Consider the following 82790-nt stretch of genomic DNA (forward strand, 5'->3'; position numbering starts at 1 on the left):
TTTGCTTGTTTACTGGTTTTATTACCGGTGAGTTTACTTATGTGGGATCTCGCCATTTTTGATCGCGTGGATGTCTCAAAGGTTGTCTATAAAGCACAGAAACTTACGAATTCAAGTCAGTTCAATCTTTTTAAAACGTATCAATCAAACCTCTTTCACTTTTCTTCTTTTAGTTCCCTTGGAGATGGTCGATTCATTGTCTATCCAAGTTTTCAAATGGAGCAAAAGGAAAAATTTATTAGTTTCTATCCGAAGCTTCAAATATTTGATGATCAGAGAAAGAAAACGGCTCACTTTGAAATTATTGAAAAGAATTTAAAATTAAATGAAATGTTAAAAGAGAGCTTTCATAGTGACCTGTGGCTATCAATGAAATTTCGCCACCTCCAACAATACATTGATAGCGAAAAATCATTAGATGATCTTGCTAAGAAGCAATTACAAAAACTCATTCTGATGGCCATGGAGATGAATAAAACCAATCTCTATGCAGAAATTAAAACTTATGGGCCTTATCCTTATGGAGTCATGCTTCTTAGAAAGAGACTTTTAGATGTTTTTCAAATGGGTGAGCATATTAAATTTGATCTTGTTCATTATGGAGATTCCAAATTTGTTCGCGTCGTAAAAAAATATGTGATGAGTGAATATGAAGATTCTATTCTTCTTCCTATTGCCGCCCTTAAAGTCCCACTTTACAGGTTGAGATGGCCCTTAGAAGGGGAGAAGGCCGTGGGCAAAAAAGAGTTTGAATCTTCACTCTTTGCCTCTTCTAAATGGAAATTTGAGAAATCTGATCAATTTCATTTTCCCGATAACACAGCAGAGATGAATCCGCTGTTTATCCTTGATTATTTTAAGGATAAAAAGCTCAAAGAGAATAAACGTGTTCTTTTTGAGGGCTATGTTTATAGCTATTTTAAAGATGTCGCCAAAGATGCGCTGGAGCGAGGAGATGATATTCTTCGCGATCAATTATATTCAACGCTAGAGATGATCGGAGAGATTGTGAGGCTTAGAAATCGTAAAGAGGAGTATTATTCTCGTGAATTTATGAATAAGCTAAAAAATCTCTTACAGGCCCTTGCTAAAGAGGATCGAAACTACTTTAATATCTAGATGAATTACTTTTGCGCACTGATATATGGGATTGTTCAAGGATTAACAGAGTTTCTTCCTGTTAGTAGTAGTGGACACCTTGCTCTTCTTCCTCATTTTTTAGAGATTAAAGACCCTGGCATCGCCTTTGATTTGGCCATGCATGTTGGGACGGCCTTGGCCATCATGCTATATTTTAAAAAAGAAGTTCTTACTCTGATTAAAGAGTATCTCTTACTTTTTACTTTCAAGAAGTCTTATAAAGATCTTCCTTTTGCGACAAACTTTCTCGTGGCAACTTTTTGTACTTTTGTTACGGCCATGAGTTTTAAGGGGTTGGCCGAAAGCTATGGCCGTTCGGAAACTTTCATTGCTGTAAATCTCATCGTCTTTGGTATTTTGATGGTCATCGTTGATATGTATTGTCGCCAAAATGATGAAGATATCATGTTTAAGGGTGTGAAGCTAAAGCACTCGTTTTGGATCGGCCTTTTGCAAAGTCTCGCCCTCTTTCCCGGGGTCAGTCGATCGGGAATTACCATGACTACGGCGCGCTATTTAAATCTCTCGCGCGATGAAGCTTCAAGGTTTTCATTTCTTCTTTCGTTGCCCTTAATCGTCGGTGGAGCGATCCTAAAGCTTCCAGATCTCTTTTCTGGAGACGGTCAGATTTCTCTTTCTATATCACTCTTTGGTGTCTTTATCGCTTTTGTCGTAGGGATTTTGACGATCCATTACTTTTTAAAAGTCATTAAAAAGATTGGGCTGATCTACTTTGGAGTGTATCGAGTGATCTTGGCCATTGGTGTTCTTTGGCTTAGTTCCAAGGCCCTTGTTTAGAGCTCGGACCCTTTTGGGATCTCAGTTACATGTAAAGACTTGAAGAAAGCTCGTATCGACATCGGCCTGATCTTGAAAATCGATCGGGATACAGTAGAGGTGGTTATTCCATCTTAGGCCTTCATCAAAAAATTGTGCCTGACCTTTGTCATTATTCTCTGTTCCATTTCCATCAATAAAGCGCGAGATTGTAGGATCATTTTCATTGGTCTTACCGGCGACTTTATATTTTCCATAGGCAAGTCCGTAGCCATAAACACCAGATTCACAAGCATCGATTTGACAGGCAAGTGAAAGAGTCGTGCTCACTGAGTTAATGAATCCTGTTGTTTCATCAAATTGCGCACTATTTAAGTCTTTTGCCTCACTAGAGACGTAGCGGTTTAGATAAACAGATACATTTGAATAGTTTTTAAGAGCACACTTATTTGTTTGTGGATCAATATGACCTGTACAACAGAGGTTTTCATCACTGCCTGCTGGCATTTCTGTTCCGGCCGGTTGACAGCATGAGAAGCTATCGGCCGAGAAAACTTTCTTAACGTCACTTATAAAGTTCGTGTTCGCCTCATTTGTATAGTTTGCTGAATAATATCTTTCAGCGCCATCGCTATATTCTTTGGACTTTGTGAAATCCACAAAAGCTGCAGGAGGGGCAGTGCCAGCTAGTCTTGAATTCGTTGGTTGTACGCTACAGTTGAGCTCTTCAAAGGTCTCTGATTTGATCGCCACTTGAGGAATCCCCACAAGTTCCATCGTTCCAAGCCATTTAAGAACTTCGTTGGCCTCATTTTCAGCAATGGATCTGGCAAAGCAATCTGGGTCTGTGATGGCATCAGATCCGCTACAGTTAAATTTAGAAGTGTCTCCTGATCCTGGATTTGGGGCCCAGTTGTAACAACGAAGAGACGACTTATCAAAATTTTGCATTTTATCTGGACCCCATTCATGACCACCACCAATAGATGTGTCAAAATTTCGAATCCAGTTTTCAGAGCAACAAGTTCTACCTGCTGTTTCATCAATTGTATTAAATTGCTTTTTGACAGTTGAAACATCGAGACAGCCACTATCACACTTATTGTCTCTTGCTACTTGCATCGAAGGGTAGTTCGATGGGTCAGTTTGTCTCTTATAGTGACTAACAGCATTTCTTGAATAGCGACTCGAATTATTTAAGTCGATATTAAGACCTGGAATGCTTGTGATATCAATTGATGTGTCATTGTCGGCCACTGACGGGATTGACATCTCTTTTCCCGGAGCTCTACAACAACGGTTAAGAGATTGGTCAAATCCTTCTGCTCCTGGTGAATTTGGCTGAGAGCAAATAAGGGTTTCTTGCCAAAATTTAATCTCATAAGGGTTAAGACTTGTTGTCGTTGTTGGATCAATTGTCAGCGCAGCATTTGAAATAAAATCATTTGCTGCACAGTCAAGGTTAGTGTGACAAGTAGCTCCTGGAGCTCTTAGGCATCTATTTTCTTGAAGAGCTAGAGATGTTATTTGATTGTTATTAAAATCATCTAAAATCTTTTGACCAGAAATTGATTGAATTAGTGCAAGAGAGTTTGTCGGCATTGATTGTGAAGCAGCAATATTTGTTATCTGAGCACTATTGAGTGCTTGATTGTAACTTGTCTCTTGAAAGTTGAGAAGGTTATTTGATTGATCAAAGTTAGCACACATGGATAGGTAATCGGCCCTTTGAATCGATCCCGATTGTGTTACTCCAATTCCAATGACTTTATCTCCATTACTGGCATCAGTAGGGACGTTGTCATTAGTTGATGCGAGTGTGTCAGTAGATAGTCCTGGAGATCGTCCTGGAAGACAGATTCCATTGACAGCATTATTAATTAGGTTTCCATTGGCATAAGTATTAACTTGCTCATCACCTTGGTCTTTATAAGGCCTTCCTAAAATTCGGGCGCCTTTTCCAAAGCTTGAAAGAGTGGTTTCTGCGACATCACTGCTATCATTTTGCTCAACCACACTATAAGGCCAGCGAGCGACTTTATTGTTAAATTTTTTCTGATACTGACCGTCAGCATAGAATTCTTGACAGTAGTAATTTGGCGCACATCCTAAAAGACGCGACTTAGCAGTCTTATTAAAAGTAGAGGCAGCATTTTGACCTGTGTAATCCGCTTGGCAAGGTGCTCCTCGTCCTCTATAAACACAACGCTTAAGACTATCACCACCATAGCTTCCATTTAATAAAAGGAGTTTTTCAAGAACTTGATCCTGAGGAACTTCAATGGCGTTATTGCTAAATCTAGGGTAGAAAGATTGAATATCTGAAACGGATTCACAGACATATTCCCATCCAAGCTTGGCACTACAGTCACTGTCATTATTACAGCTATGTTGGGCCTGGCATTGAGCACCAGTTGTTTCATAGTCTGTTGTTGGCATCGTTGTACTTGGATCTGAAATGATTGAGTCTTTAATCATTACTTGAAAAGAACTCTGAACAGTTAGATCAGAAAAAAATGAGTTGATAGCTAGATAGAGTTTATTTGTTGTCGCTTCAATTCTTCGGGCATTACCAATAGCAAACCAACGAACACCATCAAATGATCCAATCAATGAACCATAGTCAAAACCATACCAATCTCTTTGGTAACCATTGGCAAAGTAGAAGTGTTGGGCCGCAAGGCGCGATTGTCTTTGAATTCTAGAGTCACTCATCGTTGTATGAGACCATGGAATCATTGTCGCTGGAACAAAACAGGCCCTACCAAAAATAAGATCATCCGCTCTATAAGTTTCTGTTGCACTTCGGCTTGTTTCGGTTTCATTTGGCACATAGCCACCACCGTATCCATTAAATGATTGAGGAAAGAGATCGGCGAGTGTTGCAGAGTAGTCATTTCCACAAGTCGTACAATTTGAAAATGTTGCGTTACCAACGATAATATCGTAACTCGTACCCTTTTCAACATCGACAACATGGGCCGGAAGTCCTGTTAATGTGCGATATGAGAAGCTCCCATAAATTTCGTTAAAACCAATATACTTAGTCGTATTATTTGGTAGAAATTTACTTCCATTAGTGTACTCAAATGCTTCGCCTTCTTGGGCGAGAGTTTCATTTGATTGAATATCGGCAAGGAGTAGGTTCTCGCGAGCAACACCTGAGATATCATAATAGCGGTGCGGAGCTGATCGAGTGTCGACGTTCACAACTTCTTGCATCGGAGAAGGATTCGAGTTATCAGGCTGAGTGCAGATATAATCAGTGATGATGCCAAGACTTTCATTATTATTTTTATAAACAGGTTTCAATGAACATTGTAAATCTGTGCATGAGCAGAAGCTATCAATTTGCTCTAGTGCTTGTTGCTTAAGACCGATGATTCCTTGATTGGTTGGAACTGTTAGATCGACGTAGTAATCAATGACAACTTCTTGCTGGTTAAAAACTTTAAGTCCAGTACCGTTGAAGCGAACGATAGAAGGTGATCCAATAATTAAAGTGTATTGGTTACCTGATTGTTGAAGTGTTCCATCTACTCGTACTTCGATTAAGCTTGAGTTATCAGCGTAAATCGGTAATTTAAAGTCATTTGACTCTGGAAAGTGATCTGTGACAATTCCAAGGTTTTGTCCTTGAACATAGGTCTTTTGACAGCGAGCAAGAGCATCGTTAATTTTTTGACAAGAACCATCTACCATATAGCGAACGACAAGAGTGTCATCTTTAATCGTGCTATCTTTTGCTTGTGTCAGTGTTAATTCCTGAGAATTAATAAGATCATCATTTCCAGAAGCAATCGTAACTCCATTAGCTGCCTGAGTACTAGAGAAAAGTGTTTTTCCTTGATAGAGAACTTCTGTCACACTTGTAGTATTTGTTGATACATAAGTTTTAAAACTACGATCATCAGGGTTTGTGTAGAATTTCTTATCACTATCGGCAGAAGCATTTGTAAAGCGCATTGTACAAATACTCATTTCACCAACCTGAGGAGTTGTACATTGATAGAGCTCTTCTAGCATTTCAAGTCGATCTTGGGCGAGTTCATCAGGGTCTTCATCATCAGAAGTATCGTCATCATCACCTGGTGTTGTCGTTCCACAGAGGTTATAGAAATTAGGATAATTTGAAATGTTATTTGGATTTTGACTTATGCTAAAAAGCGCCTGAAGAAATTCAGGAGTCGAAGTGTCGACGCTACTTTTTAAGGTTTTATCGTTAACACACTGACCTTGAATACAACAATCGTAACCAAGAGTTTGACAATTGTCTTCAATTAAACAGCTCACTGAATCTGTTGGTAGCGATGTGGTTTGAATTTTTAGTCTTAAATTTGTAAGCGTAATATTTTCGATCTTCGCACCAGCATAAGAGTAGAGAAGAATCGAGTTCGATGTGAGCGTCGAAGTTTGGCAATTTGTACAAACATCTTGCAATCGATAGACAGGAGTTGTTGAGTAGAGTGCATTAAGTGCTGTAACAATACCTGTTTTTAAGCAAAAGGTCTGATTCGTTTCCTGATCATCGGGCGACATACTATAATAGTATTCTCTCTGATTGGTCCCAAGATTTGTGATGTACTTTGGCCTTGCGGCCATGACAACTAGAGGGTTCGTACTACCTGTAGGGATATAAGCAACAAAACACTGAATCGTATCAGGATTATTTCTTACAAAGTAATCAACTTGTTTCCCTCTAAGAAAAAAGTTTCTCGTCTCTGAGAGAGAAAGAGAAAAAGTATTGTTACTCGTTTGATCTTGATTGGATAAAGAATTCACAGAGTCTGAAAAATCAGGTGTTTCAACAGTATCATCTGTTGAACCTTGTTGTTCACTTGTTTCTGTTGAGCGTTTACTAGATGGAGTTGTTGGTAAACAAGAACTCACTCCAACTGCCACGAGAAGAAGTGCAATAAAACTGAGTTGTGTGAAAATCCCTTTTTGTCTCATAAAATCCTTTTCCACTAACTTTTCGGAATAAATAGCCGAAAATTAAGCATCTCTTAAAGACATGGGATTATTTTACCTCTAATACGAGGTTGAGTGCCTAACTTGCCAGTTAAGTGTATGTAATCGTGTCATTTTCGAGAGAAAATCGCCTTTTCTTTGGCAAAAATTAAAGGCAATGACGGAGAAGAGTTCAGTAAAATGATATAAGTGACCAATGAGGAGAGTCTGCCATGAGTGAATTTGATTTAAATATAGAGCAGTTGCGCGAGGAATATCTAGCAACTATTGATGAAGACCTTGGCTCTGTTGAGCATATTATCGTCTCACTTGAGCACTCAAAAAAAGTACTCGATGATGTGAGACAAGTGTTTCGTGTTGTTCATTCTATCAAAGGAGGAGCGGGCTCATATAATCTACTTATTCTCTCTTCTATTTGTCATCGCTTCGAAGACTATATTTCAAGTTTTGATGATCAAATGGAGATCAATGCTTTTATTGATCAATCTCTTAAGTATATTGATCTTTTAAAAAATTGTACTCACGATTATGAGACGGGAAAAAAAGATCTTGATAAGTATATTTCTTATCTCGATGGAATGGGTCCTTCTCGTGAAGGAGAAGAGGTTAGTGCTGGACATGTATTGATTGTTGATACGACAAAGAGTATTCCAAAGATTTTCAAGCGTGCTCTTAAATCAATGAACCTTGAAATCTCACAGACTGACGATGGGCTAGAAGCCTTTAGAAGACTTGTTAGTGAGAGATTTGATGCTTTAGTGACAAGTGTTAATGTGAATACACTCGATGGTCTTTCTGTTATTAGTGCCCTTAAAACGACGAATAATATCAATAAAAAGATTCCAACAATTGCCCTTTCTGCAAATGATAATATCAATTTAGATGATCTGCCATTTAGGCCAGATCACTTTGTTGTAAAAGACGGTGCACTTGCCACTAATGCCAAAAGGATTATGGATTCAATTTTTAATGAACAATCGCAACAAGTTAGTGGCATTAAAAATATTCTCTATGTTGAAGATGATCCAAGAATTCAAAAGATAGTAAACCTTTCACTTCAAAAATATGGGCAGTGCGAACTATCTCTGGCAAATGATGAACAAGAGGCCTTTTCTCAAATTGAGAAGGTGATGCCCGATCTTATTTTGATGGACAATTATTTAAAAGAAACGACGGGAATTGAAGTTTTTAAAAAACTTGCAAAAGATGACCGTTATAAAAATATTCCTGTGATCTTTCTTACAGCAACGGTCGCTGATATTAAACTTGATGAATTAAAGAAAATTGGCCCAGCGATGGGAATCATAGCTAAGCCAATTAATATAAAAAGTCTTTCAAGTGAAATAAGAACAATTATGAATTCTCGATAAGTTTTAATAGTCGATAGAGTCCTGCTTGGGAAAAGCGGGACTTCAGCTTTAGGCGGTCGCCGTGAAAATTCAAAACTTCACTCGTATCACCACGTTTCGAGCTTAGTCCTATGGCAACAGTTCCAACTGGCTTGTAATCACTTCCGCCCCCTGGTCCTGCAATTCCAGTAAAGGAAACAGCAATATCAGTTTTCATGACTTCTCTAGCTCCCATTGCCATTTCTAGAGCTGTTTGTTTTGAAACGGCACCAAAGTCTATGAGTGTTTGTTCTTTCACTCCAAGAATATTGGTTTTAACACTATTGGCATAGGCGATAACACTTCCAATAAAAACAGAAGATGAGCCGGCCACATCTGTTAGGCGAGAAGCACTAAGTCCGCCAGTGCATGATTCAGCTAGTGAGATCGTTAGATTCTTTTCTTTGGCCTTTTGTACAATTAGCTCTGGTAGTGAAAGAAGACCGTATTGCCAAATACTTTCTTTAAGAGGTGTGTTTTCAACGATTCTCTTGATCTGTTCTTTCTTCTCTTGTGTTTTTTCATTCTTTTCAAGAACGATGGTTAGATCCACTCCCATTAATTGGGGAAGGCTTGCAAGTTTTCCAAAGGCCTCTAACTTTTCCCAAAGTCCTGGGCAAAGTTCAAAAAAGATTTTTTCTTCAGGAATACCGAATGTGCGAATATTGAAAATTTCAAAATCTGAATTTTCAACTTTCATATTGGTAAGAAGATAGGGAAGAAAGACCTTGGAGAACATTTCCTGAAATTCTCGGGGAACTCCTGGTGCACTCATAAAGACTTTATTTTCACTTTTTTGATACACCAAGCCTGGAGCGATCCCATTTGGGTTTTCAGTTGTTATAAAATCCTCTGGAATGAGACGATAATCATTGCTCATCGGGTCCCACTCTTTTCCAAAGCGCTCATAATGTTTTTTAACGATTTCAATTGTCTTTTGACATTCAACCAAATTCTTTCCGTGGTATTTGGCCATGATCTCTTTTGTAAGATCATCTTTCGTTGGGCCGATCCCTCCGGTCGTTAAGATTATATCTGAACACTCTTCAAGGTCTTTGATGGCCCTTAGCATCTCATCTTCACGATCTCTTACAAAACTGACTTTATTCAGTCTAAAGGGAGTCTTTGCCAGATAGCCCGTTAGCCAAGCTGCATTTAAGTCTTTGATTTTTCCATTTAAGATTTCATCACCAATGACGAGAAGACCAATGTTCATTGTATTTTGCCTTTTATCTAAGTATAGAGAATTCTTGTAAAAAATTATACTCGACCAAATAGTTTTGGCCAAGAGAAAGGTTCTAACTTATAAATTTTGCCTATGAGTACGAAAATTCAATTTATTTTAGATTACGATGCAGATCTCGACGCTTACTTAAAAAGCCGTCATCCCGATATGGTCGATTATCGCATTTTATCCAAGGCCCTTGATGCTAGGGGAGCTAATCGCGGTAAAGTGCCACGATATAACTATCATATCGAGATCATTAAGCCCGGTGAGCGTTTCAGTGCCTATCGAGAAGAGTTTCGCGATCTTGGTTCTTTTAAACAAAAACCAGTTATTGTTGGAGCCGGACCTGGGGGTCTTTTCTGTGCTCTTCGCTTATCGGAGTATGGAATCCCTAGTGTTCTCATTGAGAGAGGAGAGAGGGCCCATAATCGTATGAAGCATATTGCTAGATTTTGGCGATATGGTGAATTTGATACAGAAAATAATGTTTGTTACGGAGAAGGGGGAGCGGGGCTTTTTTCTGATGGAAAGCTTATTACTCGCGTAAAATCTCCTTACGTACAATATGTTATGAATCGTCTTGTTGATTTTGGTGCACCAGAAGAGACGGCCTATCTTTCAAATCCGCACCTAGGGTCGAATAAGATTCGTGGGCTTATTACTCAGATTACGGATGAACTTTTAAGGCGTGGCTGTGAGATTCATTACAATACACGTGTTGATGAACTTCTTTATAGTTCTGATAATTCGAAAATCGAGGGTGTTCTTTTAGATAATGGAAAGAAGATCTATAGTAATGATGTGATTCTAGCAACAGGGCATTCCGCTAAAGAAGTTTATTCTCATTTAAAAGATCGCAATGTTTCGATGAAGGCCAAAAGCTTTGCCGTAGGTGTTCGTATCGAACATCCGCGTGAGCTTATTGATAAAATTCAATATGGTGATTACGCTTGTGAATTAGGGGCCGCTCGCTATCGCTTAAGTTACGAGGATCGCTCTTCACACAAGGGGACTTATAGTTTCTGTATGTGTCCTGGTGGTTATGTTCTCTCTTCTGGAACTGATGCGAACGGAATTGTTGTCAATGGAATGAGTAACTATGCTCGAAATTCAAGGTGGTCAAACTCTGCACTCGTTGTTTCAGTTGAGGCAGGAGTTGATTTTGGCCTAGACGATGTTCTTGAAGGGCATTATTTTCAACAAAGTATTGAAAAGAAGGCCTATGAGGCATCGATGTCAAAGGCCTCTGGAAAAGAAGTACCTGTTCAGACTTTAACAGATTTTCTCGATGATAAAATTGCAAGATCTGCGCTTCCTAAAACGTCATGTCCTTCAGGAATTTTTTCTGAAAGTATGAGAAATATTTTACCTGAGTTTATCACAAATCACTTAAGCAATGCGCTTAAAAAGTTTGATACTAAAATGCCTGGATTTGTTTCGAAAAATGCTCTTCTTCTTGCTCCTGAAACGAGAACAAGTGCACCAGTCACGATTGAAAGAGATCGAGAAACATTAGAGTCGACAAGTCACAAAGGATTGTATCCTTGTGGAGAAGGGGCCGGATATGCCGGGGGGATTACATCAGCTGCTGTTGACGGTGTTAAAATAGCGATGAGTATGATTAAAAAATATAAAGGTGAGCTCTAATCTCACCTTTTTTAATCTTCACCTCTAAACCAAGAGCGAATATTTCCATTACAATCAAGACTCAATCCTTCCCAGCACTGAGCTCCCGGAGCACAGTAGTATTCAAGAAAACTTCCCGTTCTAAAAAGTTGAGTTCTTTCAAAGTAGCGAGTAAAACTTAGCGCTCTTTCAAATTTTTCTTCACTTACACATTCGTTTTCAGAAGACTCACTTGAAAGGCAAAGAGTGTACTTACTAAGGGCGGCCTCTCTTAGAATTTCTCTTGCCTGGTCGATTTCCATGCACTGAGTGCTTGGAAAGGGGAAAGAGAGTTGGCCTGCATAACTAGAAAGGGAGAGAAGGGATAGCATAAAGAATTTCATTTTCTGTCTCACAAATATTTACTGGTAAAGTTAAAGCGTTTTATTTCTTATGACATAAGAAAAAAAGAACAGACAAGTTCGCCTCTTGTTATGAGTCTCTTTTTTAAAAGGAAATGTAACATTCAAACAAGCTCTTACATTGTGCGGTGTTTTTTACAGAGTTGCCTGTGCTTTTTACATCTTCACACTCATTGTGGACACATGAAAAAGCTAACAACACTTGTATTAACTTTTATTTCTTTAACAAATTTAACACACGCAAGCTCTTGCTCTGATGTTCGCCTCGATAAAAAGGATGGACCTCTTGCTGGAATTCCCGTTTACAATCAAAGCTATACGCCAACAACAGATTCTTCTATGTGTTACGCCTTTGCTGGTTCTCAATTTATTGATGCCATTCGTATCACTAATGGAGGGAGTAAAGATATTTGGACTTCTCCTGTCACGACTGCTCTTCAAACAAAGTTGCACCCTCTAACTCAGTGGGGAACTCCTCAACGTTTGATCTCTGAAATTTCAAGAGGTGCCGGAAGATCTGGTCTTGGCGTTGGAATGATTAATCGCATGTACGAACAATTAAAAAATGGCTATTCATGCGATAAAAAAACTCTAGAGGATATCGGTGGTATTAAAGATCCAAATGCCTTTTGGGAGTTATTCGTTCTTTCTCATAATGAATACGCCTATGGAGATGGCAATAAACATACCATCGTTGTAAAACTATCTGAATCTTTAAAAGAGCTAGGATTGAGTGAACATTTTCTAGGTCTTCTGAATGACTCTTTTCTTCATGATGTATTAACGACAAAGGGCTTCTATTTGAAAGAGAAGAAGGTTTATGATCTTCTTTGTGAAGATGCTAAAGAAAAGCTTTCTCTTCCTGAGATGGACTTTCATAATTTCATGCCTCTCGATGTTACAGATGATGAAACTGACGAAGAGTTTGAAAGTCGTTTTCAAGTTGCTCCAGTAAATCAAAATGTTCTCTCTCTTATTCACTCGGCATTAAATCGCAAGGCGCCTTATCCTGCACTCATCGATATTTGTTCTGAAGTTTTAACTGATCATAAAAATAGTTTCAAAGAGTCTCTACCGTCTTTTATCGGAAAGTGCTCGCCTCATACAGTTGTTGTTATTGGGAGAAAAGAAAACCCTAAAACAGGAAAATGTGAAATGCTCATAAGAAACTCTTGGGGTGCTTATCAAGACTACGATAAAGAGTGGGAGAGTGAAGCAAACGGTCAGGTCTGGATTCCTGAAGAAGATCTCTCGTCGAATGTCCTTAATGTTCTTTTAGCAAAATAGGCCCTTTTCATATGGGTGAACTTCCTTTATCGTTTTGTTTGAGTAGTCAAACAAAGGAAGTTCACCATGATGAAATACTTTTTTCAATCATTTCTTATTCTCACATTGGCCATCGAGGTCTCATCGGCCAAGGAGCTGACTCTCATTGCTAGAGCAAGCGAAAGAGACAGCTACAACCTGCCTTATACAAGTTACTTTCAAGATGTTACTCCTTTTCTTTCAAGTTCCGGTGATGTTTATGCCAAAGTTATCTTTTTAAATGGAAGCGCTTATCATCAAGGGATTTTCTTAAAAGAAAGTGGCAAAACTGAAGGGACTCTTATCTATACCGCACCTGAGGGGATTTATATTGGGGATCTTCATGTAAATGCCAATGACCTCATTACCTTTGCCACTCATGATGGTGGAAGTGCTGTTGGACTTTATACATTCGATCCTAAAAAATTAGTTTTAAAAACAATCATTGATGCAAGAAAAGAAAAAATCGATGGAATTTCTGATCCAACGATTGATAATGAAAACCGTATCATTACAAGAATTTTAACGAGAAAAGGGAAAAGAAGTATCATCCGTATTAGTGAGAATGATCGTGAGGTTCTCTATTCTGATGAAGAAAATGGAATGAGTTATATCTTTAGTCCTTATTCGAACCTATCGGGTGAGTTTGTATTTAAGGCCCGTTACGGTGAGCTTGGAAACTTTGGTGAAGAGAGACCTGATGCTCTTGTCACAAATAAGGGTAAAGTTGCCATTGATCGCGACAGTAAGAAAAGTTCGATCTTTCTTTCTTTTAGAAATACAGCTTCGCTTAATGACTTAGGAGAGATTGTCTTTGTAGCTATGAATGAATCAGGGAAACTTGGTGTCTATAGTTCTAAAAGAGAGGGAGCTCTGGTTTTAGAAGGTCAAAGTGGCGTTTCAAAAATTGAATATTTTCCACCACGAATTAATAACCTTGGGGAAATCGCTCTACGCTACAAAGATGAGCAGGGACGTACAAATATTGGACTTGTTACTTTGAGTGGAAAGTTAAAGAGTGCACTGAAGATTGGAGATCTCGTAGAGACGGATTATTTGACATCTGTGGTTAAGGAATTCCACGGTGGCGTGGCCATCGATGATCGTTCCAATGTGAGTTTTGTGACGACTCTCTTAGATAAAAACGAGACAGAGCTCCTAGGTCATGGTCTCTTTGTGGCATCTGATCTTTAAAACAAAAAAAATTATGGGACTTATGAGGCCTTTTGCGTAGTAAGTCCCTGAAAATAGATTACTTCTTCTCTCTTCTTTCTTTCACAATTAAACTGTGCACTGCGAATACTTCTTTTATCTCAATAAAGGTAGAATTGCTGCGTAAAATTTTGAAATTAAAGGGCTTTTCAAATGCTTTATAAAAAGAAAGACGTCATTACAAAAAAGTATGACGTAGTTGTTATTGGTTCTGGACTTGCTGGTCTGACGGCAGCAAATAAATTGGCAAAAAATGGAAGAAAGGTACTTCTTCTAGAATCTCATAATAAGCTCGGTGGGTTTGCAACTTGGTTTAAAAGAGCAAAGGGTGATCATATCTTTGATGTTAGTCTTCATGGCTTTCCTGTTGGGATGATTAAAACCTGTAAGAAGTATTGGTCTCGTGAAATTGCTTCAAAAATTGTTCAAGTTAAATCTGTTCGCATGATCAATCCGCAATTTAATATCGAAACGGATTTTACTAAAGAAGACTACAAAAGAATTTTAAGAGAGAAGTTTGAGTTAGATGAGCAGCTTGTTAAAGGTTTCTTTGAAGAACTCGCTAATATGAATTTCTATGATAACTCGCATATGACTAATAAAGAACTTTTTGAAAAGTTCTTTCCTGGGCGCAATGATGTTGTTCGTTTTCTTTTAGAGCCAATTGTCTATGCTAACGGATCTACTCTTGAAGATCCTGCCATTACTTATGGAATCGTTTTTTCAAATTTCATGAATAAAGGTGTCTACATCTTCAAAGGTGGAACAGATCAGTTAATTGGTATGATGAAAGATGAACTCATCGCTAATGGTGTTGATATCAAACTGCACTCATATGTAGATAAAATTGTTGTTGAACAAGGCAAGGTTTGTGGTGTTGAAGTCAAAGGTCATCGCATAGAGGCCGACTCTGTTGTTTCTAATGCCAATTTATATAATACGATTTTTAAGATGGCCGGTGAATCAAACTTTTCAAGTGAATACATCAAAGATATGAAGAAAGTTCGCCTAAACACTTCGAGCTGTCAGGTTTTTATGGGAATTAAAGAAGGCGAGAGCATTCCAGATATTGGAGAGCTTATCTTTACTTCAGAAGATGAAGATTTTAATACGGATCTCATTCTTTCACCAAAAGTAGGATCACAAACATTTTCAGTCTATTATCCAGAGATTCGCCCACAACGTCCTGAGCGCTATGCTGTTGTATCATCTTCAAATGCTCGCTATGAAGATTGGAAAGATCTCAGTGAAGAGGATTATAAAAAGCAAAAAGAGTACGTCACTCAAAGGGCGCTGGATGCTCTAGAGAAAATTGTTCCAGGAGTTAAAGATAAGATTGATTATGTTGATTGCTCAACTCCTTTAACTGTTGAGAAGTATACGCACCATCGTTTTGGTGCGAGTTTTGGGACAAAGTTTGAAGGGCTTGGAATTTCTCAAAATATGCACAAAGAAGTTGAAGGTCTTTTTCACTCTGGCTCTGTTGGAATTATCATGTCTGGATGGCTTGGGGCCGCAAATTATGGTGTCATTCAATCCCATGAAGTAGAAAATTATTTATCTAAATTATAACGAGGAAAAATATGTTTAATTTTGAAAATCAAAAAGTGATTGTAACGGGTGGAACGAGAGGAATCGGTAAGGGAATTACTGAGGCCTTCTTAAAAAGTGGTGCAACAGTGGTTGCGACTTATGCTTCAAATGATCAGGCGGCCAATGAGTTTAAAGAATCTCTAGGCGTTCTTTCAAAAAATCTCATTCTAAGTAAATTTGACGTATCAGATCCAAAGGCCGTTGAAGCCTTCTACCAAAACTTTGAAAAAGAATTTGGCGAACTTCACGTGCTGGTTAATAACTCTGGTATTCGTAAAGACAACCTCGCCATGATGATGAGCGATGAGGATTGGAATAAAGTCATTGATATCAACCTTTCAGGCTCATTTTATATGGCCAAGCATGCTCTTAAATTAATGATGAGTGGCCGTTATGGAAGAATTATCAATATGAGTTCTGTCGGTGGAACAATTGGTCTTTCTGGTCAGTCTAATTATGCGGCCTCAAAAGCGGCACAAGTGGCCATGAGTAAATCAATGGCAAAAGAAGTTGGTAAGAAGGGAATCACGGTAAATAACGTTTGTCCTGGTTTTATTGAAACAGAATTAATCGCCGATCTTCCTGCTGAGCAAGTTAAAGAATATAAAAAACAAGTTCCTCTAAGACGTTTTGGTAAAGTTGAAGATGTCGCTCATGCTGTACAATTTCTTGCTTCAAAAGAAGCATCTTACATCACTGGAACATCACTTGAAGTAACTGGTGGTCTTTAATGATTTTTTCAAAAGAAGAAGTAAAAAAGAGAATACCGCAAAGAGAGCCTTTTCTCTTTGTCGATAAAGTTATCGAATTAGAAAATAATAAAATTCAAACAGCACTCCAATTAACAGGTGATGAGGACTTTTTTAAAGGTCACTTTCCTGGTAATCCAATCATGCCAGGTGTTCTCATTCAAGAGGCCCTTTTTCAATCGGGAGCACTTCTTATGAGCTCTTCTGAAGGAGAGGGATTAGGTGTTGTCACAAAAGTTAGTAACGCTCGCTTTAAAACAATGGTTCGCCCTGGAGATGAACTTGTTATGGAAGTTGAGCTTGTTGATCAAATTGCCAATGCTTTCATGTTTAAAGGCAGAGCAAAGGTTGCTGGAAAAACGGCAGCAATGATTGAATTTACATGTGCGAAAGTTGAAGGATAGAAAATGGATTTTTTAAAAGTTAGTGGGAAGACATTTCTAATAACAGGTGTTTCAAATCGTAAGAGTGTTGCCTTTTTTAGTGCTAAAGTTCTTTCTGACTCAGGAGCGAAGTTAATTTTTACAGCGCAATCGGATGAACATTTCGCTCGCATTGAGAAGCTCTTTCCGGAGAGTGAAATTTTTATTCTCGATGTTGAAAATAAAGATCAAATTGAATCTCTTGGAATTAAGTTAAAAGAAAAAGATGTTCAATTACAGGGGATGCTTCATTCTATTGCTTTTGCAAATTTCTCTGAAGGGCCGAAGCCTTTTCATGAAACTAAACTTGAAGACTTTCAACAAGCAACAAATATTTCAAGCTTCTCACTTGTTAGTCTTTCAAATGCTTTAAAAGATGTCTTTTCTCAAGATGCCTCAGTCGTTACGATCTCTATTTCTGATACAAGAGCAACAAGTTACGGTTATATGGGACCAATTAAGGCCATGCTAGATGCAACTGTCGCTTATTTATCGAAATCTTTTTCACAGTTCTCTGAGGTACGCTTTAATGCCGTCTGTTCGGGACCACTAAAAACTTCCGCCAGTGCAGGGATTCCTGGTTATGTGAATAATTATCTCTTCGCTGAAAAGCTAACACTTAGAAAAAAAGCGCTGAAGACGACTGAAGTGGCCGATACTGTGGCCTTCTTATTAAGTGGTCGCTCAAGCGGTATCAATGCTACAGGAATTCTCGTTGATGCGGGAATGAGTTGTAACCATTTCGATCAGGATGTTGTTAATACGGTAGCGTCAAACTAAAGCAAAAAACTTCAATAATTGGCAGGATTTTGCCACGAAATCCTGTCGTTTTTTTCATCTTTCACCTTGTGTCCAAGATTCTTTTTATCTTAAATATCCTAACTAAGTACCTTGAATTAAATAGATTTTATAATCATTAAGAATGATTAACAATTTCAAAACTTATCGATTGTTATGCTGTCTTAAGAAAATGAATCATTCAGACGATAAGCCTGTGTCGATTAAGCTTATTGATAATAAGGTAACAGTATGAAATTTAGATGGTCATTAGTTTTCATTCTCTTTTTAATTGCTTCGTGTTCCGGAAAAAAGGAAACATCAAAGACTGAATTCTCCGTACGTCTTGGTGCTTTGACGGGAACTGCTAGTACTCACGCCCAAGGGGGCGCCATGCTTTATGGAACTTCTGCGAGTGGAAAGAAATTCGCTAGAAGGCTCGTTGCTGGCACTGAGCTTGTTATGGATCTCTCTATTGAGACATGGACCTTTAAAGGTGTCATGTGGGATGGTGCTGATTCAACAGGAACTAATGGGAATTTCTTAGGTAAGAGTCGCTGTGCTGTTAAAAGAGCTGACCTTGTAGAAGGGGAGCAAGAAGTTGTTCTAAACTTTAATGAATCGAATTGTCTGGCCAGTAGTTTTCAAGTTTCTGGAACGAGTACAATCTCAAAGCTTCCTGGTCTTAATGTCAACAGTTGTCGAAAATTAACAGATGTATCTGATGCTTTCTCGGTTTGTGACTCTAAAGAGAAAGGGTATTTTTCTTCTTTTCAAGTTCTTCTTATTCCATATCTCGATACTGAGGGAGTTCTTGTTGATAGACCTGAGAACGCTATTCGTTCTGGTTGTTATAGATTCTCTTCTAGAGATAACGGTCGTGCAGTTTTAGCTAATGCAAATACAAGCGCGAGTGGGTTAGCTGCTAGTTACCCAATGAATGGTGGAAATGTAGATTTTAGAACTATTGTTAGGGCCTATTATGGGAGTGAGGATTGTAATGATACAACTACTCTTGGCTTTAAAGATTACCTTTTTGAAAAGGGACTTATGGGTAGTGCACTAGAATCAAAAAGTTTCTACGACACATCTGCTGAAAACCTAAGTCTTTACCTGACAACTTCAATGGCCGAAGTTTGCCAAGCTCCAAGAAATAGAACTAATAACTTTGCCTTTGGTTCTACAAATACTTACTGGCATGGGCTTTGTAATGCTTCTCAATTTAATTTAATTCAAAATGTTCACTTAGATAAGAATTTCCTTCTTCTAAGTAACCTCGATTTTAGAAATTCTATTAATATTCCAAATCCAAAAGGACCTGTTCCAGCTTGTAGTGAATTAGGTGAGAGTATTATTCCAATTGGTGGTCTTTTATCTGATCATAGTGACTGTTCAAGTGCTCCGATTCAATCAGAGTCTGAAGTCGCAGGAGGCTCTATTTATAATGGAGTTCTCGAAGGGAATAATTTCAAAATGATCTCTACAATGATTGAAAGAGAAGAATTTGCCAAGTTAGGGCTAGTTCGTGAACTTGGTACTGCTGGAGAAGTTGTCAATCTAACGATTGAAAAAGGAAACTTCAACGGTGGTCAATATCTTGGCGCTATTGTTGGTAGAAACCATGGAACAGTTAAAAATGTTAAAGTCATTAAAACAAATGTAGAGTCTCGAAATAAGAATCAAAGTGGTACAGTCGTCGATTCTTATGTTGGTGGTATTGTTGGTGAGAACCTTGGGACTTTAGAGCGAGTTCAATTTATTCGCGGTGAAGTTAGTGGTGAGAACTCTCGAATCGGTGGAATTACTGGTTCGAACTCCGGAACAATACTAAAGTCTGTTGCAGATACTTACGTTAATAACGACTATTTTCAAAACGCTGATACAACTCAACTTTATCTAGGTGGAGTTGTTGGTTTTAATTCTGGTTCCGTAACTGAGGTTGTAGGCCGTGGTTATGTGAGTGGAAGTGGTCCTTCTGTTGGAGGTATTGCTGGTAAAGTTCAATCTGGTGGAACACTTAGAGATGCTTATTCTCAGGCCGCTGTTCACATCTCATCGAATGGAGCAAACTTTTCTTCATATAATCTTGGAGGAATTGTTGGTTTTAATGAAGATGCTAATGTGAGTAATGTCTATTTTGCGGGATCTGTTATGCACAATTGCTCTGCCAATGATACTACATGTATGATTGGGGAGATCTCTGGAAATAATCCTGCTAATAATGCAGCAAATGCTCACGCGATTTATCATTCTCTTGCTAATTTTGGTGGAAATAGAGGAACGGAAAAAACTGTTGCTGAAATGCGCGATACAAACAATATTCTTTCAACTGCCTTAGGCTTTGATGTTTCAACACCTATTTGGAGACACACCCTTGGTGACGTTCCAAGATTAAACTTTGAAGATCAAAACATATGTGAAATTTCATTAAATACTTCATCTTTTTCTAATCAGTCGGTCTCTGGTCGTGGAAGTGCAGATTCTCCTTACATCATTTGTCGTGAATCACAATTAGTGTCGATGAATACGATCACAGGGAATTTTAAATTAGGTGAGCATGTTGTTTTAAATGGAACTTATGGTGGATCAGTTATTGGACAGTTGAATGGAACTCTTGATGGTAATGATTTTCTTCTTCATGGTGCTAAAATCAATGTTGCTTCTTCTGGAAACCCTGTCGGTGTGATCGGGCAAGTAAATGCAAATGCAGTTCTAAAAAAGGTAAACTTCGCTAATAACTTAGTTAGTGCAACAACGGCTGATGCAACTGGAATTGTTGGACTTAATAGTGGTTCAATTGAAAGAGTCAATGTCGTTTCTTCTTTGGCCCAAGGTCAGAGTAATATTGGTCTTCTTGTGGGTCTCAATGATACTCAAGGGCGTATTACAAGAGTAAGAACTCATGGTCGTGTTTATGGTTTCAATGAAGTTGGCGGGGTTGTCGGTTTAAACCGTGGCCAAATGAGTCGAATTCGCTCTCATGCAGGATTTGTAAGTAACGCTTCTGAAACGAATACTTTTACAAACATTGGTGGAATTATTGGCCGAAATGATTCTGGATCATTAACTGAAGCCTCTTCTGAAATTCATTTCAATGTTAATACACAAGGTACTGTTACAAATATTGGTGGTGTCGTTGGTCAAAACTTTGCTGATATCACAGATGTACACGTTGCTCATTGGGCCGACTTAAGAGTTGGTGGGAATTCTGTAAATAGTTCTATTGGTGGTGTTGTCGGTAATCATGCTACAGGTGCTACGATGAATAGAGTTATTAGTTATATGAGTGTTGTTGAAAATCATGGTGATGCTAACCTTCCTGGTCCTGCAAGTGCGGGAGCAATAGTTGGGACATCTAACGGTACAATTAATAACGCTTACTTTACGAAACAAGCAAGCTCATCTACAAATTATTTTGCCAATGTTATTTCAACTTCTGATGCTATTCCAGGAATGTCGTGTAACCTACAAACAAATGGTACTGATCCATTCTCTGTACCAAGAAGTAAAATCACGGTACAAGATGGTGATAGCTTAGTTTTTGATTACGCGATTACTGATGTCTTAGACTCTTCAACAATCGAAATTGCCTACTCTGGTCAGTGTAGTGATTTTGAAAATAAAAATTTAAATATTGCATCAGTCGGATTATCAATGAACCCTAACATCCAAATGCAAGGATCATGGGACGCTGCTTCTGCTATTGGCACTCCAAGTGTTCAGTGGAGTCGTCGAAATATTATTTCTGCTGGAAATTATGCTGTCGATGGACTTGCTCAGTGGAATTTGAACGATACATTAGTTCTCTTTGTTCATAGCGATGGGACGACGATTGAAGCTTCCAGATGGACGCCATTTATGCAAACTCAACTTTCTGGTTCCCTTGGTATTTTGGCTACTCCTTTGGATTTGGATCTTACTAATTTAGCAAGTCTTAGTTTTGATATCGTCGAAGATAGAGAGGGGGGATCAGGATTTAATCGTATTGTTGATGCTTATCTCTATGAGTTAGAAAATGGTGAATTCCCTGATAATGCTCCAAAGTGGAGAATAGATACAGATAGAGCTCCTGAGCTTCTTTTAAGCTGGTAAATAACAAGGCCCTCAATATGAGGGCCTTTTTTTATTTCGCTAAGTACTTTTCTAATTTATCGGAACCACCAATAAGCTCTCCATCTATAAAGACTTGAGGAACTTTACTTTGGGCCGTGATTGAAAAAAGAGCACTATTACTCGTATCTTTTCCAAGGACAATTTCATTAAATTGAAGTCCATGGGCCTTAAGATCATCTTTTGCCTTGATACAATACGGACACCCAGGTCTTGTAAAAATCGAAATGGCCTTTGGTGGTTTTGCTCTTGGATTGAGGTGATTAAGCATCGTATCAGCATCTGAAACTTCGAATGGGTCACCTGGTTTATCTGGCTCGATAAACATCTTTGTGATCACACCATTTTCAACGAGCATCGAATAACGCCACGATCTTTTTCCAAAACCAATATCTGACTTATCAACAAGCATGCCCATCTTTTCACTAAATTGCCCATTTCCATCAGAGAGCATCATGATATTTTCAGCTTCCTGATCCTTTCCCCAGGACTCCATAACAAAGGGATCGTTAACAGAAAGGCAAATAATATGATCAACACCTTCTTTTTTAAAAGCGCTTGCTAACTCGTTATACCTTGGTAGGTGAGTCGAAGAGCACGTTGGTGTATAAGCACCAGGGAGTGCAAAGAGAACGACTTTTTTACCTTTAAAAAGATCAGTACTTGTTAGAGTTTTAAATTCACCACTTTCACGAATAATAAAATGTACTTCAGGAACATTCTGTCCTTCTTTATTCTCTAAACTCATATCTCCTCCTTTGAGTTTCAACTCATTCAATTTAACGAAGATTATCCTAAGGGGATAATCGAATTCTTCTATATTTTCATTGTTTTAAGTTATCGGATAAAAAAGATGAAAGAGTGAATAGCCCAATTGGTCCAAAATGTTAAGAAATCTATATATTTGATTATAGGTAGTAGTTGTTGAAAACGGTCAAGTTTTTCTTTAGAATTGTCGATTAGATCGTCATAGGCGGTCATTACACTTCGAAGCTTTCTGTTGCACGTCTCATTTCTAGTTTCGAAAGACCCTTGGAGAGTCCATGAGAAATCTAATTTCGATTGCGGCCCTGGTCTTTTGGATTTTTAGTGTCAAGACCGTAGCAAGCGATTTAAAGCACATTAAAATTAATCAGGATTTCGATAACTCTATTGGCGGAGCGCCTTTTGGTGAACAGAATCTTCTGTTCCAAACAATCCTTACAGAACTCTCTGGTAAGGAAGACGACATTGTTCAACGCCAAGCCGACGCCATGACTCAAAGCGGTCTCTTTGGTGGTCTAAACACAATTGGATATCGATATAATCACGATTTTGGAAGCTTTATCGTTCAGTACAGAAGAACACTTGCCCCTGATCTCTTTCACGATACACGATGGATTGTGACAGATGAAATGGAAATTATCATTGAAGCTCAAAAACTCTTTAGAACACTGAGTGACTCAGGTCAAATATCCATCGACCAAAATGCACTTGGTGCTTTCGCTGGAATAAGTTTTAAAAGAAAATACCGTTATGTTCACTTTGCTCCTAGTTATAACGAAGGCCTAGTTATTGATGCAAAGAAGCTTCTTTTTCCCTTTCTCTTTTTTAGAAAGTCCAATTTTATGCTCTTAAAAGAATATGAAATTGTCACCAAGGAAGACTCTCTCTCGGCTCAGGCCATGGCCGTTGGAAGTGTTCCTGTGCAGCCCGGTCTTGGTCTTCAATTCGGTGGCCTTGTTAAGTACTCTAGAATTGCAAAGGTGGATGTGCAGGCCATTGGAAGTGAAGATGATCTCGGAGATACGAAACTTAAAATTAGTTATGAAAAAGAAAAGTCCGTCGTTGCGGGGGCATCAGCTGCTTTGATTGCCGAATTTTTCAGTTTCCTACGCCTCACTTTACTTTCTTATGACTTTTCTTACGAGTTAAAGGAATCTTGGAGAACCTACCTCTCATTTAATAGAGAAGGTGTTTTTGAACTCTATAAAGAAGGAGGAGCTCTTTCTAATGAAGTAAAAAAGATTATGAGTTTCAAGTCATTTGATTCCGATATCGTTGCTCCTTATGCTATTTCTCATAAAACTGAAATCAGTGAAATTAAAAAAACAAAGTACTTTGCCCTTGTCTTTGGTGGGGTTCGCGATTCAAGAACATCTCATATTGAAGTCGTAAAAGAGGGTGTTAAAGAGAGTTTTTTTAGGCATCTCTATGAAAAAATCCGCTATCGTGAAAACTTCTTTTCTCGTTTAATGAGCTCTCTTTTTCAGGCAATCTTTCAGATGCCTACTTTTGTGAGTCGCGACTACAATGAACTTAGAAAAGTTGAACTTGAATATAAATCAAAGCGCGATATCGTCGATTCCAAAAAAGATTATGATGTTGATTCTCTTGAAGGGGACCTTTCTCTTCATTACAGTCTTGATTTTGATGCTCTTAAAACAACGGGGAGTATGAATAAGAAGATTAAAGGTTACGCCGTATCAAGTTTAAAAAATTATACGAATGCTGATACAAAAGTTGTCCACTACTTGAATCAGGATCAATTAGTAGGACCGCTTGAAGTCAAATCGAATTTTCGTATTGCAAAACTTGGTGTTGAGTCGTTCTTAAAAAAGGACAAGAATCAAATCTTGAATCTTGTTAAGGATCAATGCAACATGAAATCAAAGAACTTCTTTAAGCGCATTAGAAGTCTTTTCTCTTCGTGCCGTTATAAATTGTATAATAGCTATCATCGTTTTATTAAAGAATGGTCACAAGAGAACTATTCTTACTCTCTTTATAATAAGTGTCGTACTGTAAAAAAGAGATTTTTGCTTTGGCGAGTTCGTCGCTACTCTCATAAGAAGTGTATTGAAAAAGCAACGACTATCACGAGATCTTTGAATAAAGTGCCACTTTGGAGACTAAAAGATGTTTCTCGCGAGATTTTCTATCAGTCGCGTAATCGAGGTGATCTCGTCAAATACTATGGCAAAGATCACATTTTTATGAATGGTTCATTCAGTGCAACTCAACAAAATGGTTTCGGTTTTAGAACACATTTTACTGATGGTGTCTTCAATGGCCTTGGTGTTGTTAAAACACATCTTCTTGAAAATCAGTTAAGAACACCGGCCTCTGTTGATTTGGAATAATTAACGAAAATGAAGAGCAAGCTCTATCATTGGTAATATACTCGAATAGGTTTTAGAAACCTCTGTTGCTTGGCCATCAGAGGTTTTCTCCTCACTTATATTAAGCGCATGATAATTAAGACTGGCACCAAGGTGGAAGCCTCTTGAAACTCTTAGTTGATATCCAAGTCCTACTTGGTAACTCCATCCTGAAATTTCTTTCGACTCCGCGCCAGTAGAGTCCCCTTGTGCATAAGGATTCCACGTGCTCTGAAAATAGACTGTCTTTGTATCATTGAAATAATAAACCATTTTTGGGCCAATTTCTAAAACAGAGATCTCTGCTGAGTCTGTATCATCTTGGTTATCTGTTCTTGTGAATTGAGAGACGTTCTGTCCGAGGTAGAGTCTATCTTTTTTTCCAATGGACGCACCAATGAATAGGGAGCCATTAAGTCTTGTATACTCGAATGTTTTGTCGTTATCTGTATCACTTGTGTAATTGAGGGCCGTTTGCAATGTTAGTTTTGCTAGGGCGTTTATTGAAAAAAATAGTGTTATGATCAGGCATAGAGTTTTCATACATCTATTATGCCTTCTCTTTAAATACTGATCTAGGTTGAAAATATAGGCCCTAAATATCTTCTAGGGCCTGATCAATTGTGAGAATTGGTTCGTAATTAAAATGCTCTTTGGCCTTGTCGTGAGAGAAGTAGTGAGACGTTCCCATTTGTAGCGCCACAAAACGAGTCATCGGTGGATGAATATTATGTATTTTAAAGAGCTTAAGAAAAAGCTCAACAAAGGCCCCAAGATAGTAGGCAAGTTTTAGAGAAACTTTTCCCTCAACTTTGTTTGCACCTTTTTTTAAGAGAATCTGATCGATAAAGTCCCAGAGATTTACTGGCTTTTCCTGAGCAATAAAGTAGGCTTCTCCCGAAAGAGGAGAGTTAATTTCAAGTTTATCGAAAGCGAGAAGATGAGCGTGCACGGCATTTTTCACATGGATAACATCGACAAGATTATCTCCGTTACCGATACGCTTTAATTTTCCCTTTGACCTCGATTCTACAAGTCTTGGGATTATATTCTTATCGCGTTTTCCAAAAACTAGGTGTGGGCGTAGGGCGCACGTTGCAAGAGTTGAATCGCTTGATTCAAGAATATACTTCTCGGCCATGGCCTTACTCTTAGCATACATACTAAGTGAGTCCGTTGGATAGGGAGTTGATTCATTTGCTCCAAGAAGTTCATGCTTATCGAAAACTACCGAAGGAGAGGATGTAAATACTAATTTCTTTATCCCTCTCTCTTTTAAGGCCTTAATCATATTGTGAGCACCAGTAACATTAATGCGATAAAAATCTTCCCACTTACCCCACATCGCAACTTTTGCGGCAACATGGAATACGGCATCAATACCCTCAAGTGCTTGGTAGAGGTCGGGGTAGTGAGAGAGGTCACCTTTTCTCGTTTGAATGCCTTGCTCTTCAAGTTCTTCTGTGTGAGTTCTTGAGAAGTTATAGACAGTGTGGCCTTTTTCTTTAAGAGCTATCGCTATTTCAAAACCTAAAAAACCACTGGCACCTGTAACTAAGATATTCATCTGATTTCCTTTAACTTACCGCTAATTGCTTGGTCTCTAAGCTTAAGTCGATCAATTTTTATATTGTGTCTAACATCAACCGGGAATTGATCTGCTAAATAAAACGTTTCAATATCTTTTGTATGCTCGTAACTTTTAGAGAGTTCGATAAGATCTTTTTTAAATGAATCATCAATATTTTTTAAATTAGTTCTCTTATCTTTTCTCTCAATTACAAGGGCAGGTCTTTGTTCACCTTCATTTCCAATACCAATTAGAGCCGTTCTATGAATATCTTTATGGTTATTGTAAATAGATTCACATTGAATCGAGCTTTTCAATTCATCTTTGGTCGTTACACGATAGGATTTTCTACCACAAAACCAAAGGAGTCCTTCTTGATCGAGATAGCCAAGATCACCCATTCTGTGCCAAAGACTCTCTCCATCATAGACTTTTGCCTCGGCCGTTTTCTTAGGCATTTGATAGTATTCCTTAGTGACAACATCACCTTTAACGATGATCTCACCAAGTTCATAGGGGCTTAGAATATTCGCCTGATCAATAGTCTCAATTACATTGTCAGTGATCGCTATAATTTTTACTTCAATATTAGGAGCAACTTTTCCAACGCAAGTTCCAAGACCCTGATCTGTTTTATCGACAGTATTTTCAAGAAGAAAATGTCCTTCCACATTGGCCACAGGAAGAGATTCCGTCGCTCCATAGGGAGTGTAAGTCGTTCCATTAGGTAGGACTTTTTGAAATTTCTTATGGAGTTCTGGTGATACAGGTGCGCCAAACATAACAAGATATTTTACGCTTTGAAGTTTTAGATTATTGTCTACACAGTAGTTGGCCACGCGTTCCCATATAGCGGGAGATCCCGCTACAAAGGTACCTTGATGATCGTTGATATTTTGAACGAGCTTTTTTGGATCACATTTTGCTGGTTTTGACGGGTCCATTTCTGGAATACAGCTTGTCATTCCCATGGCCATTGTAAAAAAGGCAAATAGAGGAAAACCTGGTATGTCGACTTCCTTTTCGCTAAGTGAAAAGAGCTCTTTTAAAGTATCTGTTTGGGTGTTGAATATCTTATGTGTGTATACAACCCCTTTAGGGATACCAGTTCCACCGGAAGTAAATAAAATGGCCGCCATATCCTGCTCATCAATATTTGAGAGGATGCGCTCACTTGTAAGATTTCTTTTCCAAGGCTTAATGGATTTCATTTTGCCATAAGTAAGGGAGCCCGTTGTGACAAAGTGTTTAATGCCTTTAAAGGGAGCTCTAAAAAAGAGTCTCGCAATATGAACTTCTGGAACAGCAATAAGGGCCTCTGGTTTTAAATTTGAGATCGCTCTGAAGAGATTCTCTCTTCCCATTCCTGGGTCGATAAAGACTGGAACAACACCAAGGCGAAAGAGAGCGAAAGTGATTACAGGGAAATCAAGACCTGGTCTAACAAAGACAAGTGTCTTATCGCCTTTTTTTAACCCCATCTCTTTAAACTTAAAAGCAAAGTTGTGAGAGAGATCAACTAACTCTTTGAAGGTAAGGTGTTCATAATTACCATTTTTAGCACGAGCAACCACAGCTTTTTTTGCTGGATAGAGATTGGCCATCTCATCAATTCTCGCTGCAATATTTTTCATTTTTCTACCTTTCAGTTTCTTTATGAAATTGTTGAAAAGAAAAGTTTAATATCTTGTAGACTCTTTTCTTTCTCATCCTCAATCACATAGTGATCTGCCTTATCATAGATATTCACTTTGGCATTAGGGTAAATTTCTTGCCACTTTTTAAGAAAGTGCAGATTAAAGCAAAAGTCTTTCGCTCCCCAGATAAACATTTTTGGTACATCAAGGTCTTTTAGTTTTAATTCGATTTCTTTAAGTGTTCCATAACTTCTATGCTTAGAAGAAAGTGGAATGTCCTGCACAAATTTAGCTGTTGCAATTCGTGTTTGATAATCGTTGTAAGGGAGAAGAAATCCTTTCTTAACTGTCTTTGAAAGACCTTTAGAAGTGGCCATAAATGTAGCAGGGTAGGCAAAGGCATTAAACTTTCTAACTATCCATTCCCCAAACGCTGGTATTTTACAAACGGCGATTCTATAAGGAATTCTTTTTGAACGAAAGGCCGCAGTATTAAGGTAGACAATTCCTTTAATACGCTCAGGCATTCTCGTCGCGAGACCCATACCAATGGCCCCGCCCCAGTCATGAACGACAAGACGTATATTATGAAGATCTAGTTTTTCAACGAGATCGACGACGTTTTGAATATGATTTTCTAATGTGTATTCGTAGTCTTCTGGCTTAGAAGAAAGACCACAACCAATGTGATCTGGAGCAATACAACGATAGTTGTCCTGAAGTCCCTTAATAAGGTTTCTATAATAGAATGACCAAGTTGGATTTCCATGGAGAAAGAGAACAGGATCGCCTTTTCCTTCATCTACATAATGATATTTAAGTCCATTCTTTAAAAGAAAATTACTTTTAAATGGATATTCTTCTTTAAGGTCCTGTGGAATCGTTATTTCTCTCACCATTTTACTCCAAGCATAATACTAGTAAGCCCTGATCCTATTCCTACCAGAGCTACATTTTGATTCTTTTTTAATTGTCCCGTTTCAAATAACTTAATCAATGTAATGGGAAGGGCCGCAGAGCCAGTGTTTCCTAAAAGATCGTAAGTAATATGAGTAGGTCTATCTTTTAACTCTAAAGCGCGCATGACTTGCTCTTCATGGGCCGTACCAACTTGATGACCAATAACCCAATCTATTTCATCATGTTTCCAGTTAAGAACATCTTTTGTTTTAAGCCATGTTTTTCTTGCAAGCTTTATCCCATGTTCAAGAAGCTTTTCAGAATCAGTTTCCATCATCAAGCTTCCTGGGTCGCCATCTCCTTGGCAGAGCTTATTGGCGCTACTATCTGTCATGCAGGCACCTCCTAAAATTCTAGGAGCATCACTTGCTTGATCTTTGTGAGAAAGAACAAAGGCAACTGCGGCCGATCCGATAGTGAGATTTGCAATATATTTTTTTATGGATTTTCTTGTGATCGACTCATCTGTATTTAGTTTTTTAATTGTCTCTTCAAGAAGTGGCCCGCCGTTTTCACCTGAAACAATAAGAGCATTTTTAATTTGCCCTAATTCGATCATATTGCACGCCATTACCATGGCATTGACAACACCAAGGCAAGCATTGGATAGATCAAAAATCATACAGTCTTCGCTTAGGCCGAGATTTCCATGAACAATACTGGCCGTTGAGGGCTCGAGGAAATCTCGACAAACTGAAGCGTGAACAATCTTTTCAATTTCCTCTTTTTTGACATTGCCTTTATTAAAAAGGTTCTGTGTTGCCATTGTTGAGAGATCACTTGGAAGAGTCCCTGGACTCCATAGGCGTCTCTCTTTAATCCCTGTCATTAACTCAAGTCTACCTGCTGGAAGGCGGAGTCTTTTGTAAACAGGCTCAAGTCTTTTTTCAAGATCATCACTTGTCATGACATCTTCTGAAAGAGCATAGGCAAAGTCGCGAATAACGACATTGTTATATTTCATTTTGGTCCTTTTTATTCCATGAGTCCATAGAGGTTTGCCATACTGATTCCACTTAGCATGGAACCTACAATACCAAGGAAACCTTGATCAGTACCAATGAGATAAAGTCCATCAATTGATGTTTTCCCATCTCTGGATTTGTCTGTACTTCCATAGACTGTTCCACCGAAGTGACCAGTGTATCGTTGAATGGTCGTTGGACTAAAGACATCCTTATAAAGAATATTTGCATCAAAATTCGGTAAACAATTCTTTGTTATTTGAACCGAATCTTTAAAGACTTCTTCTTTCATTTGTCGATAAAGTGGTTTCTCAAGTTCTTTCCACTTATCAAAGTTTGCCATATTAGTTACTCGAATCCACCCTTCATTATAATCATCAATTTCAAAATTATTTGGAAAGCAAATGACAGCACTTTTTTTATCATAGAGTTCTTCAGGTGATCGATAGTGATACTTGTCTCTCTCATTATAGAAAATAATTGTCGTATCAAAATCCATATCAATTGGCTTTTTATCAAGAATCATAATTGACTCTGTAAATGTCATTTTTCCTACGGCAGGATTTTCTTTTCCCTCTTTTTCAATTCTCGCCATCGTCTCTGGATAGCCCATACTTGAAAGAACAACTGGGGCCTCTAGGATATCGCCTTTTTTAAGCTCAACACCTTGAATCTTACCGTCTTTGTGGATGAGCTTAGTGACTTCGTGACGAAAGAGGAGTTCTCCGCCAAGAGATTCAAATTTCTCAAGGAGAGTATCGATAACAGTTCTCACTCCACCTTTTGGACGGCAGAAGCCTTCCATGTAAATGGATTTGAACATGATAACAAATTGAGAGAAATCCATATCATTTTCCCATGCCGATCCATAGATCAAGAGGGGACAAAAGATCATCTCTAAAAGTTGTTCATTGGAAATATATTGGGCCACAACATCTTTTGCCATTACGGTTTCGTTGTCTAGCGCCACTTCATTGAAGTTTTCTATTTTGACGAGAAGTTTTACGAATCCATCAATTTGATCAGGAAACTTTTCATGGACTTCTTGCTTTAGAACTTCAAGGTTATTTGTAAAAGTTAGTTCTTTATCAGGAAAGACAATCTTTGATTGCTTCTGTTCATTTAATTCAAAAGTTTCGTAGGGTATACGAAGTTGTTTAAGAAGTTTTGTGAGTGGCTTTCTTTTTGTTCCTTTTGGAACAAAGTTTGTCATTGCATGTAGGCCAACATCAAAATTGTGGCCTTGTCTTTTGTAGTAGGAGTTAAGTCCTCCACTAATCACGTGCTTTTCTAAGATGCAGACTTTCTTATCGAACATCGCTAGTCGAATACCGGCCGCAAGACCGCTCATTCCCGCTCCGATTACGATAGCATCATACTTTTTAGGCATTGATCGAACCTTTTAAACGAAGGGCCTCTGTGAAAGAGACCCTTTGAATTTTTACTGATTAAACTTTGGACCAAGATAATCAACACAGCTTTGCATTGTCGCAAGTTGTGGATAATCTTCTTGAGGAACTTCGATCTTATGTCTTTTCTTAAGTTCCATAACAATATCAAGAAAGTCCATAGAATCTAGGTCTAGTTGCTCTCTAAGAGCTACTTCATCTTTAATTGTTGTAACGTCGTCATCTAAAGCAATGTCAGCAATAATATCGACAACAGCTTGTCTTACTTGTTCGTTAGTCATTTTTTTCTCCTTCAAATTTCTTAATGATAAGACTTGAGTTAATTCCAAGCATTCCAAATGAGTTATTTAAAATAATATTTACATCTTTCTTAACTGGCTCGCCGTTAACGAGACCGTCTAGGGCGCACTTTGGGTCGATATTATCAATTTTTTTGCACGGGTGAACTGTTCCATCTGTAAATGATGGTAGGTTCCCTGCAAGTTCAAGTGCTCCGGCCGCACCCATGGCATGACCAATAAAGCCTTTTGTACAATTAACTTTAGTATTAGGGTATGAGTTGAAAACTGCTCCAACAGCGTCACACTCTTGAATATCTCCCATTACAGTACCTGTTGCGTGCATATTCACGATATCAACTTGTTCAGGAGTGATTCCTGCCTTAGCAATCGCCTTGTTCATACATTCAATTTGTCTTGTGGTATTTGGTAAAACAAAGTCACTCGCATCACTATTAGAGTGATATCCAATGACTTCTCCGTAGATCTTAGCTCCGCGTGAGAGTGCATCTTCTAATCTTTCAAGAGTATAAAGACATCCACCTTCTGAAATAACGATCCCGTTACGATCACTATCAAGTGGTTTTGTCGCTTGAGTAGGGTCTTCATGAGAACCGAGGGCGCCTTGTGAGTTGAAGGCCGCAAAGATTCCAAATGTTGAAGGTGATTCTGAAACTCCACCAGCAAGTGCGAGATCAACTTCACCAAGTTGAAGCATTTGCACGGCCTGAATAACCCCTAAGTTTCCAGCTGCACAAGCTGCACCAATCGTATAGTGGGGCCCAGTAATTTGGAGATTGAGCGTTACTTCTCCTGCTGGGTTATTGGCAACAGTTCTTGGGTTGTGGTGGTGAGACCAATAGTCTGTATTAAGGTTGTTCTGATAGAGATCGTGAATCTCATTTTCAGTTTCTACATTTCCATGTTCTGTAATTCCAACGTAAACACCAACGCGGTCTTTATCAAATTTTTCAAAATTAATTCCACTATCAACAATGGCCTCATTGGCACAGTAAATACCAATTGCGCCGGCCCTTGTTCCTCTTTTTCTCATTTTGCGAGATTGATATTTTGTCTCTTCGAAATCGCAAAGACCAGCTGGAAGTGTTCCCATATGGCGTACTTCAGTAAATTGAATTCCTGATTTTCCCTCTAAAAGAGCGTTTCTAAATTCCCCTAAGTTGTTACCATTGGGAGCGGTAAGTCCAACTCCTGTGATGACGATTCTACTTTTCATAGCGATAGTTCTCCAAATTTTTCTCAATACGATCGAGACCGCCCATTAGTTTGGTCGCGAGAGATTTTGTCATATGTGTCGTTATTTTCTTTGCTGGATCAGTGCCAAGCTCAATGAAGCGCAAGGCCTCAGGGATCTTTTTAGCAAGAGCAAGTGATTCTCCAGGCAATTTGTCTCTTGTTATCTTTATAACAAAATTCATAACCGCCTCGGCCGTCTCACAAGTTTGGATAATAGAATCCAGTCTTTTGGCCACTGTTTTTTGATCTTGAAGTTCTGAATTGTCTTTAAGTCTTTTGGCCATGGCCTTGAACTCATAGATATACTCTTGTTCTCTTTTTCTAAAGACGCTTGCTACTACAGAAAGGGCATCTTCTTTGGCGCTATGGAGCTTAACTCGTTTTTCCATAGGATCAATTGTCGATTCAATTGCACCGATAGATGAGAGGTTCTTTAAAGAGATACTCACTGCACTTTGTGAGAGGTTGAGCTTGTGTTCAATTTCATCTGATCGAAGAGGAGTTTCACTTAAAACCAATAGGCCATAGACGGCTCCATCGATCCTTTTAAATCCCATCCTTGAAAAAAAGCTTTGAAAGTGAGCAAGCTCTCGATTTAGTATTTCATTCATCGTTATCAACATGTCCCTGTTGTTATATTTTAAAAATGAAATATATAAAATATTTGCCTCAAGGCTAATTTTTTTAGGTGCTTTCGTCAACGAAAACCGGTATTGCGCGACGCGCATCCGTTCCAAACAAAATTCAGGTATCGATGTGACACCATGTTGCTGTGCGTGGTGCGATGCGCTTCTGTAAATAGTTCATAGTGACACCTAATTTAAATGAAATCATCTTACATCGCTCGATATTTTTGGCACGTTTATTGTATTGATGTTTTCAACAACGAAAAATCTAGGATGGATTTGTAAAAAAATTAGGAATGGCACTCCTAAAACTGGAGGGCCTAATCAATAGGGGAGAGACTATGACAAAAAAATCTATCTTAGCAACATTAGTTCTAGGTGCAACTTTAGCTAGCTGTGGTGGCGGTGGTGGTTCAGGAACTGGTGGAAACTACACAGGACCTTCTAAAACTTGGCAATCTTCTGCTTATATTTCAGCACAAGAATTTGTTGAAGCTCTAAATGACGTAGATGGTTCTACTCGTTATGCTTCACACATTGTAAAAGATCAGTATGAAACTGAAAGAGGATCAGGAAACTGGTTCGTTATTTACGATGCAAAATATGATAAGAACGTATCAGTAAGTCTTAGTTACCTAAGAACTTTAGAGTACTATGACTACTACTCTACAGATTATAATCTTGCTGATGAGTACCGTGATGTAAACTGGGACGATATGTACGATTCAGGTTACCTAGGTGATGGTTACGGTGATGAGTATGAAGAAGTTGTTTATACTCACTCTGACTTCTGGGAAGATTACTACATCGGTCTAGATTCAGGAAAAACATACAATGATGAAACTGATACATATGATGTATCTCTCATGGCCAGAGAAGCACAAGAGAACTCACTTCTTAAAAAAGCAGCTGACGTTTCTGCAACTTACGGTCTAGAGATGAAAGATTCACTTTCACTTGTATCTCTTGGTGTTAAAGCAACAAAAATGCTTTCACGTTCAAGCGATGAGATGCTTCTTCCAGAAGATGCACAAGCACTTAAAGCTGATATCGAGAGCTTCACTGGAGCAACTTTCGAAGAGTTCCAAAAAGCACAAGAAGATAACGCTTTCAAACAAGAGCTTATCGAAAGAGTTTCTAAAACAAGAAATATCAAAGCTGACAGCCTTGTTAATAGACTCCTTCCAGATCTTGGAATCGAGCTATAAGACAAGTTAAATTGTCTCCACTCAAAGAGGGTCCCCATGGGACCCTTTTTTTTTGTTTTCCCCTCTAAATATTGCAAAAAGTTCATAGATAATTTTTGTTTTCTAGCGAAAATTTTTAAGCGTGCTATAAAGACAGTAACCTAGGTGTATATTATGATATTTCAATTAGTTACTGTTCTATTATTCTCTCTTTTGAGCTTTCAAAGTACTGCTCAAGTGATTCAAGATATTCCGCTTTCTGGAAAATTTTCTCCAGCAGGCGATCTCATTGGGCCTGATGGAGAGGTTCTAAACTCTGAAGAGGCGTTAGCTTTGGCCAGTGAAGTCGATTTAGCGAGTCTAAATCCAAAGGCATCACAGTTTTGGGACGGTAAAGATCGCTTTCAATTATTCTCGCCATTAATGCTCGATTCTAGTGAAGTTGTTCAATTTGATGGAAGTATCTCTTCAATCATTGGGCTTGGCCGATTTAATATTAGAGATTCTAGAGGGTCGCGTTTTGTCGTCAATATGGCAAAAGACCTACACACATACCTTCTAAGAAAAGCATTCCTCGATAAATTAGGTTATAAATCTCCAACCCTTCAGTACTTGAGATCAATCACTGTTGATTTTGATAGCGAAACGCAAAAGAAAAACTTTTTAGAAAAGGAAGTTTACCGTGCAACGGGAGCGGTTTCAAAGAGATGGGTCGTAAGTGAACAAGAGAATTCAGTAACTTTAAAAGATATCTTTATCTACTCTTACGCTGAAGATGACTTTTACAATGCCGTCTATGGTGTGCCTCTTCAGTATAGCTATGCTCGCGAAGTTCGTGCTAGTGCTCTCATTTATGGCTTATTAGATTTAAAAGAGAGTGCGAATAAATTCTCTTGGAAGATGGCCAATATTAATGAAGATCGCGTTATCTTCTCTCATTTTTTTCCTTCTAAAATTCCGGCCGACCGTTATGATGCGAGATGGATATTGAGACGTCTTGCAAAACTTGATCGATTAGATTTTGAGCAAATTGTAGAGAGTGCAAAGTTTCCTCATAGTGTGTCTAAGCTCGTTTTAGAAAAGCTTCTCTCTCGTAGAAACCAACTACTAAAAAGTTTCAATGTGAATTCTGATGACCTTCCTGTTAACTATGAAGTTTCAAATGGGCAAGAGCTTGTCGATGGAATTTTAAAGAAGGAAAAATACGAAGATTATGCTTCTTATTTTTCCCATGGAGAACCAGATAACCCTTTTAAAGATATTGAATATTATATTTACTCTGAATTAAGAGGTCAGGCCTTAACCGAACTTATGCAGAAAGTGAATGAGAAACTCTCTTATGATCGAATTCTGGAATCGAGACAAAAGTGGTTCCAAGAAGATTTTCAAGAGGGGCTAGATCATTATATTGAGACTGGAGAGTTTAAAGAGAAGAGCATTGGTACATGGTTTTCTCCAACCGCCTCAGGAAAAGTCATTCTCTCTCGAGATATGGTCATGGGGGTCTCTGGGCAAAACGATTTTAATCTAGTTCAGATTGCCGATACTTTCGGTGTTGCCGTCTCACTTGGAGGCCATCTTGGTATTGAAGGTCTTGATAATGGATATGGCGCTTTCGTTAAAGGTGACATGAGTTATCTAAAAACGTTTACACACTTGAGACCTCTTGAAGACTTAAAAGAAGGCTTCAAAGAACCTTATAAGAAGATGCTTGTTAATCTTTCTAAGTATCTTCTACAAAAGAATTTAATGGCTCTAGCAGGAAGTTCTGATACGAATGAGAGAAATGAACTCATTTCTAAAATTGATGATCTCTTGGATGTTGGTGAGTCTTTAATTGTGACAACTCAAATCACGCCTAAGGTTCTAGGTAATTTAAATTATTCAACCCCATCTGGAGTGAATATTGGTCTGGCCACAAGTACTGATGCCGTTAATATTTCAAGGATTCATCTTTACCGTGAATCAAATGAGGCCCTTCAGGTTTATGTGGATAAGGGAATGGGCCATGGTTATGATATTGCCTTTAATGTGCGCTACTTTGCTCCGATTCTTCGACTTACTCAAAGTGGAGATAGGGGAAATTATGGTGTTCACTATTATCGTGTACCTTTAAAGAAAAAAGCTGAAGATAAAGATGATATCAGTGCTGCCTACGCCGTAAGTAAATTATTAAGCTCCGGTGAAACGTGGCCTCTTGATGAATTGAACTCAAAGGTTCTGGTTGTCGACAATAGCTATAGAGACTCAAGTTTAAAATTTTCACTTTTATGGTGGAAGTTTAAAAGATTAAAGAAAAATGGCGACTATGTTTTAAAGATAAGAGGAAAAAAGAAGGCCTATCTTTTAAGAGAGAGTATAGAAAGACTTCGTGGTCGAAATTACCGCTCTTTTATTGAAGATGTATCCAATTTTTGGCTAGCAAAAAATGATAAAGACTTTCGTATTCGCTCGGCCACTTGGAAAAACCCTGGTCACACTCCATTTGGTTCAGCCTTTCAAGATAGTGTCGTCTATGAGGCCAATCTGGATCGTGTTGAAGGACGTATTCTCAATGAGTTTATCAAAATCAAACAAGGTGAGTCTGGCTGGAAAAAAGATCGAAAGAAGTTGATTAAAAAGATTAATCAAATGAATAAGGACTTTGAAACAACACTTTTTGAAGTTGGTGATGTTTACGATGCAACAGATCTCAATCTCTACGATATTGTTGGACATATTAATATTTACGATGCCGGTGTAAAGAAATTTATCGAAAGTAGTTCGAGAGAAATTGAATTAGCTGAGAATCGCTATCAAAATTCTCGTACAATTTTCTGTAATGATAAGACCAAGACGATTGCTAAGAAATTACAATGTGGTGACTTCTCTTGGATAGAGGAATCAGTCAAGAGATGTCGTCGTTATCGTGATGAAGTACGTTTTAAAAAGTATTCGAAGTGTACCACGAAGATTCTCGATACCATTTATCGTTATCTACCAATGTCAGTTTTGATTGATTTGGTTAAAAGAGAAAATGTCTACATTTATGGAACGATTAACGGATTTAGAAAAGATTCGGAGTATATCCATAGTGAGATTCGCTCTCATGCACAAGGAACAATTGGTTCTCGCATGAGTGAGGGGCCATTTTCTAAAGTCTTACGTGATACTAAAATGCAGGCAAGTGAATTGTTTGGATCTTGGATGAGGGAGAATTTATAATGAAGGCCTATTCGCTAATGCTTTTACTTCCTCTGTTGATACAATCAGTGTTTGCAATTAATACTGATCCTCTTTTTTCCTATCAATGGGGTCTAAAAAACTCAGGACAATTGATTGATAGAAAATCAGATGCCCTTAATAAAATAGATATTAAAGGAATCGAAGGCGCTGATATTCAGTGGCCAGGTTTACCAAAATTTAAAAAAGAAGTTATCGTCGCTGTCATCGATCAGGGAATTGATTTAGAGCACCCTGACTTAGTCGATAATATTTGGAAAAAAGAAGGGCCTTGTTTTGAAGGAGGAAGCGAGAAGGCATGCTATGGTTGGGACTTTCTTGTGGATATTAAAGATCCTGTCGATTTAGACGGTCATGGTACTCATGTTAGTGGGATTATTGGAGCAAGCTCAAATGATATTGGTATGACTGGTGTGGGAGCAAACTTTGTTAAGATTATGCCGTTAAAAGTTCTCTCACCGGAACTAAAGGGACTCCTTTTTAATAAAAAACCATATACGGCCTATATTGCTAAGGCGATTAATTTTGCAATTGATAATGGAGCAAAAGTTATCAATATGAGTGTGGGCTGGCCAAAAGTTATTCATGGCCAAGATATTGAATCAGCTCTTCAAAGAGCGAAAAAAGAAAATGTTGCCGTTGTCGTTGCCAGTGGAAATAATAATAAAAAATTCCCTGTTTATCCTTGCTCACACGAAAGTGTTATTTGTGTTGGTGCAATGGACAATCAATTTAAAAGAGCAAGCTTTTCTAATTACTCTCAAAAAGTTGATCTATATGCTCCTGGCGAGGGAATTCTAAGTACGTACCCAACTAAAGTTGAATCGAGAAAGTTTAGAAAGGCCGGTTATGAAATTAATAACGGTTCATCTCAAGCGGCACCTTTTGTAGCAGGGGCCATTGCTTATCTCATTCACGAATCTGATAAGGACCTAGCTTTAAGTGAGATAAAGGCCATTTTGTATCGAAACACACTTCAACTTGAAGATGCTTCAAAGTTTGGACTCGTCCAATTGAAATCAATGTTAGAAGATCGTAACGATAGACCCTTCATTGATCTTTCTCTAAAGGCGATAGATGAGATTCGTGTACGTCCAACGGGAAGTTTCATCATTGATATTCCTCTAGAGGTTTTGGTCGCAGGACAATCGAAGGGGAAAGTTGAGTTAGTTTTAAAAAGTGGTGCAGTTTCTCTTAAAGAGAGTGTTGTGGAATTTGATACGGATAAAGATGGAAGAGTGAGCTTTTATGGTAAAGTTCTCGATTATCAAAAAGATTCTCATATCGATTTTTCTTTGCAGATAACTTATGGACAAGAGAAACAACGTTATTCAGGTGAGATTGTCCTTGTCCGTGATATCTCACGTGAACTCAAAAAGAATGATGTTGTTTTAAAAAGCATACCATCGACTTTTATTGGTCATTTCAGTAGCACTCAAAAAGGCTCACGCTTAAAAAGAGTTTTTGACACGACTAAAAAAATCGCTAGTGAGCAGTATTTTTACTTTGATCTCAATCGACTGAAAGAACTTAGACCAAAGAATAAGACGCCACTTTCTGTTTTAAGATTAAGTGAATCAAATTATGAAACACTCGAACTCGTTATCCCAAGAGCTCTTGAAGTCTACGGAATCTTTGTCGTCGATATTAATCGCAATGGTGAAGGGGATTATCTTGTTTATTATAAAGACAGAGAAGAGAAAAAACTCGTTTTTTCACTTTTTAATAGTAAAGGAGAACCTCTCTTTGGTGAGAGATCTCATTGGAAGATGGATGATATTGGTTTAGACCTCATTAAGGTAAAGAACAGAGAAGAGCAGATCCAGTTAATGAAAATTACCACAGAGCAATTCGGTACGATCAATGTTCCAGCATTTGCTCATTTATGGGGAGTTCCTAAAAAAGATAACTCTGATGACTTTTTCTTTTCACTGCCAAATATTCCAAAGACTAGGCTTTACTATATGAATCCTATTGTCGATGGGAATAAAGTCGAAATGGAACTTCGAACACTTGAAAATTTTGATTTTATTTCAAATCTTGATCTAAGTCTTGATACAGAGTTTGATCTTATCTCTTTAAGACCACAAAGTTCTACGGATCAATCAAGAGGAAGTGTTAAAGCTCTTTATTTAAAAAAATCTTATCGTAGTGATGAACTTGTTGAAGTGACTTTCTGTTCAAAGAGTGAATCTCAAATTAGAACTCTTTCTTTAGATCATTTTATTCTTCAAAATAATGCTGTTAGCTACACAAAAGATGTTGCTTATTTTTCAACTCTTTATAAAAGAAATAAGGTTCGTGTCTTCAATGAACAAGGGGAGTCTCTAGTTTTTCAAACAGATATGTGGAGTGATCCAATTGAAGCTCCATTCGATTTTATCAATGGCCAGGCACTTATTGAGAGTCGCTACTATGTTTGGAATATTAATGAATCTGGCAGCTCTTATCTTCCAATTAATAGAGAGTCATCATTTCCAGGGACAAGCTTTTCAGAAACTTTTGATCGCTATCAATCGACTGAAGGTGCGGCCCTTGTTGTTAACTCTTCATACTTTGTTGGTGATCGAGTTTATGTTATGAAAATGGTTGACGGAAAGTTCATTAGACCAATCTCTCAAAGTGTCACGATACCTAGTGAATGTGCTGTTATGGAAGTTCACGAGTATGAAGGCAAAAAGTATAAAAGCTTCATGTGTAAAAGAGGACGATATATTAGTATTTCTAAATTAGAGCTATAAAAAAGGGCCCTTTTTTTGGGCCCTTTCTATTTTTAGATTGTCGGTTGAAAATCACTTGATTCCGCCATTTGCGGTGGCATGAATTCTTCATCTGTGTCTTCTGATTGTGAACCCATATCCATGTATTCATCATCTTGTTGAGATTCTAGATAAAGTGATTGCTCGAGATTGAAAAAAGACGTTTTAAGCTTTTCGATTTCTTTAAAAGCATCAGCTCTTTCTTCTCCATCAAAGCTTGGATCATCTTTGATGATCTTTTTAATCATCTTGTTCATTCTCTTTGCAGTATTTTTAAGTGCAATATATTCTTTTGTTACAGGAGCTCTATTAATTGTTTTCTCTATGGCCTTGTCAACACCCATCTCATTGATGTCTTTGATCATATCTTTAACAACTGAAGCGCTCTTTTCTCTAATATAAGGAAGGATTTGCTCTTGAGTCTCTTTTTCTAGCTTAATGAGTTCATTAACGTGGCTTGCACCAATTTCACCACTCATTCTAGCCGTTTTAACTTCATCACTAGCAGCTGAGTCTCTAAGAATTGCTTTTTTAATGGCCGTCTCAGATAGCCCTGTTTTATGAGCGATATCTTGAACGAATGTTTTCTTCTTAAGCTCGCCAAAGGCCTCATCTAGTTCTTCTTTTAACTCTTCTTCGTTGAGCTTTTTCTTTGGCGGTTTCGGCTTAATATCTTCAAGTGTGATTTCTTCTTTTGTTTCAGGGTAAAGCTCTTCATAGATTTGCTTTCCGCGACATAGTGAGTGCTCTAATTCAAGATCTTCAAGGTTCTTTCTTACTAGGTTCTCATCAATTGAAATGAGCTCTTCTTTAAGCTTCCCTTCATCTACTTGGCGAACAGGAACTTCAGTCCATCCTAGCTCTTTTAGGGCCGTGTAACGACGCCCTCCGGCCAACAGAAGGTTATCTTTATTGATAATGAGTGGGTTAATAAGACCAACAGCTTCAATACTGTCTTTAAGCTTATCGACATTGACACCAACTCTTAAGTATTTGTTGTCAGTTTTGATTTGATCAATGGAAATCATATCCATCAGGGATCTCTCCTTGTTTGCGTGTGTGTGGTCATCTATTTCAGCAAATCTTACAGAGATGGTCTAGGGAATAGTTCTAATTCTCCCTTACAGACCTTGCGCGTAAAAATGTTTTTTGTTTTTATTTACAGGTGTTTAGGTATTTAGAAAGGCTTTCTTTAATGAACTGGACACTGAGTCCTCGAGAACGGTGGCAGCCTTGTTCAGGATTTTGGTACTGACACTTTCTAAGACGGTTACAATTGTTCTTTTCATCCTTCTTAAAAATGTTTTTAGCCCCTTGTGTATGAATGGCAATGAGCTTGTTTGTTTTCTTATTAAATATTGGTGAGCCAGAATTCCCCGGAAGAGTATCAAGATAGTAGTAAAGTGTATTCTTCCTAACAGTGGAGCGATAGATTCCGTAATCAGTCGTGACCGTTTTTTGCATCCCAAATGGGTGTCCAATCATCTCAATTGGAGTCGATGGGTTAACAAGAGACATATCGTCTTCAAGTCTAATTGGACTTCTATCTAGAACTGGACGCTCTAATTGAACGAGGGCCATGTCTATGCCTTTTTCTCTGTCAGTGTGATGATAGAGAACCTTCTTACAAGCATAGAGGTTTTCCTCTTTAATGGAGATTCCTTCTTCATTATCAAATGACCATGAGAAATCACGGCAATTTTGCTCGAGTGTGTAATCATCATATTTCATGCAATGACCGGCCGTTAGAATGATATTGGGAGTAACTAGAACCCCGCTACACGTTCCAACACTTTGAGCGTTTGCAAACTTCTCATCTTCGCATAAATTATATTTTTCTTTGATTCTTAATGAAAGGCCAGGCCTAAAAAAGAGTTCATCATCCATTTTAGTCAACGAGCCATTGAAGATCATCTGGGCCGTTGCATTTTTATTAATTTCACTCTCTTTTTTAGTTCTCCATGATGGGTCGTTAACGAGCAAGCGATCATCTCGATCCCAGATGATGCAACTACTGTGAAATTGTACTTTATTGATGCCCTCATCACTTTGGAGAAGCTCCTCATTGGTTTGGTCATTCTTACCACAGCCAAGGAGTTGTAAAAGTAGAAGGCTCGATAAAAGAAAATTCTTTTTCACGGTTTTTCCTCGTTATTAAAACAAGGCTAATTTATCTGATAAAAGGGAAATTAGGGTGATGATTGAAAGGATTACAGGGATCGTCTAAAAAATGATCCCTGTAATAATAGGTGCTTATGCTGTTTTTTCTGAATTAAAGTCAATCCCTGTCACGATCAGAACGGCCGTTTGAATAGCAAAGAAAGTTCCAAGGAAAATAGCTCCACCTTCTGAGAATCCGTACGAGTGAAGCCCCGATGCGAGAATATAGTTAACTCCAAACCATGCCATCATGACACTCATGAAACTAGCTGTTGTCAGAGGAATAAACCTTCTCTCTGGAATCCAATTTGTATACTTTCCATGAAGAATGGCCATGTAGAGACACAGGACAATGAGCGACCAAGTCTCTTTCGGGTCCCAACCCCAAAAGCGCCCCCAAGAATAATCGGCCCAAACACCACCGAGAATGATTCCTGCAGCAAGTAATACTGTTCCATACTTAAGAGTCGTATAAATTAAGTCTGAGTAATACTTTGATTCTTCTTTAGAAAGTCCCATAAATCTCTTTTTAATGAGAACTGTATTTCCTAGAATCCAGCTTAGTGCGAGTGCTCCATAAGAGAGAATAATTGTTGTAACGTGTGTCGATAGCCAAAAGTTGTCTCTTAGTACCGGAACAAGGGGAGAGATACTCTCACTTAGCATTCCATCGGCAAAATTGAGCATAAACAGTGTACAAACATTATAGGCAAGACCCATGTAAACGAATGTCTTCTCTTTTCTGTAGTGACCGATGATCAATGAGAGAACTAGAGCACCGTATCCAGAAAAGAGAACGGTCTCATACATATTTGTAATAGGGGCCCTTCCTGAAATCATAACTCTAAAAGTAATCAGTGCTGTTTGAGCAAGGACTGTAATAACACTTAGTCCAAGAGCAACATTGAAGTTTTTAAATAGCGTTAAGGCAGCAAGCCCTAGTAGACTAAGTAAGAGTGAAACATAAGAGAGGTGTAAATTTGAGAAGGTAAATTCGATTAAGAAGTTATCGTCTTTAGCTTTAATATATTCTTTCTTTGCTTCAATTAAAACGTGAACAAAAGGTGTAGAAGAGACACTTTTTGCTGCAATAACTTTATCTTCTTTTAGAAAGCTTGAAAGGGGAATCCAGTTAACATCTTTTTCAGGTGTGATTTCTGGCATCAACCAATTTTGTCCATCACGAAGTTCGGCGTAAAGATTGATTCGACTTAGAAGCTTGTTAAGATCTTTTTTATAGCTACTTTCTTCTTTGATTTTTTGCCAAGTCGCACGAATTCTAGGGAACTCAGAAACAAGCTTAGAGAGAGACTCTCTTTTATGATCCTCAGAGAGACCTAAAAGTTTTCTCGTTTCTACGTGCTCGATAGGAGCTTTGGGATCGAGTGTGTTTTTAAGTCCGAGACCCTGTAGAGAGATTAGGCAATAAGCTGTAAGAGAATTAAGCCCATCGACGCTTGATTTTCCCGTTAGGTGTTTAATCGTCTCTTTTGCATGGACTTTTAGTGGTTTTACTCGTCCTCCCTGTTGTACAGGAAGTTTTCCAAGTGTTTTGTTTGAACAAAAATAAGTATCACCTGTGTAGTCTGCTTGAGCATTAAAAGCAAAGCTTAGTGCGACAAGGACGATGATTGAACTTAGTCTTTTCATTTGTAGGACTCCTCTAGGCCTGTTGCGCTTCAAAGAGCGCCTTTGCATTTTTCAACTTAACTCTTCTTCTTGTGATCATGTAATGCCAAGTGGCCCCTAAGACCAGAAGAAGTGAACCCAAGTACTTTAAGAAACGTCCTTGATCAACATTCACACTAAGTGTTGAACTGTATTGACCTGTTTCTGGGTTTTGAGAGTAGGAGGCTTGATAAAATGTGAAGCCAGCATACTTAAGTGGGTTATTCATATAGATATGGCTTTTTACTGGGCCATCTTTTGTAAAGAGACTAACAAAGGATTCGTAACTGGCAGGATTATTTGTCCCTGGGTCCTTATCCATTTTAAATTTTGTAAGAACCAATTCAAACGGTAAGCGAAGAGTTTCTTTTTGAACAGTAAATAACGTGTCCTTGCCATCGATTAAAAGGCGAAGAGGTCTCTCACTTGTAACCCAGTAGTCTGTTCCTCTTACATTGATTTTAAGAGCGCGAAGATCTCCTTTGATCATCTGATTGCTTTTTTGAATAGGAAGAGTTTTTTCAGGAAGATAAACCGGAACCAGTTCATCATCGTGCTTAACAAGCTCCAATGTAAAATCCATCCAAGGCAGCTTGATTGATTTATTCGAACCAAATTCCTGCATTACCCAGCCTGGAGTATCTAAGTATTTGTCAAAGTAAGCGGCCTTTGTTCCAAAGAGAAAGAGGTGGGCCTTATCTTCAAAGAGTTTTTTAGAAAAGACGCGATACTGAGCATTTTTCATCGGCTTGATTTGCTCATCAAAGGCCCATGGCGACATGTCTGGAAAGAATGAAATCACTCTTCCGGCCGTGTTTTTAAAAGCAAAAAAGCGAACGTCATTGTCAGTTTTTTGAATTTCAATATTTTTTTGTTCAGGTGTAAAACACTGTCTGTCTTTAGCATCCCACACGATCAACTTTGATTTTGATTCTAGAGGGAAACACTTTGCAAGTGGTGCTGGTAGGTAGTGAATATTCATAAGACCCATACTCATCGTCGCTTCGAAGTCCTGAGCTTCTGGGTGAAGAGAGAGAATGAAGTCTTGAGAGACATTTTCGTTGTAGAGAAAATAACTTGAAGAGTGGCGAATTTCACTTTTGTATTTATTCTTTTCTTTCTCCCAAGAGAGCTTTCTATCGGCAAAAGGAACATATTCTTTTAGTGTGATTCCTTTGTATTGCTCATTAATATTAGTGGCAAAAGCCGTGTAGGGAAGTTTATAAGTGACTTGTTTTCCCTCGTCTTGGTAGTGAATTTTAAAAACGTCTTCTTGTAAAAAGACATGGCGAGCAGGTGAGTTTGGATCTAGAGAAATTGTTCCATCGATTCCAGCATACCAAGTGATAAAAGAACCACAGCCTATAATGACAAGTCCTGTGTGGATCACATAAAAACCGTAGAGTCTTTTCTTGATAGGTAAACGAATGAAAGCAGCACATATAATACTTAGAAACATGAAGAACTGAAGAAGCATAAATGGTGTGCTTTTATAAATAACACGTCCAGCAAAGTCAGTACCGTAGTAACTTTCAAGAAATGTACCAATAATCATTCCAATAGTGAAAAGAACAATGACAACAACAGCAAACTTCATGCTTCCAAATGTTCTTTCGAGCTTTTGATAGAGCTTTTCAAACTTCATATAAACCTTAGCGATAATAATGGGATAACAACCTTCTATCACGACTGACTAAGGCCTTCAACTCGCTTTGAGATGATTTCCATCAAGGGGGCAAGAGTTTACAAAAAATTGACCTTTAGCTTTTAGAAATTAAATAAAATCCGTAGATTGCCCCGTACATAATTGGTTGATGCAGGACGTAAATAGCCAAGGAGTGGGCCCCCATAAAGCGAATCACTTTATGTTGAGAAAAATTTGGAGAGAACTTCATATGCCAATTTTGATGAAAGGCATAAATTCCCATAAGTACCCAACCAAACCACGGGAAAAAGGGAATGTAGTCCATTGACTTGTGCTCCATGATAAACCAAGGGAACGAGTATCCAAAAAACGAAGGGACGAGCAAAATAAGTCCTAGCGCAAGCGAGAGCTTAGGTTTATTGACAAAGAAAAGGCCCGCAAGTGAGCTTATGGCAATACAGTGGAGAGTTCCAAAGTAGATCCAGTTTCTTGGAAACATAAAATAAGTCATAGCACTAATGGCCACAGCGAAACCAGAGATTTGAAAGAATCTAGGCCAAAACTTCGAAGGCTGAAACCCCTTGTGATGAACAATGGCCAAGGAAACTCCAACGGCCGTTAAAAAGAGAAAAACAATGATTCTAGGAAGAAACCACCAAAATAGGTCTCTTTCAAAATCTATTTGAACATATTGAAAGACATCGAGATCAAAGAAGAAGTGAAAGAATACCATGAGGAAAATGGCCACGGACCGCCATAAATCTAAGAGCGTTGATCGTGTTTGTTGTTGAGGCCTTGTTTTTGTCATGAGACTATATTAAAAGTTATCGCAAATAAATAAAAGATATAATTGGAAAATTCATGAAATACTTTAAGTATATAGGTGCGCTCTTTTTTATTTTTTTCATCTCTCTCATCTCTTGGAAGTATTACCAAGGAGTCTATGCTTCTAGGCCAGATTATGACGGCGTAGTGGTTTCAAAGGTCTTAAATTTTCCAACGCGTGTTGTTCGCGACAGCGAGGGGATCCCCCATATCTACGCAAAGAGTAATCACGATCTCTACTTTGCTCTAGGGCAGACAGTCGCTTCTGATCGCCTTTTTCAAATGGACATCGTTAGACGCGTTGGAGCAGGTCGATTAAGCGAAATATTGGGTAAAAAGACATTAAAGGTTGATAAGCTTTTTAGAACTCTTGGCTCAAGATATTTCTTTGAAGAAAAATTGAAAGCACAGAAACTGAATCCTGAAATGGTCGAGGCCATGAAGTCTTTTTTTGAAGGGGTCAATCAGTTTATTAAAGAAGATAAGTTGCCACTTGAGTTTCAAATTCTTGGCTATAAACCACAACCATTTTCTGTCGCTGATGCCTATGGATTTGTTGGTTATATGGCCTATGGGTTCTCTGTTGCTTTTCAACAAGATCCACTTTTTACGAAATGGGAAAAGACTCTTGGTAAAGAGATTGTTGATCAGCTTCGCGTTGAGCCAAGTAAAAGTGAGAAGATTGTTAGTTTAAATTTAGATTCAAAGGTCTATGAAAAAGTAGCGACGATTATTGAGGATTACTTTGCTCCCTTTGAAGGAAGTAATGCATGGGTGCTTGGACCAAGGAAGACAAAATTTAATAATGCCATCCTAGCAAGTGATCCCCATATAAGTTTTTCAAACCCTGGTATTTGGTATGAGGCCCACCTGGTTTTAGAAAGTCATAATAAAGATGAGTCGCCTCTTTATGAAATGTATGGCCACTTCTTACCGCTTCTTCCTTTCCCTGCTCTTGGGCATAATCATCATTATGGATGGGGTCTTACAATGTCATATATTGATGATATGGACTTGTACAAAGAAGAAATAAAAGATAATCGATATCTTTATGATGGAAAATGGTTCGATTTAAAATCTCGGGAGGAGCTCATTCGCGTGCGTGCGGGCAAAGATGTCGTTCTTTCAGTGAAGGAAACGAGAAATGGACCGCTTTTAAACGAGGTCTTGGGTGAGAATCTTTCTTTGAAATGGCTATTTTTAAATGATGTAAATCGCCCTGTAGAAGCTTTTTATCGCATGAATCATGCTAAGAATATGGAAGAGTTTCAAAAGGCAACAGACTTTGGAGCAAGCCCTGGGCTCAATGTTCTTTATGGTGATTCCTTTGGAAATATTGCACACTTTCTCTTTGGACAAATCCCACTTAGAAAAAAGAACTTACAAAATGATTTCGTTTTTGATGGCACGAGTTCCCAAGATGATTATATTGGTCTTTTAGATTTTGATCAAAAGCCTTTTACAATCAATCCTAAATCGGGAGTCATTGTTTCTGCTAATAATCGAATTGCTAATACTGATCGTGAAAGAATTCGCGGATGGTGGCAAGTTAATAATCGACACGATACGATCTCTCATCTTCTCGATCAACGTGATGATTGGACAATCGAATCTCTAAGACAAGTTCAAACATCAACCTTTGATCTTCTCAGCCTTAAAGATCGTGATGAGCTTATAGAGGCGCTCTCTGTTTTTAAGTTTCAAGAAAACGAAGGGCTTGCTTTAAAACTATTGAAAAAGTGGGATGGAAAAAGTGAGGTTGACTCTGTTGGTGCAACGATCTTTCATCAATTTGCTATGGATATCAATGAGATGATTTTAGATGAAGTTTCTAAAGAAGATTACATCACTTATTGTAAAACTCAGGCCCAGTGGCATTTCTTTCAGCGAGTGATCCGAAATGAGAAGTTTCCACTATGGGACTTTAAAGATACAAAAGAAGTTGAAACGAGGACATTTGCACTTAAGAGAATTTTCAAAAAGTCGATTTCTAAGCTAGAAAGAGAGTTGGGCAGAGATGTTAGCTCTTGGCATTGGGGTCAGTTACACAAGCTTACTTATCCACATCCTCTTGGTGTTATTGGGCCACTTAAATATCTTTTTAATATTGGTCCCGTGGCCATTAATGGTGGCATGAACTCGATTAATCACAACAGAAGGGTTGGTTGTAAAACTGAGCATAACCCTACAAGTGGACCTTCTACAAGGCGATTGATTGATTTTTCCAACTCCAATAAATCTTTTGGCATCTTACCTCTTGGTGTTTCTGGTCATCCTAAATCACCATATTATGAAAACCAAAAAGATCGCTTCATCGAGGGCTCTTATCGTTTTCAATTGCTTTCAAAAGAACTTATTGAAAAGAACAAGGCCCACGAGAAAATGTATCTACCTGCACAGGCCCTTGATTAAAGGGCCTTAAGTAGCTGCTCTTCTTCTTTATTTGCTTTTTCAGGTAAGACCCTAAAGTAAGTCGAAAGTATTTCTGATCTTTCGATCACTTTGTACTTCTTAAAAGATTCTTCGAAAAGAACAGGACCCTCTTCAACGGAAAATGGAAATTTTCCTTTTAAAAGGCCAATCCAATTCAGATCAACGTTATATCCTCGAATATATCTTGTAATACGATAAACATTCAATGAGCTATTGTTTTTATTGATGGCCTTTCCTTCGTAGACACGATTATCTTTTACGATAAGAAAGTGATCTTTTTTATCAATGAGAATGTGTACTTTATTCTTTGATAATTTTGAAAGAAGCTCATCTTTAGATGAAGTGAAGAGATCGAATCCAAAATCAGGTGTTGAGATATAGATTTTCTTTTTGTAATAAAAACCATCTCTAAAGGCTTCAACTGTCTTTTCTTCATATTTAGAAGGCATAGAGTTGGATGAAACCATAACGAGCTTCCCATCCATGTTAAATGAATTGTCAGAGAGCTTTGTTACGAGTTTTGATTTGAGATCTTCGATTTTTAATGGCATACCATTGGTCATGAGATCGTTAACCATTTGGTCGTGGACTTTTGATTTATCTAATAACGAACAAGAACTGAAGAGAGTAAGAGCTACTAAGAGCACTGGCCATGTTTTCATTTTTCTTCCTTAATAAAATTAATGTTAAAGTTGAATTTTAGACAACCCCTAAACCCTTTTTCAATACAAAATTAGGAGTCCTGTAGATAAATAAAAAGTGGTTTTTGCGATTGAATATGAATAGAGCCGCTGGCCTGGTTTGAAAGAGGGCGTGAGGAGAGTTTTCTTATAAGTGTAGGGGACTCTAGTTTGTATTTACAGTCACCTTCAAGAGTAATTTCTTGGTCATCGAATGTGATCAGCGAAAAAAGGCCGTGATGCTCAAGGATAAAATCTCCTGGCGAATGCGCAATAAATTCATCATCGATAAAAACAAGGCAGGGTTCGTCTCTTTTTTCTAGAAAATTGTAAATGGCCCCAAAATTTAGAAATTCATGATCCTTTCTCCCTCCTATAAATCCTAAAAGGGTGACGATTTCTATATTAAAAGGAATTAAATCAAGAGCGTAGCTAAGGTCAGAGAAGTCTTTGTCTCTCTCTAGGAGAATATCAAGCTTTTGATCTGTAATATTGGAATCATTATCACCAAGGCTAAGGTGAGGGTGAGAATCATCAATTCTGTGATTGAGACCGCCATCCACATAAATGATGGGCTCATCTCTCTCAATGGCCTCACTGAAGGGCATTGGGCCTACGAGAGTAATTTCGCTATAGTCTTTTATCAGTTGTAAAAACGTTTCTTTTTCCATAACTTGCCCTTAGAGTTAAGTTAATTATAACAAAAAAATAAGGTATATATATGAAGATTTCTTCAAAAAAAGCACTGGATTTAATCAATAAAGACTTGGATGTCGCCCATGAAAGTGATGCGTTATGCTGGAATGAAGACGACTTCTCTTTTCAATGTTTTTGGAAAGAGGGTGCATTTCAATGTATATCGATCTATCGCTCAGAAGATAAAATCAAAAAGCTTTTTGCTCTAAGCCTCGCTCAGATCATGGAGAATCATAGTTTTCAGAGATTATCGCAAATATCCTTGAGAGAACTTGAGAGTTTCTTGCGTGATACAAATATCGAGGTGGCCTTCGATATGAATGAGGCCCAAGACTATCTTGAATGGTTTGACTATCTCAAAGACCGCTTTATGGCCGATATCTTTTTATCTGATCTATCCAGGATTCAAAGATTCGATGATTTGCGTCTCGCGGACAAAGTAAAAATTATTGATGCCTGGATTGGTGAATTTAACAAGTTTAAAGGAGAACTTTACTTTGAATTGGTTGCTTTTCACGATGACCAAGTGGCCCTTGAGGTTTGCCAAGAACAAGCTGAGCAGTGGCTATCTCCATTTTGTGCTGCTATGCAGAGATTAATTTTTCAAACAAGTTCGCGGCAAAAGTTAAATTGGGTTGCTCAATAGTGTAATTTTTTGATAGTATTATAGTAATTAAATCCAATATTTATAGTTTTTCTTTTTTTGAGGTTCAACAATGAAAACTCTTGTTTTAATGATATCGCTTCTAAGTTCTGTTACTTTTGCTGCTGATGCGACAAATGGACAAAAACTCTATAAAGCTTGTATTTCTTGTCACGGTCAAAGCGGTGAAGGAAATCCTGCAATGAAAGCTCCACGTATTGGTGGACAGCACGATTGGTATCTTTTAACTCAACTAAACATGTTCAAATCTAAAGAGAGAAAGAACCCAGCAATGTTCCCTTTCATTAAAAACTTAAGTGAAAGTGATTTTGCCGACCTTTCTGCCTACATTTCTACACTGTAGTTTTTAAGAAAATCGGCTATAATATTGTTTAAAACCCTAGCGAAGGATTGCTATGAAACTCGCTTTTGTTAAAGCTAAAAACGAACAAGATTATAAAAAAATCTATGATTATAATACGGATGCTTTCTCTGATAGCCCAGACTTTCACTGGAACTTAGATGAGATCAAGGCAGAAGTAAAAGATGGCTGGGAACTCTATTCGGCCAATATCGATCATGAAGTTGTCGCAGCTCTTTTTGTAAAAAAAGACGGAGTAAAGATGCTCACAAAGCACACTTCTATCAAAATTGATCATCAGGGAAGTGGATTCTCTCATAAGATCAAAGACTTTATTGAAGGACTTGCTAAAGAAAAAGGTGCTAGTAGCATCTATAACTACTGTCGTATCGACAACTTTCGTCAGTACTCTCTCAATGAAAGCCACGGTTACCACAAGACTGACAAACGCCTAGGTGAGCAAGGTCTTGTTGTTGAGTGGAAAAAAGAACTCTAATTATTTTTTAATCGATGAATATCGCATTTGCAGACCTTGTTCAACCCAAGGTCTGTTCTTTGCTATATCAAATAGCTCTGGGCATTCTACTGTCGGGTTTCCTGTCGGATAACTTCCAATCCCATTTAGAAAATTGAGACACGTTCTTGCAAAGTGATCTGTGTACTCTGGAAAATTCTTAGTTAAATGAGTGAGAATAATTGCAACCCTTTCTTTGTCTGGCCCTTGAAATAATTTACCAGGAAGAGGGTCGAGCTCCTTTAGAGCTGTTAGAAGGCTCATTCTTCGATCATAATCAGAGCCAATCTTATTGATCATATTCCACGCTTGATTAAAGATGTCACCGTTAACGGGACCATCGAGAACGAATTTCATCAAAAAGAGATCAGAGGTATTTTTGGAAAGACTCTTTTTAGCACTTAGGATCTGATAGCTAAAAATACTAAGCGAGCGCGTATGTGTTGTTAAAAGAGGAACAAGAGATTGTTTCACTTTACTAAAGCATTGCTCATTCATAGTCGAATCGACAATTTTTTTTACGCTATCAGGTTTGGTCGTCATTTTAATCTGACTGCGAAGAGTTTGAATCAGCTGATGGCCGATGAAGTCTTTATCACAGTAGAACTCTGAGACTTTTGAGTGAGCGATGACTTGGACATATTCATTGAGATCAGCTTCTGGCTCAAAAAGAAGAACTTGTTTTGCCAGTTTAAATGCAAGTTCCGCATCTTGGTTTGATCTTGCCCAAATGAGTTTTGCTCTCTTAAGACAGGCCGTCTTTGATTCTTTAGAGTTTAAATTATCAATCTGACAATTCTTAAGAAAATTGAGTCCGTATTTAATTCTTCTCTCACGAAAGAAGACATCATCTTTGAGTGTTGGCCATGTGGCCAGGTGAAAGAGCTTGTCGAAAGTCTCTTTTGTATAGATTCCCTTTTTGATAGAATCAAGGGCCATTTCATTTGCCATGTTCGTGAGCATTTCACGCCATGCTTTATCTCTTTTACTAGGGCGTATATCTTTTGCGTGTTGAATGAATTCTTTGTAGTTCTTTTGATCGGCTAAAATCTTAAGATCTTCGATTGTGTAGAGCTGTGAATAAACTCCAGATTGAGCTAAGCTTAGTGATGAGAAACAAAGAAATGCAAAAAGCATAAGGCATAGGGACTTCACTAGCTAAGAATCTCCTCAATGATTTGGGTTAGGGTTTTTGATCGAAAAGGCTTTCTTATAATGCGACGTGTTCTACTCTCTTCGATCTCAATATCACAATCACCTGTAGCAATGATAATCGGCGTTTTGATGTTTTCATTGTCGATGAGTTCAATCATCTCGCGCGCGGTTGCATCACTGAGGTAATAGTCGCAGATAATTACATTGTACGTATTTTGCTGCAGAAGGTCTACTCCTTCTTTTAAGCTTTGCACGAGAGTGCAATCGAAGGAAAGTCTTTCGAGAATTGATTTTGTTAAATCACCAATCGATAAGTCGTCTTCTATCAGTAAAATGTGTCCCTTTCTATGATCCACAATCAATTCCAGTGTTGAGTAAGAGTTCTTTTATTTTAGGGGGTAAGACGTTTTTTTTCAAAAGTTTTCTGGTCGTAATTCTCTATTTGGGGTAGAAATTAGTTCTTATTTTTTATCGAACTCACGTTTATAAAACGTGGGATTAAGGGGAAGGGAACCGCAATATGAATTCGGTAGGAATGAAGTTAAATACTTTCAAACTTGATCAAACGAATTGGGAAGTCATTGTTAATGAAAACTTCTCACCACTTTTAGCTGAAAATGACCAATTAAAGTCACTAGCTAGTGACAAATTAAAACAATATATTAACAGTGAATTTAGCGACTTTCGAGTTCAACTAAATTTTTATGGTGTGAGTTTACTTTGTGCCTATTTCTTTGAAGAAAAGGTTATAAGAGTTGCCTCATCTCGCCTTAATAGTGAAATGTTTCTTATTCAAGGAAAGCAAACGCTAAGCTCTTTCGAAGGTGACCTCTCAAATGATGAGATCTTTCGTGAATATAAAAAACACGCAGAAAAAATCGCAAGCTTAAGCCTAAAAGATTTTCCAAGTGTTTATGAGCAAGTAACTCATGTCGAAGGACTTGTCGATCTGCTTGATTCTAAGGCAACATCCGAGCTAGGTTTAGCTAAAGTTGAGTCGAAGGCAGGCGGGCTTATTGAAGCTCTTTTAGTTAAAGTTAATAGTTATTCTCCGAGTCTTTTTGAGAAAATTTCTGATTTTGGTTTAAACTTAACGGCCAATTATGCACTTCTTCGAGTTCACATGCTGAAGTTCTTGGCGATTCTTCCATCACTTGATCACGATACTCAGGGAGTAGAAGTCAAAAGAATTCTTCTTGAATCTCTTCGCCGCTTAATCAAAGACTCTAAAAAAGCGAAAAGACTTAAAAAGAAAGGTCAGGAAAAGGCACTACCTTCAAGCTATATTATCGCCGTATATTTTAAGTTTATTTTCTTTAAATTAATTCCTTCAAAACCACTCGCGCAGTTTGTTCGCTTTTCTGTTCGTTTAATGGCCAAGCGTTTTATTGCTGGAGAAACAATTGAGACGGCCGAGAAGTCCATTAAGGAACTCGCTTTAACTGGAAGAGATGTTACACTCGATCAGCTAGGGGAGCTTGTTGTCTCTGAGAAAGAAGCTGATCACTATTGCAATGAAGTGATTAAACTTATTAAAGGCTTCTCTTTACATGTTAAAAAAGGTGATAAGAACTCTGCTGGAGTCAATCGCGCTCACGTGTCAATTAAAGTAAGCGCACTTTGTTCTGATTTTAAACCACAGAGTTTTGATTATACTTATAAGCTAGTCGCACCAAGACTTAAAAAAATTCTACTTTGTGCTAAAGATGAAGATGTCTTTATCAATATCGATGCTGAACATTATGATTATCGTGATATCGTTTTTAAAGTTTATAAAAAGGTCCTACTTGAGACACCAGAACTTTCTGATTATAAGGCAACAGGTATTGTTATTCAGGCCTACCTTCGCGATGGACACACTCATTTAAAAGAGATCGTTGAGCTGGCCAAAGAACGTGGTCACACAATGCCGATTCGTCTTGTTAAAGGTGCTTACTGGGATGCTGAAACTGTTGAAGCAGACGCTCACAATTTTAATGCTCCAGAGTTTTTAAATAAAGAAGAGACAGATCTTCATTTTAGACAAATGATTTTTGAGATCTTCAAGTCATCTCCTCATATTCAACTATGTATTGCTTCTCATAACTTTAGTGACCACTGCTTTAGTGAGGCCTTAAGAAGTGAGCTATACCCAGATGCTCTTCCGATTGAGCACCAATGTTTACACATGACTTATGAGGCGCTTTCTACTGCTATGGCAAAAATGGGATGGCCTGTAAGAAATTATGTTCCAATTGGATCGCTTCTTGTTGGAATGGCCTACCTTGTAAGACGTATAATGGAAAATTCATCACAAGTGGGTGTTCTTACTATTATGCGTTCTCATAAAAAGAATATCTCTCTTCAGTCACCAGAGCAAGTGCACAGCGAGAACAAGAAAAATGGAACACTCACGCACGATCAAACGGTTAGTGGGTTAACGTCTCAATTTTTTAACGTCACACCACTGCGCTCGTATTTAGATGATCAACGAGTTTGGCTAGAAAATTCTCTGTCAGATTTTAAAGCTCAACTCGATCAATTCTATTCTAATGATTTTAAAGTATCAGGTGAAGAAGTCTCAATCCTATCGAGTTCCGATCCATCACTTAGTGTAGGTAAAATTCAGTTTGCTACAAAAGAAGATGCAAATAAAGCTGTAGAGATCGTTGATCAATCTTATAATAGCGGAGAATGGGCAAAGACGAGCTGGATTCATAGAGCGAGCACTCTTGTTCGCGCCAGTGAAATCATGCTTTCTAGACGTAATGAACTTAGTGCTCTGATTTCATATGAGGCCGGTAAGGCCCTTGATGAATCTCTTGCCGATGTCGATGAAGCTATCGATTTTTTAAACTTCTACGCTAGAGAAGAGGGGCGTTATCATAAGCATTCAAAAGAAGTTCTTTCTCGTGGAGCCACGGCCGTTATCGCGCCATGGAACTTCCCTTTGGCAATTCCTTGTGGAATGGCCGTTTCTTCTCTTGTTGCCGGTAATACGGTTATTTTAAAATCAGCAGAACAAACTCCGCTGATCGCTCAAGAGCTTGTTAATATTCTCCATCTTGCTGGGGTACCAAAGAATGTATTAATCCACCTTCCTGGACTTGGTGAGATCGTTGGTAATGAACTCATTCACCATGAAAGAATTAGCTCTATTGTTTTCACTGGGTCAAAGGCCGTCGGGAAAATTATTGAAAAAGCGGCAAGAGCGAGAGTCTATGAAAACAAACTTCATCAACTTTCATATCCTGTGTCTATTATTACTGAAATGGGTGGAAAGAATGCGACAATCGTTACGGCCAACGCTGAATTGGATGAAACGGTTTCTGGAATTCTCTATTCCGCTTTCGCTCATGCTGGACAGAAGTGTTCGGCCTGTTCAAGAGTGATTGTAGACAATTCTGTTAAAGATAAGCTTATTGCTCGTTTAAAAGAAGCAGCGAGCGACATTGAAGTTGGTGTAGCATGGAATTATTCAACTTCAATAAACCCTCTCATCACTAAAGAAGATAAAGAGCGCGTTCAAAGGCAAGTTATTGAGGCCACAGAAGAAGTTACTAAACTTGGTGGTAAAGTTGTCATTGATCGTACTCAAGAAGACCTTCCTGGTTATTGTGTTGGACCTGCAATTTTTGAGGTTCCTTTTACAAGAGCTCTAGCAAAGGATAGTTTTTCTCAAATTGAACTTTTCGCTCCAGTGGTTCATATCGTTGGAGTTGATGGACTTGATCAAGCACTGCAGGTTTATAACTCCACAGAGTACGCCCTGACGGGGGGAGTTTTCTCTCAATCACAAGATGATATCGACTATCTTTGTGCTAAGATGGAAAATGGAAATATCTATGTCAATAGAACTATTACAGGTGCCCGTGTTGGAATTGAGCCATTTGGTGGGTTTAAACTCTCTGGAACGGGGCCAAAGGCCGGCGGAAAGGGTTATCTTCCAAGCTTTCACGTTTCAAGGCCTTCACTTGGACTCTCAGTTGAGCAAGAGATAGAAGGGGACTCTAATTATAATTTTGATCTTTCAAGGCAAAGTAAGTTGGCCCTCGATAGTCGTTTTAATCGTTTTCTAAGCGCTATTGTTGAAATTGAAAGTAATTTCGAGTCTATTTTTATGGGAATTTACGGCCAAGAAAAAGATGTCGTGAAGTCTTTTCATAAGTGGCTAAGAAATAATGGGCAAGAGTTCATTACTAAGCATCATCAGAATAAGAAGATACCTGGGCAGCTTTCTTACAATGACTTTACGATGACTCAAGAAGGTGCTGTTCTCGTTTCCTATAATGATAGGCCAGAACTTCTAACATTCATTGATGCTCTTACTGCAATAGCTTTAGGTGTTGGACTGACAGTTGTTTCAAGAAACCATAAATCATACGCTTGGTGGAAGGGGATTCAGGATATCTGTCTCGCAAGCGGTCTTTCTCGTCACAATTTTGATGTATTTCTTAGTGATAAAGAAAACCTTGAACGTGCTATTCAAAATGAAAATATAGAAACGATTATTGTTGATGGTTCACTTGCCCGTGTACAAGAAGTTAATGATCTTCTCGCTCACTCAAAACTACATTCTAAGCATATGAAGAAGGTGCACAGTCATTTTGATGGACCAGCGGTTGATGATTTCAAACGAATTGCCTCTCGTTATATTTGCGTTCGCTCATTTGCAGTCAATGTTATGCGCCATGGAGCTCCATTAGAACTAGATATATAAAAGACGAATTTTGAAAATTAGTAGAAAGAGGAGAGTGTAGTGAAAGAATATAAAGTGGCCCTTTTGGGCTGTGGAAAAATGGTAAGTGCCCTTACTTTGGGTTGGAAAGATCATGTTCCTTTTCATCACTATACTTTTACTCCTTCAAAAACGAGGGCCAAGGATTTAGCGCAAAAACTAGAGGGTACTTTCGTTGAGACGTTGGAACAATTACCACCATGCGATATCTACCTTCTTGGTTGCAAGCCGCAAAACGTCCAAGAACTCGCAACAGATTTAAAAGATAAAATCTCAAAAGATGCCATTATTATTTCAGTTTTAGCGGGAGTTGAAACTAAGAGGCTACAAGAGCTCTTTGGTCCATCAAAAGTATTGAGAGTTATGCCTAATACACCAGTTCTTGTTGGTGCAGGTGTTAATGCACTCTATTTTTCTGAGTCTTTTAGTACTGATGAAAAGACATTTTTCCAAAAGTCTTTTGAAAGCTTTTCTATGGCCAAGGTCTTTGATCAAGAAGAAATGATTGATGTCATCACAGGAGTGAGTGGCTCTGGCCCTGCTTATATTTTTGAATTTGCAAGAATACTCAGTGAGAAACTCGTGTCTATGGGGCTTGAGAGAGAGACTGCTCTGGATATGGTTATCGAGACGTTCTATGGCGCTTCAAAACTAATGAAAGAAAGTAACGATTCTCCACTAGAGCTTCGAAATAATGTGACTTCTAAGAAAGGCGTAACCCATGAGGCCTTGGAAGTATTTAAAGAAAATCAATTTGAATCGATCGTTTCTAAGGCCATTGATGCCGCTTTTAAAAGATCGGTTGAGCTCTCTAAGTCTTAGGTTATAATAGATCAAACTGTTAATTAAACCGGAGTTTTCTTTGAAAGATATCGTCAATACTGTTTTAGACAAGGTTCCAGCTAAATATAGAGATACTGCACTCATCCGTCTTTTTGGATTAACAAAAGTTCCTCTTTTATTTTGGTTAAGGCCCAAGGTTATTGAATTAAGCGACAAGCGTTGCTCTATTCTCATTCCACTAAATAGAAGAACAAAGAACCATTTAAACTCAATGTACTTTGGTGTTCTGGCCTGTGGGGCAGATGCCGCCGGTGGGCTTTCGGCCATGAAGCACATTATGCAAAGTGGAAAGAAGGTCTCTTTGGCCTTCAAAGAATTTAATGCAAAGTTTTTAAAGCGCGCCGAAGGGGATGTTCTTTTTAATTGTGAGCAAGGTGAAGAAATCTCAGCTTTCGTTGAAAAAGTACTCGCAAGTGATGAACGTCAGAATATGCCCGTTAAGATCATTGCAACTTGCCCATCTATTGATGAGCATGAGCCAGTTGCAGAATTTGAATTAGTTCTCTCTTTGAAGAAAAAATCTTAGAATCTTAGGCCGGGTTGTTGTGCTCAATAAAAAAGCACTCAAGTTCACTAAACTCGGCCTGAATATAGCTCATTAAATTTTTTATCCCAAGTTCTTCTGTTGCATTATGACCGCCGGCAAACATATGAACACCGGACTCTGCACTCTCATGCCAATCGTGTTCACTCATCTCTCCCGTTAAGTAACTATCAAGGCCTTCATAAGCAGCATCTTGCCAGCCACTATTGGCACCGCCCGTAATGATTCCCATGGATTCAATTTCGTTTTGATCACTTACTGCGTGAAGGACATTGTGATTGAGAATTTTCTCAAGCTTCGTTTTCACATCACTTGCTTTTATTTTCGATTTGAAAACGCCCTTTACACCTGTAGGTGATCCTTTGTGGTCTCCAAAGGGAGCAAGGTTAGTAAGACCTAATTCTTTGGCGATCGTGGCCGCATTACCCATCTCAATTTGAGCATCAAGAGGTAAGTGGTAGCCAAAGAGATTGATCTCATTTCGAACCAGTGGTAGAACTCTTTTTGCAAAGGGCCCGGTGAGAGTTCTCACTCCGTGGAAATTCCAAAAAAGGCCGTGATGGCAAATAAGGGTGTCGGCATTTTCTTTGACGGCACAAGCGACAGAGTGGCGAGTGGCCGATAAGGAGAAAGCTATTTTTTTGATTTCTTGCTTCCCTTCGATTTGTAGCCCATTTGGACCATAATCATTGAAAAGTTCTGGTTGTAAGAGAGTATTGAGATACTTTTCAAGTTCAGCTCTTTGAATCACTTTCTATCCTTTTCTATGTATGTGAGTCATCATCTTCAAGAAGGCGAGAGAGGCTCTCATCTTCTTTATCACCAGTCATCTCTTTTTCTAGATAACTCTGTTTGACTCGTTCAATTGTTGCTTTAAGATCCTCGTTAAAAGGAGCAAGCTTAATTGCTTTTTCAAACTCAGTGATGGCGAGATCCATATTCTTTGTCATCATATGGGCCCTACCCGCATTTATATAAGGGTATTCTCTATTTTGATATTTAGGAGCTTTCTTTGCAAGCTCAAACCATTTTAAACTTTCTTTAATGTGACCCTCGTTAAGAAGAAGAGAGCCGAGGTCATTGTATGGAGGCCCATAGTCAGGGTCTTTTTTTATGGCCTTTAGGCAGTGGCTTTTAGCTAATTCATTTTTACCTTGAAGAGTGTAGACCCAGGCAATTAAAGTATAAATTTCACCGGTTTCTTGAACTTCGGCTGCCTGATAGAAATTATAGAGAGCGTTTTCGTAATCTTTTCCAAAAACGGCTTTATGACCTAATTGAACAAAATCTTCGTACTTTTCTTCTTTCTTCTCTCCAAGTCCAAGAACTTTAGATTTATTCTTAGAATTCAAAAAGACTTCTTCTTCACTTAATTGATAGAGGGGAACTTTCGTTGGAATAAAATCACCCTCTTCATAATCATCCTCATCAAACTCGATATACTCTTCTTCGCCTCTTTCAAATTCATCATCTGAATGCACAAGTGTGAGGTGACCGAGAGAAAAAGGCGTGAATTCTTCTTTTTCAACAACTTCTTTTTCTAATTTCTCTTTTGGAAGATCTTCAATATTGATCGCACTGGCAAGAGCTGGTCTTGGAAGTGCAATATCGACATATGCAAGTTCCTGGCAAATGAGATGGAATGTTCTTGCGTATGCGTAGATTGTATTTATGTAATTTGTGATTTCTTTTGCTGTGGCCTTATCATCTTTTTTAATTTGAATAAGGGCATTCATAAACTCGTAATTGGCCTTAAGTTCTTGTGTGATCTCTTTAGAGCTAAGTTCCAGTGAGAGCTTATCAATAAATTGATCCTTAAGAACGTTTGATTCAATAATCTCATTGAGGTCAAAATGGAGTTTGTTTAATTCGCGAAGGACCTCATCGTTTGTTCCAAAATCTTTGAAACTAATGAGTGCGTGAAGAACTCTTTCCAAGTAAGCATTCGCTGAAAAAAGCTCACTTGTTAAAATATTTTTTAGCGTTTCATTTCTTCTCATATACTAAGTCCTAAGGCCTTTATTTTTCGCTTATTTTACACACACATCTTACGATTATCTGAGTGTTAGTTCTATACACGCTGCGCTCATTTGAGCTGCTTTTTTTCATAAATGGGGGATGACCAAAGATCCTCTGGTCAGATGATTGAGACTAAACACGACTTTCCCCCCGGAACTCATGTCTGGGGCTTACAATAGCGAATGTTATTTTTTTGTGTAAGAAGACTTGTAAAAAAGAAACCCCGTCTAAGACGGGGTAATTATTGATTTTTTTATTTTACTTGTTCATATTCTAAAAGGCGGCCTTTCTCTTGAACACTTCCGTATCGAGTTGATACACGAGTGAAGATACTTCCATTCTTTCCACCAATTCCTTCACTGGCAAGTCCTCTAAAATTCATGACGTCATTTCCATTGGCCTTCTTCTTATTAAAGAGCTTATCAAATGGATTTGATGAAGAAGAGCTCTTTTTTGATTTCGCTCTCGATCCACCACCGCTGTAAGCAAGGCTCCCACCAGAGCTTCCTCCATAATTTGCCTTTGACGCTTTTCCAACAAAAGCTGCCTTTTGTTGAGCTCCGGCCGTCTTTGCTGGAGGAGGAGCCTGAACAGAACCGACACCACCGCCGCCTCCGCCACCACCTTGAGCTGTATCTCCCGACTTAACAGTCGCGGCAGCACTTGGAGATGTTTCAAAGTCTCCACCTTTATCAGTATTACTAATGGCCGATCCTAATTGGAAATCAGTTGAAGCATAATCTTTTGATGATGACGTAGGATCATCTAGGGCCATGTCTGAATCATTATCTCCTGATCCGTTTGAAATCGTCGCACTTCCTCCACCTGTGATCGTAAGACCTGTATCAGTATAGTTAGACGTTCTACCAAGAGAGGTTGCCGTACAACCCTCACGCTCAGGATTTGCCTGACACTCTGTTGCTGTGAGCTCTCCTGTTGGAGGAGTCCAATCAACGGGCTCAAAAGCATCAACCTTTTTAATGGCCGTATCAATATTGTCTGCTTGGCTATTTAAGATTGCAGATTGAGCGACCTGCTCAACGGCCTTTACTCCCATCTCAATCATCGCTTGCTTAGCTGCATCGTGACCATATTGACTGTTTTGTAAAAGCTCTTGAGCTTGTTGAGTGAGAAATTGATGACATTTTGCATCTGAGGTATTTTCCTCGCTTGCTGAAAATTTGATTCCAGAATAGTTTTGTTGTTGACCATTATTGAATTGAGTTGAATCAGCTAGTTCTGTGTCAGGAATTGCTTGGTTATAACTGAAGAAAAATCGTGCTTTTTCGTTATTATTACTATCTTTAAAAATGATACCTTTATTTAAATTGAAAGTTGCTGTGATCTTTTCACCTTCATAGTCAAATTCTGATTTACTTCCATCATCTCCAAGCTCGAAACCTGATTTAAAAACTCTATTGAAGATCATCCTAGAAATATGTTTTGATATATTTTCAAAATTACCATTCAGATCATGATCTTTACAAAGGTTAACGATTGTTTCGGTATTAGGCATATCTCTTAAAAAGGCAAACATTGTTGTCGCAAAACCTGCGCTCACTGCCGCCCTTTGTCCGGCCATATCTGCCTGCATTTTTACATTATCTTTTTGAAGCTCTAAGCCTTTTGTAAAATTAAGGTCTGATTGCTGGGCCATTTCGGCCTGAGCTTCTTGTGCTTTTCCTTGTGCGACAACTCCTTGAACTGCTGCTGTAACTTGACTTCCGGCAATTGCCGCATTGTATGTTTGTACGAGCTTCTTACAAGCTGGATAGTCTTGTGTTTCAGCACCATTGCTTCTACATTTAATTTTTTGATCAGCTGTTTGGACAAATTCAGTATCGAGGGCCTCTTCTGGGTTAGAGTAATTGACGTAGCCACCACTGATACTTGCGAAGTAGAGTTCACAATTGGAGACGACTTCAATTGTTTGATAAAGCGCTCGGTAGTAACTCTGTTGATAGCTCTTTTTTTGAAAGTTTTCATACATAGATTTCATTCTACTATCGTCGCTTCCACCTAGACTTAATTCTAGCTCACCATCATATGATTTGAACTGTTCTAGAAAATAAGATGCTAATAAACCACCTGATCTTGATGAATAATCAGCGATACCTTCGTATTTATCCATGCTTTCTCTGTCTTTTTTTCGAACGGGATCAACTAGATTTAAAAAGTTCTTTTCACCTACAAGGGCCTGACAAATTTTAAAGTTCTTACTTCCACTAAACTTCACCTGAAGTCTATCCGTGTTAAGTGCAAAACTAGGCGCTTGGCAAAGAGAAATAATTGAGAGTATGGCGATTTTCTTTTTCATAATGAGTCACTTATTCCAGTTGGTCTTGTGTTAAACCTATTATACGGTTACTCATCGGTTGTGGGGCGCAAATACTTGAGTTTAGAGGTCGCGTAAAGGGGGAGATGAACTCTAAGTCATTAAAAATATTTACTTTTACACTTTGTGAAAAATACCTCACACTAGCATAAAATCGATAAAAGACCTGCCTAAGAAGGTTGGCAAAACAAGGAAGAGACAATGTTATCAGAGCTACACGAGTATGAGTTAACGATCTTAGAAAAGCATCTGGATACTTTTGGTCACGTCAATAATGCGACTTATTTAGAGCTCTATGAAGAGGCCAGATGGGATCTTATTTCAAATAGAAACTTTGGACTTAGAGATATTCAGAAAGCAAAGATTGGACCTGTCATTTTAAGAATTGATATCGCTTATAAGGCCGAACTTCGAAATCGTGAAAAGATAAAAATCGTCACGCAGACAAAAGAATATAAGAATAAACTTGTGATGGTTCTTGAGCAAAAAATGGTAAAAGAAGATGGAACTGTCGCTTCAAGTGCAATGCTTGAAATTGGACTTTTTGATCTTAAAGAAAGACGCTTGATTGTCCCAACAGTAGAGTGGTTAAAGGCCATTGGTGTTAGTGAGCAACCGCCTCAGTAAGTATTATCAATGAAACGGTGATAAATATCGCTGGCCTTCTCTTTAACTAGATCAAGGAGCATAATCTCTTTTGAATCGAGAGCATCTAAATGATCAACAAAAAAGGGAAGGTCATATTGTTTTTGAAACTCTTTGGCCTTCGCGTGAAAACTTAAGTGCCACGGCTCTCTTGCCACTCCTCCTAAGTCTTTTTCATAAGGGCGATAAAAAGGAGTTGATTCGAGATGCTCTTCTAAAAATAAACCAAGTCTTTCAAATATCCCTCCTTTTTCATACTCGCTAGGAATTAGCTGAACGTGATAATTTGGATCTTTCAAAAGAGCTCTTTTGTCGATGATATCAAAATCTGTTCCCCAGTGGTGGCGAGAAGCTCCAGGAAAGGCGGACCATCTTAAAATAGAATAAAGAATTTCTTCTTTAGAAAGTTCATCGTAGGGAAGTGGATTTGAATGTGAATCTAAAAGAGGACTTTCTCCCCTGGCCTTACGATTCCAAATGAGAACTTGCCTGTTGAAGTCTCTAAAACTACTTGCAAGCTGAATTTCGAGTCCAAAGTCATTGGCACTTTCTTTCAAGGTGAGGTAATGATCCAGAACATCTCTATGAAGAAAATGAGTCTTTTCTATCTCGATTAAATGCTCTGTTGTTTGTCCCTTTAATATTAAATCATTCATCTTTAAAATTTATCATCAATTCTATGAACAAACAAAAGACTAATATTGATCATCAGGAAAAAGGCGTTTTAGGCCTGTTTGCATATAACGATTCGAAATAACCTTCCATATTGAAACGTCTTTTCTCATGTGAATATCGTTATTTTTATAATCGTATTTTTTACCAGCTTCCTCTTTAAAACCACCTAAATTACTAGAGCTACTTGATGAGTCGTCAAAGCTAAAAAATTGGTTCTTCGCTTTTTTCGTGGCCTTTTTTGAGTCTTGCTTCGCTGAGTATTTTGGCTGAAGACCTGTTTTCTTTTTTGCTTCGCTAATTGCTTTAGAGAGAACGGGGTTATTTCTAATGGCCCCTTTGGTGCTGATATCTGCTCCAGAAAAAGGACTACTGTTTCCTGCTTGCACAAGTGAGTCTTTAAGGTCTTTAACTGCTTTACTCTCAAAATTTAACGGCTTTTGATTTGCGAGTTTTCTCTTGTTGTTAAACTCTTGAATGGCCTTTGTTTTTATTTTGTTAGCAATGGCCGCCTTAGCCGCTAGATCGGCCGTACTAAGATCAGCAAGAGTTGTATTTCCCTGAAAAAGATCATTTAGATCAGACTCATAATCTGAAACTGAAAGGTTTGGAAGAGAGAAGTTTGAGGCCGTCGTTGCAACTTTTGATTTTAGACAAGCATTGTCACCGGCCTCATTCTTATACTTTTTACATTTACAGTTTTGATCGAATTTTCCATCGACACTAATGCAGCCTGGTTTAGTTGAAGGTCCTGTTGCAACTTTGCCTGAAGTTGCTTTGTAGAGGAAGTTATCATCACTGGCCCAAAGAGATTGGCAAGTCTCAGAGTTTGAGTGGTCTGTGTTTTTTGAATTATCTGAGAGATAGCAATAGCATCTAGAATTTTGAATATCATCGTGGCCTTCTGGGCAAAAACCAGAGAGGTTGGTCATAAGTTTCTTCTTAATTTTTTCAACTTCTTTTGCATTGTTATCAGCGTCGTCTTTTTGGCTACCCGCTGCATTAGCAAGAGTTAAGCTGTAACCTGTACCAATTCCCCCTAAGATGGCTACACCTCCTGGTGATGCCATAAATTTAGTAAAGGGATTTATATCGCCTCCAGCTGTGGCACTACATTTATGATTTTGACTTGCAAGATCGTAGACGGCCATGGCCGTAGCTATTCCGTAACCAATCGTTAAAAGCAGATAGGCCTTATTTCTCATATCTGCAATTTCAGAAACTGTTTCCTGCTCTTTTTTCAAATAATCAAAGGCCAGAATTTGTGTTGAGTAAGGGTCTTGTTCTTGATCACTTTTAAAACTCTTCTCAAGGTCTTTCATTTTATCACTTGCATACTTTTTAAAATAATTTTCAGCGACAAAACCTGCAGCAGCCGTGGCCCCTAAAATTTTTGCTGAAGTACAAAGAGAGTCGAGTCCATTTTTTTGGGCCGACCAGTTGAGAACAGTTAATCCTGTGATCGCGGCGTGTGGAATACTTTTTCCAAAACCACCTTTTTCAGCTTTTTCAAAATCAATATTTGATGTCTCACTCTTTGCAAGGGCCTCCATACAAGATTTTCTTTCCGCTTCATCTTCTTTGGCCGCACATTCATCATATTGCTTTCGTGATTCAAAACTTTTTTCATTATCTTGCATGACACAGAGATTTCTCGTTGAATCCCAGGTTTTAAATTCTTGTTCTTCACAGGCCGCTTTTTCACTTTCCATCGAATTAGTCACTTGCATATTTTGAGCAAGAGAATGAAAAGATAGCGTTAGCGAAATCACAATTGTTAAAAAGTTATTGATTGTCTTTTTCATGGGTCATCCAAGTCTTTATATATTACAACTACTTAAAATTAGTATACTCACAAGCGGCATTAAAGAGAAGCGGTCGGTCTTGCCGAATTGGGCGAGATGACGATATAAGGCAATGAAATTACACCAATAAAGACGTTAAATTTTAATGGATATAACCACCATGATTAAACCAATACTACGCCTCATTTTAGGGGCACTTATCTTTATGATTCCTTTTAACCTCTTCGCTTTTGAGATTAAAAGTGGAGATGTTATTTTACTTCCCCTCAATTGCCGCTCTTGCGATGTGATTGCTTCGGAAACTGAAGGAAACTTTTCACACTCGGGAGTTGTTCTTAGGCATGAGGGAGAGTTCGTTGTTTTGGAGGCATTAAGTAAAGTGAGAATGGTTCCTCTCGATAAGTTCTTACGTCGAACGGCCCATTCCAAAGAGGCCGTTATCATGCGTTCAAAGGAATTTGAACTTTGGAATCAAGAAGAATTGAATGCTGCTCTTTATTTTGAATTTTCAAAAATTGAAGGAAATGGATTCGACTATGCTTATCGTTGGGATAATTATGATGAGCAGGGGAGAGAGCTCTTCTACTGTTCTGAATTTGTCGCTAAGATTTTTAACCCGCTCTTAAAAAATGGTCTTGAAACTTATCCTATGGACTTCTCAAAGAACTGGGAATATTGGTATCGCGCATTTGGTGGGAACGTTCCTCAGGGGCTTCCTGGGAATTCTCCAAATGAATTGTATCGTGATCATTCAAGGTTAAAAGTTGTTGCAAAAATTCTTCACCAATCGGGAAAACTCATTGTCAGAACAAAGTAAAAAGGATCAATTTGATCTGGCCTTTAAAAATAAACAATCACCTTATGAGGCCGCAAAAAGCTTAACGAAACTCCTCTGTGGAGAGGTCTTTGAAAGATTGTCTTCAACCATCAAAGATCATCCTCGTGTTTTAGAAATTGGCTGTGGTGATGGCGCTGTCATAAAGGACATTCCAAATAAGCTTTTTAAGAACTGTGATTATTTAGGAATTGATCTTTCAACAAATGCCATTGGGCTTGCAATTAAAAATAATCCATCTTTCAACTTTCAAAATGTAGATATACTCAACTTCGAGTCTTCTCGCCAATTTGATATTATTATTGATTCGCACTGTCTGCACTTTTTAACGGAGGCCCTTGAGCGAAAGCGCTACTTTTCTAAAGTGAGTGATCTGTTAAAAGATGAGGGTCTTTATGTCGTAGAGACGATGCTCTTACCTAAAAAGGCCGGTGATGTTGAGTTGATGAGTTTTGATTTTCAGTCAAATTGCTTCGTTAAAGATGGTCGTAAAGTGATTTTCTTAGATGAGGCGAGACATTTTGAAGAGATTTTTTCTGAATATGATTTAGAGATACAATACTTTTATTGTCCACTAGGTGCGAAATTTATTTGTGAATCTCACCGTAGTGAAAGCTTAATTTCTGATCCTGATGTTCTACGAGCAATAGTTAAAAAGAAAAGTGGGACTTAAGTTAAGACCCACTATTATTCATCATCCTTTGGTGCTCTTTGAACTGTAATCATTTTATTTACAATATTCGTACTACCTAGGGCCTTCGATTTCATCTTAGCGTAAAAGTAGTTGATGTGAGATGGGCGAATTGAATCACCTGTTTTTAGCTCAATGACTTGCGATTTCATGAGATCCCAAGCATTTCCTCTTTTGTTCATTTTCGTTGTTATCATATCCATAGGGATGAAATCACCTGTGTTGGTTTCAATGGCCATGGCCTCCGTGGTTGGAGTTACCAAATCAACTTCGATCTTTCTTAAAACAGTCTTAGCATTTGCTTCTGCAACAATCATTGTTGAGAGAACAATCGTCATAAGTGTTAAGGCGATTAGTTTCATTGTTTGCATAGAGACCTCCTAGTCTAGCTATGCCCTCCGTGGCTCCTCCTATGGTCAAACTCCTTTTGACTCTGTTGTGCTCTACTAATACAAACCTTGTGCCAAAAATAACTACCTGATTTTACATGAAATGCTTGAGGCAAGGTGGCCCCAAGTGGTCATTGTGACACCGCGTCACTTAGGCTTCGAAGATATCTAGGCAAAAGTGACCCTTATTTTGAAGAAGCTCGCCAAGTTCAGCAGCTGTCTTGGAATCAAAGACTGTTTGAATTTCTTTGTAGACATTACCACTTTCATCAAAGGCGTTAAGCTCCTTAGGCAGGGAGAGTGTTTCTAGAAAAGTTTGCCAAAAATGAGGTTCAATACTTCCAAGAGCAACGTATTTGCCACATTTTAAAGAATAAATATTGTAGCAAGGAAATTTGCCATTATGGAGCGCTAACGAATCTATATTGGATGGGGCCTTGAGTGGCCCTAGAGTTCTTTGAACTGCTTGTTCAAGTCCACTTTTAACGATGAGATTCCCTTTGTGTTTTTGCTTTTTTAAAAGGGCGGCCATAACGTCTGAGACGATTTGAGTTGAAAAAACAATGCCACCAAAAGGAAGTAAAGGTAGATGTTTATTCTCTTTCTTTTTAAGGTTTAAAAATTTTAAAAGGCCTTGTTGAGCAAGGACATTGAGATCGTGTAAATATTTTTTCTCATCCTCACTGGCAACTATCTCTAAAATGACCTTATCTTTCCAGTGTTCATTTTGATCGAGTAAATAATAGAGTTTCTCACGTTGCTTGGGACCAAGAGCGATGATTAAAACATCAGCTTGAGCTAGGAGAGCTCTGACTTGTGGCTCCTGTAGTTGCTCTACATTAGTTAGAGAGATGAGGTCTTTTTGCTCATTAATGACATCATACCATGATTGAAAGAGGGGGTTTCTCTTTGAAAGTTCAGAGTTGTTAAAAGGGTCTTCTCTAAGAAGGTCAATCTTTGTGACCTTCGCTCCATAGTCACTAAAAAGGTGCCCGGCCAAAGGACCGGGCAAGCGAGAAGTGAATTCTACTATTTGAATATCTTCTAAAAAGTCTTTTCTATTCAGCTTCTTGTCCTTGATCGTTTTTTGGAACTAGAGTGTTGATAAATTCATCAACACCAATTCCTGTTAACTCACAGGCCTCATGATTGCAAAGTTCAAAGCGATCTTCTTCACCTTCGTAATAATCAAGTACAAAGCGCGATAGAAAGTAAGGGAGGAAGTTTACAAATTTATCATTCTGTAACCAGTTCTTTGGAACCTTAATCGTTCTATATGCTTCTTTAGGATAAGTTAGGGCACGAAGGGCTTCACCTGAGCCAAGAGGGTTTTTAAGTACCTCGTGAGTCATGGCCTCCATATGCGCTTCTACTTGATCTGTGAAATCTCTATCTTTAAATAGAATGGCGGCTCTTCTTAAAAGAATAACAAACGTCGATGCCGGTGATTTAAATCCTGTATCAAAATTTGTAACATTTTGATTTGGATAGAGGTGGTGTTCGTTCATAGAGAGTGATCTTGTTTTAAAATTCGACTCATCTTTGAATTCTTTTAGAAGAAAGTTGATTGTGTCTTTAAAATTTTCTTTGAAAACAGGATTACCTGTCACTTCATAAACTCTGAGCATCGCTTCAGCAAAGAAAACGTAATCTTCGAAGTAGAGCATGCCGACATCTTTTGTTGTCGAGTGGCGGATCTTCATTCCTTGACCGTCTTTAGCGATAAGGAAGTTATTGTAAAGACCTTCAATGAGCGTGTTAAATAATTCTGTGGCCTGATTTTTAAGTGCATCAATCTTACAGTATTGAATAACATCAACAAGGGCAGAAAGAAGCATGAAGTTCCAGCTGGCAATTCCTTTATTATCTGTTGCAGGCGGGATACGACCTTTTCTATCTTTTAAAATCGCATCTCTTACTTTTCTAACAGTATCCCAACCTTCCTGTGTGTAGATTTCTTGAAGAAGGTCTTTATTAAGAGTGATGACATTTAGACCTCTGTCAAAATTTCCTTTCTCAGTGACATTAAACCACTTTAAAATATTGTCTCTATTTTTAGAAAGAAGTTCACTTTCATCATCAAAGTTATTTAGGGCATCTTCAAACTCTTCGAGCGTGTAAGTGAAGTAGAGTCCTTCGACACCTTCACTATCAGCATCTTGAGCACTAAAGAAGAACTTCTCTTCTCCAAGCATTTCTGTTTTCAAGTATTCAAGCGTTTTAAAGATGGCATCATAGACAAGAGGTGAACCATAAATGAGGCTTAGTTTTGAAAGAACTTTTAAAAAGCCCGCTTGATCATAGAGCATTTTCTCAAAGTGTGGAACAGTCCATGTCTCATCAATACTATAGCGGTGAATTCCACCTCTTGGATGATCACAAATACCACCAAGAAGCATTCTTTCAAGCGATTTAATAATATGATCACCATGCTCTTTTGTAATCATTCCTTCGAGCATTTGCTCTAGCGCCCACTCATAAAAACTAAATTGTGGAAATTTCGGAGCACTTCCAAAACCACCATTCTCTTCGTCTTTAAAATCCTTTACGGCCTCTAAAATGGCCATTGGAGCAGGGAAGTGTCCTTGGAATTCAACTTTATCTTTTGGTGTAAGGCCTTCTTCGATTGTTGTCGTAACTTTTTCGGCATTCTCTAGAACCTTATCATGATCTTCGTTAAAAGCTCTTTTGAGTTCATTAGCAAGGCCTAAAAATGTTGTCTCATTATCTTTACTTGTTAACGGGTAGTACGTTCCTACAAAGAAAGGTCTCATGTCTGGAAGTAAAAACGCTGATAGAGGCCATCCACCTTGTTGAGTGAATAATTGTGCAGCCGTTTGGTAGTAGTGATCGAGATCTGGAAACTCTTCTCTATCAACTTTGATATTGATAAAGTTCTCATTCATATATTCAGCGACTTCATTATTTGAAAACGATTCGTGTGCCATAACATGACACCAATGGCATGAAGAATATCCGATTGATAAAAAGATAGGCTTATTTTCATCCTTGGCCCTTTGAATGGCCTCTGGCCCATATGGCCACCAATGAATTGGATTGTCTTTATGTTGTAAAAGGTAGCTCGACTTCTCGTCGGCCAGTCTATTGAATGATCTTTGTTCGCTCATGGAAACTCCAGTTTTGAAAAAAAGTTACGAATATTCTCACCCGAGAAAATCTATATTAAAAGTCTCACCTCGTTATTATTGGAAACAACTGACTAATTTTATTGAACTTTATTGGCCATCGTTAACTTATCGTCACTTTTTCTTTTGACTTTTAGCGTTATAAATTCTTCAAACCACCCTTTACAAGAGTCCCAAATTAAGGATAGAAGCGCCTAGCAATGAAGTTAATTCAAAGTCAAATACATTTATTTAGCTCGTCATTAAGCGAGTTTGTGAATCTTTCGCGCATGAAAGTTTGGCTTTCTCACGTTCTTGTTTTTGGTCTTTTTTTCTACACAATGACCAACGTATCAGATTATATGAATGTGAGTGTTCTCTCTTATCATCCTCATTCAAAGTCTGAACTCAAGTCCATGACATCTTCACCTGTTGCGACTTCATTTACACAGGGAAGTTTCAACTTTCAAAATACTAAGTCCTTTAAAAAGACAGACCTCTCTAGAATTAGTGAACTCTCAAAAAGAGAATTTCGCTCCATGATTCTGCGCTCTCTTCCAAAGAAAATGAGAAGAAGAGTGATTCCCTATTTAAATGAAACTTTAAATATGGCCGCCCAATTCAATATCGATCCTTTTTGGGCCCTTGCTATCATGTGGACAGAAAGCCACTTTAATCCAAATGCCGAAAGCTATGTTCGAGCACAGGGACTGATGCAAATTATGCCTGGAACAGGACGCTATATTGGTCATAAATTAAATATGGCGGTTCCCCGTAAAGGTGTCGTTAAGTTTCTTAGAAATCCTAAAAACAATATAAAGATGGGAACTTTCTATTTAAACTATCTCTCTAAAAAGTTTTATGGAAATATTAAACTTGCAACTGTCGCCTATAATATGGGTCCTGGCTTTGTAAGAATGCGCCTTAGAACAAATCGTCCTGTTGGAGTTAAAAACCTCTATCTTAACAAGGTAACAAAACACTACAAAAAGCTCGTTAAGGTTTATAATGAAGAAATGCGATCAGTTCCAAGGCCTTATGAGCTTACATATGTTGCTAAGCATCCAAAGTTGACCTCTCTAGGTGATCTGGTTAATCTTCTTCCTAAAAAGAGCGAAACTAAACAAAAAACTCTTCTTTTGGCCTTTTCCGGCAAAAAAAATCCATTATTTTTTTAAGTCAAAGCACGGGGCGTCTAGTTTTAGTGTGTGCTCTTTGATAGATTTCTATGTCGAGTCTTAATTTAATCAGGTCGAAATATGGAATATTCAAAAGTTATCGCCATTGATGGTCCGAGTGGCAGTGGGAAATCTACAATTGCTAAGAAATTAGCAAGGTCTTTAAACCTTCTTTATATTGATACAGGTGCAATGTTTCGCGCGATTGCTTATCAAGTCAATGAAGAGGGAATAGAGCTCAACTGGTCTATGGGACTAGGGGATTTTATCTCATCAATGGATATGCAATACGGTCTTTCTGATGAATGTCTCATAAGTATTAATGGGCACAATCTTACAGATAAGATTCGTGAGCATCACGTTTCTAAACTAGCTTCTATTATTTCTCAGATTCCTGAAATTAGGTCATATCTTCTCGATTATCAAAGAAACCTCGCTAAGAATGATGTCTGTGTCATGGAAGGGCGAGATATTGGAACTGTTGTTTTTCCAAATGCCTTTTGTAAGTTCTTTGTGACAGCTTCAGTTGAAGTACGCTCAAAGAGAAGACTTGAGCAACTTGTAGAAAGTGGCGATGAGAATGTCACACTTTCTCAAGTGATGAAAGATGTGGAAAAGAGGGACAAAAGTGACATGAGTCGAGATGTTGCTCCACTGAAGCAAGCGAGTGATGCAAAACTCGTCGATACGAGCTCTATGAATATAGAATCAGTTCTTGAAGAATTGAAACTTGGAGCTTTGAACAAGGCACAGGAAGTCGGAATCACAATTCAATAAAGGTGTATTCTTGAGAGTACTTATCAATAGAACTGATGCCATTGGGGATAATTTACTAACAATGCCCCTTGCTAGAGCAATTAAAGAACATTTTCCTGAATGTCAGATTGGCATTATTACTTCACCACGCTGTGAAGATATCTACAAAGCTCATAAAGATATTGATAAAGTCTTTCTTTATGACAAAGGCGCAAGCTTTTTAAAGAATTTAAAACGTTCATTTTCTATTTTTAATTCATTTAAGCCCGATACATATTTCTTTGTTGGAGGCTCACATATTCCTTCACTTGTCGCTTTTTTGAAAAAGACGAATTTTCGTGGAGGTTTGAAATCGAAGTGGCAAACCTTTCTCTTTCTATCTAAGGGCGTTAGACAAAAAAGGTCCATCGTCTCAATGCATGAAAGTGAATACAATTTAGAACTTCTAAGGCCATTGATTCAACATATTCAGGAAGCACCTTTTTATCCACCTTCAATTCACTTGGAAGCTAATGAAGTGGAGGAGAGTCTCGATTTATTTTGGGATGACAGTCAAAAAGATGCGAATAAAGAGCTTTTTTTCATTCACCCTGGAATGACTGGGCACACACTCAATTGGTCCTCAAGAAATTATGGCCGATTGATTACAAGACTTGAAAAACGCTATCCCGAGCGTTTCCTCTACGTCATCTCACATACTCCCTCTGATGAGCGATTTCTTACGGGACTTAGAGAGCAAATACAATCTTTTGATGAGAATAAAGTTTACTTCTTTGATGGCTCTAAACGCGGTCTTCGCCACTACATGGCCGTTCTTTCAACGGCGAAACTTTTTCTTGGTCCCTCGACGGGAACAACTCACATCGCTAATATCTTAGGGGTTAAGACTGTTGGGATTTATTCGCCTATCAAGGTTCAATCTTCAATGAGATGGAGACCATTTTTTAATAGTCGAGACTCTTTAAGAGTCGTCACTCCCGATGTTGTGTGTGGAGAGCAATTTAAGTGCGCCGGAGAGTCTTGCCCTTATTTTGAGTGCATGGCCAAAATTGAAGTAGACGATATAATAAAACAAATAAATGAATTACTGGAGCATTCATAGTGAAATCACTAATCCAAAAAGACCGATTTGATGAAATCGTTTCTAAATTTAAAGACATTAAGCCCATTCTCGTTGTTGGTGATGTGGGTATTGATAAATATACTTATGGTGAAGTTAAAAGAATTTCTCCAGAAGCACCTGTTCCTGTTTTAGAAGTTACAAAAGAATGGCTTAAGTTAGGTCTTTCTGCCAATATTAGTGACAACCTTAAAGCTTTAGAAGTGAATTCTACATTGTGTGCTGTTGTTGGTGATGACCAAAATGCTAATGTCTTCGAAACGCTTTTAGAAGATTCTGATCTTTCTACTTGGGGGATTGTTCGTTGTGATCAAAGACCAACAGTTTTCAAAGAAAGAGTTATGACAACTAATCAACAGATCTGTCGTATCGACTATGAAAATTTAGATTATATTTCTGGTGATGTAGAAAATAAGATTTTTGCTAGAATCCAGGATCTCTCTAGTGGTCACGATTCTTTAATCTTAGAGGACTACGCCAAAGGTATGCTAACTGAGGGACTTATTCAAAAGTTAGTAAAGCTTTATAAAGAACAAAAGAAACTCGTTGCTTGTGATCCTTCAAGAACAACACCTCCTCTTTTTTATAAGGGAATTACACTTTTAAAGCCAAATAGAATTGAAGCAGAACTTATGGTTCAGTCTCTTGGTTATAAAGAAAAAAATATTGATAAAATTGCCAGTATTCTTATCGATAAATTAGAACTCGAAAAAATTGTTATTACTTTAGGATCTGAAGGGATGGCCCTTATTGATACTAAAGATGATGGTAAACTTAAAATTATTCCAACTGTGGCCAATGAAGTATTTGATGTTTCAGGTGCTGGTGATACTGCTATCTCACTGCTTGTTGCCTCTCTAAATGCTGGAGCAACTCTTGAAGAGGCTGCTTGGATAGGAAACTGTGGTGCAGGTGTTGTTGTTGCTAAAAAGGGAACGGCGACAGTTAATCAAAAAGAACTTGCTGATTTTCATCAAAAGCTTCTTCAATCTGTTAAATAATGAGTGATCTCAAACAAGCTTCCAAGGGTCTTTTTCTTGGAAGCTTTCTTTTTCATAATCAATACATCACAAAACAAGAATTGATCTCTTTTTGGGAGAGTGAATTTGGTGAATCGATCTATTTTCAGACCGATCACTGTCCCATGAAAGAGTATTATTCAAAAGAGATGGGAGACGTCGAAAAGTTGGAACGCTTCTTTCTCGTGAGTAGAGTTCCAATGGAAAGAGAAAGTCTTGTTTCACTTAAAGTTTGGGCCGATCAGCTCGAAAAATCGTATTTTCAAGACGATAAGAGAGTCTTTAATCTCGACATCGGCCTTTTGACTCTAGAGAATTTTAGCCTTGCTACCGGAAAGAGTTATGCTCATCGCATATATTTGGGGCAGGGTGTTTATAGCGATCTTAATCACACTTTTTCTAATAAATCTTTCGAGCCTCTACCTTGGACATATCCCGATTATAAAACCTCTGAATTTATTGATTATTTAAATTACTTAAGAGGAATTCTTTTTCTTTCATTAAAAAAATAACGAGAACTCTTTGGTCATTTTTAGACTCGAGATATAATTGATCTCAACTAAAAACCCGTCGAAAGGGCGAGATGTAGCGAAAGCTTATTCGAGCAACGTTTTTATCCTAAGGGGTGATACCTAGAGCGGATTAAAAACTACCGAAACGGTAAAAGCAGCTTTCTTTACAATTGGAGATCATGGTGATTTTCAGTTGAAAGACATGCGGGTCATAGAGGTGTGGTGAGCACTTCTTTGAAAGAAAGTTTTGTTTTTGGGGGTGATGATTGGGACCATAGCTTATTGGTGACATTCACGAGACATTCACCGAGTTCGTTTCTAAGGATTAATTCCTCTTAAAGTTTTGTGAGGAAATCTGCTTACCGGGAGCACTGGAAACGTCCTCAGAGTAGACTCTGTCGAGAGTTCTCTACTTACAAGCATGAGATTAATTTAAGATGGCCAGGTGAAATCCCTGGCCTTAGTTTTTTAGTCGCACTTTATTTTATTCATCTTTATTTTTCTTACTTTTTCTGGAACGTATTGAAACCCATCTTCTCCTGTTGAAAGAGCGTGTATTTCTATTTGATTATTCGTTAAGTAGAAAAGGCCTCCATCATCATCACCGCTACAGCGAAGTGACTGGTCCTCATTCCAACAATCAAAAATAAGTTCATGAGCTTTAACTTTTTCTTTTATAAAAAGATGTGCCTTCGTTTTATCTATTCTGATTTTAAGCTCCAGGTCAGCATCTAGCATTGTGCTCAAACAGCTTGCATAGACAGAGCTTGAAAAGAAAAAGAAAAGAATAATTCTATTCACTACATTCATTGATATCCTCGATGAGAGATTTTTTATAATTTAAAACAAGAGAGGGGCCTTTCTTTGCGAGATCATCAATCATTGGCCAATTGTCTTTATCAATAGAAGGGCAACCCGCACTTGATTGGTAGGGTGAGACGTGCATATGCTTGGCATCTGTTGCGGAACGATCATTGCTTTTATTCAGTCCAAAAAGAGCAATGCCGTGAGCGATTCCCTTTGGGTTTTTCTTTCGAATGGGACCGTAGTGCTTCCTGTCTTTCGCTGGATTTGTTGCAGCGTAATTAAAGACTTTAGATCCTGTAAAGAAAGCACCAACAAGTGTTGTCCCAAGTCCTGGTTTGTTTTTGTAGCCATTTTTTTTCTTACAAGTACCGTAACCAAGATTTGCAGTTTCAATTTTGTGAATAGGCTTTTTTCCACAAAGATCAATATAGTGCGAATTGGCCTGGCACTTAAAGATTCCACCATGGGTCTTTTTCAGATTATCTAGGTCATTAATAATAAATGTACATTTATTAGGAAGACCATTTTGCATTTTATTTAACCAGTCTTTGTGCTTTTCTCCTTTGAAAGAACGACTATGTCGATTCGTTCCACCACCAAAGCGATAGCACTTATTTGATTTAAACTCAGTTGAATTCTTTTTCATGACATTTAAAGCATATTTTAGAGCATCTTTTGGGATGTCTTTCATGGTAAAAAGCTCTCGGCAATTATCGAGCCATTGTTCACTTTGTCCATCGATTTGGCACTGTTCAGGGTATTGATCTAGATCCGGTTGAGACTCTGAGTCAGGGTTAACATGACACGTTTTCGTTGGAGGGGAGAGAGTTTCATCAATTTTACTCAAAATTTGATCACTTGAAGGCAGGCCTTTGTAGTTATTAGTTAGCTCTTTCACATCAGCTCGCACATTTTTATCGAGTTTGCTCGCCTCTTTGGCAACCTGCTGTTCGAATTGAGCTTGGTTGGCCATACAAGAAGTGAATAGGGTGATCAATGGTAGTAATATATTTCGCATAGTTAACTCTCTTAACTGTCCTATCGTCCAGTTGTCTTTAGAAGTTAAATAATTGCTATGAGCTTAATGTGATTACGGGGGGATGGCCTATTTACTTCACTCAGCACTTTACTGTTATAAAAATCTTCCAAGTTCCCAGAAATGCTGCGTGTTTACTTGATTTATTGCGTTGCGCATGGAAGAATCTGGCCAATTATAATTGAACAGTTAAACCTGCAAAAATAGGAAGAAAAATGATCGAGCAGCTAGAAAGTTTATTTGATAGCTTTGAAAAATCACTCCAGGTCTTAGAGACTCAGGCCGATGTTTTAAATTTAAAGTCCGATTATCTCGGTAAAAAAGGAAAGGTATCTGAAATCTTGAAAGGTTTGAAAGATGCGACTCCAGAGCAGAGAAAAGAGATTGGTCCTAAGGCCAATGAGATTAAAGACAAGATTCAACTTGAGATGACAAAAAAGCTTCAAGAAATTGAGATGAAAGAAATCAATGAGAAGCTTGCCCAAAATAAAATTGATATTACTTTTAAAAATAGCATCAAAGTAGGTGCTCAAAAACACGGTGGTTTTCACCCAAGAACATTAATTCGCCAAGAAATTGAAGATATCTTCCTTTCTATGGGATTTGAAGTTCTCGATGGACCGCATGTGGAAAATGAGTTCTACAACTTTGAAGCACTTAATATTCCAGGAGACCACCCCGCAAGAGATATGCAGGATACATTCTGGTTTAAAGACGAAAAATCAGAGGAAGGGAAAAAGCACCTCCTAAGAACTCACACTTCAACAGTTCAAGTTCACGGGATGCTCTCGAGAAAACCTCCTTTCCGTTTTATTGCTCCGGGAACAGTGTTTCGTTGTGAAAGAACTGATGCTTCACATGAGATGGTCTTCCAACAACTTGAAGGTATGATGGTTGGTAAAGATATCAGCGTTGGTAACCTCATCTATTTTATGAAAGTGGCCCTTAAAGAAATTTTCAAAAGAGATGTCGAAGTTCGCCTTCGCCCGGGATTTTTCCCATTCGTTGAACCAGGTTTTGAACTCGATATTAAGTGTCAGGTTTGCTCTGGAAAGGGATGTTCTGTTTGTAAGCAAACAGGTTGGGTAGAGCTTCTTCCATGTGGGATGGTTCATCCTAATGTTCTAAAGGCCGGTGGAATTGATCCTGAGGAATATAATGGGTTTGCCTTTGGACTAGGTCTAGACCGTCTCGTTATGATGAAATATGGAATCGATGATATTCGCCACCTGCAGAGTGGAGATCTTAGATTCAACGAGCAATTTAAAACATACTAAGAAAGAGAAAGGATAGAAATATATGTTAATTTCAACAGAATGGATTAAAGACTTTACTCCAATGCCTGAAGGACTAAGTCCTAAAGAAGTAGGAGAAAAGTTCACTCTTGGAACAGCTGAAGTTGAAGATGTTTTAACTGTAGGTGAGCATCTCGAAGTGATTCGAGTCGCTGAGATTTTAGAAATCGAAAAACACCCTGAAGCTGACAAGCTTAATCTTGTCACATTCAACTTTGGTGGCAAAGAAAATAAGAGAGTTGTTTGCGGAGCGGCCAACGTACGAGTTGGTTTAAAAACAATGTATGCCCCACTTGGAGTTACTCTTCCAAACGGTCTCACTCTTGAGCCTAAAAAAATCCGTGGCGTTCTCTCTGAGGGGATGCTCTGTTCAGAAGAAGAACTCGGATTTGCCGAAGAGTCTGCTGGTATTATCGAATTACCAGAAGATGCACAAGTTGGAGTGAACGCACTTGATTATTACAACGAAACAAAAGACATCATCTTGGACGTTGATAATAAATCACTGACTCATAGACCTGATCTTTGGGGACACTTTGGACTTGCACGCGAGTTCGCTGCTGTTTTTGAAACTGAACTTAAGGATCCTTACAATAAAGAATGGGAACAGAAAGTACTTTCAAAAATTACAGGAGAAACTTCTCCTCTTGTTCCTGTAGTCGACAAAGATTCTTCTTGTTTATCTTACTACGGTCTTTCTGTAGATGGAGTCTCTGTTGGAGAGTCGCCTGAGTGGATGAGAAAGAGGCTAAAGGCCGTTGGACTTAGACCGATTAATTCAATCGTTGATATTTCAAACTATGTCATGCTTGAACTTGGTATGCCAAATCACATTTTTGATCGTGAAGAGATTAAAGGTGCTCTTACAATCAAAAATCTTGGCTCAAAAGCAGAGTTCGTAACACTTGATGAAGAAAAGAGAAACCTTGTCGAAGATGATACGGTTATTTGTGATGAAAATGGCGTTCTTTGTCTGGCCGGAATCATGGGTGGTCTCAATTCTGGAGTAACTGATAAAACGACAAAGCTTTTCTTAGAAGTTGCAAACTGGAAGGCCGCTGAAGTTCGTCGAACATCAACTCGTTTAGGACTTCGTTCTGACTCTTCTCAGCGATATGAGAAAACCCTTGATTCAAAACTTTGTAAAAGAACACTTCTTCGTATGGTTGAACTCATTTTAGAGCTTAATCCAAGCGCAACAGTCGTTGGTAAAGTGGAATACGATGGGGTTGATCTTGATGCTATTGAAACAGTAAACGTCAAAACAAGTGTTGCAAGAGTTTGCAAGCACCTTGGAAAAGAATTAAGTGAAGACAAGATTCTTTTCATTCTCTCGAATTTAGATTTTAAAGTTGAGAAGAAAAATGACGAACTACTGATCACTGTTCCAAGTTATCGATCGACTAAAGATATCGAATGCGAAGCAGATATTTTTGAGGAAGTTGGACGTATTATTGGTTACGATAATATCGAACCACAGTCACCTAAATTAGATATTAATCCAGTGAGGCTAACTCCTGCTCAAAATCTTCACCGCTCTATTCGTGACTTTATGGTTTACAATGCTAATAGCTTTGAAGTGATGACATACCCTATGGTTGGAGAGAAACTTTACTCAAAAGCAAATTGGCCAATAGAAAATAATTTGGAGCTTATTAATTCTCTAAGCCGTGATACAGATCTCATGAGAACAAGTATGGTTCCAAGTTTTCTTGAGGCTTGTGCAGTTAATGCTAAGAACTTTTCTGAATTTAGATTCTTCGAACTAGGTAGAACATATCATGCTAATGAAAAAGACTTTTCAAATGAATCATCAAAGTTAGCAATTCTTTTCTACTCAAAAGAAAAAACTCCTTTTATGGAACTTGTTAATACCGTTGAATCACTTATGGATTCTCAGAACATTCCTGGAGATCTTTGCGAAGCTCATCCTAAGTTTAAAAATGAAATCATTAACGAAGACTGGAGTGGTGTACATCCATATGAGTTTTTAAATATTAGACTCATGGGTAAAATGAAAGGTGTTATTACTTCAATCCATCCACTTGTTCTTAGAAACTTCAAAGTAAAAGGACATGTCTCTTTAGCGATCCTTGATCTAACTCCACTTGAAGCAAGAGAGTTAAAAGATAAAACGAAGTATAAACCTCTTAGTAAGTTTCCTTCTTCTAACTTTGATTGCACTGTTGTTGTTAGCAACGAAGTTGCTGTTGGTGATATTGTAAGCATTAGCAAGAAGGCAAAGATTAAAGAGCTATCTTCATTTCAAGTTGTAGATACATTTCAATTAAGTGATTCAGAGAAAGCTGTTACTGTACGTGCAACATTTAGTGATCCTAATCAAACACTAAGTGGAGACTTTATTACTTCAGCATCTGACAAGATTGTTCAGTCTTTAGAGAAAGCTGGGTATCCTTTAAAAAAATAGCGTAGAAACTCCATTCACTATAAGTAAGTAAGTTAAAAGGCCTTCTCTGTATGAGAAGGCCTTTTTCGTTTTAGCTTCTGTAATCCTTTTAATTCCTATTAAAAAACTACTCTTATAAAAGTAGCTTCCTATCTTTATATAGAGGTAAAAGTTTGACTTAAGGAAAACTAATGCAAGTTATTAGTATTAAAGAGAAACCATGTAAGAATTACTATTATAAGAAAATGAAAAAAAAAGTTAAAAAAAAGAAAAAAAAGGGTTGACGAGAATATCTCAGATCTGTAGTATCCGATCTTGTCAGAAACACGAAACAAACTTCGAAACGAAAAACAAACGCTAAGAAGTCTAAGAGTAATCTAAACTTCAGTTTGTAAAAATTTCATGTCGAAAAAAAAGTTAAAAAAGTTCGTGACAAAGCAAAAACGCTGTTATAAATTGGCTGAGCTTTAAAAATGACAGTTCTTTAAAATTCAAATAGTTGTTAAAGTTTGCAGCTTCGGTTGCAAAACAGATGAGAAAGAATCCTTAGA

Annotated in this window: 64 protein-coding genes (1 of these 64 cut by a window edge); 32 read left to right on the plus strand and 32 right to left on the minus strand. The window is 38.1% G+C overall.

What is annotated here, in order from left to right; all coding sequences use genetic code 11:
* Window positions 1-1119, plus strand: partial view of a hypothetical protein gene (locus HBN50_RS04415; protein WP_273868254.1) — the 3' portion only. 426 nt of this gene lie to the left of the window's left edge; only the last 1119 of its 1545 coding nucleotides appear in the window; its start codon lies beyond the left edge, outside the window; it ends in the stop codon at window positions 1117-1119.
* A complete protein-coding gene (locus tag HBN50_RS04420; protein ID WP_273868255.1) occupies window positions 1120-1938 on the plus strand; it encodes an undecaprenyl-diphosphate phosphatase in 819 nt (272 codons plus the stop codon).
* A 21-nt stretch (window positions 1939-1959) separates the two neighbouring features.
* On the opposite strand, the gene HBN50_RS04425 is transcribed toward HBN50_RS04420, so the two are convergent.
* Complete coding sequence (locus HBN50_RS04425; protein ID WP_273868256.1) at window positions 1960-6870, minus strand: hypothetical protein; 4911 nt, start codon at window positions 6868-6870, stop codon at window positions 1960-1962.
* Between the two features lie 230 nt (window positions 6871-7100).
* Between HBN50_RS04425 and HBN50_RS04430 the strand changes: the two genes are divergently transcribed.
* Window positions 7101-8258 (plus strand): response regulator, encoded by a 1158-nt coding sequence (locus tag HBN50_RS04430; RefSeq protein ID WP_273868258.1) that lies wholly within the window; start codon window positions 7101-7103, stop codon window positions 8256-8258.
* Here the strand turns inward: HBN50_RS04430 and HBN50_RS04435 are convergent.
* Entirely contained in the window at window positions 8242-9492 is a 1251-nt protein-coding gene (locus HBN50_RS04435; protein ID WP_273868260.1) for a CinA family nicotinamide mononucleotide deamidase-related protein, read from the minus strand. The genes HBN50_RS04430 and HBN50_RS04435 overlap by 17 nt on opposite strands.
* A gap of 102 nt (window positions 9493-9594) precedes the next feature.
* On the opposite strand from HBN50_RS04435, the gene HBN50_RS04440 reads away from it, so the two are divergent.
* Window positions 9595-11151: an NAD(P)/FAD-dependent oxidoreductase gene (locus tag HBN50_RS04440; protein ID WP_273868261.1), complete on the plus strand. Its 1557-nt coding sequence runs from the start codon at window positions 9595-9597 to the stop codon at window positions 11149-11151.
* Window positions 11152-11162: 11 nt separating this feature from the next.
* On the opposite strand, the gene HBN50_RS04445 is transcribed toward HBN50_RS04440, so the two are convergent.
* A complete protein-coding gene (locus tag HBN50_RS04445; RefSeq protein WP_273868262.1) occupies window positions 11163-11513 on the minus strand; it encodes a hypothetical protein in 351 nt (116 codons plus the stop codon).
* 201 nt (window positions 11514-11714) lie between these two features.
* Here HBN50_RS04445 and HBN50_RS04450 point away from each other — a divergent pair, with 201 nt between their 5' ends.
* From HBN50_RS04450 to HBN50_RS04480, 7 genes are all read left to right on the plus strand, one after another.
* The gene (locus tag HBN50_RS04450) at window positions 11715-12818 is read left to right on the plus strand and encodes a hypothetical protein (RefSeq protein WP_273868263.1); all 1104 of its coding nucleotides are present in this window, start codon (window positions 11715-11717) and stop codon (window positions 12816-12818) included.
* 66 nt (window positions 12819-12884) lie between these two features.
* Window positions 12885-14030, plus strand: a complete 1146-nt coding sequence (locus tag HBN50_RS04455) for a hypothetical protein (RefSeq protein ID WP_273868264.1) — start codon at window positions 12885-12887, stop codon at window positions 14028-14030.
* 171 nt (window positions 14031-14201) lie between these two features.
* Window positions 14202-15620, plus strand: a complete 1419-nt coding sequence (locus HBN50_RS04460; protein WP_273868265.1) for a phytoene desaturase family protein — start codon at window positions 14202-14204, stop codon at window positions 15618-15620.
* Between the two features lie 11 nt (window positions 15621-15631).
* Window positions 15632-16372, plus strand: a complete 741-nt coding sequence (locus HBN50_RS04465) for an SDR family oxidoreductase (protein ID WP_273868266.1) — start codon at window positions 15632-15634, stop codon at window positions 16370-16372.
* Window positions 16372-16794, plus strand: coding sequence for a 3-hydroxyacyl-ACP dehydratase FabZ (fabZ, locus tag HBN50_RS04470; RefSeq protein ID WP_273868267.1), 423 nt, complete (start codon window positions 16372-16374; stop codon window positions 16792-16794). Before HBN50_RS04465 ends, fabZ begins: the two co-directional genes overlap by 1 nt.
* 3 nt (window positions 16795-16797) lie before the next feature.
* Window positions 16798-17592, plus strand: coding sequence for an enoyl-ACP reductase FabI (locus tag HBN50_RS04475; RefSeq protein ID WP_273868268.1), 795 nt, complete (start codon window positions 16798-16800; stop codon window positions 17590-17592).
* 249 nt (window positions 17593-17841) lie between these two features.
* On the plus strand, window positions 17842-21681 hold the full coding sequence (locus tag HBN50_RS04480) for a GLUG motif-containing protein (RefSeq protein ID WP_273868269.1): 3840 nt from the start codon (window positions 17842-17844) through the stop codon (window positions 21679-21681).
* 31 nt (window positions 21682-21712) lie between these two features.
* Here HBN50_RS04480 and HBN50_RS04485 read toward each other — a convergent pair whose 3' ends face one another.
* On the minus strand, window positions 21713-22447 hold the full coding sequence (locus HBN50_RS04485; protein ID WP_273868271.1) for a glutathione peroxidase: 735 nt from the start codon (window positions 22445-22447) through the stop codon (window positions 21713-21715).
* A 295-nt stretch (window positions 22448-22742) separates the two neighbouring features.
* On the opposite strand from HBN50_RS04485, the gene HBN50_RS04490 reads away from it, so the two are divergent.
* Window positions 22743-24821 carry a hypothetical protein gene (locus HBN50_RS04490; protein ID WP_273868273.1) on the plus strand — a complete coding sequence of 693 codons (2079 nt, stop codon included), beginning with the start codon at window positions 22743-22745 and terminating at the stop codon, window positions 24819-24821.
* Here HBN50_RS04490 and HBN50_RS04495 read toward each other — a convergent pair whose 3' ends face one another.
* From HBN50_RS04495 to HBN50_RS04535, 9 genes are read right to left on the minus strand one after another with little or no spacing between them, the layout of a single operon-like run.
* Complete coding sequence (locus HBN50_RS04495; protein ID WP_273868275.1) at window positions 24822-25382, minus strand: hypothetical protein; 561 nt, start codon at window positions 25380-25382, stop codon at window positions 24822-24824.
* A 52-nt stretch (window positions 25383-25434) separates the two neighbouring features.
* Window positions 25435-26406 carry an NAD-dependent epimerase/dehydratase family protein gene (locus tag HBN50_RS04500; protein ID WP_273868276.1) on the minus strand — a complete coding sequence of 324 codons (972 nt, stop codon included), beginning with the start codon at window positions 26404-26406 and terminating at the stop codon, window positions 25435-25437.
* The gene (locus HBN50_RS04505; RefSeq protein WP_273868277.1) at window positions 26403-28043 is read right to left on the minus strand and encodes a fatty acid CoA ligase family protein; all 1641 of its coding nucleotides are present in this window, start codon (window positions 28041-28043) and stop codon (window positions 26403-26405) included. Before HBN50_RS04505 ends, HBN50_RS04500 begins: the two co-directional genes overlap by 4 nt.
* A gap of 20 nt (window positions 28044-28063) precedes the next feature.
* Window positions 28064-28945, minus strand: coding sequence for an alpha/beta fold hydrolase (locus HBN50_RS04510; protein ID WP_273868278.1), 882 nt, complete (start codon window positions 28943-28945; stop codon window positions 28064-28066).
* On the minus strand, window positions 28939-29970 hold the full coding sequence (locus HBN50_RS04515; RefSeq protein ID WP_273868280.1) for a 3-oxoacyl-ACP synthase III: 1032 nt from the start codon (window positions 29968-29970) through the stop codon (window positions 28939-28941). Before HBN50_RS04515 ends, HBN50_RS04510 begins: the two co-directional genes overlap by 7 nt.
* Window positions 29971-29981: 11 nt before the next feature.
* Window positions 29982-31361 carry a phytoene desaturase family protein gene (locus HBN50_RS04520; protein ID WP_273868281.1) on the minus strand — a complete coding sequence of 460 codons (1380 nt, stop codon included), beginning with the start codon at window positions 31359-31361 and terminating at the stop codon, window positions 29982-29984.
* 51 nt (window positions 31362-31412) lie between these two features.
* Entirely contained in the window at window positions 31413-31661 is a 249-nt protein-coding gene (locus HBN50_RS04525) for an acyl carrier protein (protein ID WP_273868283.1), read from the minus strand.
* Window positions 31654-32895, minus strand: coding sequence for a beta-ketoacyl-[acyl-carrier-protein] synthase family protein (locus HBN50_RS04530; protein WP_273868285.1), 1242 nt, complete (start codon window positions 32893-32895; stop codon window positions 31654-31656). Before HBN50_RS04530 ends, HBN50_RS04525 begins: the two co-directional genes overlap by 8 nt.
* Window positions 32885-33526, minus strand: coding sequence for a GbsR/MarR family transcriptional regulator (locus tag HBN50_RS04535; protein WP_273868287.1), 642 nt, complete (start codon window positions 33524-33526; stop codon window positions 32885-32887). Before HBN50_RS04535 ends, HBN50_RS04530 begins: the two co-directional genes overlap by 11 nt.
* A 356-nt stretch (window positions 33527-33882) precedes the next feature.
* Here HBN50_RS04535 and HBN50_RS04540 point away from each other — a divergent pair, with 356 nt between their 5' ends.
* The 3 genes from HBN50_RS04540 (at window position 33883) to HBN50_RS04550 (ending at window position 40691) form a co-directional block, all read left to right on the plus strand.
* Complete coding sequence (locus HBN50_RS04540; RefSeq protein ID WP_273868289.1) at window positions 33883-34749, plus strand: hypothetical protein; 867 nt, start codon at window positions 33883-33885, stop codon at window positions 34747-34749.
* 153 nt (window positions 34750-34902) lie between these two features.
* A complete protein-coding gene (locus tag HBN50_RS04545) occupies window positions 34903-37932 on the plus strand; it encodes a hypothetical protein (protein WP_273868290.1) in 3030 nt (1009 codons plus the stop codon).
* The gene (locus tag HBN50_RS04550; protein ID WP_273868291.1) at window positions 37932-40691 is read left to right on the plus strand and encodes a S8 family serine peptidase; all 2760 of its coding nucleotides are present in this window, start codon (window positions 37932-37934) and stop codon (window positions 40689-40691) included. The genes HBN50_RS04545 and HBN50_RS04550 overlap by 1 nt, the downstream gene beginning before the upstream one ends.
* A 32-nt stretch (window positions 40692-40723) precedes the next feature.
* Here HBN50_RS04550 and HBN50_RS04555 read toward each other — a convergent pair whose 3' ends face one another.
* From HBN50_RS04555 to HBN50_RS04575, 5 genes are all read right to left on the minus strand, one after another.
* Window positions 40724-41743: a ParB/RepB/Spo0J family partition protein gene (locus HBN50_RS04555; protein WP_273868292.1), complete on the minus strand. Its 1020-nt coding sequence runs from the start codon at window positions 41741-41743 to the stop codon at window positions 40724-40726.
* Between the two features lie 121 nt (window positions 41744-41864).
* The gene (locus HBN50_RS04560; protein ID WP_273868293.1) at window positions 41865-42848 is read right to left on the minus strand and encodes a trypsin-like serine peptidase; all 984 of its coding nucleotides are present in this window, start codon (window positions 42846-42848) and stop codon (window positions 41865-41867) included.
* A 114-nt stretch (window positions 42849-42962) separates the two neighbouring features.
* Entirely contained in the window at window positions 42963-44519 is a 1557-nt protein-coding gene (locus tag HBN50_RS04565) for a cytochrome c biogenesis protein (protein ID WP_273868294.1), read from the minus strand.
* Window positions 44520-44532: 13 nt separating this feature from the next.
* Window positions 44533-46182 carry a cytochrome c biogenesis protein ResB gene (locus tag HBN50_RS04570; RefSeq protein WP_273868295.1) on the minus strand — a complete coding sequence of 550 codons (1650 nt, stop codon included), beginning with the start codon at window positions 46180-46182 and terminating at the stop codon, window positions 44533-44535.
* Window positions 46183-46297: 115 nt separating this feature from the next.
* The gene (locus HBN50_RS04575; protein WP_273868296.1) at window positions 46298-46990 is read right to left on the minus strand and encodes a heparan-alpha-glucosaminide N-acetyltransferase; all 693 of its coding nucleotides are present in this window, start codon (window positions 46988-46990) and stop codon (window positions 46298-46300) included.
* A gap of 53 nt (window positions 46991-47043) precedes the next feature.
* Between HBN50_RS04575 and HBN50_RS04580 the strand changes: the two genes are divergently transcribed.
* Window positions 47044-49419 carry a penicillin acylase family protein gene (locus HBN50_RS04580; RefSeq protein ID WP_273868297.1) on the plus strand — a complete coding sequence of 792 codons (2376 nt, stop codon included), beginning with the start codon at window positions 47044-47046 and terminating at the stop codon, window positions 49417-49419.
* Here the strand turns inward: HBN50_RS04580 and HBN50_RS04585 are convergent.
* The gene (locus HBN50_RS04585; RefSeq protein WP_273868298.1) at window positions 49416-50102 is read right to left on the minus strand and encodes a hypothetical protein; all 687 of its coding nucleotides are present in this window, start codon (window positions 50100-50102) and stop codon (window positions 49416-49418) included. The genes HBN50_RS04580 and HBN50_RS04585 overlap by 4 nt on opposite strands.
* A 71-nt stretch (window positions 50103-50173) precedes the next feature.
* Window positions 50174-50791, minus strand: a complete 618-nt coding sequence (locus HBN50_RS04590; RefSeq protein WP_273868299.1) for a hypothetical protein — start codon at window positions 50789-50791, stop codon at window positions 50174-50176.
* Window positions 50792-50841: 50 nt separating this feature from the next.
* Between HBN50_RS04590 and HBN50_RS04595 the strand changes: the two genes are divergently transcribed.
* The 3 genes from HBN50_RS04595 (at window position 50842) to HBN50_RS04605 (ending at window position 52316) form a co-directional block, all read left to right on the plus strand.
* Window positions 50842-51462, plus strand: a complete 621-nt coding sequence (locus HBN50_RS04595; protein ID WP_273868300.1) for a hypothetical protein — start codon at window positions 50842-50844, stop codon at window positions 51460-51462.
* 70 nt (window positions 51463-51532) lie between these two features.
* Window positions 51533-51823 carry a c-type cytochrome gene (locus tag HBN50_RS04600; RefSeq protein WP_273868302.1) on the plus strand — a complete coding sequence of 97 codons (291 nt, stop codon included), beginning with the start codon at window positions 51533-51535 and terminating at the stop codon, window positions 51821-51823.
* A gap of 52 nt (window positions 51824-51875) precedes the next feature.
* Window positions 51876-52316: a hypothetical protein gene (locus HBN50_RS04605; RefSeq protein ID WP_273868303.1), complete on the plus strand. Its 441-nt coding sequence runs from the start codon at window positions 51876-51878 to the stop codon at window positions 52314-52316.
* Here HBN50_RS04605 and HBN50_RS04610 read toward each other — a convergent pair whose 3' ends face one another.
* Entirely contained in the window at window positions 52317-53489 is a 1173-nt protein-coding gene (locus HBN50_RS04610; protein ID WP_273868304.1) for a hypothetical protein, read from the minus strand. It lies immediately after the preceding gene.
* Window positions 53489-53845 (minus strand): response regulator, encoded by a 357-nt coding sequence (locus tag HBN50_RS04615; RefSeq protein WP_273868305.1) that lies wholly within the window; start codon window positions 53843-53845, stop codon window positions 53489-53491. The genes HBN50_RS04610 and HBN50_RS04615 overlap by 1 nt, the downstream gene beginning before the upstream one ends.
* Before the next feature lie 164 nt (window positions 53846-54009).
* On the opposite strand from HBN50_RS04615, the gene HBN50_RS04620 reads away from it, so the two are divergent.
* The 3 genes from HBN50_RS04620 to HBN50_RS04630 are packed head-to-tail and all read left to right on the plus strand — an operon-like array spanning window position 54010 to window position 59575.
* On the plus strand, window positions 54010-58188 hold the full coding sequence (locus HBN50_RS04620; RefSeq protein WP_273868306.1) for a proline dehydrogenase family protein: 4179 nt from the start codon (window positions 54010-54012) through the stop codon (window positions 58186-58188).
* Window positions 58189-58227: 39 nt separating this feature from the next.
* Window positions 58228-59028, plus strand: coding sequence for a pyrroline-5-carboxylate reductase (gene proC / locus HBN50_RS04625; protein ID WP_273868308.1), 801 nt, complete (start codon window positions 58228-58230; stop codon window positions 59026-59028).
* A gap of 49 nt (window positions 59029-59077) precedes the next feature.
* Complete coding sequence (locus HBN50_RS04630; protein WP_443135163.1) at window positions 59078-59575, plus strand: PaaI family thioesterase; 498 nt, start codon at window positions 59078-59080, stop codon at window positions 59573-59575.
* Window positions 59576-59579: 4 nt separating this feature from the next.
* On the opposite strand, the gene HBN50_RS04635 is transcribed toward HBN50_RS04630, so the two are convergent.
* From HBN50_RS04635 to HBN50_RS04645, 3 genes are all read right to left on the minus strand, one after another.
* Window positions 59580-60344, minus strand: a complete 765-nt coding sequence (locus HBN50_RS04635; protein WP_273868310.1) for a Nif3-like dinuclear metal center hexameric protein — start codon at window positions 60342-60344, stop codon at window positions 59580-59582.
* 13 nt (window positions 60345-60357) lie between these two features.
* A complete protein-coding gene (locus HBN50_RS04640; protein ID WP_273868311.1) occupies window positions 60358-61593 on the minus strand; it encodes a hypothetical protein in 1236 nt (411 codons plus the stop codon).
* Window positions 61594-61865: 272 nt separating this feature from the next.
* A complete protein-coding gene (locus tag HBN50_RS04645; RefSeq protein ID WP_273868313.1) occupies window positions 61866-63929 on the minus strand; it encodes a hypothetical protein in 2064 nt (687 codons plus the stop codon).
* Between the two features lie 219 nt (window positions 63930-64148).
* On the opposite strand from HBN50_RS04645, the gene HBN50_RS04650 reads away from it, so the two are divergent.
* A complete protein-coding gene (locus HBN50_RS04650; protein WP_273868314.1) occupies window positions 64149-64574 on the plus strand; it encodes an acyl-CoA thioesterase in 426 nt (141 codons plus the stop codon).
* On the opposite strand, the gene HBN50_RS04655 is transcribed toward HBN50_RS04650, so the two are convergent.
* Both HBN50_RS04655 and HBN50_RS04660 read right to left on the minus strand, forming a co-directional pair.
* Entirely contained in the window at window positions 64568-65248 is a 681-nt protein-coding gene (locus HBN50_RS04655; RefSeq protein ID WP_273868315.1) for a M15 family metallopeptidase, read from the minus strand. The genes HBN50_RS04650 and HBN50_RS04655 overlap by 7 nt on opposite strands.
* 39 nt (window positions 65249-65287) lie before the next feature.
* Window positions 65288-67069, minus strand: a complete 1782-nt coding sequence (locus HBN50_RS04660; RefSeq protein ID WP_273868316.1) for a hypothetical protein — start codon at window positions 67067-67069, stop codon at window positions 65288-65290.
* 160 nt (window positions 67070-67229) lie between these two features.
* On the opposite strand from HBN50_RS04660, the gene HBN50_RS04665 reads away from it, so the two are divergent.
* Both HBN50_RS04665 and HBN50_RS04670 read left to right on the plus strand, forming a co-directional pair.
* Window positions 67230-67886, plus strand: a complete 657-nt coding sequence (locus HBN50_RS04665; protein WP_273868317.1) for a YiiX/YebB-like N1pC/P60 family cysteine hydrolase — start codon at window positions 67230-67232, stop codon at window positions 67884-67886.
* Window positions 67870-68577: a class I SAM-dependent methyltransferase gene (locus HBN50_RS04670; protein WP_273868318.1), complete on the plus strand. Its 708-nt coding sequence runs from the start codon at window positions 67870-67872 to the stop codon at window positions 68575-68577. The genes HBN50_RS04665 and HBN50_RS04670 overlap by 17 nt, the downstream gene beginning before the upstream one ends.
* Window positions 68578-68591: 14 nt before the next feature.
* Here HBN50_RS04670 and HBN50_RS04675 read toward each other — a convergent pair whose 3' ends face one another.
* From HBN50_RS04675 to HBN50_RS04685, 3 genes are all read right to left on the minus strand, one after another.
* The gene (locus HBN50_RS04675) at window positions 68592-68966 is read right to left on the minus strand and encodes a hypothetical protein (protein WP_273868319.1); all 375 of its coding nucleotides are present in this window, start codon (window positions 68964-68966) and stop codon (window positions 68592-68594) included.
* 169 nt (window positions 68967-69135) lie between these two features.
* Window positions 69136-70065 (minus strand): CoA transferase, encoded by a 930-nt coding sequence (locus HBN50_RS04680; protein WP_337961797.1) that lies wholly within the window; start codon window positions 70063-70065, stop codon window positions 69136-69138.
* Window positions 70043-72112 (minus strand): thioredoxin domain-containing protein, encoded by a 2070-nt coding sequence (locus HBN50_RS04685; RefSeq protein ID WP_273868320.1) that lies wholly within the window; start codon window positions 72110-72112, stop codon window positions 70043-70045. Before HBN50_RS04685 ends, HBN50_RS04680 begins: the two co-directional genes overlap by 23 nt.
* Before the next feature lie 287 nt (window positions 72113-72399).
* Between HBN50_RS04685 and HBN50_RS04690 the strand changes: the two genes are divergently transcribed.
* The 5 genes from HBN50_RS04690 (at window position 72400) to HBN50_RS04710 (ending at window position 76694) form a co-directional block, all read left to right on the plus strand.
* On the plus strand, window positions 72400-73287 hold the full coding sequence (locus tag HBN50_RS04690) for a lytic transglycosylase domain-containing protein (RefSeq protein ID WP_273868321.1): 888 nt from the start codon (window positions 72400-72402) through the stop codon (window positions 73285-73287).
* A gap of 81 nt (window positions 73288-73368) precedes the next feature.
* Window positions 73369-74064: a (d)CMP kinase gene (gene cmk, locus HBN50_RS04695; protein WP_273868322.1), complete on the plus strand. Its 696-nt coding sequence runs from the start codon at window positions 73369-73371 to the stop codon at window positions 74062-74064.
* 10 nt (window positions 74065-74074) lie between these two features.
* Window positions 74075-75145, plus strand: coding sequence for a glycosyltransferase family 9 protein (locus HBN50_RS04700; RefSeq protein WP_273868324.1), 1071 nt, complete (start codon window positions 74075-74077; stop codon window positions 75143-75145).
* Window positions 75145-76164, plus strand: coding sequence for a bifunctional heptose 7-phosphate kinase/heptose 1-phosphate adenyltransferase (locus tag HBN50_RS04705; protein WP_273868325.1), 1020 nt, complete (start codon window positions 75145-75147; stop codon window positions 76162-76164). Before HBN50_RS04700 ends, HBN50_RS04705 begins: the two co-directional genes overlap by 1 nt.
* On the plus strand, window positions 76164-76694 hold the full coding sequence (locus tag HBN50_RS04710) for a DUF4416 family protein (RefSeq protein ID WP_273868326.1): 531 nt from the start codon (window positions 76164-76166) through the stop codon (window positions 76692-76694). The genes HBN50_RS04705 and HBN50_RS04710 overlap by 1 nt, the downstream gene beginning before the upstream one ends.
* Window positions 76695-77162: 468 nt before the next feature.
* Here the strand turns inward: HBN50_RS04710 and HBN50_RS04715 are convergent, their stop codons facing one another.
* Together HBN50_RS04715 and HBN50_RS04720 are read right to left on the minus strand one after the other, a co-directional pair.
* A complete protein-coding gene (locus HBN50_RS04715; protein WP_273868328.1) occupies window positions 77163-77504 on the minus strand; it encodes a hypothetical protein in 342 nt (113 codons plus the stop codon).
* Window positions 77488-78519, minus strand: coding sequence for a hypothetical protein (locus tag HBN50_RS04720; RefSeq protein WP_273868329.1), 1032 nt, complete (start codon window positions 78517-78519; stop codon window positions 77488-77490). Before HBN50_RS04720 ends, HBN50_RS04715 begins: the two co-directional genes overlap by 17 nt.
* A gap of 233 nt (window positions 78520-78752) precedes the next feature.
* Here HBN50_RS04720 and pheS point away from each other — a divergent pair, with 233 nt between their 5' ends.
* Window positions 78753-79814, plus strand: a complete 1062-nt coding sequence (gene pheS, locus HBN50_RS04725; protein ID WP_273868330.1) for a phenylalanine--tRNA ligase subunit alpha — start codon at window positions 78753-78755, stop codon at window positions 79812-79814.
* Window positions 79815-79836: 22 nt separating this feature from the next.
* The gene (gene pheT / locus HBN50_RS04730) at window positions 79837-82260 is read left to right on the plus strand and encodes a phenylalanine--tRNA ligase subunit beta (protein WP_273868332.1); all 2424 of its coding nucleotides are present in this window, start codon (window positions 79837-79839) and stop codon (window positions 82258-82260) included.
* The last annotated feature ends 530 nt before the right edge of the window (window positions 82261-82790 follow it).

The sequence above is a fragment of the Halobacteriovorax sp. GB3 genome, from assembly GCF_028649655.1.
GTDB lineage: Bacteria > Bdellovibrionota > Bacteriovoracia > Bacteriovoracales > Bacteriovoracaceae > BSW11-IV.

Coding starts and splice junctions, on each gene's coding strand:
- HBN50_RS04525 (WP_273868283.1), bottom strand. CDS start 31,661: ATGACTAACGAACAAGTAAGACAAGCTGTTGTCGATATTATTGCTGAC.
- pheT (WP_273868332.1), top strand. CDS start 79,837: ATGTTAATTTCAACAGAATGGATTAAAGACTTTACTCCAATGCCTGAA.
- HBN50_RS04540 (WP_273868289.1), top strand. CDS start 33,883: ATGACAAAAAAATCTATCTTAGCAACATTAGTTCTAGGTGCAACTTTA.
- HBN50_RS04655 (WP_273868315.1), bottom strand. CDS start 65,248: ATGAATGATTTAATATTAAAGGGACAAACAACAGAGCATTTAATCGAG.
- HBN50_RS04500 (WP_273868276.1), bottom strand. CDS start 26,406: ATGAATATCTTAGTTACAGGTGCCAGTGGTTTTTTAGGTTTTGAAATA.
- HBN50_RS04430 (WP_273868258.1), top strand. CDS start 7,101: ATGAGTGAATTTGATTTAAATATAGAGCAGTTGCGCGAGGAATATCTA.
- HBN50_RS04520 (WP_273868281.1), bottom strand. CDS start 31,361: ATGCCTAAAAAGTATGATGCTATCGTAATCGGAGCGGGAATGAGCGGT.
- HBN50_RS04425 (WP_273868256.1), bottom strand. CDS start 6,870: ATGAGACAAAAAGGGATTTTCACACAACTCAGTTTTATTGCACTTCTT.
- HBN50_RS04450 (WP_273868263.1), top strand. CDS start 11,715: ATGAAAAAGCTAACAACACTTGTATTAACTTTTATTTCTTTAACAAAT.
- HBN50_RS04650 (WP_273868314.1), top strand. CDS start 64,149: ATGTTATCAGAGCTACACGAGTATGAGTTAACGATCTTAGAAAAGCAT.
- HBN50_RS04440 (WP_273868261.1), top strand. CDS start 9,595: ATGAGTACGAAAATTCAATTTATTTTAGATTACGATGCAGATCTCGAC.
- HBN50_RS04545 (WP_273868290.1), top strand. CDS start 34,903: ATGATATTTCAATTAGTTACTGTTCTATTATTCTCTCTTTTGAGCTTT.
- HBN50_RS04580 (WP_273868297.1), top strand. CDS start 47,044: ATGAAATACTTTAAGTATATAGGTGCGCTCTTTTTTATTTTTTTCATC.
- HBN50_RS04535 (WP_273868287.1), bottom strand. CDS start 33,526: ATGAATGAAATACTAAATCGAGAGCTTGCTCACTTTCAAAGCTTTTTT.
- HBN50_RS04420 (WP_273868255.1), top strand. CDS start 1,120: ATGAATTACTTTTGCGCACTGATATATGGGATTGTTCAAGGATTAACA.
- HBN50_RS04575 (WP_273868296.1), bottom strand. CDS start 46,990: ATGACAAAAACAAGGCCTCAACAACAAACACGATCAACGCTCTTAGAT.
- HBN50_RS04445 (WP_273868262.1), bottom strand. CDS start 11,513: ATGAAATTCTTTATGCTATCCCTTCTCTCCCTTTCTAGTTATGCAGGC.
- fabZ (WP_273868267.1), top strand. CDS start 16,372: ATGATTTTTTCAAAAGAAGAAGTAAAAAAGAGAATACCGCAAAGAGAG.
- HBN50_RS04465 (WP_273868266.1), top strand. CDS start 15,632: ATGTTTAATTTTGAAAATCAAAAAGTGATTGTAACGGGTGGAACGAGA.
- HBN50_RS04660 (WP_273868316.1), bottom strand. CDS start 67,069: ATGAAAAAGACAATCAATAACTTTTTAACAATTGTGATTTCGCTAACG.
- HBN50_RS04460 (WP_273868265.1), top strand. CDS start 14,202: ATGCTTTATAAAAAGAAAGACGTCATTACAAAAAAGTATGACGTAGTT.
- HBN50_RS04475 (WP_273868268.1), top strand. CDS start 16,798: ATGGATTTTTTAAAAGTTAGTGGGAAGACATTTCTAATAACAGGTGTT.
- HBN50_RS04620 (WP_273868306.1), top strand. CDS start 54,010: ATGAATTCGGTAGGAATGAAGTTAAATACTTTCAAACTTGATCAAACG.
- HBN50_RS04480 (WP_273868269.1), top strand. CDS start 17,842: ATGAAATTTAGATGGTCATTAGTTTTCATTCTCTTTTTAATTGCTTCG.
- HBN50_RS04710 (WP_273868326.1), top strand. CDS start 76,164: ATGAGTGATCTCAAACAAGCTTCCAAGGGTCTTTTTCTTGGAAGCTTT.
- HBN50_RS04715 (WP_273868328.1), bottom strand. CDS start 77,504: ATGAATGTAGTGAATAGAATTATTCTTTTCTTTTTCTTTTCAAGCTCT.
- HBN50_RS04515 (WP_273868280.1), bottom strand. CDS start 29,970: ATGAAATATAACAATGTCGTTATTCGCGACTTTGCCTATGCTCTTTCA.
- HBN50_RS04495 (WP_273868275.1), bottom strand. CDS start 25,382: ATGAAAACTCTATGCCTGATCATAACACTATTTTTTTCAATAAACGCC.
- HBN50_RS04550 (WP_273868291.1), top strand. CDS start 37,932: ATGAAGGCCTATTCGCTAATGCTTTTACTTCCTCTGTTGATACAATCA.
- HBN50_RS04505 (WP_273868277.1), bottom strand. CDS start 28,043: ATGAAAAATATTGCAGCGAGAATTGATGAGATGGCCAATCTCTATCCA.
- HBN50_RS04595 (WP_273868300.1), top strand. CDS start 50,842: ATGAAGATTTCTTCAAAAAAAGCACTGGATTTAATCAATAAAGACTTG.
- HBN50_RS04490 (WP_273868273.1), top strand. CDS start 22,743: ATGAGAAATCTAATTTCGATTGCGGCCCTGGTCTTTTGGATTTTTAGT.
- pheS (WP_273868330.1), top strand. CDS start 78,753: ATGATCGAGCAGCTAGAAAGTTTATTTGATAGCTTTGAAAAATCACTC.
- HBN50_RS04570 (WP_273868295.1), bottom strand. CDS start 46,182: ATGAAGTTTGAAAAGCTCTATCAAAAGCTCGAAAGAACATTTGGAAGC.
- HBN50_RS04665 (WP_273868317.1), top strand. CDS start 67,230: ATGATTAAACCAATACTACGCCTCATTTTAGGGGCACTTATCTTTATG.
- HBN50_RS04605 (WP_273868303.1), top strand. CDS start 51,876: ATGAAACTCGCTTTTGTTAAAGCTAAAAACGAACAAGATTATAAAAAA.
- HBN50_RS04555 (WP_273868292.1), bottom strand. CDS start 41,743: ATGGATATGATTTCCATTGATCAAATCAAAACTGACAACAAATACTTA.
- HBN50_RS04640 (WP_273868311.1), bottom strand. CDS start 61,593: ATGAGAAGAAATGAAACGCTAAAAAATATTTTAACAAGTGAGCTTTTT.
- cmk (WP_273868322.1), top strand. CDS start 73,369: ATGGAATATTCAAAAGTTATCGCCATTGATGGTCCGAGTGGCAGTGGG.
- HBN50_RS04645 (WP_273868313.1), bottom strand. CDS start 63,929: ATGAAAAAGAAAATCGCCATACTCTCAATTATTTCTCTTTGCCAAGCG.
- HBN50_RS04530 (WP_273868285.1), bottom strand. CDS start 32,895: ATGAAAAGTAGAATCGTCATCACAGGAGTTGGACTTACCGCTCCCAAT.
- HBN50_RS04675 (WP_273868319.1), bottom strand. CDS start 68,966: ATGCAAACAATGAAACTAATCGCCTTAACACTTATGACGATTGTTCTC.
- HBN50_RS04690 (WP_273868321.1), top strand. CDS start 72,400: ATGAAAGTTTGGCTTTCTCACGTTCTTGTTTTTGGTCTTTTTTTCTAC.
- HBN50_RS04455 (WP_273868264.1), top strand. CDS start 12,885: ATGATGAAATACTTTTTTCAATCATTTCTTATTCTCACATTGGCCATC.
- HBN50_RS04585 (WP_273868298.1), bottom strand. CDS start 50,102: ATGAAAACATGGCCAGTGCTCTTAGTAGCTCTTACTCTCTTCAGTTCT.
- HBN50_RS04435 (WP_273868260.1), bottom strand. CDS start 9,492: ATGAACATTGGTCTTCTCGTCATTGGTGATGAAATCTTAAATGGAAAA.
- HBN50_RS04600 (WP_273868302.1), top strand. CDS start 51,533: ATGAAAACTCTTGTTTTAATGATATCGCTTCTAAGTTCTGTTACTTTT.
- HBN50_RS04685 (WP_273868320.1), bottom strand. CDS start 72,112: ATGAGCGAACAAAGATCATTCAATAGACTGGCCGACGAGAAGTCGAGC.
- HBN50_RS04590 (WP_273868299.1), bottom strand. CDS start 50,791: ATGGAAAAAGAAACGTTTTTACAACTGATAAAAGACTATAGCGAAATT.
- HBN50_RS04720 (WP_273868329.1), bottom strand. CDS start 78,519: ATGCGAAATATATTACTACCATTGATCACCCTATTCACTTCTTGTATG.
- HBN50_RS04565 (WP_273868294.1), bottom strand. CDS start 44,519: ATGAAAAGACTAAGTTCAATCATCGTCCTTGTCGCACTAAGCTTTGCT.
- HBN50_RS04510 (WP_273868278.1), bottom strand. CDS start 28,945: ATGGTGAGAGAAATAACGATTCCACAGGACCTTAAAGAAGAATATCCA.
- HBN50_RS04485 (WP_273868271.1), bottom strand. CDS start 22,447: ATGAGTTTAGAGAATAAAGAAGGACAGAATGTTCCTGAAGTACATTTT.